General features: G+C 51.2%; 97 protein-coding genes. 69 read left to right on the forward strand and 28 right to left on the reverse strand.

Annotated elements, in window-relative coordinates; genetic code table 11:
- Nucleotides 1-74: 74 nt before the first annotated feature.
- Nucleotides 75-2663 (reverse strand): bifunctional aconitate hydratase 2/2-methylisocitrate dehydratase, encoded by a 2589-nt coding sequence (acnB, locus tag NOG12_RS08350; RefSeq protein ID WP_313932960.1) that lies wholly within the window; start codon nucleotides 2661-2663, stop codon nucleotides 75-77.
- Between the two features lie 358 nt (nucleotides 2664-3021).
- Between acnB and NOG12_RS08355 the strand changes: the two genes are divergently transcribed.
- From NOG12_RS08355 to NOG12_RS08380, 6 genes are read left to right on the forward strand one after another with little or no spacing between them, the layout of a single operon-like run.
- Nucleotides 3022-3555, forward strand: coding sequence for a hypothetical protein (locus NOG12_RS08355; protein WP_313932961.1), 534 nt, complete (start codon nucleotides 3022-3024; stop codon nucleotides 3553-3555).
- 50 nt (nucleotides 3556-3605) lie between these two features.
- Nucleotides 3606-4241: a hypothetical protein gene (locus tag NOG12_RS08360; RefSeq protein ID WP_313932962.1), complete on the forward strand. Its 636-nt coding sequence runs from the start codon at nucleotides 3606-3608 to the stop codon at nucleotides 4239-4241.
- Nucleotides 4198-5463 carry a COG3014 family protein gene (locus NOG12_RS08365; protein WP_313932963.1) on the forward strand — a complete coding sequence of 422 codons (1266 nt, stop codon included), beginning with the start codon at nucleotides 4198-4200 and terminating at the stop codon, nucleotides 5461-5463. The genes NOG12_RS08360 and NOG12_RS08365 overlap by 44 nt, the downstream gene beginning before the upstream one ends.
- A gap of 50 nt (nucleotides 5464-5513) precedes the next feature.
- Complete coding sequence (locus NOG12_RS08370) at nucleotides 5514-5990, forward strand: putative periplasmic lipoprotein (RefSeq protein WP_313932964.1); 477 nt, start codon at nucleotides 5514-5516, stop codon at nucleotides 5988-5990.
- Between the two features lies 1 nt (nucleotide 5991).
- Nucleotides 5992-6927, forward strand: coding sequence for a hypothetical protein (locus NOG12_RS08375; protein ID WP_313932965.1), 936 nt, complete (start codon nucleotides 5992-5994; stop codon nucleotides 6925-6927).
- Nucleotides 6911-8242: a S41 family peptidase gene (locus NOG12_RS08380; RefSeq protein WP_313932966.1), complete on the forward strand. Its 1332-nt coding sequence runs from the start codon at nucleotides 6911-6913 to the stop codon at nucleotides 8240-8242. The genes NOG12_RS08375 and NOG12_RS08380 overlap by 17 nt, the downstream gene beginning before the upstream one ends.
- On the opposite strand, the gene NOG12_RS08385 is transcribed toward NOG12_RS08380, so the two are convergent.
- A complete protein-coding gene (locus tag NOG12_RS08385) occupies nucleotides 8239-10044 on the reverse strand; it encodes a DUF885 domain-containing protein (protein ID WP_313932967.1) in 1806 nt (601 codons plus the stop codon). The genes NOG12_RS08380 and NOG12_RS08385 overlap by 4 nt on opposite strands.
- Before the next feature lie 166 nt (nucleotides 10045-10210).
- Here NOG12_RS08385 and NOG12_RS08390 point away from each other — a divergent pair, with 166 nt between their 5' ends.
- The gene (locus tag NOG12_RS08390; protein WP_313932968.1) at nucleotides 10211-11134 is read left to right on the forward strand and encodes a Dyp-type peroxidase; all 924 of its coding nucleotides are present in this window, start codon (nucleotides 10211-10213) and stop codon (nucleotides 11132-11134) included.
- On the opposite strand, the gene argR is transcribed toward NOG12_RS08390, so the two are convergent.
- Nucleotides 11131-11598, reverse strand: a complete 468-nt coding sequence (gene argR, locus NOG12_RS08395) for a transcriptional regulator ArgR (protein WP_313932969.1) — start codon at nucleotides 11596-11598, stop codon at nucleotides 11131-11133. The two genes, NOG12_RS08390 and argR, sit on opposite strands and share 4 nt — an antisense overlap.
- Before the next feature lie 179 nt (nucleotides 11599-11777).
- Between argR and mdh the strand changes: the two genes are divergently transcribed.
- From mdh to NOG12_RS08450, 11 genes are all read left to right on the forward strand, one after another.
- Nucleotides 11778-12710 (forward strand): malate dehydrogenase, encoded by a 933-nt coding sequence (gene mdh / locus NOG12_RS08400; protein ID WP_153826392.1) that lies wholly within the window; start codon nucleotides 11778-11780, stop codon nucleotides 12708-12710.
- A gap of 108 nt (nucleotides 12711-12818) precedes the next feature.
- Nucleotides 12819-13295: a rhombosortase gene (gene rrtA, locus NOG12_RS08405; RefSeq protein WP_153826391.1), complete on the forward strand. Its 477-nt coding sequence runs from the start codon at nucleotides 12819-12821 to the stop codon at nucleotides 13293-13295.
- 32 nt (nucleotides 13296-13327) lie between these two features.
- The gene (ispB, locus tag NOG12_RS08410) at nucleotides 13328-14299 is read left to right on the forward strand and encodes an octaprenyl diphosphate synthase (RefSeq protein WP_313932970.1); all 972 of its coding nucleotides are present in this window, start codon (nucleotides 13328-13330) and stop codon (nucleotides 14297-14299) included.
- Between the two features lie 200 nt (nucleotides 14300-14499).
- Nucleotides 14500-14811, forward strand: a complete 312-nt coding sequence (rplU, locus tag NOG12_RS08415; protein ID WP_055439239.1) for a 50S ribosomal protein L21 — start codon at nucleotides 14500-14502, stop codon at nucleotides 14809-14811.
- Nucleotides 14812-14828: 17 nt separating this feature from the next.
- Nucleotides 14829-15086: a 50S ribosomal protein L27 gene (rpmA, locus tag NOG12_RS08420; protein WP_055439238.1), complete on the forward strand. Its 258-nt coding sequence runs from the start codon at nucleotides 14829-14831 to the stop codon at nucleotides 15084-15086.
- A gap of 83 nt (nucleotides 15087-15169) precedes the next feature.
- Nucleotides 15170-16348 (forward strand): Obg family GTPase CgtA, encoded by a 1179-nt coding sequence (cgtA, locus tag NOG12_RS08425; protein WP_313932971.1) that lies wholly within the window; start codon nucleotides 15170-15172, stop codon nucleotides 16346-16348.
- A gap of 12 nt (nucleotides 16349-16360) precedes the next feature.
- Complete coding sequence (folA, locus tag NOG12_RS08430; protein WP_313932972.1) at nucleotides 16361-16861, forward strand: type 3 dihydrofolate reductase; 501 nt, start codon at nucleotides 16361-16363, stop codon at nucleotides 16859-16861.
- A 154-nt stretch (nucleotides 16862-17015) separates the two neighbouring features.
- Nucleotides 17016-17483 (forward strand): DUF3718 domain-containing protein, encoded by a 468-nt coding sequence (locus tag NOG12_RS08435; protein WP_313932973.1) that lies wholly within the window; start codon nucleotides 17016-17018, stop codon nucleotides 17481-17483.
- A 110-nt stretch (nucleotides 17484-17593) separates the two neighbouring features.
- Complete coding sequence (locus NOG12_RS08440; protein WP_313932974.1) at nucleotides 17594-19090, forward strand: alpha/beta hydrolase; 1497 nt, start codon at nucleotides 17594-17596, stop codon at nucleotides 19088-19090.
- A 9-nt stretch (nucleotides 19091-19099) separates the two neighbouring features.
- Nucleotides 19100-19834, forward strand: a complete 735-nt coding sequence (locus NOG12_RS08445) for an ABC transporter ATP-binding protein (protein WP_110076696.1) — start codon at nucleotides 19100-19102, stop codon at nucleotides 19832-19834.
- Entirely contained in the window at nucleotides 19831-20979 is a 1149-nt protein-coding gene (locus NOG12_RS08450) for an ABC transporter permease (RefSeq protein ID WP_313932975.1), read from the forward strand. Before NOG12_RS08445 ends, NOG12_RS08450 begins: the two co-directional genes overlap by 4 nt.
- Nucleotides 20980-20996: 17 nt before the next feature.
- On the opposite strand, the gene NOG12_RS08455 is transcribed toward NOG12_RS08450, so the two are convergent.
- The 5 genes from NOG12_RS08455 to folE2 form a co-directional block, all read right to left on the reverse strand.
- Entirely contained in the window at nucleotides 20997-21662 is a 666-nt protein-coding gene (locus NOG12_RS08455) for an NAD(P)/FAD-dependent oxidoreductase (RefSeq protein ID WP_313932976.1), read from the reverse strand.
- Nucleotides 21663-21664: 2 nt separating this feature from the next.
- Nucleotides 21665-22225: a GNAT family N-acetyltransferase gene (locus NOG12_RS08460; protein WP_153826387.1), complete on the reverse strand. Its 561-nt coding sequence runs from the start codon at nucleotides 22223-22225 to the stop codon at nucleotides 21665-21667.
- Nucleotides 22226-22375: 150 nt separating this feature from the next.
- Nucleotides 22376-23740 (reverse strand): adenosylhomocysteinase, encoded by a 1365-nt coding sequence (gene ahcY, locus NOG12_RS08465; RefSeq protein WP_313932977.1) that lies wholly within the window; start codon nucleotides 23738-23740, stop codon nucleotides 22376-22378.
- 49 nt (nucleotides 23741-23789) lie between these two features.
- Nucleotides 23790-24806: an adenosine kinase gene (locus NOG12_RS08470; RefSeq protein ID WP_313932978.1), complete on the reverse strand. Its 1017-nt coding sequence runs from the start codon at nucleotides 24804-24806 to the stop codon at nucleotides 23790-23792.
- Nucleotides 24807-24900: 94 nt separating this feature from the next.
- Nucleotides 24901-25839 carry a GTP cyclohydrolase FolE2 gene (gene folE2 / locus NOG12_RS08475; RefSeq protein ID WP_228759493.1) on the reverse strand — a complete coding sequence of 313 codons (939 nt, stop codon included), beginning with the start codon at nucleotides 25837-25839 and terminating at the stop codon, nucleotides 24901-24903.
- Nucleotides 25840-26010: 171 nt separating this feature from the next.
- Here folE2 and NOG12_RS08480 point away from each other — a divergent pair, with 171 nt between their 5' ends.
- A complete protein-coding gene (locus NOG12_RS08480; RefSeq protein WP_313932979.1) occupies nucleotides 26011-26352 on the forward strand; it encodes an Hpt domain-containing protein in 342 nt (113 codons plus the stop codon).
- Here the strand turns inward: NOG12_RS08480 and arcA are convergent.
- From arcA to mutH, 7 genes are all read right to left on the reverse strand, one after another.
- Nucleotides 26329-27087, reverse strand: a complete 759-nt coding sequence (gene arcA, locus NOG12_RS08485) for a two-component system response regulator ArcA (protein ID WP_110076689.1) — start codon at nucleotides 27085-27087, stop codon at nucleotides 26329-26331. The genes NOG12_RS08480 and arcA overlap by 24 nt on opposite strands.
- Nucleotides 27088-27242: 155 nt before the next feature.
- The gene (locus tag NOG12_RS08490; RefSeq protein WP_313932980.1) at nucleotides 27243-28889 is read right to left on the reverse strand and encodes an ATP-binding protein; all 1647 of its coding nucleotides are present in this window, start codon (nucleotides 28887-28889) and stop codon (nucleotides 27243-27245) included.
- 13 nt (nucleotides 28890-28902) lie between these two features.
- Nucleotides 28903-30039 carry a class I SAM-dependent methyltransferase gene (locus NOG12_RS08495; protein WP_313932981.1) on the reverse strand — a complete coding sequence of 379 codons (1137 nt, stop codon included), beginning with the start codon at nucleotides 30037-30039 and terminating at the stop codon, nucleotides 28903-28905.
- Between the two features lie 17 nt (nucleotides 30040-30056).
- Nucleotides 30057-31079, reverse strand: coding sequence for a succinylglutamate desuccinylase/aspartoacylase family protein (locus NOG12_RS08500; RefSeq protein ID WP_110076686.1), 1023 nt, complete (start codon nucleotides 31077-31079; stop codon nucleotides 30057-30059).
- 33 nt (nucleotides 31080-31112) lie between these two features.
- Complete coding sequence (gene rimK, locus NOG12_RS08505) at nucleotides 31113-32018, reverse strand: 30S ribosomal protein S6--L-glutamate ligase (protein WP_110076685.1); 906 nt, start codon at nucleotides 32016-32018, stop codon at nucleotides 31113-31115.
- Nucleotides 32015-32446: an ATP-dependent zinc protease family protein gene (locus NOG12_RS08510; protein ID WP_313932982.1), complete on the reverse strand. Its 432-nt coding sequence runs from the start codon at nucleotides 32444-32446 to the stop codon at nucleotides 32015-32017. The genes rimK and NOG12_RS08510 overlap by 4 nt, the downstream gene beginning before the upstream one ends.
- Nucleotides 32447-32526: 80 nt before the next feature.
- Entirely contained in the window at nucleotides 32527-33192 is a 666-nt protein-coding gene (gene mutH / locus NOG12_RS08515; protein ID WP_313932983.1) for a DNA mismatch repair endonuclease MutH, read from the reverse strand.
- An 87-nt stretch (nucleotides 33193-33279) separates the two neighbouring features.
- Here mutH and rppH point away from each other — a divergent pair, with 87 nt between their 5' ends.
- The 6 genes from rppH (at nucleotide 33280) to tcdA (ending at nucleotide 39490) form a co-directional block, all read left to right on the forward strand.
- Nucleotides 33280-33792 (forward strand): RNA pyrophosphohydrolase, encoded by a 513-nt coding sequence (rppH, locus tag NOG12_RS08520; RefSeq protein WP_110076682.1) that lies wholly within the window; start codon nucleotides 33280-33282, stop codon nucleotides 33790-33792.
- A 45-nt stretch (nucleotides 33793-33837) separates the two neighbouring features.
- The gene (gene ptsP, locus NOG12_RS08525) at nucleotides 33838-36111 is read left to right on the forward strand and encodes a phosphoenolpyruvate--protein phosphotransferase (protein WP_313933028.1); all 2274 of its coding nucleotides are present in this window, start codon (nucleotides 33838-33840) and stop codon (nucleotides 36109-36111) included.
- A gap of 34 nt (nucleotides 36112-36145) precedes the next feature.
- Nucleotides 36146-36937, forward strand: coding sequence for a sulfite exporter TauE/SafE family protein (locus NOG12_RS08530; protein WP_313932984.1), 792 nt, complete (start codon nucleotides 36146-36148; stop codon nucleotides 36935-36937).
- A gap of 3 nt (nucleotides 36938-36940) precedes the next feature.
- Complete coding sequence (gene lgt, locus NOG12_RS08535; RefSeq protein ID WP_313932985.1) at nucleotides 36941-37783, forward strand: prolipoprotein diacylglyceryl transferase; 843 nt, start codon at nucleotides 36941-36943, stop codon at nucleotides 37781-37783.
- Entirely contained in the window at nucleotides 37780-38631 is an 852-nt protein-coding gene (locus tag NOG12_RS08540) for a thymidylate synthase (protein ID WP_313932986.1), read from the forward strand. The genes lgt and NOG12_RS08540 overlap by 4 nt, the downstream gene beginning before the upstream one ends.
- A 70-nt stretch (nucleotides 38632-38701) precedes the next feature.
- Nucleotides 38702-39490: a tRNA cyclic N6-threonylcarbamoyladenosine(37) synthase TcdA gene (tcdA, locus tag NOG12_RS08545; protein WP_313932987.1), complete on the forward strand. Its 789-nt coding sequence runs from the start codon at nucleotides 38702-38704 to the stop codon at nucleotides 39488-39490.
- Between the two features lie 65 nt (nucleotides 39491-39555).
- Here tcdA and pgsW read toward each other — a convergent pair whose 3' ends face one another.
- The 4 genes from pgsW to NOG12_RS08565 all read right to left on the reverse strand — a co-directional run bounded on the left by pgsW (nucleotide 39556) and on the right by NOG12_RS08565 (nucleotide 43142).
- A complete protein-coding gene (gene pgsW / locus NOG12_RS08550) occupies nucleotides 39556-40707 on the reverse strand; it encodes a poly-gamma-glutamate system protein (protein WP_313932988.1) in 1152 nt (383 codons plus the stop codon).
- 10 nt (nucleotides 40708-40717) lie between these two features.
- On the reverse strand, nucleotides 40718-41296 hold the full coding sequence (pgsC, locus tag NOG12_RS08555; RefSeq protein WP_313932989.1) for a poly-gamma-glutamate biosynthesis protein PgsC: 579 nt from the start codon (nucleotides 41294-41296) through the stop codon (nucleotides 40718-40720).
- Nucleotides 41293-42537, reverse strand: a complete 1245-nt coding sequence (pgsB, locus tag NOG12_RS08560) for a poly-gamma-glutamate synthase PgsB (protein WP_313932990.1) — start codon at nucleotides 42535-42537, stop codon at nucleotides 41293-41295. Before pgsB ends, pgsC begins: the two co-directional genes overlap by 4 nt.
- Before the next feature lie 164 nt (nucleotides 42538-42701).
- Nucleotides 42702-43142: a SufE family protein gene (locus tag NOG12_RS08565; protein WP_313932991.1), complete on the reverse strand. Its 441-nt coding sequence runs from the start codon at nucleotides 43140-43142 to the stop codon at nucleotides 42702-42704.
- 123 nt (nucleotides 43143-43265) lie between these two features.
- Between NOG12_RS08565 and NOG12_RS08570 the strand changes: the two genes are divergently transcribed.
- The 4 genes from NOG12_RS08570 (at nucleotide 43266) to NOG12_RS08585 (ending at nucleotide 49219) form a co-directional block, all read left to right on the forward strand.
- The gene (locus NOG12_RS08570) at nucleotides 43266-44015 is read left to right on the forward strand and encodes an electron transfer flavoprotein subunit beta/FixA family protein (RefSeq protein ID WP_110076674.1); all 750 of its coding nucleotides are present in this window, start codon (nucleotides 43266-43268) and stop codon (nucleotides 44013-44015) included.
- The gene (locus NOG12_RS08575) at nucleotides 44012-44941 is read left to right on the forward strand and encodes an electron transfer flavoprotein subunit alpha/FixB family protein (protein WP_110076673.1); all 930 of its coding nucleotides are present in this window, start codon (nucleotides 44012-44014) and stop codon (nucleotides 44939-44941) included. Before NOG12_RS08570 ends, NOG12_RS08575 begins: the two co-directional genes overlap by 4 nt.
- A gap of 273 nt (nucleotides 44942-45214) precedes the next feature.
- Nucleotides 45215-47059, forward strand: a complete 1845-nt coding sequence (locus NOG12_RS08580) for a DUF1302 domain-containing protein (RefSeq protein WP_313932992.1) — start codon at nucleotides 45215-45217, stop codon at nucleotides 47057-47059.
- Nucleotides 47060-47161: 102 nt separating this feature from the next.
- Nucleotides 47162-49219 carry a S9 family peptidase gene (locus tag NOG12_RS08585; protein WP_110076671.1) on the forward strand — a complete coding sequence of 686 codons (2058 nt, stop codon included), beginning with the start codon at nucleotides 47162-47164 and terminating at the stop codon, nucleotides 49217-49219.
- On the opposite strand, the gene NOG12_RS08590 is transcribed toward NOG12_RS08585, so the two are convergent.
- Both NOG12_RS08590 and NOG12_RS08595 read right to left on the reverse strand, forming a co-directional pair.
- Nucleotides 49212-49964 carry a glycosyltransferase family 25 protein gene (locus NOG12_RS08590; RefSeq protein ID WP_313932993.1) on the reverse strand — a complete coding sequence of 251 codons (753 nt, stop codon included), beginning with the start codon at nucleotides 49962-49964 and terminating at the stop codon, nucleotides 49212-49214. The genes NOG12_RS08585 and NOG12_RS08590 overlap by 8 nt on opposite strands.
- A 23-nt stretch (nucleotides 49965-49987) precedes the next feature.
- Nucleotides 49988-50785 (reverse strand): glycosyltransferase family 2 protein, encoded by a 798-nt coding sequence (locus tag NOG12_RS08595; protein ID WP_313932994.1) that lies wholly within the window; start codon nucleotides 50783-50785, stop codon nucleotides 49988-49990.
- Between the two features lie 153 nt (nucleotides 50786-50938).
- Between NOG12_RS08595 and ung the strand changes: the two genes are divergently transcribed.
- The gene (gene ung / locus NOG12_RS08600; RefSeq protein WP_313932995.1) at nucleotides 50939-51601 is read left to right on the forward strand and encodes a uracil-DNA glycosylase; all 663 of its coding nucleotides are present in this window, start codon (nucleotides 50939-50941) and stop codon (nucleotides 51599-51601) included.
- Between the two features lie 115 nt (nucleotides 51602-51716).
- Here ung and NOG12_RS08605 read toward each other — a convergent pair whose 3' ends face one another.
- A complete protein-coding gene (locus tag NOG12_RS08605; RefSeq protein ID WP_313932996.1) occupies nucleotides 51717-51878 on the reverse strand; it encodes a DUF3545 family protein in 162 nt (53 codons plus the stop codon).
- Nucleotides 51879-52159: 281 nt separating this feature from the next.
- Here NOG12_RS08605 and suhB point away from each other — a divergent pair, with 281 nt between their 5' ends.
- The 11 genes from suhB to NOG12_RS08660 all read left to right on the forward strand — a co-directional run bounded on the left by suhB (nucleotide 52160) and on the right by NOG12_RS08660 (nucleotide 62289).
- Complete coding sequence (gene suhB, locus NOG12_RS08610) at nucleotides 52160-52960, forward strand: inositol-1-monophosphatase (RefSeq protein ID WP_313932997.1); 801 nt, start codon at nucleotides 52160-52162, stop codon at nucleotides 52958-52960.
- Between the two features lie 106 nt (nucleotides 52961-53066).
- Nucleotides 53067-53792 (forward strand): tRNA (cytosine(32)/uridine(32)-2'-O)-methyltransferase TrmJ, encoded by a 726-nt coding sequence (trmJ, locus tag NOG12_RS08615; RefSeq protein ID WP_313932998.1) that lies wholly within the window; start codon nucleotides 53067-53069, stop codon nucleotides 53790-53792.
- 117 nt (nucleotides 53793-53909) lie between these two features.
- Nucleotides 53910-54395 (forward strand): Fe-S cluster assembly transcriptional regulator IscR, encoded by a 486-nt coding sequence (gene iscR, locus NOG12_RS08620; RefSeq protein WP_313932999.1) that lies wholly within the window; start codon nucleotides 53910-53912, stop codon nucleotides 54393-54395.
- A 41-nt stretch (nucleotides 54396-54436) separates the two neighbouring features.
- Nucleotides 54437-55651 (forward strand): IscS subfamily cysteine desulfurase, encoded by a 1215-nt coding sequence (locus tag NOG12_RS08625; RefSeq protein WP_110076495.1) that lies wholly within the window; start codon nucleotides 54437-54439, stop codon nucleotides 55649-55651.
- A gap of 15 nt (nucleotides 55652-55666) precedes the next feature.
- The gene (gene iscU, locus NOG12_RS08630) at nucleotides 55667-56050 is read left to right on the forward strand and encodes a Fe-S cluster assembly scaffold IscU (protein WP_110076496.1); all 384 of its coding nucleotides are present in this window, start codon (nucleotides 55667-55669) and stop codon (nucleotides 56048-56050) included.
- A gap of 15 nt (nucleotides 56051-56065) precedes the next feature.
- Nucleotides 56066-56389: an iron-sulfur cluster assembly protein IscA gene (gene iscA / locus NOG12_RS08635; protein ID WP_110076497.1), complete on the forward strand. Its 324-nt coding sequence runs from the start codon at nucleotides 56066-56068 to the stop codon at nucleotides 56387-56389.
- Nucleotides 56390-56454: 65 nt separating this feature from the next.
- Nucleotides 56455-56946, forward strand: coding sequence for a co-chaperone HscB (gene hscB, locus NOG12_RS08640; protein ID WP_313933000.1), 492 nt, complete (start codon nucleotides 56455-56457; stop codon nucleotides 56944-56946).
- A gap of 25 nt (nucleotides 56947-56971) precedes the next feature.
- Nucleotides 56972-58903 carry a Fe-S protein assembly chaperone HscA gene (hscA, locus tag NOG12_RS08645; RefSeq protein ID WP_313933001.1) on the forward strand — a complete coding sequence of 644 codons (1932 nt, stop codon included), beginning with the start codon at nucleotides 56972-56974 and terminating at the stop codon, nucleotides 58901-58903.
- 60 nt (nucleotides 58904-58963) lie between these two features.
- Nucleotides 58964-59302 carry an ISC system 2Fe-2S type ferredoxin gene (fdx, locus tag NOG12_RS08650; protein WP_313933002.1) on the forward strand — a complete coding sequence of 113 codons (339 nt, stop codon included), beginning with the start codon at nucleotides 58964-58966 and terminating at the stop codon, nucleotides 59300-59302.
- Nucleotides 59303-59543: 241 nt separating this feature from the next.
- Nucleotides 59544-59825, forward strand: coding sequence for a hypothetical protein (locus tag NOG12_RS08655; protein WP_313933003.1), 282 nt, complete (start codon nucleotides 59544-59546; stop codon nucleotides 59823-59825).
- Entirely contained in the window at nucleotides 59818-62289 is a 2472-nt protein-coding gene (locus NOG12_RS08660; RefSeq protein ID WP_313933004.1) for an Ig-like domain-containing protein, read from the forward strand. Before NOG12_RS08655 ends, NOG12_RS08660 begins: the two co-directional genes overlap by 8 nt.
- 85 nt (nucleotides 62290-62374) lie before the next feature.
- Here the strand turns inward: NOG12_RS08660 and NOG12_RS08665 are convergent, their stop codons facing one another.
- Nucleotides 62375-62872: an acyloxyacyl hydrolase gene (locus tag NOG12_RS08665; RefSeq protein WP_313933005.1), complete on the reverse strand. Its 498-nt coding sequence runs from the start codon at nucleotides 62870-62872 to the stop codon at nucleotides 62375-62377.
- A 385-nt stretch (nucleotides 62873-63257) separates the two neighbouring features.
- On the opposite strand from NOG12_RS08665, the gene NOG12_RS08670 reads away from it, so the two are divergent.
- Nucleotides 63258-65933, forward strand: a complete 2676-nt coding sequence (locus tag NOG12_RS08670) for an Ig-like domain-containing protein (protein ID WP_313933006.1) — start codon at nucleotides 63258-63260, stop codon at nucleotides 65931-65933.
- A gap of 98 nt (nucleotides 65934-66031) precedes the next feature.
- Here the strand turns inward: NOG12_RS08670 and msrA are convergent, their stop codons facing one another.
- Nucleotides 66032-66565, reverse strand: a complete 534-nt coding sequence (gene msrA, locus NOG12_RS08675) for a peptide-methionine (S)-S-oxide reductase MsrA (RefSeq protein WP_313933007.1) — start codon at nucleotides 66563-66565, stop codon at nucleotides 66032-66034.
- Between the two features lie 204 nt (nucleotides 66566-66769).
- A complete protein-coding gene (locus NOG12_RS08680; RefSeq protein ID WP_313933008.1) occupies nucleotides 66770-67228 on the reverse strand; it encodes a hypothetical protein in 459 nt (152 codons plus the stop codon).
- A 120-nt stretch (nucleotides 67229-67348) separates the two neighbouring features.
- Here NOG12_RS08680 and NOG12_RS08685 point away from each other — a divergent pair, with 120 nt between their 5' ends.
- From NOG12_RS08685 to NOG12_RS08695, 3 genes are all read left to right on the forward strand, one after another.
- On the forward strand, nucleotides 67349-67699 hold the full coding sequence (locus NOG12_RS08685) for a PepSY domain-containing protein (protein WP_313933009.1): 351 nt from the start codon (nucleotides 67349-67351) through the stop codon (nucleotides 67697-67699).
- 79 nt (nucleotides 67700-67778) lie between these two features.
- Nucleotides 67779-68447, forward strand: coding sequence for a winged helix-turn-helix domain-containing protein (locus NOG12_RS08690; protein WP_110076507.1), 669 nt, complete (start codon nucleotides 67779-67781; stop codon nucleotides 68445-68447).
- Between the two features lies 1 nt (nucleotide 68448).
- Nucleotides 68449-69918, forward strand: coding sequence for an ATP-binding protein (locus NOG12_RS08695; protein ID WP_313933010.1), 1470 nt, complete (start codon nucleotides 68449-68451; stop codon nucleotides 69916-69918).
- A gap of 68 nt (nucleotides 69919-69986) precedes the next feature.
- On the opposite strand, the gene NOG12_RS08700 is transcribed toward NOG12_RS08695, so the two are convergent.
- Complete coding sequence (locus NOG12_RS08700; RefSeq protein ID WP_313933011.1) at nucleotides 69987-70604, reverse strand: outer membrane beta-barrel protein; 618 nt, start codon at nucleotides 70602-70604, stop codon at nucleotides 69987-69989.
- Between the two features lie 396 nt (nucleotides 70605-71000).
- On the opposite strand from NOG12_RS08700, the gene ndk reads away from it, so the two are divergent.
- From ndk to NOG12_RS08750, 10 genes are all read left to right on the forward strand, one after another.
- The gene (gene ndk, locus NOG12_RS08705) at nucleotides 71001-71432 is read left to right on the forward strand and encodes a nucleoside-diphosphate kinase (protein ID WP_153826856.1); all 432 of its coding nucleotides are present in this window, start codon (nucleotides 71001-71003) and stop codon (nucleotides 71430-71432) included.
- A gap of 149 nt (nucleotides 71433-71581) precedes the next feature.
- Nucleotides 71582-72715: a dual-specificity RNA methyltransferase RlmN gene (rlmN, locus tag NOG12_RS08710; RefSeq protein ID WP_110076511.1), complete on the forward strand. Its 1134-nt coding sequence runs from the start codon at nucleotides 71582-71584 to the stop codon at nucleotides 72713-72715.
- Between the two features lie 78 nt (nucleotides 72716-72793).
- Nucleotides 72794-73573 (forward strand): type IV pilus biogenesis/stability protein PilW, encoded by a 780-nt coding sequence (pilW, locus tag NOG12_RS08715; protein ID WP_313933012.1) that lies wholly within the window; start codon nucleotides 72794-72796, stop codon nucleotides 73571-73573.
- 9 nt (nucleotides 73574-73582) lie between these two features.
- Nucleotides 73583-75016: a RodZ domain-containing protein gene (locus NOG12_RS08720; protein WP_313933013.1), complete on the forward strand. Its 1434-nt coding sequence runs from the start codon at nucleotides 73583-73585 to the stop codon at nucleotides 75014-75016.
- A 106-nt stretch (nucleotides 75017-75122) separates the two neighbouring features.
- Entirely contained in the window at nucleotides 75123-76244 is a 1122-nt protein-coding gene (gene ispG / locus NOG12_RS08725; RefSeq protein WP_110076514.1) for a flavodoxin-dependent (E)-4-hydroxy-3-methylbut-2-enyl-diphosphate synthase, read from the forward strand.
- Between the two features lie 59 nt (nucleotides 76245-76303).
- The gene (gene hisS, locus NOG12_RS08730; RefSeq protein ID WP_313933014.1) at nucleotides 76304-77575 is read left to right on the forward strand and encodes a histidine--tRNA ligase; all 1272 of its coding nucleotides are present in this window, start codon (nucleotides 76304-76306) and stop codon (nucleotides 77573-77575) included.
- A gap of 2 nt (nucleotides 77576-77577) precedes the next feature.
- A complete protein-coding gene (locus tag NOG12_RS08735; RefSeq protein ID WP_153826851.1) occupies nucleotides 77578-78186 on the forward strand; it encodes a YfgM family protein in 609 nt (202 codons plus the stop codon).
- Entirely contained in the window at nucleotides 78183-79376 is a 1194-nt protein-coding gene (bamB, locus tag NOG12_RS08740; protein ID WP_313933015.1) for an outer membrane protein assembly factor BamB, read from the forward strand. The genes NOG12_RS08735 and bamB overlap by 4 nt, the downstream gene beginning before the upstream one ends.
- Before the next feature lie 6 nt (nucleotides 79377-79382).
- Nucleotides 79383-80978 (forward strand): ribosome biogenesis GTPase Der, encoded by a 1596-nt coding sequence (der, locus tag NOG12_RS08745; protein WP_153826849.1) that lies wholly within the window; start codon nucleotides 79383-79385, stop codon nucleotides 80976-80978.
- Between the two features lie 9 nt (nucleotides 80979-80987).
- The gene (locus NOG12_RS08750; RefSeq protein ID WP_110076519.1) at nucleotides 80988-81359 is read left to right on the forward strand and encodes an RNA-binding S4 domain-containing protein; all 372 of its coding nucleotides are present in this window, start codon (nucleotides 80988-80990) and stop codon (nucleotides 81357-81359) included.
- Between the two features lie 27 nt (nucleotides 81360-81386).
- Here the strand turns inward: NOG12_RS08750 and hslO are convergent, their stop codons facing one another.
- Entirely contained in the window at nucleotides 81387-82220 is an 834-nt protein-coding gene (gene hslO, locus NOG12_RS08755) for an Hsp33 family molecular chaperone HslO (protein ID WP_110076550.1), read from the reverse strand.
- 151 nt (nucleotides 82221-82371) lie between these two features.
- Here hslO and gspC point away from each other — a divergent pair, with 151 nt between their 5' ends.
- The 13 genes from gspC to NOG12_RS08820 are packed head-to-tail and all read left to right on the forward strand — an operon-like array spanning nucleotide 82372 to nucleotide 95222.
- Entirely contained in the window at nucleotides 82372-83322 is a 951-nt protein-coding gene (gspC, locus tag NOG12_RS08760; RefSeq protein WP_313933016.1) for a type II secretion system protein GspC, read from the forward strand.
- Nucleotides 83322-85487, forward strand: coding sequence for a type II secretion system secretin GspD (gspD, locus tag NOG12_RS08765; RefSeq protein WP_313933017.1), 2166 nt, complete (start codon nucleotides 83322-83324; stop codon nucleotides 85485-85487). The genes gspC and gspD overlap by 1 nt, the downstream gene beginning before the upstream one ends.
- The gene (gene gspE / locus NOG12_RS08770; protein WP_313933018.1) at nucleotides 85480-87042 is read left to right on the forward strand and encodes a type II secretion system ATPase GspE; all 1563 of its coding nucleotides are present in this window, start codon (nucleotides 85480-85482) and stop codon (nucleotides 87040-87042) included. Before gspD ends, gspE begins: the two co-directional genes overlap by 8 nt.
- 3 nt (nucleotides 87043-87045) lie before the next feature.
- The gene (gene gspF, locus NOG12_RS08775) at nucleotides 87046-88338 is read left to right on the forward strand and encodes a type II secretion system inner membrane protein GspF (RefSeq protein WP_313933019.1); all 1293 of its coding nucleotides are present in this window, start codon (nucleotides 87046-87048) and stop codon (nucleotides 88336-88338) included.
- Nucleotides 88339-88356: 18 nt separating this feature from the next.
- Nucleotides 88357-88785, forward strand: a complete 429-nt coding sequence (gspG, locus tag NOG12_RS08780) for a type II secretion system major pseudopilin GspG (RefSeq protein WP_369744175.1) — start codon at nucleotides 88357-88359, stop codon at nucleotides 88783-88785.
- A 16-nt stretch (nucleotides 88786-88801) separates the two neighbouring features.
- A complete protein-coding gene (locus tag NOG12_RS08785) occupies nucleotides 88802-89476 on the forward strand; it encodes a pilus assembly FimT family protein (RefSeq protein WP_110076525.1) in 675 nt (224 codons plus the stop codon).
- Entirely contained in the window at nucleotides 89469-89906 is a 438-nt protein-coding gene (gspI, locus tag NOG12_RS08790; RefSeq protein ID WP_110076526.1) for a type II secretion system minor pseudopilin GspI, read from the forward strand. The genes NOG12_RS08785 and gspI overlap by 8 nt, the downstream gene beginning before the upstream one ends.
- Nucleotides 89906-90571, forward strand: coding sequence for a type II secretion system minor pseudopilin GspJ (gspJ, locus tag NOG12_RS08795; protein ID WP_313933020.1), 666 nt, complete (start codon nucleotides 89906-89908; stop codon nucleotides 90569-90571). Before gspI ends, gspJ begins: the two co-directional genes overlap by 1 nt.
- Entirely contained in the window at nucleotides 90564-91706 is a 1143-nt protein-coding gene (gene gspK, locus NOG12_RS08800) for a type II secretion system minor pseudopilin GspK (RefSeq protein WP_313933021.1), read from the forward strand. Before gspJ ends, gspK begins: the two co-directional genes overlap by 8 nt.
- Entirely contained in the window at nucleotides 91706-92995 is a 1290-nt protein-coding gene (gspL, locus tag NOG12_RS08805) for a type II secretion system protein GspL (protein WP_313933022.1), read from the forward strand. The genes gspK and gspL overlap by 1 nt, the downstream gene beginning before the upstream one ends.
- A 19-nt stretch (nucleotides 92996-93014) precedes the next feature.
- Nucleotides 93015-93539: a type II secretion system protein M gene (locus NOG12_RS08810; RefSeq protein ID WP_313933023.1), complete on the forward strand. Its 525-nt coding sequence runs from the start codon at nucleotides 93015-93017 to the stop codon at nucleotides 93537-93539.
- A gap of 7 nt (nucleotides 93540-93546) precedes the next feature.
- Nucleotides 93547-94371, forward strand: a complete 825-nt coding sequence (gene gspN / locus NOG12_RS08815) for a type II secretion system protein N (RefSeq protein WP_313933024.1) — start codon at nucleotides 93547-93549, stop codon at nucleotides 94369-94371.
- Between the two features lie 32 nt (nucleotides 94372-94403).
- Entirely contained in the window at nucleotides 94404-95222 is an 819-nt protein-coding gene (locus NOG12_RS08820) for a mechanosensitive ion channel domain-containing protein (protein ID WP_313933025.1), read from the forward strand.
- A 62-nt stretch (nucleotides 95223-95284) separates the two neighbouring features.
- Here NOG12_RS08820 and NOG12_RS08825 read toward each other — a convergent pair whose 3' ends face one another.
- Complete coding sequence (locus NOG12_RS08825; RefSeq protein WP_313933026.1) at nucleotides 95285-96016, reverse strand: transposase; 732 nt, start codon at nucleotides 96014-96016, stop codon at nucleotides 95285-95287.
- Nucleotides 96017-96436: 420 nt separating this feature from the next.
- Here NOG12_RS08825 and NOG12_RS08830 point away from each other — a divergent pair, with 420 nt between their 5' ends.
- Complete coding sequence (locus NOG12_RS08830) at nucleotides 96437-97603, forward strand: nucleotide sugar dehydrogenase (protein ID WP_313933027.1); 1167 nt, start codon at nucleotides 96437-96439, stop codon at nucleotides 97601-97603.
- Nucleotides 97604-97671: the final 68 nt, after the last annotated feature.

Raw genomic sequence — 97671 nt, forward strand, 5'->3', positions numbered from 1 at the left:
TCGGTCAACCGATCGCTAAAATATTTCTTAACTGATCGGCATTAGACCAAGGGCCAGCTCTTTTTTTACTTACATTAACCTAGGTTAATGGTTGGAATGATGTTTGCTTTCGCCGCGGCTTCAGCCGCACGGAAGGCATCCATTTGATCAAAGTTTAAGTACTTATAAACTTCGCCAGCCATTGAGTTAATGTCTTTAGCGTATTCCATGTACTCTGCAGGCGTTGGTAATTTACCTAAAATCGCACCCACGGCAGCTAATTCAGCTGAAGTTAAGTACACGTTAGCGCCGTCGCCTAAACGGTTCGGGAAGTTACGCGTAGAGGTAGATAATACCGTTGCACCTGGCTCCACTCGTGCTTGGTTACCCATACACAATGAACAGCCTGGCATTTCAGTGCGCACGCCATTGTTTGCGTAGATGTTGTAGTAACCTTCTTCACGTAGTTGCGCTTCGTCCATCTTGGTTGGCGGCGCAATCCACAGACGCGTGTTGAGCTCTTCGGTGTTTTTCTCTAACAACTTACCAGCTGCACGGAAGTGACCAATGTTGGTCATACAAGAACCAATAAACACTTCGTCTACTTTATCGCCAGCAACTTCGCTTAAGAACTTAGCGTCGTCTGGGTCGTTTGGACAACAAACAATCGGCTCTTTAATATCAGCTAAATCGATCTCGATAACTGCGGTGTATTCAGCGTCAGCATCAGCACGCATTAATTGCGGGTTCGCTAACCATTCTTCCATTTTACGTGCGCGACGCTCAAGGGTACGGGCATCGCCGTAGCCTTCGTTGATCATCCAACGCAACATGGTGATGTTAGAACGCAAGTACTCAGCGACCGACTCTTCTGACAAGTTGATGGTACAACCCGCAGCTGAACGCTCAGCTGACGCATCAGATAATTCAAAGGCTTGCTCAACGGTTAAGTGATCAAGGCCTTCGATTTCTAAGATGCGGCCAGAGAAGATGTTTTTCTTGCCGCGTTTTTCTACGGTCAACAAACCTTCTTTGATAGCAAAGGCAGGAATCGCATGAACCAAATCACGTAAGGTGATACCAGGCTGCATCTCGCCTTTAAAGCGCACCAATACTGATTCAGGCATATCTAGTGGCATGACGCCGGTAGCAGCTGCGAAAGCAACCAAGCCTGAACCTGCTGGGAATGAAATACCTAGCGGGAAACGGGTGTGTGAGTCGCCACCAGTACCTACGGTATCGGGTAACAACATGCGGTTTAACCAGCTGTGGATGATACCGTCACCTGGACGCAAGCTTACGCCGCCACGGTTCATGATGAAATCAGGCAGAGTATGCTGGGTTTCAATATCAACCGGTTTTGGATAAGCCGCGGTATGGCAGAATGACTGCATGGTCAAATCAGCAGTAAAGCCTAAACAAGCTAAATCTTTTAGCTCGTCACGTGTCATTGGGCCGGTGGTGTCTTGTGAGCCCACGGTGGTCATTTTCGGCTCGCAATAAGTACCCGGACGGACGCCAGCCATACCACAAGCCTTACCGACCATTTTCTGCGCTAAGGTGTAGCCTTTACCTGTATCTGCTGGCTGCTCTGGCTTCAAGAATAGCTCAGACGGACCTAAACCTAGAGCTTCGCGAGCTTTTTCAGTTAAACCACGACCGATGATCAGGTTGATCCGACCGCCAGCACGTACTTCGTCTAAAATCACGCGTGAGGCATAGTCGTACTCAGCAATCACTTCGCCAGCTTCGTTTTCAATTTTGCCAGCATAAGGGTAGATGGTAATCACATCACCCATGTTCATTTTTTCGACGTCTGCTTCAAACACTAACGCACCGGCGTCTTTCATGGTGTTGAAGAAGATTGGTGCTACTTTGCCACCAATACAGATACCACCAGCACGCTTGTTTGGCGTACCAGGCATGTCTTCACCAATAAACCACAACACTGAGTTGGTGGCTGATTTACGTGATGAACCTGTACCAACCACGTCACCTACAAACGCGACAGGGTGGCCTTTTTGCTTCAGTTCTTCAATTTGCTTAGCCGCGTCAGTAATACCTTCGCGTGGCATTTTGTACATGGCTTTGGCATGTAATGGGATATCTGGACGAGACCAAGCGTCTGGCGCTGGTGACAAGTCGTCGGTGTTAGTTTCACCAGTGACTTTGAAGACGGTAGTTTTGATTGCTTCAGGCAATTCATCACGGCTGGTAAACCATTCAGCGTCAGCCCAAGATTCAATCACTTGCTTGGCTAGCTGGTTACCCTTTTTCATTTTCTCTTCCACATCGTGGAAGGCATCGAACATCAGTAGGGTATGCTTCAATTCTTCTGCGGCTAACTCGCCTAATTCAGCGTCGTCTAGCAGCTCTACTAGGGTCACGATGTTATAACCACCGTGCATGTTACCTAACAGAGCAACAGCTGCTTCTCTGCTAACGATCGGGCTACTGGTTTCGCCTTTAACGATGGCTGATAAAAAGCCGGCTTTAACATAAGCAGCTTCGTCTACGCCTGGCGGTACACGCTCAGACACTAGCTCGACTAGGAAGTCTTCTTCGCCCGCTGGTGGGTTTTTTAATAATTCTACTAAATCAGCAACTTGCTCTGCTGTCAGTGGCTTTGGCGGAATGCCTTCTGCGGCCCGCTCTTCGACATGCTTACGATATTCTTGCAGCACTGGGTACCCCTTTTGCTGTTGCGGTTAATAAAGTGCCACGAATTATACGGGCTTTTGTTACATATTTGAATTGGCATAAGTGTTTTCCCGCATATTTTTGCGATAAACATGATGAATACTAAACAAGTAAGACATAACTAATAATTAAAATTGATATCAAAACAAGCGGTTAAACATTTGTGATAGCTGTCGCCTTGATAAAATAGGAACTTTGCATAATCTTTACTTTGTTGCCTGTAAATCAAGCAGCACCAATAACAAAAGTTATGATTAATCCTAGGTTTTACGGCTGTTTCAATGAAATCTCCTATTAAATCATAACGATTAGACAAAACTTTGAGCTCAATGGAGAGCTGTTATGAACAACATCAAATTACTAGTTGCCGTATGCCTATCCTTGTTACTGACCGCCTGTGCTATGGGGCCGCAATTGGCCCAGCCTAATCAACTAAGATCGCCAACCCCAATTCAAGATAACAGTGGTAGTTACATGAGCCCCTACACCTCAGACGGGGTGCTAGCCGAGTGGGTTAATAACGCCCGAAATGCCGAAATGGGTAGTTCTATCGGTGGTATGGCCGGAGCCTATGCAGGCCAAAAGCTAGCTGAAAATATTCCTTTCTTTGGTGGCATGCTCGGTCAGGCTGTAGGTGAAAGTATCGGCCGCGAAGTGGCGCTAGAGATGGCCGGTGGCGAAGAAGTGATTCGTGGTAGCTCAGATATCTCGTTTAACTCGCTGCAAGATCTGGCGGTTTGGATGTATGTGAATCACTCCTCTCATCCGCACTATCAAGATGCTCTTAATTCAGTGATGTCGATTTATCCAGAAATGAAAACCAACTACATGCAGTACCTGTATAACGCCTCAGCTGGGGCGGGTGTCGGTTACTAACTTGAACCTACCCATCAGCCTATCAAACAAGCTGCAATGAGGACGTTACCATGAGACAGTTCGTATTAACCGGCATCATGCTTATCGGTGGGCTCTTGCTCACCGGTTGCGGTGCTACCAAGATTGATAACAGCGCCGGCCGCGCCACCGTCTATGAAGATGCACGGTCACCGGGAAAAATCCAAGGGGTAGGCGTTGAGTCCCAAGACATCATGGCGGTCACCGACCAAATGATGCGCGATATGCTCAGCAACCCGCAATTGGTGAATCGCGAGATCGCCCCCCGCATCATTATCGACAGCGAATATTTTACCAACGAGAGCTCGTCGCGCATCAACAAAAACATGCTCACCGACCGCTTACGCATCAACCTGAATCGTGCCGCCAATGGTCGACTCACCTTCGTCGGCCGGGAATTTGCCGACATGGTTGAGAAAGAGCGTGAACTGAAGCGGATGGGCGTGGTGGATGGCGGTACCATTCGTAGCACCCAAGCTACTGCTGGCGCAGATTTTCGCTTAGTGGGACGAATCATGTCCCTTGATGCGATGGATACCCGCAGCCAAGAGCGCTCGCGTTACCATCAAATTACCTTTGAGTTAATCGACCTAGAACTTGGCACTTATGTGTGGAGCGGCATGTATGAATTCCAGAAAACCGCGCAAGATGACATCATCTACCGCTAATACGGCAAAGCAAACGGTGCGGCTGGCGGGGCTGGCCGTTGTCAGTTTAGCGGTAGCCGCCTGTGGAGCCACGGGGCCAGCTACTTACCAACCCTTGCAGCTTAATCAGCAAGAGCAAAGCAGGGTGGCAGAGCAACCCAGCTATGCCCAAGCACAATATCAAAAGTTATTTGCCGAGGGTAAGCGTAACGAAGTGCTCAACCGCATGGAGATAGGTACCGCTGCTTTTTATCGGGGCGATCTCGATCTTGCGCGCGAGAACTTTGATGCTGCGTTAGCGGTGATTGAAACTGTGTATGCAGATAACCAAGCCGCACTTCAAGCGCGCAGCCTGTGGCACGAAGAAGGCCGCAAAGACTTCAAAGGTGAGCCCTACGAACGTGCTATGGCTTACTACTATCGCGGCCTGATTTACCTAGCTGACGGTGAGTACGACAATGCTCGCGCCAGTTTTATCAGCGGGCTGTTGCAAGATGCCTTTGCCGAAGAAGAACAGAATCGTGCAGATTTTGCGGTGTTACTGTTGCTGGCCGGCTGGTCGGCGCAAAAAATGGGCAGCCCCGGCTTAGCCGCCGAGGCGTACGCTGAGTTACAGCAATTGCGGCCAGATATCGTCATTCCGGATGCCAACGATAATGTGCTTGTGCTAGCTGAAACGGGCTTTGCGCCGCGTAAGTTAGCCGACGGTATGGGCCATTACGAGCTGGTGTTTCGCCCGGGGAAAAACTTCACCGAGAAACAAGTAACCCTAACCATGGCGGGCCAAACGCAACAGTTAGCTCCTATTGAGAGTGTGTATTGGCAAGCCACCTCACGTGGCGGTAGGCCAGTAGATGCGATTATTGAAGGCAAAGCTAGTTTTGCCAATACCACCGCGGATATTGGTGCGGATTTAGCTAAGTTAGGGGTAGCAGCACGAGTCTGGTCACCGGCAGTTGGCGGCAGTAGCGGGCAGGTGGGTAATACTTTGGCCTTGATTGGGGTGGCTAGCATGGCGTTATCGGCCAATGTTAAACCGCGCGCCGACACGCGTTATTGGGCTAGTTTGCCAGATGCCATTCATGTCAGCACCTTTTCCGGCTCGCCCACTGATATTAGTGATTGGCAGGCAACTTATGCAGATTTAGACGGACAGCCGGTTTCACTCCCGTCCGGGGTGTTTTGGCATTATCAAGATCAGCGTGGCAATCATCTGATTTGGCATAGCTCACGCGCGCGCTGAGTCAGCATTCTAAACAAGATGATGGCATCGGCAGCAAAAGGATAACAACAATGAACAGTCATTTAGGCACCAAGTTAGTAGCTATTGCAGCGGTCACCTTGCTGGCAGCAGGCTGCGGCAGTACCACCCAAAACGGCTACCAAGGCGCGCACCCAGTGCAGCGCACCACCACCAATGAATTGAACACCATCGTGTTTATTGATCACCAGCTTAACCGCACGGATATCACTAAAACCATCTTCGGTGAGCGGGTACAAGATACGGTTAAAGTAACTCTTGATCGCAGCGGCATCAGTAACAGCGCAACTGGGCAATTAGAAGTCTGGACCATGATTCGTAACCGTACCGACTACGATTTACAAATTGAAGGCAAGGCGTTGTTTTTTGATGCCAACCAAGCGCCTTTGATGGATGAAACCATGTGGCGGCGGGTGTATGTACCAGCCAATGGCACGGCTATCTATAAAGAAACCTCACTGAACGACCGTGCCGCCTACTTTTTAGTTGAGCTACGCGAAGGACGCTAACATGAACAGGTATGCTGATCGTTCGAGTGTTACTGGTAAGTTTTTAGGGCCCAGCAAGTTGCTGTTGGCGGCCTTGGGGCTAGGCCTGGCGACCTGGCCCGTAGCCAGTACTCCACTAAAGCAACAAGATGCCCCCGCCCAACCTATGCTTAAAGAGCCTTATTTTGACCGGGCTCGCGCCGAACGAGCAGCTCCTAAGCCCTTAATCAGGGTAGATGAGGCGACCTTTCGCACGGCCTATGAAGCAGCCGGACGCCCGCAACTGATCATGTTAGTGGGAGAGCCCTTCAGTGCCATGGTGTCGGATTGGCAGATGCAACGGCGGGTAAGTATCAATAGCCAAGCTACAGGTACCGAAGGCACCTTTACACCCAGCTCGCAAGATATCCAGATTGGGGTAGAGCAGCGACGTGGCCAAGGTGATTATCGCGACCCTATGCTCACGTCGGCACAATGGCAAGAGTATCAACGCGGCTATCAAGGCACCTTGCTTAAATACGGGGTGCGTTTGGTAAATCGGGCGGTGGCCATGCGGCTACTAGACGCCGAAATCCGCTCTAGTACCGAGCGTAATCCGCAGGATGACCAGCAGCGCCTAGAAATGGACATGCTGCGTAAACATACTAAGCTGTTGATAGAAGTCTTGCCCTACCGCGAGCAAACGTTGAACTACGAGCCGATTGGTTACCATATCAGCATGACCTCCATGACAGATGCCACCTTGCTGGCAGACGAGCGCATTAAAATTCCACAGGCAGCGCAGTCCTATCGAGGCCGAGCCGGTGGCTACAATTTAGAGCGTGAGCGCCAAGTGGCCGGTGTGAGCGCAAGCCGCGGCGGTTATCAAGTTATCGAGCAACCGCTAGAAATTTGGGCAGAACAAGGTGAACGAGCAGCAGAGGCGACGTTGCAGTTATTGTATGACAGGTATCTCTAAACGCTGCAGATTGGCGCTGGGCGGGTTGTTGCTGGCGCTCAGTGGTTGCACTGCGAGTTTAGCCCCACAACAGTTAGAGATTGCCGATGGGGTGTATTGGTCAGCCCAATACCACAGCTACCTTGAAGCCAACGACGGCCTGTTAACGCGCTATCAATATACGCCCAGCCAATGCTGGAGTGCCGATGCCGGCTTACTGCCACGGGTGTTTTCTAGTGCTTACAACCCTGGCCAGCACGAATGGGTAGGAGCGGGCCGCAACACCTTGGTGTTACGCCGTTTATCTGATGGCATACCGGTATTTTTTACCCGTGAGCCCTTGTTACCCGCTCCTTGTCGGCAACCACCCGAGGCCTCCGCCAGCGCCGTCATCGATACCTTAGCCGAGGTACTTACGCAGTTTCAGCATGGCCTAAGCCAAACGGAATTATTGCGCTGGCGCTATCAGGCGCAACGGCTGGATGTTCAACATAACCTTACCGATACGGATAAGTCCGTCGCTTTGTATCAACTGGTGCGCGAAGTCTTGGTAGATAGCGATGATCGCCACGCCTTTGTGCTGGCGCGCGAGCTTGGAGCTTATTATCGCGTTAACCCATTTAGCGTAGGCGAGGCGCAACGCGAATTATCCCGCCAGCAATGGCTGCAGGAGTTGCAACAAAGTGCGCTCTATAACGGTTGCGAACAAGCCTTGTGGTGGGGCCTGCTGAGCTCTGGCGAATATTATTTGGGCGTGTTACGCCTGCATGGTTTTACCAGCGTGCAACAAGGCCTGCAGCAGGTTAAAGTGAGTTATAGCGAGGCTGGTCAGCGCTGCTTACAACGCGCGTTAGATAAGCTCGCCAGCGATCTCAAAAAAGCCAGTCAGAGCCTTGGCAAGCCCCCCAGCTTACTCATAGATTTGCGTTTCAACGAAGGCGGCAGCCTGCTACTGGCCAGCCAACTAGCCTTGAGTTTGCAAGCGCAACCCTTACCTTTTGCGAGTATCAATCAGCATCAGCTAACCGAGCAACGGCGTCCCGATTTGAGTCGTCTGTATCAAGGGGGGCGGGTGTTAGTGAGTGAAATAACCGCCAGTGCCGCTGAACACCTAGCCCAAGCGCTGCGTTTACGCGGCTTTAGCTTGCATGGCCAAACCACTCGCGGGGCCTTCTCGCCAACCATTGTGAAGAGCTTACCCAATGGCTGGATCATCGGGGTCTCTATGTACGCCCCAGCCACCCTGCTTGACGGTCATGGTCAGGCGTTACCCGAAGGCGCCGGCTTAGTTCCCGATCAGGAATTGCCGGCGACTTGGGTATTTCCGGTGCGTTAGCTGTTAGCTTGCGTTTGCACGCTAGCATCAATCCAAGCCCGCACTTCTTGTTCCAAGACATCGAGCGGCACACTGCCGTTTTTCAGCACCTGATGGTGAAACTCGCGAATATCAAAACGAGCACCTAGGGCATCTTCGGCTTCAATGCGTAGCTTACGGATCAGCATCTCACCTAGTTTGTACGACAAAGCTTGCCCAGGCCAGGTAATGTATCGATCGATTTCTGTTTGCACGTTGTGCATACTCAGTGCCGTATTCGAAGCCATAAACTCCATCGCTTGGTCACGGCTCCAGCCCATGGCGTGCATGCCTGTATCTACCACCAATCGAGCGGCACGCCACATTTCGTAACTGAGCCGGCCAAAGTCACTGTAAGGGTCTTGATAAAATCCAGCTTCTTTACCTAGCCACTCGGCATACAAGCCCCAACCTTCGCCAAAAGCAGAAATGTACGTGTGGCGACGGTAAGCCGGTAAGTCTTCCATTTCACGCGCTAGCGCTCCCTGCAAGTGATGCCCAGGCACCGCCTCGTGCAAGGTTAACGCCTCCATCTGATACAGCGGGCGGCGATCCAGCGCATAGGTATTGACCCAATAAAAGCTGGCACGGTCATCACGGCCGGTACCGGCATAGCGGCCGGTGGTGTACTTAGGCGCAATCTCTGCTGGCACCGGGGCTATGCCATAGGGCTGGCGCGGCAGCAATTTAAAGAACTTAGGAAGCTCACCATCCATCTTCTTAGCAATATAAGACGCGTATTGCAGCAGCTCCTCGGCACTTTGCGGATAAAACTTCGGATCGCTGCGCAAATAATCAGTGAACTCTGCAAAACTGCCTTCAAAGCCAGTTTTTTCAATCACTAACGCCATCTCGTTACGGATACGTTTGACTTCAGCTAGGCCCATTTGATGGATCTCAGCAGGAGTCAAATCTAAGGTGGTGTAATGCTTGATGCGATTTTGGTAATAGTCAGCGCCGTTTGGTAGCTCACTCGCACCGATGCTGGTGCGACTACTGGGTAAATAATCCATCACCATGTAATTAAACAATTGCTGATAGGCAGGCACCACCTCGTCGTCAATGATGTCCTGCGCGCGGGCGCCAAATTGTTGCCACTGCTGGTCGCTAACAAACGCTGGTTTGGCTTCGGTGAAAGGGGCAAAGAACACGCTCTCACTTGGGTCTTGCACAATGTAGGCGCTGATACTTTCTTCAAAGCCCTTCATAGCCGCTTGTGGTTGACTGTAACCAGCCGCCAAGCCGCGTTGCAACCATGCAGTTTGTTGCTCTAAATAACGCGGAATAGATTGCAGCCGAGTTAAGTAATCTTGATAATCCTGGGCGCTGCGAAAGGCGGTGTTACTGACCATAAAACTAAGATTGCTATGAAAGCCACCCTCGGCATTGAGCGGTTGGTAATGGTCGTTGTAATCGTAGCTATCAACCGCATTTTGGAGCCGATAAACCAGCATTCGGTGGTTAATTTGCTGCTGGCGCGATAGCTCAGCTACCGGTACTTGCTGCAACTGTTGTAGCCATTGCCGTTGTTGCTCGGCGCGTGCGGTTACCGCCACTGGGCTCATATCCGTTAATTCTACCCCACGGCCTTGGTTCAAATAAGCCTGATAAATGCTATCAGCGAGCTCGCTAAAAGCTTGGTCAGCACTGGCCGCGCGGGTAACCGCAGTGGCGGCTGGCGCATCAGCGCTAGCAGTACCAGCACCACTACTAGCACAGCCTGAAAGGGTTACCGCTAAGGCAGCAACTAAAGCCGTTGATAAGTAAGACGAAGGGGTATGCATAGGTTCTCCAAAAAGACATTTATTTTGCTACACTACTTTTTTGCTACAAAGCTTGGCAGAATAGACTAACCAAACATAACATTGTGCGGGGCCAACGGATAATTGCAAACATTAATCGACCGATACGCGTTTTTTTTCGAGGAATTTACCAGGTAGGTAAGCGACCATGACGGCACAAGCACAATCAGGCGTATACGCAGAACCTAATTTGCACGGCATCACGTTACTGTTGAACGTGATGACTGATGAGGTGGAAACCGTGCGGCGCAAGCTGGCACGAGTGCCGATGTTACTCGAAGGCCTAGATGCACGTTTCTCTGAAGCCATGCTCAATGGCATGGTGGCCATCGGTAGTGATTATTGGGATATTCTTTACAGTCATGTGCGGCCGTTACAATTAACCGGCTTTCCTGAGGTGAGCGATGGCGACCGACAAGCGCCGCGGGAGTCTTTTGATTTATTACTCAACATTCGTTCAGATCGGTTCGATGTTAACTTTCAAGCAGCTCGCACCTTACTTGAATGGCTCGGTCATGACGTCGAGCTCGTTGAGCAGATCACCACCTTCAGATTTATGGATGGCCGTGATTTATTGGGCTTTATTGAAGCGCCTGATAACCCACGAGGGCTGCGTCGTCGGCAAGTGGCCTTGGTGCAGGACGATCCTGTGTTTGCCGCTGGTAGCTACATTTACTTGCAGAAGTTTCGGCACGATTTACGGCGCTGGGAACAGCTCAGCACCGATATGCAAGAGCATGTGATGGGGCGCAAGAAAGTGACGGGCGAGCGCATCAGTGAAGCCTTGCTAAGCCAAGTCAGCCACAGTCGCGCCGCGCGGTTACTGGATGCCAACGAGCAACCGTTAGAGCTGCTACGACAAAACATGCCATGGGGAAATTTGCGCGAGCAGGGCTTGTTAGGCTTGTATTGCACCGGCCAACCCAGCCACCTGCATACCTGGCTCAAACAACGTTATCTGGCCGATAGCCAAGGTGATTACGACCCGCTGCTAGATTACATCGAGGCCATCAGTAATAGCGCTTACTTCGCCCCGTCCGTTGATTTCTTACAGCAGCAAGGACAGCTCTAACTGACGCTATCGAACAACTGTTGCACGTTGCGCATGGTTTCTTCAATCTGCGCAACCTTCACCGGGGCAATAAAGATAGTATCGTCGCCGGCAATGGTGCCGAGCACGCCTTCTTGCTTGCCCACCGAATCTAACAACCGCGCAATCAACTGGGCGGCGCCAGGGGTGGTACGAATGATCACCATCACATCATTGTGTTGAATATCTAAAACAAGCTGCGTTAATGGCGCATGGGTGCTCGGGATGCCCAGCTCAGGCGGTAAACAATAGACCATTTCTTGGCGCGCATTGCGGGTGCGCACGGCGCCGTATTTGCTCAACATACGCGACACTTTAGACTGGCTAATGTTAGTAAAACCAAGCTCTTTTAGCTGTTCAACAATCTCTCCCTGCGAGCCATAACACTCCTCTTTGAGTAGCGCTTTGAAGGCTTCAATTAAATCAGCAGCTTTAGGGTCGGCCATGCGTATATCTCTCTATGATTTTCTGGTTGCTAGTTATTATTATGGATTTACAGAGTAGCTGCTGAGTGTACAGCAATACAAGATAAGCGCCTAGTCAGGCGGTCGCCCGTTGTATTTTTCGCTAAAAGAGAGTAGAGTTTTTGGCCTAAATTTCCCCACATAAATGGATGGAGTCTGAGATGAAAGTTGCAGTTTTAGGTGCAGCCGGTGGTATCGGTCAAGCACTATCATTACTTTTGAAAACCCAATTACCAGTTGGTACAGAGTTGGCTTTATACGATGTAGCGCCAGTTGTTCCTGGTGTTGCTGTCGATCTCAGCCACATCCCAACTGCGGTTAGCGTAAAAGGTTACGGCAAAGACGACCTAGCTTCTGCGTTAGTGGGCAGCGACATCGTATTAATCCCAGCTGGTGTACCACGTAAGCCAGGTATGGACCGTTCTGACCTGTTCAACATCAACGCTGGTATCGTTGCTAACCTGATCGAAGCTATTGCGGACAATTGCCCAACGGCTTGCATCGGCATTATCACCAACCCAGTGAATACTACCGTTGCTATCGCTAAAAAAGTGTTAGAGAAAAAAGGCGTTTACAACAAAAACAAATTGTTTGGTGTGACTACCTTAGACGTGATTCGTGCAGAAACGTTTGTGGCTGAAATTCACGGTAAAAACCCAGCTGAAGTCACAGTTCCTGTGATTGGTGGCCACAGCGGTACCACCATCCTGCCATTGTTGTCACAAACAGGCCTAAGCTTTACCGACGAGCAAATTGAAGCGCTAACTAAGCGTATTCAAAATGCGGGTACTGAAGTGGTTGAAGCTAAAGCTGGCGGCGGCTCTGCTACCTTATCTATGGGCCAAGCAGCAGCGCGCTTCTGCTTGTCACTGGTGAAGGCACTGCAAGGCGACAACAGCGTCGTAGAGTGCACTTACGTTGAAACCGACGGTAACGATGCCTTATTCTTCGCTCACCCAGTTCGCCTTGGCGCTAACGGTGTTGAAGAAATCCTGTCTTACGGCGAATTAAGCGCGTACGAAGAGAAAGCCAAAGCCGACATGTTAGACGGTTTGAAAAACGACATCCAAATTGGTTTAGACTTCGTTAAGTAAGCTAACCCATTGAAGACGTTCAAGCAGAGCCTATGGGTACCTAGTGCACTTAGCGCTCTGCTTGTTGTCTGTTATTACCTGCTAACACCTTGGCATTCCGCCTGGTTTATGGTCACCGCGCAAGTTTACGCAGGCGCTTGGTGGCAACCCCTCACCGCCAACCTGATGCATCATGACCAAGCCCATCTGTGGTTTAATGTCGCTGGTATTTGGATTGCTTGGCTGTTATTTCCGGCCCAATTGCAACGAAATCAAGACTGGTGGATCCTGCTCCCAGTAGCCATTGTAAGTAGCTTGAGCCAACTCTGGTTTGCCCCAGGCCACGAAATCTATGCCGGCTTTTCTGGCGCCTTGTATGGCTTATTCGCCTACGCCGCGTTGCAAGATGCGTTGGCTAAACAATGGATCGGCGCAGCTATCGTGCTAGGTATCCTGATCAAAAGCCTGCTTGATTTTAGCTTTCCTAGCTTGGTTGAAGGCATAGCTCTGTACGCCCATAGTGGCGGTATCGTTAGTGGATTTGTGCTAGCGCTGGTGGTTTTTCGCTGCTCCCAAGCAAAAAATAGTGTACAATCTGCGCCATGATTTTACTTGTGGCAGCTAAGCAGCACTAAGCAATGAACCTAAAACAGATCAATGCGTTAATGGCCGAAGACATGGCCGGCGTCAATCAATTAATTGGCAGCGAATTACAATCAGATGTAGCACTGATTAACCAACTCGGCTTATACATTGTGAATAGTGGCGGCAAACGCTTGCGCCCACTGTTAGCGGTAACTGCCGCACGTGCCGTGGGTTACCAAGGCCATGGCCATCTCACGTTAGCCACCATCGTCGAGTTTATCCACACCGCTACCTTGTTACATGACGATGTGGTTGATGCTTCTGAATTACGCCGCGGCGAAAAAACCGCCAATGCCGTGTTTGGCAACGAAGCCAGCGTACTCGTCGGCGACTTTTTATACACGCGCGCCTTTCAATTAATGGTCACCTTAAACTCCATGAAGGTGATGAAAATCCTAGCTGACGCCACCAATATTATTTCTGAAGGCGAAGTGCTGCAGTTGATGAACTGTAACGACCCGGACACTACAGAAACCAGCTACTTTGAGGTGATTTACGGCAAAACCGGCAAACTGTTTGAAGCGGCCACCCAGTTAGGCGCAGTACTGGCGGCTCAGCCGGAGCCCGTCGAAGCTGCCTTAGCAGCCTACGGCCGCCACCTTGGCACCGCTTTCCAGCTGGTCGATGACTTGTTGGATTACACCGCCGATAGCGACACTATGGGTAAACAAGCCGGTGATGACCTGGCCGAAGGTAAGCCAACGCTGCCGCTGTTGTACGCCATGTGGCACGGCAACGATAGCGAAGCTAACCTGATTCGACAAGCCATCGAGCAGGGCAATGGCCGCCAGCATTTAGCCGCGGTACTAGCTGCCATGCAGCGTACCGGCGCACTAGAATACACCCGTAACCGCGCCTTGGCCGAAGCCGAATTAGCCCAACAACAATTACAACAGCTACCGCCATCGCCTTATCGCGATGCGCTGCACGCCCTCGCCGCCATCGCCGTCGACCGGATCGCGTAATTTTAAGAGCAAGAGCGCGATTGGCTATAAGTCATTAGCTATTGGTTTGAAGAGCAAGAGCGGTTTTGTGTCGCACTTAATATCTAATAGCTAACAGCGTATTTGCACTTTACTCGCCTCGCGAGTTTATGTACAATTCGCGCCCAGATTTAAATAAAGAAACCCTCACCACCTCGGTGAGGATCAATCGGAGAAAATCTATGTACGCAGTATTCCAAAGTGGCGGTAAGCAACACCGTGTAACTGAAGGCCAAATCGTCCGCCTGGAAAAGCTGGAAGCAGCCACCGGTGATGTGGTTGAGTTCGATCAAGTATTAATGCTATCGAACGGTGACGACGTTAAAATCGGCGCACCTTTTGTTTCTGGTGGATCTATCAAGGCGGAAGTTATCAATCATGGTCGTGCAGACAAAGTGAACATTATCAAGTTCCGTCGTCGTAAGCACCACATGAAACGCCAAGGTCATCGTCAGTGGTTCACCGAAGTGAAAATCACTGGTATTAACGGTTAATTAAGGAGTAACGACAAATGGCACACAAGAAAGCCGCAGGCTCAACTCGTAACGGTCGTGACTCAGAAAGTAAACGTCTGGGTGTGAAACGCTTTGGTGGTGAATCAGTATTAGCTGGCAGCATCATCGTTCGTCAACGTGGTACTAAGTTCCACGCTGGTGATAACGTAGGTATCGGTCGTGACCATACTTTGTTCGCGTTAGCGGACGGCAAAGTTTCTTTTGCGGAAAAAGGTCCTAAAAACCGCAAATACGTAAGCATCGTTACTGAATAATTTCAGTTTAAACGAGCTCACGAAAGAAATAAGAAACCCCGTCCGATGTGGCGGGGTTTTTTCATGTAAGCAGGTAGGTAATCATGAAGTTTGTAGATGAAGTTCAAATTCGCGTAGAAGCAGGCGACGGCGGTAACGGCGTGGTAGGCTTTCGCCGTGAAAAATACATCCCAAAAGGGGGACCTGATGGGGGTGATGGCGGCGATGGCGGTGACGTTTATCTAGAAGCTGATGAAAATATCAATACCTTAATTGATTATCAGTTTGAGCGCTTTCATCGGGCTCAGCGCGGTGAAAACGGTTCAGGCAAAAACTGTACTGGTAAGCGTGGCGAAGATTTGGTGCTGAAGGTGCCTGTGGGTACCCGCGCTACCGATATCGAAACCGGCGAAGTACTGGGCGATTTAACTCGCCATGGGTTACGTAGAATGGTCGCCAAGGGCGGCTTTCACGGCCTTGGTAACGCTCGTTTTAAGAGCTCAACCAACCGCGCCCCACGGCAAAAAACCATGGGTACGCCGGGCGAAATTCGTAACCTAAAGTTAGAATTAATGCTGTTGGCTGACGTTGGTTTGCTGGGCATGCCAAATGCTGGTAAATCTACTTTTATTCGTTCCGTATCGGCGGCAAAACCTAAAGTAGCGGATTATCCGTTTACCACCTTGGTGCCTAACTTAGGCGTGGTACGTCCGGTGCCACATGCGAGCTTTGTGATCGCAGATATTCCAGGCTTGATTGAAGGTGCTGCTGAAGGCGCTGGCTTAGGTATTCGTTTCTTAAAGCATCTTGAGCGCTGCCGTTTGTTATTACATCTTGTTGATTTGGCTCCCTATGATGAGACAGATCCAGCTGAGCAAGCAGTAACGATCGTGCAAGAGTTAGAGAAATACAGCCCTGAGTTGGCTGCTAAACCGCGTTGGTTGGTGGTGAACAAAGTAGACTTGCTGTCTGAAGAAGAAATAGCCGAAGGCATTGCTCGAGTGAAAGAAGCTTTGCAATGGGACGGCCCAGTTTATCAGATCTCCGGCTTAGCTCATGTGAACACGGACGCTCTGTGTAAAGAGATCGTCAATTACTTAGAAGCACTGCCCAAGCCAACTCCAGAAGAAATGGAAGCCGAGGCTAAAGCTAACGTTGAGTTTAAGTGGGATGACTATCATAAGCAGCAATTAGAAGCTTATGAAGATGACTACGATGACGAAGACGATGATGACGATTTTGACGACGATGATTATGATGTCGAGGTCGTTTACCAGAAATAGGATGGAAAGCCCATGTTAATTGCTCTTGTTGCTGCGATGGCAGCCAATCGTGTGATCGGTAAAGATGGCGATATGCCATGGCATTTGCCAGCTGAGCTGAAGCACTTTAAGCAAGTAACCTTGGGCAAGCCTGTGGTGATGGGCCGTACCACCTATGAATCTATTGGGCGCCCATTACCCGGGCGCACCAACATTGTTTTAAGCCGTAAGCATCAGCAGCCTCATACCGATGAACTAGGAGTGATTTGGGTGAATAGCCCGCATTATGCGGTGCAAGCTGCCGGCCATGCCGATGAGCTGATGGTTATCGGCGGCGGCCATGTGTATGCTGAGTTTTTACCTCGTGCCGACAAACTCTACCTCACCAAAATCGATTTAGACACCGCCGGAGATACCTATTTTCCTGATTACCAAGCCGTCGCAGATTGGGACCTCATCGAAGCCGTTGAACACCCCGCCGATGCCAGTAACCCGCACGCATTTGTAACAGAAGTTTACCTACGCAAGAGTTAACGGCGAGATCGGAACGCAGCGCCTTTAAAGTGTAATTATTCTGTAAAGACCTCCGCATTAGTTAACATTTTATTCCGTTGCAAGCCCTGGCCACGCTCAGTAATATGATTGCAACAGTAGGTAGCTAAGATCAGCGAAAAGTTTAGCTGAAGATGTGAAGGGTAGGGTTGCGGTGCAGCGTTCTAGTTATTATGCAGTTCAAGTGACAGTCATGTTAGCCGTGGTGCTAGCGACACTTGTGGCTGCGCGCCCGGTGCAGGCCAAACCGCTGTTGCAACCTTACGACGAAAATCTGGTTCTTAGCCTATGCAGTTATGTGCGCGCCAACGATAGCATAGGTTTTCGCGACAAGCTGCGAGACTACCGTCTACGTATCCGCGATATCTATAGTGACGTGCGTTGCAACCATAGCACCATGATCCAATTCGCAATCGAACATCGTGCCGATGACATCGGCCGCCTTTTGGTGTTAAGCCTAAGCCCACGTGATTTAGCCGCCAATGGCGATGTCGATTGGGTGCGGCAACATAGCAGCAGTGTAGAAAAACCTACCAGCAGTTTCGCTAACGGTAATGTCATTGAACTGTTACGGCAGCGCATCGCTGACTACTCCCAAGAATAACCATCCAGCTTAAATAATCATTTACAGTTTAACGCTTCCCAGACTCTGTGCTTCTCGTTACACTTAGGCAACTTGTTACAATCGGATAACAACCTATGAGAACGAACGGAATGTCCACCATGCTGCTGACCAAACTAGCAGTGGCGTCTAGCTTATTGATGAGTTTGCTGTTGCCCGCCGTTGCGCAAACCGCACCTGAAGCCGACAGTACAGCTGCTACTAGCAGCACTCCCACCAGCAAATTAACCGGCTGCTACCTCAAAGGGATCAGCGAGCAGGTACAATGCGGAAGTTTATCGGTACCGCAAGATTATGCGGCGCCAGACGCTAAACAACTGACCATTAACTACGCAGTGTTACCAGCCGTCAGCGAAAGTAAACGTCCCGACCCCTTATTGATTTTAGCTGGTGGCCCCGGCCAAGCAGCGGTTGAGTTGGCGCCCATGATTAATCGCATCTTCGCTGAGGTGCGCAAACGTCGCGATATTTTGCTTATCGACCAGCGCGGTACCGGTCAGTCCGAGCCACTGAGCTGTAGCCTGAGTCACGAGCAAGAATTGGTAAAAACCGATGATGATGTAAAACTAGATGAGATGGCGCGTGAGTGTTTGGCGCAGTTTGAGCAATACGATCTTACTCAGTTCCATAGCTTGCATGCGATTAAAGATTTTGAGCAAGTACGCCAACATTTGGGTTATCAACAAGTTAACCTCTATGGCGGCTCTTACGGTAGCCGCGCCGGCTTAATCTACCTGCGTGAATTTCCGCAATCTGTGCGTACTGCTGTACTCGATGCCGTGGCACCACCTCAGGTGATTGTCGGGCCGTTCGGTCGTCATGGTGCTGACGCCTTCAATAAATTATTAGAGCAATGCCGCGCGAGTAGTGCCTGTGCGGATACCTTCCCTAACTTGGGCGACACTTACGTGCAGGTGTTAAAGCAGTTAGAGCAACAGCCGCAACTGATTAGCATTAAAGACCCGCTCACTAATGAGCCGTTAGAGATCATGGTCACTGCCGGGCGTTTTAGTAGCGTCATGCGGGTGGGTTTGTATCATCCCACCACCCGCCAAATGTTGCCGTACGTGATTGATCAAACCGCCAAAGCTAATTACACCCCGTTAGTGGGCTTGTTAGGCACCACTACTGCCCAGGCAGAAATTTACATGGGCCTGATGCTGTCCGTGCTTTGTAGCGAAGATCTAGCCCGCGCAACCCCAGAGCTGCTAGCTGCCGACGGCGATAATGATTTTATCGGCAGTCGCACCGGTGATGCTTTTGTACAAATGTGTTCCGTTTGGCCACAGGCCGAGCGGCCGAGCGAATGGTTCGCCCCAGTCGCAAGCGATATTCCAACGTTACTCTTGTCTGGCCGCTTAGATCCGGTCACGCCACCTACCTGGGGTGCCTTAGCGGCGCAGACCTTAACCAACAGCCGTCACGTGATTGCTGAGCATGGTTCACACATTATTGTTAGCCACACCTGTGCTAACCAATTAGTAGCCAAGTTCTTGGAAACTGCTGACCCAGCCGGGTTAGACACCAGCTGTATTGAAACGAAAAAGGCCGTGCCTTTTATTTTAAACAGCAACGGCAAAGGCTTATAGGGGGCTAGCATGATTGAAGTATCTGAACTACGGAAAAGCTTCGGTAAGGTGAATGCCCTCAATGGCTTAAGCTTTGTGGCCCCGGAGGGGCAAATCACCGGCTTGCTAGGCCCTAATGGTGCCGGCAAAACCACTTGTCTGCGTACCATTTACGGCTTGCTTAAGGCCGATAGTGGACATGCCCTTATTGATGGCATAGATACCAGTAAGCAACCCCTTGAAGCGCGTCGCAATATTGGCATCTTCCCGGATAAATTCGGGCTCTATGAGCGGCTCACCGCGCGCGAGCAAATCGCTTATTTCGCAGCCTTGCACGGGTTTAGTGGTGGCCAGCTTGAACAAGCAACCCAAACCGCGATTGACCGCCTAGATATGAGCGCCATCGCCGACCGTAAAGCCCAAGGCTTTTCGCAGGGTCAGCGAATGAAAGTCGCGCTGGCACAGGCTATTGTGCATCAGCCCAAGCACCTGATTTTAGACGAACCAAGCCGCGGCTTAGATGTGATGAGCACACGTATTTTGCGTGATCTGCTGCGTGATTTAAGAGCCCAGGGCACCAGTATCCTGTTCTCTAGCCATGTGATGCAAGAAGTCGCCGCACTGTGCGACCAAGTGGTGGTGATAGCTGCCGGTAAAGTAGCAGCGCAAGGCACCACCGAGCAATTATGCGAACTCACGGGTGAAACGGCTTTAGAAGAAGCCTTTGTTAAAATTATCGGAACTGACGAGGGCATTGCGGCATGAGCAACCCCATTGCAACTGTATGGCGTAAAGAACTGAAAGATGCCCTGCGTGATAAACGCTCGGTGATGGCGGCGATGTCTTATGCCTTTTTTGGTCCGCTGTTCATGGCCGTGGCCTTTTATTTTCTTATCAGCCAATTAACCGCCCCCAGTGATGTCGAAATTGATATCAGTGGCACGGATCACGCACCGGCGCTGGTCGAACACCTGAATCAACAGGGTATCGTCCAACGCGACAAACCTTGGCCTGCCGGTACTACTCCTATTGAGCTGGAGATTCCCGCCAACTGGGGCGAGCAAATCGGCAAAGGTATCCCCGTTGAAGTGATCATTACCGCGGATTTCAGTGCGCAGAAGCAGACCACAGATTTGCGTCGTCTGGAAAAAGCCATCTCGGCTTACGGCAACCAAATTGCTTTTATGCGATTACAAATGCGCGGAATTGATCCAAATGTCGCTAATCCGATTACTTTAATAAAGCATGACACTGCTACTCAAGGCTCGCGTGCAGCATTGTTGATGGGGAGTGTGCTGATTTTCTTCTTGATGTCAGTGTTTTTCTCCGGCATGAACGTAGCGATAGATATTAGTGCTGGCGAACGCGAGCGCAATTCCCTGGAACTACTGCTAGCGCAGCCGTTAAGTAGTCACCAATTGGTGTACGGTAAAGCGCTGGCAGCTAGTTGTTTTGCGATGTTCGGGGGCGTGTTATGCGTGTTGTTAACGCCTTTAGTGTTTCAATTTTTGCCGCTCCACGAAATCGGCATGAGTGTGTCCTTGTCGGCCGCTGATCTACTGCTCATCATTGCCCTGTTAGCCCCCTTAGCATTACTGGCTACGGCACTGCAATTGTTTGTGAGTTTCCGCGCCAAGAGCTTCAAAGAAGCCCAAACCTACATCTCGCTACTATTGATGGTGCCGATGATTGCAGTGTTTGGGGTAGAGTTTGCGCGCTTAAAAAGCCCAGCACTTTATTACCTACCAGTTACCGGACAGCATCAAGCCCTGTTAGATTTAATCAAAGGTGAGTCATTACAGTGGCTGCCATTGGGTTTAAGTGCCTTAGCGACACTGGTGGTATCTTGGATATTGATGCGCTTGATTGGCAAAATGCTGGCCAGCGAAAAAGTGGTGTTCGGGCTTTAATAATTAACAATTAATAATTAACGATGAACATAGTAATAAAGCCGTTGGCCCAGTCGGCGAAACCGCGCGAATGGAAAGCGCGGTAACGCCGATTGATAAAACGGTAGTGCCGGTAGCTCAGCGCCCATGGCCAGCTGAGCTACCCGTTGCCCCGCTAACTGAGTAAAAGTCACGCCCGCCCCACAGTAACCCATGCTGGTAAAAACCCCTGGGCTTGGTGAATAAATCCGCGGGTAGTCATCCAAGGCGACACTCACCCAACCACTCCAAAAGTACTCGGCTTGAATACCACGCAAACAACTGAAGGTATCGGCCAAGGCGGCTAGTAAGTGCTCACGATAGCGCGGTTTATCCGCATCTTTGCCGGTAATGGCACCACGTCCGCCAAACAAGAGACGCTGATCTGGCAGTAATCTAAAATAATATTTCAGCGCTCGGGTATCCATTACCAAGCGTTGACTCGTCAGTTTGATGGTGGCTAGCTCGATTGGGGTTAGCGGCCGCGTCACCACCACACTCGATAACACCGGCAGGGTGCGTCCCTGAACACTTGGATGTAAGTTCTGGGCGCTGTAGCCATTGCTAGCAATAATCACTTTGGCGCAGCGAATGGTGCCCGCTGGCGTGGTGAGATGATGCTGTTGCTGCGGACCCGGACACGAATCATGAAGCGGGTCGTACATTATTATTTAAATCTCAAGATCATCTCGCCGGCGCTACAGTAACAAATACCGTCACACACCGGGCAGTGATAACCATCGTTGACGGATAAATCGTACCAACGCTTACCATGCTCTTCGATAAGCTCACCGCCGCAACGAGTAAAGTATTCAAAGGCAGCGTTATCTGGGCTTTGCATCCAAATGTGCGCCAAGCCGGCACGACAGCCAAGCTTCTTCGCTTCGTTAATGCTGCGCTCTAGCATACCGCGACCAATCCCAGCGCCGCGAATATCAGGATCCACCGCCACGCATTTAAAGTAGCACATCTGCTCAGGGGCCACCGGCCACTCTGCCGGTGTACAGTGGTCATCTAACTCCCAGTTACCCGGCGCAAAGGTCAATCGGATGCCCGCTAATTGGCCATCCACAAACGCCAACCAATTGAGGTTAATCCCATCTTTGATGCCACGCTCGGCATAATCGGCCAATGATTCATCGGTAAGATAATTATCACCATGAACCTTGTTGCCAAGTTCTATCACGGCGTCGAAATCAGCCGCGGTAAGTTGTTTATATGAAACCATAAATAGCTACCTTGCTAAGCAAGTAAATGTAAACTGCAGTTTAGCGCGCTAGTTTATCATTGTTTTTTTTCCTACGCCCAATCGCTCGATAAAAAAAGGCTGCCGTCCAGAACCTGAACGGCAGCCTGCAACAAATAAGCTTTAACTTGCTTAGTAACGGTAATCGTCAGATTTGAATGGCCCTTCAACCGTGACATGAATGTAGTCTGCTTGCTGCTGGGTAAGTTTGGTCATAACCCCACCAAAACCCTGCACCATGTAACGCGCTACTTCTTCATCTAACTGTTTAGGCAACACTTCTACCCGCAATTGTGCCGCCTTATCGGCAGCTGGCAAGTCAGCAAATTTCTCGCTGAACAAATGCATTTGCGCCAATACTTGGTTAGCAAAGCTGCCATCCATGATTCGGCTTGGGTGACCTGTGGCATTACCTAAATTCACCAAACGTCCTTCAGACAACAAGAGTAAGTGGTCACTAGCATCATCGCTACGATAGATTTTGTGAACCTGTGGCTTCACTTCTTCCCAGCGCCAGTTGTCACGCATAAACTTGGTATCAATTTCATTATCAAAGTGACCAATGTTACAGACCACAGCAGTTGATTTAAGCGCCGCTAACATGTGCTTGTCGCACACATTCACGTTACCCGTGGTGGTGACTAGCAAATCGGTGTTTTGTAACAAATCGCGGTTAATGCCATCAGCGCTGCCAGTGTTAACACCGTTCAGGTAAGGCGATACTACTTCGTAGCCATCCATACAGGCTTGCATCGCACAAATCGGGTCTACTTCAGTCACTTTAACAATCATGCCTTCTTGACGGAGGCTAGCGGCAGAACCTTTACCCACATCTCCGTAGCCAATAACTAACGCTTTTTTACCAGCCAACAAGTGATCAGTAGCGCGCTTAATGGCATCGTTTAAGGAATGGCGGCAGCCGTATTTGTTATCGTTCTTAGACTTGGTGACAGAGTCGTTGACGTTAATCGCAGGTACTTTCAGCTCACCATGCTTCAACATTTCTAACAAGCGATGCACACCGGTAGTGGTTTCTTCGGTAATACCATGAATCTTGTCTAGCATTTGTGGGTATTTTTGATGGATCAGCAAGGTTAAATCGCCGCCGTCATCAAGGATCATGTTGGCATCCCACAATTCACCGTTCTCGTGGCAAGTTTGCTCTAAACACCACTCGTATTCTTCTTCGGTTTCGCCTTTCCATGCAAATACTGGCACCCCAGCTGCTGCCATAGCTGCCGCAGCGTGGTCTTGGGTAGAAAAGATATTGCACGACGACCAGCGCACTTGTGCGCCTAATTCAATCAGAGTCTCAATCAACACAGCTGTTTGAATGGTCATATGGATACAACCAATAATACGCGCACCAGCCAGTGGCTTGCTATCCGCGTATTTGCGACGAATGGTCATCAAAGCTGGCATCTCTGTCTCAGCAATGGCAATTTCTTTGCGGCCCCAAGCGGCCAAATTAATATCTGCTACTTTGTAATCTTGCATGTAAAACCTCGTTAAAACCGCAAGCCCAAAGCTCACGGCGTTGTTGCCTTTACCCAGCGAATTCTGGTTGATGCTGTAATCGGATCAGCAGCTGTTGCTGGCGATCAGGGCTCAGGCGTGGGCCAAAATTAGAAACGACCTCAGCTGCGGCATGGCTTGCCAATAGTCCGCAAGCGGCTAGGCTATAGCCGCGGGTGATGCCGTACATCATAGCGCCGGCAAACATATCGCCAGCACCGTTGGTGTCGACTGCTTTAACCTTCACGCCAGGCACCGCTACTTGGCGGCTACCGTCGCCGAGTAGCGCACCGTCTTTACCTAAGGTAATAGCCACTAAATGAGCGCGCTGCTGCAATAGCTGCATGGCTTCTTGTACGTCATCAGTACCAGTTAGGATCCGTGCTTCTTCTTGATTGCAGAACATCACGTCTACGCCACCATCAAGAATGGCTTCGATGCCGTCACCAAAGTATTTCACCATGGCAGGATCGGAGCAGGTCATGGCAATCTTGGTACCGTTAGCACGCGCGATTTCTTTCGCCCGGGCAATGGCTTCTAGAGCAATCGGCGACGTCACCAAATAACCTTCAATATAAAGGTACTCGGCACGGGCAATGGCCGCTTCGTCTAATTCAGCTACGGATAAGTCGGCAGTGATACCTAGGTAGGTACGCATGGTGCGCTCGGCATCAGGCGTGACCATCACTAAACAACGACCGGTTTTGCCTTGGTGCTTCTGGCTGCCGGTGTTGGTGGTGATACCTACGGCTTCTAAGTCTTCGCAATAGAACTTACCGGCTTCGTCGTCGGCTACTTTGCAGCAATAAAAGGCTTTGCCACCAAATTGGGCAAAGCCCACTAAAGAGTTAGCAGCAGAGCCACCACCCGATTGTTTCTTTAATTCGCCGCGGTTAGCTAGTTCAGCGATTAAACGTTCTTGGTCGGCGTCTTCAATCAGCGTCATCATGCCTTTTTCGATCTGATGCTGCTGCAAAAACTCATCGGTTACTTCAAATTCTTGATCGACGAGCGCGTTGCCGATACCAACGATATCAATAGGTTCCATCTTGTCCTCAATCGGGCAGTCATGTAAGGTTCTAAAACAAAAAAATCCGGCCGCACAGTATACCGCAGCCGGATTGGTAGGTCGATATTTTGGCTTAAGCTTTAAAGCCGCCTGGGATACCTTTGGTGGTAATACTTACCGCATCATGCGCATGCAATGATTCGTAGTGGTTTACCCGAATCCAGAAGTCGGCAAACCCAGCGTGCTGATGCAATTCATGTTGTAAGCGCCGTGCGGCATCTTCACAGAACATCAGGTTTTGGCCATTGAGGCGGGCAAACTCTTGCTCATCTTCGCGTTTAACCGCTGCTTGAACCGGGGTTTTCAAGGCATCTTCAATGGCATCGATCAACATGATAATCGGCAACTCGTTGGCTTGCTCCGCTAAAGCTACTTTCACTTGGGCGATTGAGCGCTGGCTATGTGGGGTTGCCACGATACCTTGGGTGGTGCCTAACCAGCGATGTACTAACTCGGCATCAACCTCTTGCTCGGTGCCAAACTGCTCGGCAAAAGCTTCTTGAATTAATTGCCGCGCCAACGCTGCCGAACATGGGCAGGTAGACGAGTAGGGCACTTCAACGCTAAGCTCAAGCTGCAGGTTGCCATTATCGTAGCGACCAACTACAGTCACAGGATAGGCTTTCCAACCTTGCTTTTTGCTGATCAACGACTTGCGGCGTAAATGATAGTCAAAACTAAATTTTACATAGGCTTGATCGGCCAAACCTTCGTGACTATCAATAAAATCGTGCAATAATGTGCGCAACGATTGATGGCTTAACACATCGTTATTGGATAAATCTTCCAGTAACAGGTATAAACGAGACATGTGAATGCCTTTCGCTTTCGGATCGGTCAGATTCACAAAGGCATCAACGCGAGCGCTGACTGGGCGCTCTGGCTCGTTGGCGGCACCGACTACCAGCGGCATCTCGATGTTGCTCATGCCAACCCAATCAAGCTTACCCTCGGTTTGCGCGCGGGTTTGATTGGCGATATCTGGCATCATAGTAGGGGTTGCTGTTGGCATGCTGTACGGCTCCAAACGTTACAAATTAGCTGATGTACCCAAAAAGGGTCGGTATTATACTAGATTCAAGCTGATTACGGTAGTTTGCCATACTTGGTTCATTTTTTAGGTTAAACTTTATCGATTGGGGATATCGAAAATCCCATCCCATAACACAAGGAAGCGGACAAGATGTTAGACGAAAAATTACTCACGCAGTATCACGAGCTACTTGGCAACGAAGGCGTGCAAGAAATGTACGAAGCCTTTGCCAGCAATATTGGCGGTTATGTCGATTACCTCACCCGGCTGATCAAAGCCCGTGATGAAGAGCAAACCCGCTCGCAGGCGCACAAAGTTAAAGGCGCGTGTCGTACGCTTGGTTTACGCCAATTGGCGGCACACATGGAATGGCTGGAACGCGAAGAGTGGCACTGGGATCAAGTGGATGACATGTTGGCACAGTGGGTTTTAGAATTACCACTGCACCAACATCAACTACGTCACTGGTTAAAGGCTCGGGGAATTGAGTGACGGTTGTTCTAAATGTTTGATATTGACGTCGCCGACAAAACGGTAACCCTCACCATGAATGGTGGTGATTAAGTTTGGCGAGGTCGTATCACTTTCAAAGTGACGACGAATACGACGAATGGCAACATCAACGGTGCGGTCATTCGGACGTAATTCACGATCAAGCATCTTCTTAACTAAGGTTTCGCGGTCTAAAATTTTACCTGGGTTGGTCAGGAATAATTCCATTGCGCGGTACTCGCTCTTCGGTAACCGGAACATTTTACCATCCGGTGAGAACAAGCAGCGGCTATCGCTTTCAAGGCGCCAGCCATTAAAGTCGTACACAATACTGTCGTGACCAACGGCTTTCTGTTGGCTTTTCAAGGCTTCAATACGACGGTACAAGTTGCGTACGCGAATAATCAATTCTTTGGGGTTGTATGGCTTGATGAGGTAGTCATCAGCACCTAGCTCTAACGCCAGCAGGCGATCTTCTTCAGCATCACGGCCAGTTAAGAACACTAACCCGATGTTATCGTTTTCACGTAACTTTTCAGCAAGCTCGATACCGCTCTTGCCTGGTAGGTTCACGTCCATGATCACCAAATCGATTGCCTGACGCGCCATAATACGCTGCATTTGCATGCCGTCGGCAGCATCAAATACATCGTAGCCCTCTTGTTGGAACAAGCGGGTAAGAGTGTTTCGGGTGACAACTTCGTCTTCAACAATCAGTAGTCTTGCGCTCATAATGTCGGTCCAGGAATTCTGTTAACATGTGTTGAAATTTGGTAATAGGAAAATAGTGTAGCATGTAAATTAACATATCGCCCAATTTTTTTCGTACAGCTGTTCGATAATGCCAATCGAAATTTTCATCGGGCCTAATCGGCGCTAGCCAAATGTGTTTAATTAGCCACCAATTCAACCGGTATGGAAATTCTAAAAGCCGCACCGTGATTGGCAATCGGGTCGATTTCTATGGTCCCTTTTAAAACCTGATGCACCAGGTTATACACCAAATGCATGCCTAAGCCGGTCGCACCTTGGCCACGTTTACTGGTTACAAACGGCTCAAAGATATGACCACTAATAGACTCAGGAATTCCCTCGCCATTATCACGATAGTGGATCAGTAGCCGGCCACTATGGTTGCTGCTGCTGTTATCCGGTACAAAACTGAAATGGAGGTGAATGTGTGGGTTTTCAACTGTATGAAAAGCATGCTGTGCAGAATTTTGGAATAGCTGTGAAATCACCGAGGCTAGCGGGCCGGCCAAACAACGCACGGTAAGTTGCGCCGACACGTCAATCACAATGTGCACCCGGTCTAATTCTGGATAGCGGCTATGCAACTGCTGCAAAATGTCTTGGCTGAAGCTACCTAGGGTAATCGCCCGCTCTGAATCACTGTACTGCTCTAGCCCTAACTGCTGGAAGGCATTCACAATATCAGCGGTACGACCGAGGTTGCGAGTTACCAATTCTAAGTTTTCCGTAAACGAGGTTAAAAAGTGCTGCATGTCGTCGCTCGTCAGCTTTTTCTCGTTGAACTTAGTCGCAAGGGCCTCCAGCTTGTCTTGCAAAATAGAACTGGACGTCACCGCCAAACCCACCGGTGTGTTCATCTCGTGGGAGATCCCTGAAATCAGGCGACCAAGCGATTGCATTTTGCGTGCCTCAACAATCTCATGCTGATACTGATGCAGCTCATCTACCACATCGGTTAGATCTTGGTTGGCCGCGCGCAGCTGTTGCGTGCGTACCTCAACCTGGCGTTCAAGCTCTTTATTGAGTTCGCTAGCGCGCTGCTCGGCAATATCTTGTTTTTCGATATGCTGCTGAATGCGCTCTAACAGTGAGTTAAAAGCGTGGCTCACTTGGTCTAATTCCGCCAACTGCACTTCGGCTAACTTAGAGCTGTAGTCGCGATTACGGGCAATGGCGTTGATATCAGCTACCATGCTATCCAAGGGCTGGGTAATACGGCGGCGCAACCACAGGCTTAAGGTCCAGCTCAGGGCAAAGCCCGCTGAGATAGCCGCTAGAGTGAGCCCGGTGCTCAGTGCTATGGCATGATCTAGCTCACTGCGCGAACTGCGTAAATAAACGTAACCGAGTAACTTGCCATCCAGCATGATGGGCTTAGCAAATTCATAATAACGCTCGCTTCGTACCGGCTGTGACAGCTCTTGGGCGCGGTCATAACGCACCGGGATCGGACTGCTTTGCTCGGCGTAAAAGCTCGCAAAAAACGTCAAACTTTCGCTGATAGGCTCAAATTTATAGACATGTACATGCTGCACCAAAGGCAGATAGGTGAGGCTGGTTAGCCAAGTATCGGCTTGTTCCGGCTGCGCAAAAACCAGCGCCGGGGTAACATTACGCTCCACATAAGCCACCAAATTACGCGTGTCTTGGCGAAGGTTTTGGTCAATATCACGAACATACATCAAACTAAGGGTTACACTAGCAACCGCCACCAATAAGGTGGTGATGAGAATCACCAGTTGCGTGACGCTGCGTTTGATGGAGCCGATCTGATAATTGACCATAATAAACTAACCGCTATTGCCACTGCCGCTGGCGTGGTTTGCGCTGACGGCTAGCTGCAGGTGCTGGTTTGGGCTTGCTGGGGCTGGCGCGGCGCACGGATTTAATCGCCTTGTAGACGGCAAACTTATTATCTTGGGCAACCCGTTCGCAATGGCCAAAAGCTTGCTCTATCAGCTCTGGCCAAGGTAAGAAGCGGTTCGCCACCACCCACAACTCACCGCCTTGACACAAATGCTGATTCACCTGCTGTAAAAACTGCTGGCCAATACTGTAATCCGTGGCTGTGCCCGTGTGGAAAGGTGGATGGCTTACCACATAGTTAAAGCCATGCTTAAAACTGGGCTCTTTGCTAGCAGCCGTTAAGCTATCAGCGGCAATCAAATGGCCCTTCAGCTGGTTGCTACGCAGGGTTTCAGCACAGGCGGCCAAGGCCATTGCGCTGACATCCAAATAACTCACCTCTAACTGCGGTTGTGCTTGTTGCAGCACAGCTCCTAACACGCCATGACCACAGGCAAAGTCAAGCACCCGGCCGTGACTGATGCGGGGCAAATGCTGCAGCAGCATAGCGCTACCTTCATCAATGCTCGGAAACGCAAACACCCCAGGTAAACTAGCTAAAGTTAATGGCGCTTGCTCAGCCGCGCCCTGATAATCCGTATAAACCAGGTAATCAGCTAGCTCAAACTGGGCGAGTGGCTCACTGATTTGACAGTGCAGCAACAGCGAGTGATTTCCATTAGCGACCTTATGCGCGGCTGTAACTGACGCTGGTAAGTTCTTATGAATGCTTTTGATACCACCACGATTTTCACCAACCAACCAAATATCAGTGCTGACTGGGAACAAAGCTCGCAGCGCATCGAGCAGAAACAGTGTCAGGGCCTTTTCTTTAGGTAACCAAACCAACGCAGCTGCGGCAGCTGGCACGTCCGTCAACGACGGTGGTTGCGCGCCAAAATGCTGAGCCACGTGCGGTTGCTGGGCCTGCCATTGCGCTGCATAACCAGCATGTAAATGCCATACCCCCGCTACGTTAAGTTCGCTCGCCACACTGGCATCAGGAGCGTTAACTAGCAACAAGGGTTGCTGAGTAAACTGCTGCTGTTGGCGCAGAACAAGTTGTGAGGGTGGCTGCAATGCCTGCATAAGTTTCTTACTCGCGGTTAAATGGGCTTCTGCGCATAGGCTTCAGCAAAAACATCAACGTTTTCGCTGGCATGCTCAATCACTTCACTGTCAAATTGCGCCACATTAAACAGCGCCTCGCCTTCATTAGCCACCGGGATGTTACTAATACCAATCACGATGCCATGATAGGGGCTTTTAATCGCATGCAGCTCTTCGCCGTGGGGGTTTACAGTTTGCGCAATCACTTGGCCCTTGGTAATGGTTTGGCCCAATTCAATTTTAGGGATCACCAAGCCATCGTATTCGTTGCGCACCCAGCCACTGCGATGGGCCACCACCGGCCGTACTTTTTTACGACTGCGCCGACCTTTTAGCATCTTTAACGACTTCATCACGTTCTGCACGCCGGTTACCCCGGCTTTTATGGCTGCATAGTCAAACCGCAGAGCCTCACCGGCTTCGTATAGAATCAGCGGAATACCAAGTTCTGTGGCCAGAGAGCGCAACGAACCATCGCGTTCTTTTGAGTGCAAGATCACCGGCGTACCAAAGGCCTCAGCCATATCTAGCGCTTCAGCGTTATCGGTATCGACGCGAATTTGTGGCAAGTTGCTACGGTGAATGGCGCCGGTATGCAAATCAATAATATGGGTGGCGTTTTGTACCAGCATTTCGTTAAACAAGAAGGCTAGCCGACTACCTAAAGCCCCCCGCTCAGAGCCTGGAAAACAGCGATTCAAGTCGCGTCTATCAGGCAGGTAACGTGACTGCTGAATAAAGCCAAATACATTCACCACCGGCACAATAATCACGGTGCCGGCTAATTCTTTAGCATCTAAAATGCCCATCAAGCGTCGGCATACTTCAATGCCGTTCAGCTCATCGCCATGAATGGCGGCACAGACCAACAAGCAAGGGCCCGGCTTAACGCCATGAAACACCTCAGCATGCAAATCCATCGGGGTATCGTTGTAGAGTCGAGCGGCTGGGATTTTGACGCTATGGCGCGAGCCCGGAGCTATTTTTTTGCCAGCTAATTCAAACGAGCGTTGTTTCATGCAGAAACCCTAAGTCAAAAGGCGGGAGCGGACTTAGCCGCGCCCCTTGGTACGAGTTTTATTGACTGCTGCGTTTTTTTCAATAAACGAAATAATCTGGTCAGCAACATCTTTGCCAGTGGCCGCTTCAATCCCTTCTAGCCCAGGCGACGAGTTCACTTCCATCACCAACGGACCATGGTTAGAGCGTAAAATATCCACACCCGCGACATTTAAGCCCATGGTTTTCGCTGCTTTAACCGCAGTAGCACGTTCAGCAGGAGTTAATTTAACTAAGCTGGCGGTACCACCTCGGTGTAAGTTAGAACGAAACTCACCGGCTTTGGCTTGGCGCTTCATGGCGGCAATTACTTTATCGCCAATCACAAAGCAGCGAATATCCGCACCACCTGCTTCTTTAATGTACTCTTGCACCATAATGTGCGATTCCAAGCCCATAAAGGCTTCAATCACGCTCTCAGCCGCTTGCCGGGTTTCAGCTAATACCACGCCAATACCTTGGGTGCCTTCCAGTAACTTAATCACCAGCGGGGCGCCACCCACCATGTCAATTAAATCAGGAATATCTTGCGGCTGACTAGCAAAGCCGGTGGTTGGTAAGCCAATGCCTTTACGGCTTAACAGCTGTAACGAGCGCAGCTTGTCGCGGCTACGAGAAATCGCCACGCTTTCGTTGAGCGGGTACGTGCCAATCATTTCAAACTGACGCAGTACCGCAGTACCAAAGAAAGTAATCGAGGCCCCGATGCGCGGAATCACCGCATCGTAGGTCGGCAAATCCTTACCCTTCATGTGAATTGACGACTCGCGTGCGTTGATGTTCATGTAACAGCGCAGGGGGTCGAGCACATCCACAGTGTGGCCACGCAGTTCGGCGGCTTCAATGAGGCGGCGCGTTGAATATAATTTGGCGTTACGCGATAGTATGGCAATTCTCATGCGGTGGCTCCAGGCTGGCCAAGTAAATAAGATTTATCAGGGTCGACAACAAAATGGCCGCGCATGGCTTGGCGGCCTAATAGCATTCTAAACTTCATGGTGTCGCGATTGGTTAGGGTTAATTCTACCGGGGCATCGAAGTTGCCCGCGTGCAGGCGCGTTAAAATAACATAGCGCATCTCGGTATGACCACCAGAATCTGTGACTTCGCGTTGGTCATGAATTTTGGCTTCGCAAACCAATTCACGGTCGCTGTGCTGCTCGGGATGCAACCAAATTCGCAGCCATTCTTCACCTTGATTGCTGAAAGGTTCTAACCTAAACGCATGCAAACAAGACGTCCGTGCGCCTGTGTCTACTTTCATTTTAATCGCACTAATGCCCAGCTCCGGCAGTGCTCCCCACTCTCGCCAACCGAGTGTATCCATGAAAATTTCCTTCTCTGCTGCTGCATATACTCAGCAGTTTATCATTGTTTGCTAAATTTTTTGCTAATTAACGTACAGAATTAAAGTGCAAACGTGCGTTGAATGATCTGTTCGGTAAATTGGGTTTTTAAATAAAAGCCCCGCGGTAACGTCTGAATGAGCTCGCCCCCAGGACCAATCGCATCCGTCAACACCCGGCTATTGGCGGCTTTCGGTCGTAATTGCAGCACTTGCCCTTGGTGTGCCGTGATACTTTCCACTTGGCCTAGGGCAATGCGGTCCATGTGTTCCTGCCAATCTTGTTGCAACAAGTGTTCTTCTGCAGCAGTAGGCTGCCACAAAAAAGCCGTACCAATGCAGCGTTGCGCGAGCGGGACCTCGCGCCGGCCATCAATCGGAATCCACAGCACGCATTGTAATTTGTTGCGCACATTACTGTCGGCCCAAGTTAATCCGGTCACCTGAGTTAGCGGTGTGGTGCAAACAAAGGTGGTCTCGAGTGGCTTGCCAGCAGCATTAAGCGGAATGGTTTTAAGCTCCACGCCTAGCTCCGGAAAGTCTTGTAACGCCTGTGAACCGGCGCTTGCACCTAAGGCCGCCTCTAATAATTGTCCGACCCAACCCTTGTTACGGCGTAAGTCGGCCGGCACAGTCAAACCATGCGCTGCAGCCACTTCGGCAAAGCTATATCCGGCCAAGGCGCTGGCCTTTTCGAAGAGTTGTTTTAAATCCATTGTTGTTGCCATGGCGCGTATGCGGTACCTTATTTCTTTTAATATTAGCGTGATTATGGAAAAATCTATTCCATAAGTCGAATTTATGAGGGCGCTCGCGTGATAGACGCTGAAGGATTTCGCGCCAACGTGGGAATCATCATCTGTAATGAGCACGGTCAGGTGTTTTGGGCACGGCGGTTGGGCCAGCATAGTTGGCAGTTTCCGCAAGGTGGAATAGATGACGGCGAAAATGCTGAACAAGCTATGTACCGTGAACTCTGGGAAGAAGTCGGATTAAAACCCGAACAAGTAGAGATTGTCTACACCAGTCGCCATTGGTTCCGTTATCGTTTACCCAAACGATTGGTTCGTAAAGAGCAGCGGCCAACCTGTATTGGGCAAAAGCAGAAATGGTTTTTACTGCGGTTAAAATGTCAGGATAAAGATGTTGATGTGATGCAATCGTCGCATCCAGAATTTGATGGTTGGCGGTGGGTCAGTTATTGGTACCCAGTGCGACAAGTGGTGTCTTTTAAGCGCGATGTTTACCGCCGCGTGATGAAAGAATTTGCCCCTTTTGCCTTGGCCCCGTCAGCCAAGAAACCTCGGCCAGCGCGCCGCCGTCGGTAGGCGTCGGCTGCTCCGAAACAAGTACGAAGGCCGCTTATGCCAACCATGTTGCGTGATTTACAACGTATCGTTGAAGCTGTGAATCAAGCGCCAGACTTTGAGCTGGCGCTACGTACCATGGTGCGCCAAATTAAAGCGGCGCTGGATACGGATTCTTGTACCGTCTATGTAGCTGATCACGACCAGCAAATGTTCGTGATGGCGGCCACAGATGGGCTCGAAATCCGCTCCGAAACCCCGATTAAAATTGCCTTTGGCGAAGGTGTGATCAGCTTGGCGGCCCGGCGCGAAGAGCCGCTCAACTTTGCCGATGCGAGCAGCCATCCAGCTTTTATTCATATCCCGGAAGTGATTGAATCCCAATACAAAGCCATGTTGGCTGCGCCTGTGATTCATCGGCGTCGGGTGTTAGGCGTGGTGGTGGTGCAACAACATCAAGCGCGCGCCTTTACCAGCGATGAAGAAGCCTTTGTGGTGACCTTAGCGGCTCAGCTAGCGGCGGTTATTGCCCATGCTGAAGCCAAAGGTTTGTTGCATCAGTTTAAACAATCGCCCTGGCTAGAAACCTTTAAAGGCCATCCGGCCGCGCCCGGGGTAGCCATGGGTGAAGCCTATGTGGTGACGCCGCTGGCTCGCTTAAGTGAAGTCACGCCCAAGCGTACCGATATGCCGGAGCACGAAGTACGGCGCTTTCGCTCGGCCGTAGCCCGTACCCGGCAAGAGCTCAACGAACTCAGCGAACGCATGAAGCATCAAGTCGCCGAAGAATCTTTGGCGATTTTTGAGGTCTATCACGCCATGCTCGATTCGGCCTCGCTGGGACAAGAAGTTGAGCAAACCATCAACGAAGGTTGGCGTGCGCAAACGGCGCTAAAAAAAGTCGTTGAGCAGCTCGTAGAACAGTTTGAAAACCTCGATGACGACTACATTCGTGAACGAGCCAGCGATGTTCGTGATCTGGGTCAGCGTATTTTGTCGCACCTGCAAGATCGCAGTCGCCGCCATCTTGAAACGCCAGCCAAATGCATCTTGGTGGCCGATGATGTTACCGCCACCATGCTGGCCGAACTTCCTCATAGCGACATTATTGCCATGGTTGGGGTACGCGGTTCAGGCAACTCCCATGCCGCCATCATGGCGCGCAGCATGGGCATCCCGGCAGTCTTAGGCTTAGCCGATTTAGACATCAGTGAGCTAGGTGGGCAAACTCTGATCGTGGATGGCTACAACGGCGATGTGTTTGTTAATCCGCCTTTGCAAGTGGAGCAGGAATATCAATTGCTGGCCGACGAAGAGCTAGCGTTGCGGCAAAAAGTGATGCAAGGCCGCCATTTGCCGGCTGAAACCACCGATGGCGTACGGGTACAATTGCAACTGAATGTCGGCCTGAACACCGAGCGGGATTGGCTCAGTGAGTTGAACGTGCAAGGGGTGGGCCTGTACCGCACTGAAATTCCTTTTATGATGCAAGAGCGTCTGCCCACAGAACATGAACAAGTGGCTTTGTACGGACAGGTACTCGAACAATTTCGTGGTGCCCCGGTAGTGATGCGCACCCTTGATGTGGGCGGCGACAAACCTCTGCCGTATTTGCCTATGAGCGAAGAGAACCCGTTCTTGGGCTGGCGCGGCATCCGTATGACCTTAGACCACCCTGATATTTTCTTGGTGCAGATCAGGGCCATGCTGAGAGCCTCCGTAGGGCGCAACAACTTACGTATTTTATTGCCGATGATCACCAGCGCCGACGAAGTCGATGAAGCCGTGCGAATGATTCATCAGGCTTACCACGAAGTGGCAGAAGAGCTAGAATGCAGTGTGGACGAACAACTCTATCAGCCGCAAATTGGGGTGATGATAGAAGTGCCAGCGATGATTTATCAGTTGCATTTAGTGGCTGACAAAGTGGACTTTTTCTCGGTCGGCACCAATGATTTAACGCAGTACATGCTGGCGGTGGATCGCAATAATTCGCGGGTAGCAGATTTATACGATACCTATCATCCGGCGGTACTGCATGCGCTGCAGCAAATTGCTCTACGCTGCCAAGAGCTGAATAAACCGCTATCTGTGTGTGGTGAATTTGCTGGCGAGCCAGGTGGCGCCATCTTGCTATTAGCCATGGGCTATCGCAATTTAAGCATGAATAGCTACAACATTGATCGCATTCGCTGGATAATAAGGCACATAGCTGCGGCCGATTTGCCCGAGTTGTTGCGCCAAGTGCTGGCCGCTCGCAGCCCCCAACAGGTGCGGAAACGGGTTATCTTAGCCCTAGAAAATGCAGGCTTAGGCGGCTTTGTTCGCGCTGGTGCGTAACGCGCAAGTTCAAGTTAAAAACTAAGGAGCACGAGTGTTACTAACAGGCTGGTTATGGTGTTTAGCCGGAGGCATGGTGGCAGGCTTATTAGCCGGCATGCTGGGTATTGGCGGCGGCCTGGTGATAGTTCCTTTACTGATTTATTTGCTGCCGATACTCGGCGTTGCCCCTGATTTAGTGGTGCAAATGGCGGTGGCAACCTCGCTCGCCACCATCGTTATGACCACCTCCAGTTCAGCCCGCTCGCATCTCAAGCATGGCCAAGTCAGCTGGTTTTGGGTACGGCGCTTAATTCCGGGGTTGATGGTAGGGGCGGTTATCGGCGCTTGGCTAGCCACCTTACTGAAACCCGAATGGCTGCAACGTATATTTGCGGTGGTGCTGATGCTGCTTTCCATCCGCATGTTGATTCCACAGCGCGGCGGTGAGCCTCTTACCGACGTGTCTAAGCGCTTGATGGCAGTCATTGCCACCGCCATGGGCACTTTATCGGCGCTGGTTGGTATCGGCGGTGGCTCGCTTACTGTGCCGCTGTTACAACGTTTACGAGTGCCTATTCGACAAGCCATCGCTGTATCATCGGTGGGTAGTTTAAGCATCGGCGTGAGTGCCGCACTGGCGTTTATTATTTTGGGGCAACAGCTAGACAATGCCCATGGCTTGCTAGGGTATGTGCATGTGCAGGCGTGGCTGGCAATATCGATAACCTCGATGCTGTGCGCTCCGCTGGGCGCGCATCTAACCCAAAAGCTGCCGGTCAAACATCTGCAGCGCGGGTTCGCCATTTTCTTAGTCATTATTTCGTTAAAATTAGTCATAGGATAATTTATGTCATCCGAAGTTTTGCACCACCCTTACATCGACCCCATCATTGTTAGTGTTGGGCCTTTAGATTTGCGTTGGTACGGGCTGATGTACTTAGTGGGCTTTTTGTTTGCTTGGTGGTGGGGCAATCGCCAATGCAGAATGTCTCATTATGCCGCCCAAGGTTGGACCGAACAGCGTTTCAGTGATTTACTGTTTTGGGCCTTCATGGGCGTGATTATCGGTGGTCGAGTGGGCTATGTGATTTTCTATCAGTGGGCCTACTTTGTTGATAACCCACTGTATTTATTTGATATCACCAGTGGCGGCATGTCGTTCCATGGCGGTTTACTGGGGGTGATTACGGTCTTGTGGATTTTCGCCAAACGCAGTCAGCAGAGCCTGTTGGCTATTGGTGATTTTGCTGCGCCGCTGGTGCCCGTTGGGTTGGGGGCAGGACGCATCGGTAACTTTATTAATGGCGAGCTCTGGGGGCGCGTCAGTGATGTGCCGTGGGCCATGGTGTTTCGCGGTGCCGGTGACTTACCACGGCATCCGTCGCAGCTGTATCAAGCCGCTCTCGAAGGCCTGTTGCTGTTTGTGGTGCTGGCGCTGTTCAGCCGCAAACCTCGCCCTACCGGTGCCATTGGTGGCCTCTTTTTAGTGGGGTACGGGTTAGCCCGCTTCGTGGTGGAATATGCCCGCCAACCCGATGAGCATCTTGGCTACCTCGCCTTTGGTTGGTCGATGGGACAATGGCTAAGCGCGCCTATGGTGCTGGCCGGCGTCGGCTTAATGATCTATGCCTATCGTGCGGGTGCAGGTACCAGTGCCAGTGCTAGCAAGAGCAAAGGAGCAAACCGATGAGACAGTACCTCGATTTGTGCCAACGTATTGTCGATGAGGGCGTTTGGGTCACCAACGAGCGTACCGGCAAACGCTGCCTCACGGTCATCAATGCGGATTTAAACTATCGCGTTGATCTGAATCAGTTACCCTTAATTACCACCCGCAAAAGCTATTGGAAAGCGGCGATTGCGGAGCTGCTTGGCTATTTGCGCGGGTATTCCAGTGCCGCTGATTTTCGCGCCTTAGGTGCACCAACTTGGGATGCCAACGCGAATGAAAACCAAGCCTGGCTCAACAACCCTCATCGTCGTGGTACCGACGACATGGGGCGAGTGTATGGGGTACAAGGCCGAGCGTGGGCGAAGCCCGATGGGGGCACGGTGGACCAACTGCGTAAAGTGGTGGATAACCTCAGCAAGGGCTTAGATGATCGCGGCGAAATTATCAGTTTTTATAACCCCGGTGAATTTGACTACGGTTGCCTGCGCCCATGCATGCACACCCACAATTTTTCGCTGTTAGGCGACACCTTGTATCTCACTAGCTATCAGCGCTCGTGCGATGTGCCACTGGGGCTAAACTTTAACCAAGTACAGGTGTTTACGTTGCTGGCTCTTATGGCGCAAATTACCGGCCATAAACCGGGCATTGCTTACCATAAAATTGTGAACGCACACATTTACGAAGACCAGTTGCAACTGATGCGCGATGTGCAGCTCAAGCGCGAACCTTTTGCCTCGCCGCAACTGCGCATTAACCCAGACATCAAAAGCCTTGAAGATCTCGAAACCTGGGTCACCCTGGATGATTTCGCCGTCGAAGGCTATCAATGTCATCCCCCCATCCAGTATCCATTCAGCGTCTAAGGCCGGCAACGTCGGTCTTGGCTAATAGCTAATAGCTAACACGCCATTTGCTTGTCACAGGAGATCAGCATTGAGTAAGCAACGATTTTCAGGAATTCAGCGGGTGTATGGCCAGCAGGCTACTAACCACTTCAGTGAGCAACATATCGCTGTGGTTGGGCTGGGCGGAGTCGGCTCGTGGGCGGTTGAAGCCTTAGCTCGCAGTGGCGTAGGGCAGTTAACCCTGATTGATTTGGACGATGTTTGTATCACCAATATCAATCGCCAATTGCCGGCGCTTACCAGTACCGTCGGGCAGCTCAAAACGGAAGTGTTAGCAGCCCGGGTACGGGAGATTAATCCTGACTGCCAAGTGCATATCATCGATGACTTTTTAACCGCTGACAATCTTGAAACATGCTTGGGTGGTAGCGTGACCGGCGTGCTGGATGCCATCGATAGTGTGACCGTCAAGGCGGCCATGATTGCTTGGTGTAAGCGGCGCAAATTGCCTCTGGTGACTTGCGGTGGCGCCGGAGGCCAAGTGGATCCGAGCCAAGTAACGTCCGCTGATGTGGCCAAAGCCACGCAAGATCCCTTGCTCGCCAAGGTGCGCTCTATGTTGCGCCGTAATTACAACTTCTCGAAGAATCCTAAACGCAGTTTTGGTGTTACTGCGGTCTATTCCACCGAGCAGCTACGCTATCCCACCATCCTTGCGGATGGCAGCCAAGAATGGTCGCATGCTAAACCTGGCGCTGGCAGTATGCGCATGGATTGCAGTACCGGCTTTGGCGCTGCCATGCCAGTTACCTGCACCTTTGCGATGCATGCAGTCGCTTTATTGCTCAATAAATTAGCCACCAAAGCCAAGGCTTAAGGCGGCTAACCAAACTTCCTGAACACGAACTAACGGCTTACACCATTCAGTTTAAACCATTCAGTTTACACCATAGGACGCACACTCTTACCATCTTCACCAGTGCGTTGGAACACGCTGTTGATTCGTGCGCTGCGGACAATCAGCCAAGTTAAGCCAAACAAACCAAGGCCTAACACCGCCGCCAACCAACGCCGATAAGTGGTGGCATTATAGACCCCGCCATTACCTACAGCGACGGGCTCGAGTGGCGCCAACGGCAAGTTATAGCGCTCAGCTAAGCCTTTGATACCAATCATATGGATACCCGGCGTGCCTTCGCGAATAAAGTGTCCCATTACGGTTTCTACCGCAAAAGCGCGCGCTGGAGCATCGTAAATCAGCCCTGATTTAAACTGATCATCAATCCCTGGCGGGCCCACGATGGTGGCACCACCACCAACGTTAATAAAGGCTTTGTACTTCTCACCTTCAGCGTATTCACGAAACAGGGCAACGCGTTCAGCAACGGCTTCTTGGTAATCTTGTGGCTCTAATAACGGAATATCAGCGCGATCGATACTTTGTTTGATCAGCGCAATCCCCTCTGCCGACAGATCCACACCACGGTCCTCTACGCCACCGATAGATACTGCAATAGGTTTTAACGAGAGCTTGCCGCGTTGGCGTAGCTCGCGTTCCATATCAATCCAGAGCAAGCCCGGCACGTTCGCACCCCATTGTGAAGACGAAGCCGAAGCAATGATGACCGGCTCGGCACCAATCGCTTCGATAGCTGAATACACCGCAAGGTTCATGGCCGGAAACGAGCCAGATACGGTCACCGCCACCTTGTCGCCTTGTTCAACGCCGGCTTGCTTCATCAACTTCACCGCCACTGCCGCCCAGTTCGGGTTAATGGTGGTTTGTTTGCTTTCACGGCCACCACGAGTAGTGGTTACCGGGCTGGTCGATACCCCAATCAAGCCAGAACGCTGCGGATCAAATTCCGGATTAATCGGTTCACGCTGGGCCCGAATCGGTTGCAAGGTATCCATGGCATCACGCATGATGCGAGCTGCAGTAACCATGGTGGTGTAGTTTTCTTCTACCACGGGGTCGCGCTGCTGCAGCTTTTCTGCCACCAAAAAGGCAGATAATGCAGCAATCGTCAGAAACACTAAACCCCAGGTAGGTACGCCACTAGAGCGCCAATAAATTTTGGTATAATTCGCCATCTGTTACTCCTTACCAACCTGGCATCTGAAAGGCTTGGCTGGCTTCATAAGCGGCCAACTGCTCGGGCATTAAAATAATCAGGGTTAACCGCACCAGTACTGCGGTCACTGCAAGGCCGCAGAGGGTTTGTAGTACGCCTTGGCGGTCAAACCAAATGGCAATCAAGCCCGGAATGATGTAACCAATCAAATTAGTCTCCATCACCGACATCAGTAGATTCGATTCCAGCATCGCGACTTGCGCTTCGCCTTCGCCTGAGGTGCTGCCCACCATGTCGAGATCAACCCAAGTGACCAAATTAGCTAAAAACACATCAAACAGGCCGGCAATTAAGTAACCGGTTAAAATCATGATGATGGTTTGCCGACGCCCATAAATCACCGCAAAACTAGCCACGGTGCGCACAATCAAATAGGTGAGTAGGGCGGCAAATAAGGTTAACGCTATACTCATCGGATTGGTGAGTTGCAGCGCCATATAGCCTGGTACCACTAAACCACCTGCTGCTAACCCCAGCATTTGGCTTAAAAACAACGCAAAGAATAAACCGATACCAATGGCAACGGCCAAAATGTTGAGTGCTATCATACGTGAACCTCTTCAACTGCACGGTTATGGAAAAAGCGTGCGATTTGTTCGCCGCCACCGTGAATATTACACATGCCTACAATCACCGCATGCTGCCCAGATTGCTCTAAAATATGTTCAATAACTTCGGTCACAGGTGCGTTTTCTAACACCAATAACCGCTCCGGCGGGATCCCGTGCTTCAGCGCCGTCCGCACAAACAACAAAGTACCGCTACCAATCAGTAAGTATTTATCGGCTGGCGTCCATTCGGCTGCAGCTTCGGCCATTTGCTGACTACGATGGGGGCGATCGGCCCGACAGTTAATCAGTGCGATACGTTTGCGCGGTTCGCCATCTTCTGTTTGTGCTGGCGCATGGAGCTTCAGGATATTCTCCCAAATCGAACCGGTAGATTCCGGGTCGTTAGCAGCAAAGGCATTGACGAACATCAAGTGACGATTAAAGTAGTTGATTTTTAAGATTTGCATGGCGCCGGCTTCGGGCTCAAGGGCCAGCATACCTTGCAGCGCTTGTTGCCGGTCGACCCCAACAAACTCACAAATCTTCAGTGCCAAAGCGACGTTTTCGGCATGCTCGCGATACTTAAATTGGCTCATGGTGTCGGCATCAATCGCCTCTACCTCTGCTAAGCTCACCGCGTGCATGGTGCTGCGTCTATCCGCCGCGGCATCGCTAAGAATAGAGAGCAAATCGCGTTCGGCAGTAAACATATCACCGCGCACACTGGTACTGCCGGCTAACGCCAAAGCAACATCCGTTTCGTTCGGGCCCATCACGTCCAAATGGTCCGGCCGCGCATTGGTGATCACGCCTATATTAGAGCGCACCATTTTCAGCTCGGTTAGCGATTGATAATGAGGCTGCAGGGCCATGCACTCAATGACCACAGCTTGCGGTTTGAGTGCCGCCATCCGCTTTAATAAGCGCATCTGCTCTAGAATATTGGCACCAGCAATCCGATAAATCGGAAACTCACGGCCATCAGGGTCGGTCATCGCTGCGGCTGAGCCGGTGGTTTTGGCACAGGTACGAATACCACCACCACGCAAACCGGCGGCAATTAAACGAGTGACAGAAGTTTTGCCACGGGTGCCATTCACATGAATGCGGATGGGAATAGAACGTAGCGTCCACCGGTGGCTGAGTGCTTCAAAGGCGAGCAGCACCACCAACGTCAGCCATAGTCCTAGCATCAGCAGCAGCATGGTTGGAATGTATTGGAATATCTGATCGGTCATATCAGCTCCATCAGGTTATCGAGTCAGAATACTTGTTCAACTCAGTCTAGCCGCTTCTTAAAAAAATGCTTCTTCAAGCAAACCAGCTAGTTACTGGGGTCTTTACAATGCAATCATTACGAACTGATCTACGCTTTTATACAACCAACAGATGATGACTTTACCTAAGCTTTACCCTTGATTGCAGCCACTACTGCCTGCAAACCATCGCGTCGCGATGCACTGATGTAGTCATCTAAGTGTAACGCGCGCAGATACGCCACCAAATCAAACGCTTCTAGTTGCGTGGGGCTGGCGCCTTGCAACGCTTGCTTGATCAGCTGTAATAGACCATGAATGGTGCGCGATTCACTACCAAGCTCAAGCGTTAAGGACGCAGTCTGCGGTGCAGCGGTTGGAGTGGCGGGGCCGCTGGTGCTCGCCAGCCATTGGCATTGCAACCATACCTTAGCTTCGCAGCCAAACACCTCAAACTGCGGCTGCTGCAAGGCCGATGTAAGGGGCGTCTGCTTAGCTAACAGCACCAATTCGCGCAGCCGCTGATCGGGCTTCACAAAACTCGTCGCCAGTTGCTTGAGATCGGATTCAGAGAGGATGCCGTACATGATATGAAACAAACCTTGCTAAGAAATATGGCGGTAAGAGTACCATTTTTGCTGCGAAAAATGTTAATCTTGCAGAGTCTAAATCCATTTTTGAACTGAAAATAACACAACAGGAACGACACCATGAAAGTATTAGTGGCGGTGAAACGCGTCATTGATTACAACGTTAAAGTTCGCGTCAAAGCGGACCAATCAGACGTTGATCTAGCCAATGTCAAAATGGCTCTTAACCCGTTCTGTGAAATTGCGGTAGAAGAAGCTGTTCGTCTTAAAGAGCAAGGCCATGCCACCGAAGTTGTGGTGGTCAGTATTGGTCCTAAAGCAGTGCAAGAGCAACTGCGTACCGCCTTAGCGCTAGGCGCCGACCGTGCTATTCAAGTTGAAACTGATGAACTACCAGACTCACTTGCGGTAGCTAAGTTATTGCAAGCCGTGGTTGCCAAAGAAGAACCACAGCTGGTGATTCTGGGCAAACAAGCTATCGATTCAGACAACAACCAAACCGGGCAAATGCTTGGCGCCTTAACCGGTATGCCACAAGGTACCTTTGCCTCAAAAGTGAACGTTGCTGAAGGTAGCGTGCAGGTCACTCGTGAAATCGACGGTGGCTTACAAACGGTGAAGCTGCAATTGCCAGCTATCGTCACCACCGACCTACGTTTAAATGAGCCGCGCTACGCATCTTTGCCAAACATCATGAAAGCGAAGAAGAAGCCGCTAGATGTGATGAGCGCCGCCGATTTAGGCGTCAACGTAGCCCGTACCGTAAACTTATTAAAAGTTGAAGCCCCAGCAGAACGTAGTGCCGGTATCAAAGTGGCCGACGTTGCTGAGTTAGTTGAAAAATTAAAAAATGAGGCAAAAGTGATATGAGCATTCTTCTCATTGCCGAACACGATAACGCTAGCTTAAACGCAGCTACGCTAAAAACCCTAGCCGCAGCCCAACAAATCGGTGGCGACATTCACGTGCTAGTTGCTGGCGCAGGCTGCCAAGCGGTCGCAGAACAAGCTGCACAAGCTGCTGGCGTGAGCAAAGTATTGCTCGCAGATAATGCCGCTTATGGTCATTTCTTAGCTGAAAACTTAGGCGATTTAGTAGCTGATTTAGGTAAGAACTACAGCCATATTCTGGCTGCTGCAACCACCACCGGCAAAAACTTCATGCCGCGCGTTGCCGCTTTGCTAGATGTAGCCCAAGTATCAGACATCATTAGCGTAGAAAGCGCCGATACCTTCAAGCGTCCGATCTACGCAGGTAACGCCATCGCCACCGTACAGGCTACTGATGCCATCAAAGTCATCACCGTGCGCGGTACTGCCTTTGATGCGGTAGCAGCCGAAGGCGGCAGTGCCAGCGTAGAAGCCATCGACGCCGTCTTTAACTCAGATAAAGCTGAGTTTGTTGGCGAAGAACTAGCTCAATCTGAACGCCCAGACCTAACCGCCGCCAGCGTGGTTATTTCAGGTGGCCGCGGCATGCAAAACGGCGAAAACTTCCAGTTACTCGAAAAAGTAGCAGACAAACTAGGTGCAGCAGTGGGCGCATCTCGTGCAGCCGTAGATGCCGGCTTCGTACCAAACGATATGCAAGTGGGTCAAACCGGTAAAATCGTTGCCCCAGACCTGTATATCGCTGTTGGTATCAGCGGTGCTATCCAGCACTTAGCAGGCATGAAAGACTCAAAAGTCATCGTCGCCATCAACAAAGACGAAGAAGCACCGATCTTCCAAGTAGCCGATTACGGCTTGGTCGCTGATTTGTTTGATGTATTGCCGCAGTTAGAACAAGCGTTGTAGAAGAGACGTGGTTCGTGCTTCGTGGTTCGTGCTTCGTGAAAGACGAAAGACGAAAGACGAATAAGAGAGGGCCTTCGGGTGGGCGACCATCCGGAGGTTTTTTGTTGCAAAACATAACCACCACCCAACAGCGCCTCGCTCCAATATCCAATAGCTAATGTCTAACAGCGCTCTTGCTCTTATCCAGCTACTTTTTTAACGAAGCACTTGCATATTTCTAACTCATCGGACATGATTGACTGCATAACATCCTAATAGGATTAGGTGGCTAACATGAAAAGAAGAACAACTATGCTAAAAAAACTACCTCTCGCGACCGCAATTACGCTCGCACTAGCAGGAACAGCAGGCGTACAAGCAGCAGAATTCGATGTTGGTGACGTTAAAGTCAAATTCGATTCAATCATTTCTTACGGCGCCGCTTGGCGTATGGAAGAGCGCGATATGCGCGTTATCCACCCAGGTAATATGGCCGGTGGTTTAGGCCAGTCTGGCGTCGCCGACGACGGTAACTTGAACTACGACAAAGGCGACATGGTGTCGTCAGTATTCAAGGGCGTTCACGATTTAAGTATTGATGGCGGCGATTACGGCGCTTTCTTCCGTTTCAAATACTGGTATGACGATGTTATCAAGAACAATAACGTAGCTCAGGGTCATACGGGTACCAACTATTTCCCAGATGTTACTCTGAACAACGATGCATTAGATGACTACTCAACGGGTTCCGGTTTTAAGTTGTTAGATGCGTTCGCATACGCCTATTTTGATATCGGTGATATGCCAGCTAACTTGCGGGTTGGCCGTCAGGTATTGAGCTGGGGTGAAAGTACCTTTATCTTCAATGGTATTAACGCCATTAATCCGGTAGACGTGAACGCAATTCGTCGACCAGGAGTGGAAATTAAAGAAGCCTTGTTGCCAGTAGGCATGGTGAACCTAAACATAGGTTTAACTGACGAAACCAGCTTAGATATGTTTTATCAGTATGAGTGGGATGACTACAAACTAGATGGTTGTGGTACTTTCTTCTCTACCATTGATATTTTAGGTGGCCCAGGCTGTAACAAAGTGACCCTGAACCCGCAATTAGTGCCTGGTGACCCAGACTCTAACCTAAGCGATCTTGAGTCAGTACAGTACGGTACCTACTTAGAGCGGGCGCCAGATATCGAGCCAGACGATGGCGGCCAGTACGGTTTCGCGATGCGTCACTATGCTACCGACATTGACGTTGAGTTTGGCTTGTACTTCATGAACATTCATACACAAACGCCAATCATCTCAGCATACAACTGGACCAAGCAGCCAACTCCGGCGCTAAGTCACCCAGATGGTATTCCAATTGCTGGTCCTGATTACGTGCTTGAGTTCCCTGAAGACACCAAAATCTTCGGTGCCAGCGTAGCAACTACCGTAGGCGACTGGTCTGTTGGTGGTGAAATGAGCTATCGCATCGATATGCCAGTGCAAATCAACACCACTGAGATTTTGTCGACCGGTTTACGTGCAGATGTTCCTAGTACTTTCAGCAACCGTATTCAACGCGATGAAAACGGTCTGATTACTAACCTAGGCGAACTGCAACACGGTTACGATGAATACGATGTCTCGCAGTGGCAGATGTCAGGTATTCGCTTCCTAGACAACGTGTTAGGTGCCAGCCGCGTTACCTTCATCGGTGAAGTTGCGATCAGTAAGGTGCACGGTTTAGCCGGCTTAGATGAACAGCGTTACGGCCGTAACCCAGTGTACGGCAAATGCTTGAGCGTAGCTGACCAAATGCAGTTGGGTAACCCGGCTCCAGCGGGCGATATCAACTGTGAAGGCTTTGTCACCAGCACCTCGTGGGGCTATCGCGCTCGTATCGTCGGTGACTACAACAACGTGTTTGCGGGTTGGAACATGCAACCAACGTTGGCGCTAGGCCACGACGTGAAAGGCTATTCAGCTAACTCAAACTTTATCGAAGGTCGTAAAACCATCGGTTTGAGTGTTGATTTCAGCTACTTAAGCGACTATAAAATTGGTATTGGTTACAACATCAATACCGGCGGTGATTACGAGCCAGCTTCTGACCGTGATTTCGCAGCCATTAGCTTCAGCTACAGCTTCTAAGCAAGCGGGTTACAGCAACATGAATCAAAAACCCGCCTTGGCGGGTTTTTTTCTAAGTAGTCTTTAGCTCAATAAAAGTCCAACAGTTAGGGTCGATGAACAATGAAAACGATAATGACAACAGCCCTTGCCCTGGTTGCCAGCGCTCTGGTTTACGCACCAGCGCAAGCCGCCAATAGTGAGGCGCAGAGTAAACAGCAGTTGCTCCAACTTGAAGATGTCTTTCAATTAGAATACGCCAGCAATCCAGCTATTCATCCGTCGGGCGACTACACAGTCTTTGTGCGTAACTTCATGAATATCATGGCAGATCGTAAACAAGGAAACCTATGGAGGGTGAACAACAAAGGCGAATTACGACCACTAACGGGTGGTGATGCGCAAGACCATTCGCCCACTTGGTCTCCCGATGGCAAGCAATTAGCGTTTGTGTCAAATCGCTCAGGCAGCAATCAAATTCACTTGTACTGGACCGATACTCGCGAGCATGCACCTATTACCCGCCTAACCAGCAGCCCTAGTAACCTATCTTGGTCACCGGATGGTAAATGGTTGGCCTTTACTATGTTCACGCCGCAGCACAAAGCTGCGCCGGTAAGCCTACCGGGCAAGCCGCAAGGCGCTAATTGGGCTGAGCCACCGCGTTACATCGATAAAGATAATTATCGCGCCGACGGAGCTGGCTACACTCCAGATGGTTACAGCCAAATTTATGTGGTACCTACTACCGGAGGGTCACCTCGACAGTTAACCTTTGGTGATTACAACCATGGTGGCGCGTTGGCGTGGAGCGCCGATGCCAAGCAGTTGATCTTTTCCGCTAATTCTCATGCTGATGCGTTCGAGCAACCCAATAACTCTGAGCTCTATCAGCTCACCCTAGCAACCGGTGATATTCAACAACTGACCGATCGTCAAGGGCCCGATCATTCACCGGTGATAAGCCCCGATGGCAAAAAGTTAGCTTGGTTAGGCTACGATGATACCTACAAGAGCTATCAGCTCACTCATCTATACGTGATGGACCTTTCTGGCCAGTCACCTAAGCTGTTAACTCAAGATTTTGATTATAGCGTAGGGCAGGTGAAGTGGGCCGATGATAGCCGTGGCTTGTATTTTGCCTACGATCGCGAAGGTAAGGGCCATATTGCCTATCAGAATCTCAACGGCAAACGCCGCGTGCTCAGTGATAGCATGGGAGGCTTAAGCTATTCACGGCCCTATAGCGGCGGTCAATTCGATGTCAGCAGCAGCGGTGATTTAGTCTATACCCTAGCGAGCGCCAATCGGCCTGCCGATTTAGTGCTACAAACCAGTAAAATCACTCGTAAACTGACGGCGCTCAACGATGACTTATTGAACCATAAAACCTTGGCGCGTATCGAAGAAATTTGGTACGACAGCAGCGTCGATGATAATAAAATCCAAGGTTGGATTGCCTATCCGCCAAATTTTGACCCAACCAAGAAATACCCGCTGATTCTGGAAATTCATGGCGGCCCACATACAGCTTATGCAGGGTCTTTTGCCGCAGAAATTCAGTTAATGGCGGCGCAAGGTTACGTGGTGCTTTATACCAACCCGCGCGGTAGCACCAGCTATGGCGAAAAGTTTGCCCAAGAAATTCACCACAATTACCCAAGCCATGATTATAACGATCTCATGGATGGTGTGGATGCACTGATCAGCAAAGGCTTTATCGATGAGCAACGTTTATACGTTACCGGTGGTAGCGGTGGCGGAGTGCTCACCGCATGGATTGTCGGGCATACGGATCGCTTTGCTGCGGCAGTAGTAGCTAAACCTGTTATCAACTGGTACAGCTTTGTGTTAACTGCTGATATGTATAACTATTTCAGCAAGTATTGGTTCCCTGGTAAGCCCTGGGAGCACCAAGAGCACTACATGAAGTATTCACCTATCAGCTATGTCGGTAACGTGACCACGCCTACCATGTTGCTAACCGGTGAAGCCGACCATCGCACCCCGATTTCAGAATCTGAGCAATATTACCAAGCGCTGAAATTAGCCGGTGTCGAAACTGCCATGGTGCGGGTGCCAGATGCTCCTCACGGCATCTACGCCAGACCCTCGAATCTAATGGCCAAAGTAGCGTACATCCTGCATTGGTTCGAGCAACACCAGCCAAGCGCTAATTAGTGTGCTCAAACTCGGCTGTTGCTTTACGACCATCTAAGTAAAGCAGCAGCTGATGTTTTAATCGTCGCCATGGGTGACGTTTCACCTGACGCCGATCGGCTACAGACTTAATATCGCTGCCATGGGTGTGAGTATTGTCTACCGTGTACGGTAATAATCCATAAACCTGTAACCCCAGTTCATGCTGCCACTGTATATCTACATCAATTGGGCGAAATAAAGGTGGGCGTTGGGCTAATAGCCGTTTGGCTCCGGCCAAGCTGATGACTTGTGCACAAGCACCAATCGGTGGTTTACGATAGCGCACCAAATCAAACTGCTTGATAGCACGGGTTGTAATAGCGGGCTGTTGCTTAAACGGAGCGGCAAGTTTTAACACGTGCCACGGCTCAGACACTGCTGCAATAGCCTCATGGATGTCTTTGAAGTCCGAACTAAAACAAACATCGTCTTCTAGCACCACGGCATAATCAAGTTGATGGTCAACAATGTATTGCCAAGCCTTGAGGTGCGATAAATAACAGGCAATTTCACCAGCCGTTAACTGATAATGAAACTCGCGCTGACTACGTGAGGTATCGATGACGGCCGATAGTTGCTCCTGAGTAAGCTCTTTGCCCCATACCGCATCGATGCGGGTATAGGGCATGCCTAATTGGTCAAGTTGCTTACTCACGTTCAACCATCTATCGGTAGAATGCTTAAGATTAATCACTAAAATCTGTGCGGATAACGACTGCTGCATAGGGTTATTTCTCTAACGGTTTGTTACTTTTTTGGGTTTTGTTCACGCTTCGCGCGGTACGCCATCTCGTAGAGCTTGGCCTCGGTTAAGAAAAAATGAAAGGCATCGATATTGGCTTTGATAAAGCCACGCCAACCCGACCAAATCATTTGTCGACCTAGATAAAACTTTAAAAACATCAACGGAAAAATCAGCAGCAAACGCGGCAAACTACAGGGCCGGCCTTGCTCCAGCCGTTGCTTGGCTTTTAGCAACGAGTATTTATTCAGCTTGTCCATATAGCCGTGCGCGGTATCGTAACCGTAATGCTTTAAATAAATCGGCAAATAGGCAGTCGGCTCTTCTACCTCAATGTGCTCATGCACAATCACACTGGTATCCATCTTGCTCTTATCACGACGATACACCCGCCGATACTTATGATGGCGCGCCTTTTTCAAACTATGCCCCATAAAAATGTCATCATGATGAATCCAAATGCCATTGATATCGCCCTGCGCAATCCGTTCGCGAATCATCTGCAAGCCACCCTCTGGCATCACCTCATCGCCATCTAAGTTCAAAATCCAGTTGTGGCTGCATTGGGTAATAGCAAAAGCTTTTTGCTTGGAGTAGCCAGGCCAATCATTGTGGACAATACGCGCCCCGTGACGCTTGGCAATTTCTAAGGTCGCATCGGTCGAGCCGGAATCCACCACTACAATCTCATCGGCCCCAGCCACACTGCTAAGAACCTCGTCTAAGTGTTCAGCCTCGTTCAAGGTTATTACAAAGACACTTAAGGGCGGGTAGTTGGGTTGCTGTTGTGCAGAAGCTGTCATAGCGTCCTCATTAGTTGTCGTGATTCGATAAGTCTTCGGCTTGCTGTGGCCCTTATTATAGCCAGTTAGACAAGAAAAATAGTCAGTTAATTGCAATTTAAATTACGTATAATGACGTGCGATAACTACTAATAAAGAGTAAAGGGAAGGCTTATGCAGCTTACGTTAGACAACGATTGGCAACCTTGGTTAGCGCAACAACAACAGCAAGCCTATTGGCCTCCGTTGCAACAACGGGTACAGGCAGCGCGTCAACAGAACCTCGTTTATCCGCCCGCAGCGCAAGTGTTGCGCGCTTTTGAGCTCACGCCATTGAGCCAAGTACAAGTGGTCATTATCGGACAAGACCCGTATCACGGACCTGGCCAAGCCCATGGTTTAGCCTTTTCTGTGGCCGACGGCGTCGCCATACCACCGTCGCTACGTAACATTTATAAAGCTATCAAACATGATTTTGCCGACTATCAAATACCCACCAGCGGCAACTTAGAAGGCTGGGCCAAACGTGGAATCTTATTGCTAAATACCGTACTCACCGTCGAGCATGGCAAAGCACACTCCCATGCCAAGTGGGGCTGGGAAAACTTCACCGATGCCGCTATTCAGGCCGTATCAGCGCAACGCGAAGGAGTAGTATTCATGTTGTGGGGCGCCCACGCACAGAAGAAGGCTGCGCTCATAGATGACTCGCGCCACACCATTCTGCAAACCGTTCATCCGTCGCCGTTATCAGCGCATCGAGGTTTTTTCACAGCAGGGCATTTTGCCACCACAGCAAAACTCCTCAACCGCTCCGGGGCCGAGTTATTTGCTTAGGCAAAGGCAAGAGCGCTATTAGCTGTTAGACATTAGCTATTGGCAAAAGCAAAGGCTGGTGCACGGGCGGCACCAATATCCAATGACTAATGACCAATAGCGCCTTTGCTTTTACTTACAATTCATCGAGATCGGCGTCGAAATCGAAATCAATGTCACGAAGCTCATCGCGTAACCGATACTTATCCTTCAACATTTCGATTTCTCGCCATTTGCGAGGGGCACTGCGTTTACTAGACTTACATTCAACTTGCTGTAGCTCTTGTGAATGATCCATGGGACACTCCGGCTTTTCTGTTGGTTGTTGTTCTAATAGTTCGCACAAGAATCGTACTCTTGTACTTGTAGCGCAGCATTTTTATAACACGGCTTGCTGAAAATGTGAACAGGTAGAAGCAAAGACGCCGTTAGCTGTTAGATATTAGATATTGGTGGCGTCCACGCACTCGCCTTTACTAATAGCTAACGTCTAATAGCCAATAGCGCTCTTGTCTTAAACCCCAAATCCACGTATAATCCGCGGCCACAATCGTTCTTTTACAGCACAGGTAATTTGGTATGCATCCCATGTTAAACATCGGTGTGCGCGCAGCGCGTGCCGCCGGCAAAATCTTAGTTAAAAACTTCGGCGTAGAAGTTGACCTCAACGTAGAAGTTAAAAGTCAGAACGACTTTGTAACTGAGTTAGACAAAGCCGCTGAAAGTGCCATCATTCGCACCATTCAAAAGGCCTACCCAGATCACTCATTCTTAGCTGAAGAAAGCGGAGAAGTGATGGGTAAAGATGCTGATCATCAATGGATTATTGATCCATTAGATGGCACCACCAATTACTTGCGCGGTATCCCTCACTTCGCTATCTCTATCGCATACAGCTACAAAGGCCAGGTACAAGTTGCCGTGGTTTACGATCCGCTGCGCGAAGAACTCTTTACCGCCACCAAAGGTGCGGGTGCACAGCTAAACGGCAAACGGTTACGCGTTAAAGCTCAGCGCGACCTTAACGGTGCGTTATTAGCTACCGGCTTCCCATTCAAACGCAAAGACATGACCAAAGAATACTTAGCGGTATTCGCAGCCTTGTTTGAGCACGTGGGTGATATGCGTCGCAATGGTGCCGCAGCGCTTGATTTAGCTTATGTTGCCGCAGGCCGTATCGATGGTTTCTGGGAATTCAGCTTGAAGCCATGGGACATCGCTGCCGGACAACTGATTGTGCGTGAAGCGGGTGGTCTCGTAGCCGACTTTGCTGGTGGCCATAGCTTTATGACCAGCGGTCATACCGTTGCTGGCAACCCGAAAGTGGTACAGCACTTATTGACCAAAGCGCGTCCGCATTTACCTGAGTCACTTCGATAGGCAAGCAAACACGATATTAGACGTTAGACATTAGCGCCGCTCCGGCGCTACCTAATATCCAATAGCTAACAGCTAATAGCTAATATCGAAGTTGGGGTTTAAAACCATGCTAAATAACATTCGGATTGTGTTAGTCAACACCAGCCACACCGGTAACATCGGCTCGGTTGCTCGTGCCATGAAGACTATGGGGCTTACGCAGCTGACGTTGGTTGATCCGGTGCAAGCGCCGGATAGCCAAGCATCGGCGCTAGCCGCTGGTGCGACCGATGTGCTGTTTAACGCCAAGATTGTTGGCAGCTTAGCTGAAGCCATTAGCGATTGTGGGCTAGTGGTAGGTACCAGCGCACGTAACCGTACGCTCGACTGGCCGTTGTTAGGCCCGCGCCAAACTGCCACGCAAGTGCTGCAAGAAGCGCCTAACTACCCTGTTGCGCTGGTGTTTGGGCGCGAGAGTAGTGGTTTAACTAACGAAGAGCTGCAGCAGTGTACTCACCATGTGCATATTCCTTCTAATCCAGATTACAGCTCACTGAATTTGGCCATGGCCGTGCAAACCCTGGCCTACGAAATTCGCATGCAGTTTTTAGAAGGCCAGCAAGCAGCAACGGACCCTGCCGCAGAAGTTGCAGAATACCCGTTAGTTGAGGATTTAGAGCGCTTTTACACGCACCTAGAACAGACCCTTTCAGCTACCGGCTTTATTATTAAGCAGCATCCTGGCCAAGTGATGGCGAAGTTGCGGCGGCTGTTTACCCGTGCTCGTCCTGAGGCGGCCGAACTAAACATTTTGCGCGGCATTTTGACCTCGGTCGATAAGAAAATGAAGTAACGTCACGGCTGTTATTGGGGCCCTGCTGGCGGTGCCGATAATGGCCTGTTGAATACTTGACTAAAATACTCGGGTATGACAAAATTGCTTCCAGAATTTACAGGAGGCAGAAAGGCTATGCGCTTAACCTCAAAAGGCCGCTACGCGGTCACCGCAATGCTCGACGTAGCTTTGCATACAGCTCACGGACCTGTGTCTTTGGCGGATATTTCTGAGCGCCAAGGCATTTCTCTGAGCTATCTTGAACAATTATTCTCGCGCTTGCGTAAACAAGGCTTAGTTAGCAGTGTGCGTGGGCCTGGTGGTGGCTATCGATTGGGCCAAGAGCCGTGCGATATTTCCATCAGTGCGGTGATTCAAGCCGTTGATGAAAGCATCGATGCCACGCGCTGTCAGGGGAAAGGGGGCTGCCAAAGTGGGAGTCGTTGCTTAACCCACTCGCTCTGGACAGGCTTAAGTGAACGGATAGAAGACTTTCTAACCAGCATCACCTTAGCCGAGCTGGTCACCCAAGAAGATATTAACCGCGTTGCTCAGCGTCAAACAGCGATGGTGAGCGAGCAGAAAAAGCGCGAATACAACATTGCATTGCAAAGCCAATAAGCCTTAGCGGCTTGCTGTATGGCAACCAAGGAGTAGCACTGATGAGATTACCGATTTATTTCGATTACGCAGCAACCACCCCGGTCGACCCTCGGGTAGCCGAGAAAATGATGCAGTTTTTAACGCCAGACGGGCAGTTTGGTAACCCTGCATCACGTTCGCACCGGTTCGGCTGGCAAGCTGAAGAAGCGGTAGATATTGCGCGTAATCAGATTGCTGAATTAGTCAACGCAGATCCACGCGAGATCGTGTTCACCTCAGGTGCAACTGAATCAGATAACCTGGCCATTAAAGGTGCTGCTGAGTTCTACAGCAAAAAAGGTAAGCACATCATCACCGTGAAAACCGAACACAAAGCTGTGCTAGACACTGCGCGTCAAATGGAACGCGAAGGCTTTGAAGTTACTTATCTAGACGTTAAAGAAGACGGTTTGTTAGACCTTGATGTGTTCAAAGCAGCTTTACGCGAAGACACAGTGTTGGTTAGCGTGATGCACGTGAACAACGAAACCGGCGTGATTCAAGACATCGAAACCATCGGTAACTTGTGCCGCGCGAACAAAACTATTTTCCATGTCGATGCTGCCCAAAGTGCTGGCAAAATCGATATCGATTTAGAGCGTTTGCCGGTCGATTTAATGAGCTTCTCGGCCCACAAAATGTACGGTCCGAAAGGTATCGGCGCCTTGTATGTGCGCCGTAAGCCACGGGTTCGTTTAAATGCACAAATGCATGGTGGCGGCCACGAGCGCGGCATGCGTTCAGGCACCTTGCCAACGCACCAAATCGTAGGTTTTGGTGAAGCAGCTCGCATTGCCAAAGAAGAAATGGCAGCTGAGTATAAGCGTTTCCAACAACTGCACGAGCGGTTATGGAACGGCGTGAAAGATATCGAAGAAGTGTACATCAACGGTAGCCAAGAACAGGGCGTGCCACACATCTTCAACATCAGCTTTAACTTTGTTGAAGGCGAAAGCTTGATCATGGCGCTCAAAGATCTGGCCGTATCATCAGGTTCAGCTTGTACCTCAGCCAGCTTAGAGCCGTCGTATGTATTACGTGCGCTAGGGCGTAACGATGAATTAGCGCACAGCTCAATTCGTTTCAGCTTCGGTCGTTTTACCACTGAAGAAGAAGTTGACCACGCCATTGAGCAAATTAATAAATCAATTGGTCGCTTGCGCGACATGTCGCCCCTTTGGGAAATGTTTAAAGACGGAGTTGATTTGAACTCGGTTGAATGGGCGGCACACTAACAGAGGTAACAAGTTATGGCATACAGTGAAAAAGTAATCGACCATTATGAAAATCCGCGCAACGTAGGTGCGTTTGACAAAAACGATCCCTCTATTGCGACCGGCATGGTCGGCGCTCCGGCGTGTGGTGACGTGATGAAGTTACAGTTAAAAATTAACGATAACGGCATCATTGAAGACGCTAAGTTCAAAACCTACGGTTGTGGCTCAGCCATTGCCTCTAGCTCGCTCGTCACTGAGTGGGTGAAAGGCAAATCAATTGAAGAAGCAGCCCAGTTAAAGAACACCCAAATTGCTGAAGAGTTAGCGTTGCCACCGGTAAAAATCCATTGTTCTATTTTGGCCGAAGACGCCATTAAAGCGGCAATCGAAGATTACAAAAAGAAACACGCAAATTAATAAGTAGGTTCAAGCATGGCAATTAGCATGAGCGAAGCGGCGGCGCAACGCGCCCGTACGTTTCTGGAACAACGAGGTAAAGGCGTAGGCATCCGGTTAGGTGTGAAGACCACCGGCTGCTCGGGCCTCGCGTACGTGATGGAATTCGTTGACTCGATAGAAGACAGCGACACAGTTATCGAAGATAAAGGCGTGAATATCATTATTGACGGCAAGAGTTTAGTGTACTTAGATGGCACTGAAATCGACTTCGTTAAAGAAGGCCTCAACGAAGGCTTCGAGTTCCGTAATCCCAATGCTAAAGGTGAGTGTGGTTGCGGCGAAAGCTTCAACGTCTAACCCACCTTAGTGCCGGGTAGCCACTAGCGGCTGCCCCCATGTTCGGTAAAAGGTTAAGCGTAACCATGAACCATTTTGAGCTATTTGATTTACCCGCCGCATTCAATCTTGATGCGGCGGATTTGCAACAGCGCTATCGTAAGTTGCAACAAACCCTGCATCCAGACCGCTTTGCCAATGGTAGTCAACGTGACAAATTGCTAGCGGTGCAGCGCACGGCACAATTAAATGATGCCTATCAAACCCTGCGTAACCCGCTGCTACGGGCCGAGTATATCCTGCAACTGCGCGGGCTAGATCTAGCGCACGAGCAAACGACCCTACAAGATCCTGGGTTTTTAATGGCGCAAATGGAATGGCGCGAGCGTATCGCTGAGCTTAACGATTGGGAAGAAATTGACGCGGCCCTGCGCGACTTAGCAGTAGAAAGTCGAGATTTACAATCCGAGCTAGAGCAGCAGATTAACGCCGAACAGAATGAGGCCGCTGCCAACAGCATTCGCAAGCTTAAGTTCATGTTAAAATTAGAACACGAGCTAGAAGAAAAAAGCGAATAACGATAAACGAATTTGAGGTTGCCCCATGGCATTATTACAAATTGCGGAACCCGGCCAAAGCACGGCACCGCATCAGCATCGGCTCGCCGCTGGTATCGATTTAGGTACCACCAATTCATTGGTGGCTAGTGTCCGTAGTGGCACTGCTAAAGTATTAGTCGACGAGCACGGGCGTGCGATTTTACCATCGGTGGTGTATTACGGCGCCGACACCATTGCTACCGGTTATGACGCTATAGCCAAGCACCAAGACAAGGCCATCGCTACTGAAAACACCATCGTCTCGGTGAAGCGCTTTATTGGTCGTACCATCGCTGATGTTCAGAAAAATTTCAGTAACTTACCCTATCGCATGAGCGAAACGGACAACGGTGTCCCGGTTTTCCACACCGCTGCCGGTGAGAGAAACGCCGTAGAGGTATCAGCGGATATCTTACGCAGCTTAGCTGCGCGCGCTGAAGCCTCTCTTGGCGGCGAGTTAACGGGCGTCGTTATCACCGTGCCTGCCTACTTTGATGATGCTCAGCGCCAGAGCACCAAAGATGCTGCGCAACTGGCTGGCTTAAACGTGCTACGTTTGCTTAATGAACCCACCGCTGCCGCAGTCGCTTATGGCTTAGATACCGGTCGCGAAGGCCTGATCGCCGTGTACGATTTAGGCGGTGGTACCTTCGATTTATCGATTTTACGTCTGCAAGGCGGCGTCTTTGAAGTGTTGGCCACCCATGGTGACAGCGCCTTAGGCGGCGATGATTTTGATCAGTTGCTAGTGCAGTGGTTAAAACAGCAATGGCAATTGCCGAGTGCGGTAGATGCGCGCACGGAGCGCGAGCTGATCAATGCCGCCAAAGCCGCGAAAGAACAGCTTACCGAGCACCAACAAGTGACGCTCACGTGGCAGGCCGAAGCCGATTCGCCAGCCGCCGGCACCGTGCAGGTGCAAGCTGAAACTGAGGCTAGCAGCGCCGCTGCGAGCCAACAGCTGACGCTAACCCGTGACCAATTTAACGAATTGATTGAGCCGCTGGTGCGGCGAACTTTGACCACCTGTCGCCGCGCTCTGAAAGATGCTGGCGTGAGTGCAGATGAGATCCAAGAAGTGGTGATGGTAGGTGGTTCAACCCGCGTACCACGAATACGCACAGCCGTAGGTGAGTATTTTGCCCGCGAGCCGCTCACCTCCATCGATCCTGACCAAGTGGTGGCTATCGGTGCGGCTATTCAAGCAGATATTTTAGCCGGCAATAAGCCCGATTCTGACATGTTGCTGTTGGATGTGATTCCGTTATCTCTTGGCCTAGAAACCATGGGAGGCTTGGTCGAGAAGGTCATCAGCCGTAATACCACCATCCCGGTCGCTAAAGCACAAGAATTTACCACCTTTAAAGACGGCCAAACCGCGATGATGATTCATGTGGTGCAAGGCGAACGCGAGCTGGTTGATGATTGTCGCAGTCTGGCCCGCTTTGTGCTCACCGACATCCCGCCGATGGCCGCTGGTGCTGCGCACATACGCGTAACTTTCCAAGTGGACGCTGATGGTTTGTTGAACGTTACTGCAATGGAAAAATCCACGGGCGTCAGCGCATCGATTCAGGTGAAACCTTCGTACGGTTTAGGCGATGACGATATCACTAAAATGATTCAGGCCTCGATGAGCAACGCCAAAGAAGACATGGCCGCACGCATGTTGCGCGAGCAACAAGTAGAAGCAGACCGTGTGTTGGAAGCACTTACCAGTGCGCTAGCCGCCGATGCTGAGTTGCTCGAAGCTAGCGAACGCGCCACCTTGGATAGCGCCATGGCCGTCTTACGTGAAGCCCGCCACGGCACCGACACTGCGGCCATTGAACAAGCCATTGCTGCGGTCGACAAAGCCAGTGATGAATTTGCTGCCCGTCGTATGGATGCTAGTATTCGCAAAGCGCTCTCGGGCAAAAAGGCCACCGAGCTGTGAGTCTCTAATAGCTAATATCTAATAGCTAGTAGTTAATAACGAAATTGAGGTTTAACCAGTATGCCGAAAATTATTTTTTTACCGCACCACGAGCTGTGTCCAGAAGGCGCTGCAGTTGAAGCTAGCGAAGGCGAAAGCGTGTTAGACGTAGCGCTGCGCAATGGTATCGGCATAGAACATGCCTGCGAAAAAGTCGGTGCTTGCACCACCTGCCACGTGTACGTGCGCGAAGGCTACGACTCGTTAGATGATATCGAAGAAAACGAAGATGACATGCTCGACAAAGCCTGGGGCCTAGAGCCAGAGTCGCGGTTAAGCTGCCAAGCACGAGTGCACGGCGAAGACTTAGTGGTCGAGATCCCCAAATACAGCATCAACCACGCCAAAGAAAATCATTAACTGACGGCAGAAAGCTGACGGCAGAAAGCTGGCGGCGGATACCAGCGGCAGATAATTGCTCGAAGATAAATAGCGGCTGATAGCAGCTGCTGAAAAAGCGCACATAGGTGGTCGTTATCGGCTGGTTATGGCGCTTTTTTTGTCCCCGTCGTTTGTCCGTTCACCAGTGTCAGTAAGCCGCATTCGCAGTAGCCAAACCTCAGCTAAGCCTAGCTCTGCCTGCTATTTATGGGCAGCTGCCATGAGCTTATTCAACCCCACTTCAGCACTTGTCGCGGCACTCATGGGTGCACCGCGGCATGGCTTACATCCTTTTGACCCCCTTAGCAAAGTTAGTAAAAGTACAGCTTCTGTTGCGGTAACTGCAGAGCAAGGACGAGAATCACTAGCTAGCAAGGATGCTGGCACCTTGCCATCTCAGTTAAGCATAACCTTGGGCTTGCCTGGTTTAGCGCAAACGCCGTTGGAGCGGCAGTTAGCTCAGCTAGTAGAGACTAAAACAAACGGAGTGGCGAATGAATAAAGCAACATTCTTGCTGGCGATTTTAATCGGGGTCGGTATTTTGACAGGTTGCAGTAGTGCAGAAGATGAAACCAGCAGCGGTAACAGCGGCGATGGCAGTGGTGAACTTATCCATGCCAGCAGCGATAGCGCTGACATTTTATTTCAACAGCCGTTATCGTTAGATGTGCTTGCTAACGACAGCAGTAAACGCGATGCCGAGTTAACCCTTGTCGCAGCGGGCCCAGCACCAGAGCAAGAGCTGCAGGGTGCCGTGGCGATTATCGATGGCCAGTTACACTACACGCCAGCTGCCGACTTTGTTGGCGTTGAAGAAATCTGGTACCAAGTGAGCGATGGCACTGAACAAGTAAGCGCCAAAGTCACCTTAACCTTGCTCGATAGCCTGCAATTGAGCGGTACTGTTAGCCCAGCTAATTTGGCTACGGCTGGGTCTGCACCGGTTGAAGTCAGCAGCATAATCGATGGTCGTCGCTTTAGTAGCTATGCCGATGCCCAGGGTAATTATCAGTTATCGATTGGTTACCTGCCAAGCACGGCAGATGCCAATGACGGCGGTATGCCAAACGAGTTGGCGACCACAGAGATGGTCGAAGTGGTAGTTAGTTTTACCGCTGCCCCGCATGCGGGGCAGACCTTACAGTTAGCTTCCGGGCTGGCTCCCATCAGCGAACTCTTTCAACAAGCCGTCACCGGCAAGGTTACGCTTGCCGATTCTGCCGCTAGCATTACCGGCGCGACCTTGAACCAAGAGCTATTGCCGGGGCTCGCTATCACGCCGTTGAGCACCGCACTAAGCATGCAGGTTAAGCAGTATTATCAGGCCAGTGATTTCTCTAGTAGCTATACGTTGCAGCAACTCACTACCGCCCTGAATAACTCTGATATCACTCAACTAAGCGAGCTAGCCGGGTTAATTTATTTATTATGTACCCATCCAGACTACCCGCTGCCACCCGAATATTCATCCTGGTACATGTATTTCACGGATTCTGAGGCGTTAACGGAAGTATTGACCCAGGCGAAACAACACAATGATTTTGGTCCTGCCCTCACTGCATCTTTAATGACTGCACCCACCATCCCGATGGATAAGATCAACCACTTGGCTGATACCTACGTACGTATGGCAAGTAGCCAAGATGAAGGTTTTGATTTTAATGGCTTCTATTATTTCATCGATGAGCACCAGCGCCTCACCTATTTCCCCACAGATGGCTGGTTTGCTGATTGGACGAGCAATGGCTGGACGCTCAGGTATGCTGGCTTTGACGTAAGCCGAACCATTGCCAACTTTATCAACGACCATGCTCATCAGTACGATCCGGCCTTGTTCGACTTGTTTGTGCAGAGCGTAGCAAGCTTAGATCCGCAAACACCACTTGAGGATATCGATGATGACCGAGTTGAAATCCGCCCTGTGTCATACCAGAACGGGCATATCTATGCGGTGTTTGAGGTACTGAGTGAATTCAAACCTATTCCGTTCACTTATCAGGGGGTGTCTTACGAACTACCACGATTAACCGTAAATCCCCCTACCACCTATATCGAGCACGGCGTAGCAACGGCGATGTTTGCATCAGCGCGAACCTTCGACATCAGCGAGGGAAGTCAGTTTGTCATACCAGGTGTGTTTTGGGAGTACAACAATAACGAAGACCCCCTTGCAGATGCTGGCGAGCTGCTGTATTCCCCATTATTGGCAACCTTCCATCCACAAACAGAGTTCGCAGGTAGCTTTACCCGTCGCCATTTAGACTCGGGGACCTATCAACTGAATGCCGATAAAACCATCCTCTCGCTACAATTTGATGACCCAAGCGTGTCTGCGGTGAGCTACCAATTAAGGTATATCAGTGATGATCCAAGCTTACCGAAAGTTTTTATTACTGAAACCCAGCAACTGGCTGATGGCACTATCTGGCAACCTACGGTAGATGTTTATTGGCCTGCGGTGCAAAATCTTGATAGCGTGGCAGCCCTGCAAGGCAAGTTACTCTTTAAACATACTTTTTTAGTTACAGATGAGGATGGAAATATAGCCCCTCTAGAGCAGCAAGCCAGTTTTCTAGAGGTCTATTTATTGGGAGCAGATAATCATGCGCCATTCATCAGTGTGATGTGCGCCGAAGCAACCGACGATCTTACCTGTACTAAAGCCGAGCTAGTTCCAAGTGACATGGGCGATACCTGGCACAGTTATCAAGATCCCGAGTTACCTGATCAGCAGCCACGGGTGCTATTTAATGGCGATTGTGTTAACGGCCGCTGCGGTGGTGAGTTGTGGCAAGTAGTCGGAGTAAGTCCCGAACGACAATTGGTGGCGGTCTATCTTCATGACGAAAGCCCAGCTGGTACCGAGGAGTATGGCCCTGCGGTGCGGCCGTTCGGCACCCGGGTGAATGATTCCTTTGGTTTGCACTTGTTTAAGTATGTCGACCCAGCGGAGTATGGGCTGTAACGGCACTGGCGCCGCTCATAGTATGCTTGAATAGGTTCGATACCATGGGCGGCGTTATCTTTGTAGGGCTGCAAGCACCAGCAAGCTACAACGGCACATGCCAGCTGAGCACCCATAAGTCTAAGCCATCATTGGGTTTCGCCAAATCCGCTTGCGAATAATGAGAGTAGCCCAAACTTACCCGGGCTTTAGATTCTTGGTTGTATTCCCAACTTAAACCAATCCGATCTTCAAATTGGAATGAAATTGAAAGCTCACGGCCCGCCAACTGCTGCTCATCAAATAGCGACACGCCAATGCCAGCTTCTAGATACAGTGGCTGTTTCCAATCGGTTAATCGCCATTGCAATACCGGGCTGAAGGTGAGGGCATTGATGCGCTCGCTTGATTCTTGCGTGTTTTTCCAACTGTTGATGGCTGCCTCATAGTGAACCCGAGGCGACCCTATCGCAGCTAACCAGCTGGCTGGCAACGGCTGCCAAGCATCAGTCCAGCGGTAACCGAGACGTAAGCCATCAATATCGCTGGCTGAATAACTGACTGCCGCATGTAGCTCATCGGCATAACTTTTGGGAAGGATCATAGTACTGGCAAAGACCGCCAACAAAAGTAGACTATATAGAATTTTTCTTGTTTTATTCATGAGGTTAAATTCTTCATAACAGACAATGACAGCAAGGACTAAGAATGCCTCTATTTTACATACATTCGTGTATGTATGTAAGTGTTCAAGCTCATGAAAAGATCGATTGAAGAGTTCGAGAAAACCGACAGGTTTGCTTGTTTTTTAATCAGCTTCGATAAAATCAATCACTTAGTGAAGATGGCAAATGTCGCTATAACTAGCAGCAAAACTGGATTTACTACGCGGTATATAATTATTTGTAATTAATTAGTTTACAGCTTGTTAACATGGCTACATAGTAAGCAACGAACAACAGTTATTAATCCAGCAATAGGAATGCAAAATGAAAAAAAACAATCAATTCGCACTATCGCTTATCTGTATCTCACTGCTTACCGCCTGTGGCGGCAGTAGTAGCGATGATGTCGATCCACCCATTCTTGAAGAGCAAGGCCCCTTTACTCTGGCCGGCAGCGTGAGTGGACTTAACGGCGAACTAGGCGTTACCGCCGCTGATGAGACCCTGACCATAAGCGCCGACGGAAGCTTCGAATTCACCAACGAATTCGATAGTGGTGACACAGTAGCGGTCGAGCTAAGCGCCATTCCTACCTTGCAATCGTGCAGCATTACCTCAGCTAGCAGCTTTACTTTCGCCAACGCTGATATTGATGACTTAACCATCGAATGCCGAGATCTTGAGCTGTACACCCCGGCCGATGATAGTGCCAGCACCAGTAACGATACGGCCGTTACCATCGATGTGTTAGCAAACGATAGCAGCGAACTGGACGTGGCGTTAGCAATCACCAGCGTGACCGAGCCTGAGCATGGCACCGCTGAAATTGTCGACAACAAAATCGTCTATACCCCAGATGCAGGTTTTGCTGGCACCGATACCTTCACCTACACAGGTACCGACGGTGAGGCCGAAGGCACCGGCAGCGTTACTGTGATTGTTGCGCAAACGGTTGCCATTGCAGGTCGCGCTATTGACTCGCCGATTGCCAATGCCACCATCACCTTAACCGTGGGTGAGCAAACGTTCACCACCACAGCCGATGCCGATGGTTATTTCAGCTTAGATTTAGAACTGTTGGATTTAAGCAGCGATGCCGTACTTAAAATCACTGCCACCGGCGCCGGTGAGCAAGAGTACGTCACTTTGAACTCGCGGTTAACCACAGTGGCTGAACTCCTGGCGCTCGCAGGAGATGACCGCGTGTTGTCGGCGGAAGAATCAAGCAACGTGGTGATCACCCACGTCACCACTGCCATCAACCAGCAATTAGAAGTATTGGCGCAGGATGCTCCGATCACAGCGGCTAATTTCAATGAGTTGCTGATGCAACTTGATGGTTACTTAACCATGGAGATGGCAGCACTGATTAAACTCTTAGTCGATGACGAAAATTATAGTTTGCCGGAAGGTTTCACGAGTATCGCTGACTTTTTAAACGATGCCGATGCCTACAATATGTTGTTGGCACAGGCCGATGCCGCCGGTGATTTACAAGCCATGATTGCTGCCACTGCAGCCGATAGCGAATTAGTACCAGCCCTTGATCCGACTGAGCTTGCTGGTGCTTACATGCTGTTCTTCGATTACCACCGTTATAATGCTCACCAAAACTATGTCAGCTACTCTATTGATGAAGACGGCGCGCTCTTTAGACAGGGCTTTTATGATGGTGAGTCAGAGCATGTGCCTTTTGTCAATGGTAAGTGGCTTGGTCCGTTGCAAACAACAGCCCGATTCATCCCATTAAACTCCTTTGTGAATAATTATGGCCATCTTTATGATGCTGATTTACTAGCAAAATTTGTAGCCAGCCAAGAAGGCTCAACCACCGCTGGCAGTGTGCCATTAACTGTGAGTAGTTATCTAGAAGCGATGCCGTTAAGTGTGGTGGGTGCGAGTCTGACTATCTATGAATCGTATGAACTCGAGTTGGCACCTATTCCGTTTGAATACGAAGGTGAGCAATTAGAACTACCTGCGGTATCACCCGAGGGGAGTGCATACACCAACACCTACACGCGAGCTGAAAGTTTGATTAAAGATCTCACGTTTGATCTATCAGCGCCAACGGAATATGCCTACTACGGTGAGTTTTACGCTTACAATAACTTGACGTTTGATGGTTTGCCCGACGATGTGTATTACTTTACCCGCATGGCTTATAGTTTTTACCCCACGTCTGAATTTAGCGGTACTTTTGATCGCGACGTGATCGAAGGTGGTAGCTACGAGTTAAGCCCAGACAAAACGAAGTTAACGCTCACGTATAACGATCCAAACATGAATTACTACGCTGAAGATTTGTATCTGTTAGACGACCAAGAGCATGCGCAAATTGTGCTTACCAAGCGTCATCTTAAAAACGGCGGCGAGTTATGGAATACCAACAATATGCCTAGCATCGATCACAGCTTGGATACCACCAACATGATTGCCGATAAGACCATCTGGGATGGCGTTAATGGCGAGGGTACGTTAACGCCATTAACCGCTCGCATTGGTGGTGGTGGCTATCGATACAGCAGCGATGGTAACTATTATATCGTCGATATTGAGTGTGATGAAGTCGCACCGGGTGGTGATATGTGGGACGACTGCCTCTCGGCTAGCATCGAGCCACGTAGCTTACCATCTGGGAACTGGGAAGATGTTGATGGCAATAGTATTTTAGTTGGTAAGAGCTGCTATCAAGACCAATGTGGTGGTAGCTTCCGTCGATTTGTGGCGAGCTACGATAATGGTGTGATGGCGCTGCTATCAAGTAGTAAGTTCCCGTACGGTACTGGTCCTTACAATATTTACGTTGAGCCAGGCAAAATGTACTTTATGGCAGGTGGAATGACTTATTACAAAGCCAGCGAAACCGGTGAAGAACCGGTACCGGTTGATGCAGCTAGCTTGATTGAAGTGCCAACCGCAGCCTATCAGCGCAGCTCAAGCTGGACGCCAGACCCGCTGCGCTTAACCAAGCCGTTTGCTGAAGTAACTGAGAAATAAAGGCTTGGAAAACAACTAGGAAGATAGGTTGGAAAGCAAAAAGGGCTTACCCATCGGGTAAGCCCTTTTTTATTAACTGCAAATATTAACCGCAAATATTAGCCGTCAAGTTTCTCAGCAAAAGTCCGCTTAAACTTCGCCAACTTAGGATGTACCACTGCTTGGCAGTAGGCATTTTCAGGATTACGTTCCACGTAGTTGTCGTGATATTCTTCGGCCGGCCAGAATTTTTCCAGCGGCTCAACGGTGGTCACAATAGGCGCATCCCAGGTTTGCTCGCGCTCCATTTCCGCAATGATTTCTTGCGCCAAACGCTGCTGCTCATCGGTCTGATAGAAAATCGAGGTACGATACTGGCTGCCAATATCGTTACCTTGACGGTTGACCTGAGTGGGGTCATGCAGTGCAAAAAAGATCTCATAAATCTCGCGCACGCTCAGCGAGGTCGGCTCAAAAGTGATTTGTACCACCTCAGCGTGGCCGGTATCGCCCTTGCAGACTTCTTCGTAGGTAGGTTCGGCTTTATGGCCGCCGGCATAACCCGACTGCACCTTTAATACCCCACGTACTTGCTTGAAGGCGCCTTCGAGGCACCAAAAACAACCGCCGCCTAACGTAATTTGTTGCGTCATAACTTGTAAACTCCGTCGCAAAAGAACGAAAAGACATCCTGCGAATAGACGTCTAGATGCCTGTATTGGATGGTGTTACTTTACGCCTGCAGCCATAGTTTGTAAAGCCTCTGATCAAGCCACTGCAACAAAAACGAGCGACCACACGCACGTGGCCACCCGTTTGTTATCGTTGCTGTTATCGTTGCAGAGGGGGGGCGTTAGTTACAGCTCGCGGATATGAAAACGCAGCTCTAGTTCACGACCGTTGGCGTTGTCACCTTCAATCTCAATACGACCGCTATCATCAATTGAGATCTCTTCAAACACCGCCATGCCTTGACTATTCGCCTGTTGCATCACTTGTTCAACTTGTGTCAAGGTCAGGCCCCACGGCTGTACGATCTTGCTTTCTTTGCGCTCGTGCTTCACTTCAGCTGCGGCCCCTGCGCCCTGAAACGTCACTTCGGCAAAACAGTTATCGGCTAGCCAACCTTCCACTTCCAGTTGCGGGCGATGATCATCCCACTCCAGCTCATTAACATGGGTATAGCCGTAATTCTTAAGCGCTTGCAACTGCTCCATTTGGCTGTTGGCGGTAACCGCTGAGTTAGCTGCAACTACGGCAGTTGTGCCCATTAGTAATACGGCTGCTAAACTTACTACCAAGCTTTTGTTTGACATAGTCGGTACTCCTTTGTTGATGTTGCAGCTATCTTATCAGCCTATCAATGAGCCTAGTATGAACCACTCGTTCATGTTTGGTTCATGTTCGTGAACCGTTTTTCGGGTAAGCTTAGCGCCATGAACAAGTTATCTTATCTCATCTTTGTCACCAGTCTTAGTTGGGGCCTGCAAGCGGCTCTGGCTGCGCCCGCCGGCGTCTGGCCCGACAACAAGCAACAGCAACGTTTGTACCAACAAGTGCAAGCGGGCGAAGTGGTGTCGTTAGAAGTGATCTTGGCGTATTTACGCGAGCGCTATGACGGCGAAATCGTGGAGATAGAATTAGAAGACGATGATGGTATGCTCGTCTACGAGATAGAGATGATCGGCCCCCAAGGGCAACGGGCCGAGTTTGAATTTGCCGCCCGTACCGGCGAGCTAATGAGCGTAGAAGGGCGTCAGTTAAAAGCCATGAGCAAACAGCCATGAGTTATCGGCCATGAATGATGGGCCATGAATGATGGGCTAGGAACCATCAGCTAGGAACCATCGGTTATGAGTAACTTGCATGAAAATTTTGATTGTTGAAGACGATATCAAATTAGCGCAAAACCTCACCAAGGTGCTGACCGAGGCCGGCTATAACGTCGACCATGCCGGTACCGGCGCCGCGGCTGACTATTTGTTAAGCACTGAAGTGTTTGATTTGCTGATCTTAGATTTGGGCCTCCCCGACGGCCAAGGCAGCGATTGGTTACAACGCTGGCGTCAAGCTGGCATTGGCATAGTTACGCTGATCTTAACCGCGCGCGGCACGTGGGCCGATAAAGCTAGCGGCTTTAATGCTGGCGCTGATGACTACCTGGTGAAACCTTTTGCGGTGGCGGAATTATTAATGCGCGTTAAGGCGCTTATCCGCCGCAGTTACGGCCAAGCTCACCCACATTTAACCGTTGGTGAGGTGGTCTTCGACACCCTCACCAATCAGCTCAGCAAGCAGGGCATGCCGGTTAAGCTTACCGCACAAGAAACCAAGCTGATCAGCTACTTAATGCATGCCAGCGGTCGTATCGTAAGTCGCACCGAGTTACACGACCACGTGTACGACCGCGACGAAGAGCCGGACTCCAATGTTATCGATGTTCAAGTCGCCCGGCTACGCAAAAAACTCGGCCGCGATTTTATCGAAACCATTCGTGGCCAAGGCTATCGCGTGCAAGCCCCAGCGGTTGATTAACATGGCAAAAGCGACTCGCACGGTACCACCCATCAGCATACGTCAGCGCACGATAATCGCTGGCCTGGTGTTGCTGTTGGTAGCTCTGCCTAGCGCTGGATGGGCCCTCAGTCATGCCTTCGAACGCTCAGTTACCGCCTCGTTTGATGCTCGCCTCACGGCTTGGCAGAACGTGCTGGTGGCTGCCTTAGAAGTGAACGCCATGGGCGAATTAGAAGTTCAAGATAAGTTAGGTGACCATCGCTTTCATGAGATTTATTCGGGGTGGTATTGGCAGATCAGCAGTGCCGAACAAACCCTCGCGCTGTCGCGATCGCTGTGGGACCAACGCTTGCAACCGAGCGTAGATGGCGTTGTGAATAACTTGATCTTGCGCCCCGGCATTGGCCCGCAGCAGCAAGCCTTACGCGTGTCTGAACGAGATTATTTGCTCGCTCAGCTCGAACAGCCGATTCATGTGATGGTGGGCGGCCCCGTGGCCGAAATCGACCGCGAAGTCGCTGCCTTTAACCAAGTGTTGTGGCTCGCGCTAGCCGGCCTAGCCGCCGTCTTACTACTATTTCTCGCCGTCCAACTGCGCTGGGTACTCGCCCCCCTCGCCAGCCTCAGCCACCAACTGCAGCGGCTCCGCCATGGAGGAACTTGCGGACCCAGCTCCGGAGCTGGGTCCGCAAGTCCCTCATCGCGGCTCGATAGCGCCGCTCTAAGCAGTGAGCTCAAGCCGTTAGCTGAGGCACTTAACGACGTGCTTGAGCGCGATGAAAAGCTGCTTGAACATAGCCGTGCCGCCGCTGCGAATTTGGCCCATAGCCTCAAAACGCCGTTGGCGGTGATGCAAAGCCAACTAGCCGAACTACCGCCGCAGCTTGCTGCTGAATTCACTCGAGAAATCCACCGCATGGACCAAGTGGTACAGCACCATTTAGCGCGCGCAGCCGCAGTAGGTACTCACCAGCTCGCGGCTCATGCGAATCTGCAAGCAGCGCTACAGCCGATCCTCGCAGCCATCGCCAGCATGGCCAAGCAGCGCCAACGCAAGTTCAGTTACAGCCAGCTTGACCAGCCGCAGTTAGCCGCCATCGCCGTACCCGTAGCAGCACCGGATTTACAAGAAATTGTCGGCAACCTGTTAGAAAATGCCTTGAAATATTCCCATCAGCAACTGAGTTTCAGCGCAACTATCTCTACCACCACCACCGCTGCCACAGTCACTGGCAACGTTAAAGGCGTGGCTGATGCCACGGCAGCACCACCAACGCTGTTGCTACAAATCGATGATGATGGCCCGGGCATGACCAACGAGCAGTGCCAGCAAGCTTTAGCAAGAGGCAAACGTCATGACATGTCGGTGCAGGGTAGTGGAATTGGCTTAACGGTTGCGGCCGAGCTGGCGCATTTGTATGGCGTGGAGATGCAGTTGGGACCTAGCCACCTCGGTGGCTTACAAGTACAGTTGCGTTTCAACTTATAACTGAGCTTAAACTTAAAACTGCGGCCGTCGTGCTGACGACCGCAACCGGCAGAGAACATCAAACCCAATTAAAAATGATAGCTGAAACCGACTTGCGCCAAAGCACTGTCGGAATTAACAAAGGTGTAGCCGAGCTCCACCGCCCAGCGTTGATTCACATAGTAGCGCCCAAGCAAACGCAAATTTTGGTCTCCGGCGCCGAGATCCACATGGCCAAAGCGCGCATCAAGCTCTAACTGCTGATTCACCCGATGTCGCACGCCAACATTGAGTTCGTAGCCAGACTCGGTCACCGCCCCGATAGCATCGGCTTGGTCACCCCAATCAATCCGCCCCTGAATAAAGCCAAAGCCGCCATAAATCACGGTGTTCTGACGGTAACTGTGGGCGTATCCCAAGCCCGCATTAAGGGTCGTCATCGAGGCGTCATCCAGACTCTCGCGGTCCGCATTCAGGTAGCCAAACCAAGCATCGGTCAACATAAAAGATGCGCCCACAATAGCGCCGTTGGCCCAGTCATCGCCCCATTTACCACTGGCAAAACCGGCACTCAGAAAATCAAACGAGGGAGCAGGTGGCGGCGCCGGTCGATAACCGTAACTACGTGCCTGCGCAGTGCCGCTGGCCAGCCCTTGCAAAGCCAAAGCCAGCGCTCCAACCACCAAAACTCGTCCTAAACCATGCATAGATAACATCCTTATTCTAATGATAAAAAGTGCAGGTGTAAGTGACTAACTAGCCCTAATGTCCGCCAAACTGCGCCGGTAATTGGCGCAAACCACCTACAACCGTAAGCGCCCCAGTAGCGTAAATTCAGCCGCAACAAGCAGCCAATCACCCAGTTTCACCCATCACCAAACAATCCCCATCAGCAACCACATCCCGCCACTGCCGTGCTTTTTGCACTCAGCCGTGAATTACCGATGAGCTATTTTACCACCTCCTCTTGAAAGACTTGCGGACCCAGCTCCGGAGCTGGGTCCGCAAGTTCCTCCCGCACTAGCCGCGCCAGCGGCGTTCATGTATAATCCGCGCGACTAAAATTTTGACCCTTTAACTTTTAAACTTGATTGGAGAAAATCATGGCTTTAGAGCGCACTTTATCAATTATCAAGCCAGACGCTGTTGGCAAAAACGTCATCGGCGCTATCTACAACCGTTTCGAAACTGCTGGTTTCCGTATCGTTGCAGCTAAAATGATGCACCTGAGCACTGAGCAAGCAGAAGGCTTCTACGCTGAACACAAAGAGCGTCCTTTCTTCCGCGCGTTGGTAGATTTCATGACCTCTGGCCCAATCATGGTGCAAGTACTTGAAGGCGACAACGCGGTTAAACGTCACCGCGATATCATGGGTGCTACCAACCCAGCTGACGCACTGGCAGGTACCTTGCGCGCAGACTATGCTGTATCTATCGATGAGAACGCAGTACACGGTTCTGACGCAGTAGAATCAGCAGCACGTGAAATCGCGTACTTCTTCAGCGACGAAGAAATCTGCGCTCGTACTCGTTAATAGTAAGAGCGTTAATCGTTATTCGTACGCTTCGCTGTTCGTCCGCGCTTTGCGCTGTTCGCGAATAGCGTAGCGGACGAACAGTGAACGCAGTGACCGTACGAACCACGAATTACGAATACCCAATATCGCACTAAGGTTTTAATTAAATGAATGCAGTTGATAAAAAAGTGAATTTGCTCGATTTGAACCGCGCCGCAATGCGTGAGTTCTTTCAAGAATTGGGCGAAAAACCATTTCGCGCTGATCAGGTGATGAAGTGGTTGTATCATTTCTGCATTGATGATTTTGACCGAATGACCAACCTTAACAAGGCGTTGCGCGAAAAGCTTAAGCAAGTTGCCGAGGTGCGTGCCCCTGAAGTGCGGCTGCAGCAGCAGTCTGCCGATGGCACCATCAAGTTCGCAATGACCTTGTTTGATGGCCAAGACGTGGAGACGGTTTGGATCCCAGATCGTGACCGCGCCACTTTGTGCGTGAGTTCGCAGGTAGGTTGTGCGCTGGAATGTACTTTCTGCTCAACGGCTCAGCAAGGGTTCAACCGGAACTTGCGCGTGGCCGAAATCATTGGCCAGGTGTGGCGGGTGAACAAACTGCTAGGAGCCTTTGGCGATACTGGCGTGAAAGCCGTGACGAACGTGGTGATGATGGGCATGGGCGAGCCCTTGCTCAACCTGACCAATGTGGTGCCAGCCATGGATCTGATGCTCGACGACAACGCTTTTGGCTTGTCCAAACGTCGCGTCACCCTGAGTACCTCGGGCGTGGTGCCGGCTTTATATAAGCTCAAAGAGCAAATCGACGTGGCCTTGGCGATTTCTTTGCATGCGCCCAACGATGAGCTGCGTAACGAAATCGTACCCATCAATAAAAAGTACAATATTCAAGAGTTTTTAAAAGCTAGCCGCGATTACATCGACGGCTCTAAAGCCAATAAAAACATCACCATCGAATACGTGATGCTCGACCACATCAACGATTCGATGGAACAGGCCGCGGAACTTGCCGAGTTATTGAAAGATACCCCGAGCAAGATCAACCTGATCCCATTTAACCCATTCCCGGGCTCTGATTACGGGCGCTCCAGCAACTCACGCATTGACCGTTTTGCTAAAGTGCTGATGGAAAAAGGCTACATCGTCGTCGTCCGTCGTACTCGTGGCGATGATATTGATGCCGCATGCGGCCAGTTAGTGGGCGATGTGATTGACCGCACCAAACGGATTCTGAAAAAGCAGCAAGCCCAACGCGGTGGCGATGGCATCGATGTCAAGGCGCTGTAAATAAGCCCGCGACCGTGCGCTGTTGCTTGACCTGAAAGGTAATCGGGTTAAGATAGCTGTCTTTACGGGGGAATTTACATGCGCACACAGCTGTACACACTGCTTATCGCGATCGTCAGCCTGGCCTTGGCCAGTGGTTGCGTGAGTCAGCGAACCCTAGACGGCAAATCGCAGCCGGCTCAACAATTTGACGCGCAAGAAGCGGCGCAAACACGCTTAGCTCTTGGTCTGCAGTATTTGCGCAGCGGCAACTTTGAACAAGCCAAAGCCAATTTAGAGCGCGCCCTTAGCTATACCCCTGATAATCCAGATGTTTATACGGGCCTTGCGTTCTACTACCAACAGGTGCGAGATCCCCAGCAAGCCGAATCCTATTACCGCCAAGCACTCAAACTGCAACCTACCGATGGTAATAATTACAACAACCTAGGCGTGTTACTCTGTAACCAAGGGCGCTTTGCCGAAGCTGAACAGCAATTTCAGCGGGCTATCGACCAGCCTGGCTACGTTAAAGTTGCAGGAACATATGAGAACTTAGCGCGCTGTGCTAATCTAGCTGGGCAGTGGCAATTAGCCGACCAATATTATCAATTAGCGCTGAATCATAGTGGCGGCAGCGTCGCCATGTTAGAAAGCTATGCGACCTTTTTATTAGCTCAGGGCAATTACCCCAAAGCTGCCGAGGTTATCGCGCAACGCGCTGATTTTCCTCAGCTTTCAGCAAGTTATTTATGGCTAGAAGTGCAATTAGCTCACGCTCAAAGAAACCATAACAAACGCGATGAGTTTGGCGCGCTCTTGTTGTCGCGTTTTCCGCGGTCGGACCAAGCGCGCAATTATCAACAACTTAATAAGTAGTGGCACCGCATGACAAATAAGCAATCGAAATCAAATCACTCCAAGCCACAAACCGACGACATCTTTGCCGCCGAGCACAAGGATGCTAACGCCGACGCTAGCACCGCCGCTGGCCAAAAAGCAGCTCAAGAACGCGGCCAAGAAGCCGGGCAAGAAACCGGGCAAGAAGCCGGGCAAGAAACCGGGCAAGAGCACAGCCAAGAAGCCGGTCAAGAAACCGAGTCTCAAAGCAGCAGCGAAGCAGCCTACAGCGGTGAAACCGCCGGACAAATCCTGCGTGCCGCCCGCGAAGCCAAAGGCCTTAGCGAACAACAAGTAGCCGACAGCTTACGCTTGCGCTTAATTGTCATCAAAACCATCGAAGCCGATGATTTTGAAAAACTCGGCACCGCCACCTACGTACGCGGCTATTTACGCTCCATCAGCAAAGCCCTCGACGTCGACTCCGCCAAAGTCTTTGCCGCCTACCAAGCCCAAGGCTTTGGCGAAGCACCCGCGGCTGAGCTGAAAATGCAAAGCTTCTCGCGCCGCAAAGTCCGCGAGCGCAATGACAGCCGCCTGATGCTGATCAGCTACATCATCATCGCACTTGTGATTGCCATGGCCGTAGCTTGGTGGTGGCAAGATTCCCAGAACAACGACAGCGACGCCCAAGTTGAGCCTCGCAGCGAAGTCACCGAAACCAACAGCCCCGAAGGCAACGCCCGCCGTGCCACCACAGTCCCGCTGGACACAGGTAGCACCGCCAACGGCACCACCACTGGCAACAACACCGATGGCAGCAACAGCAGCAGCGGTGGAAACACCGAAACTAGCGGCAACGCAGGTAGCAGCACCGGCGGCACCACTGTTGGAAGCACCAGCGGAAACGCCAGCGATACTACTAGCGGCAGCAGCGGTGGAAATACCAGCGGTAGTAACAGCGACAGCAACGGCGGAAATACCAGCGATACTACTAGCGGCAACAACGGTGAAAGCACTAGCGGTAACACAGCTAGCAGTACCGGCGGAAGCACTGGCGATAGCAACAGCGATACTACTAGCGGCAACACGGGTGGTGACACAGGTGGCAACACCACTGGCACCTCTGCTGGAAACACCAGCGGTAGTAACAGCGATAGCACCAGCGGCACCACAGGTAGCAGCACAGGCACCACAGGTAGCAATACCGGCAGCTCCGGCAACACCGGTAGCAACACCGCAGGCCAAGATTCCTTAGTCTTAGAATTCAGCCAGCGCTGTTGGGTGAAAGTAACCGAAGCCGGCGGCAACGACATCGCTATCGGCGTCAAAGAACCCGGCTATCGCATGCCACTTACCGGCAATGCGCCGTTCGACTTGATTTTGTGTAAACCCGAAGCGGTCACCATAACCTATAACGATGCGCCCGTAGATCTAAGCAACTACCGCCGCAATCGCAGCGTTACCATGACCATCGAATAACCACCAACAGCGATCAGCTAGGAGCCGGCAGCCCTAATATCCAATATCCAACAGCTAACATCGCTCTTGTATTTAACTATCGAATTTGAACTCAAATAGGTAACCCATGCATCACAATCCAATAAAACGTCGACCATCACGCCGTATCTACGTTGGCAACGTGCCTATTGGTGACGGCGCCCCGATTGCAGTTCAGAGCATGACCAACACCGAGACCACCGATGTGGCAGCAACGGTGAAGCAAATTCAGGCCATCGCTAATGCTGGTGCTGATTTGGTGCGGGTTAGTGTGCCCACCATGGATGCTGCTGAAGCCTTTAAGTTAATCAAGCAACAAAGCCCCATTCCGCTGGTGGCAGATATCCATTTTGATTACCGCATTGCGCTCAAAGTAGCGGAGTACGGTGTCGATTGTTTGCGCATTAACCCAGGCAACATTGGTAACGAAGAGCGTATTCGAGCAGTGGTTGATGCAGCGCGCGACCGCGGCATTCCTATTCGCATTGGGGTGAATGGTGGCTCGCTGGAAAAAGAAATTCAAGAAAAGTACGGTGAACCCACTCCGGCCGCTTTGGTTGAATCAGCCATGCGCCACGTGGACATTTTAGATCGGCTGAATTTTCAAGACTTTAAAGTAAGTGTGAAAGCGTCAGACGTGTTCCTAGCGGTAGAAAGTTATCGCTTATTGGCCAAGCAAATCGAGCAGCCATTACACCTGGGTATCACCGAGGCGGGCGGCTTGCGCAGTGGCTCGGTGAAGTCATCTATTGGCTTGGGCATGCTGCTCGCCGAAGGTATCGGCGATACCTTACGGATCAGCTTAGCAGCAGACCCCGTAGAAGAAGTGAAAGTGGGCTTTGATATTTTGAAGTCGCTGCGTATTCGTAGCCGTGGCATTAATTTTATCGCGTGCCCGAGCTGCTCACGGCAGGAATTTGACGTGATAGCAACGGTGAACGCCCTTGAGCAACGGCTAGAAGACATTACCACGCCGATGGACGTGTCCATCATTGGCTGCGTGGTGAATGGGCCGGGCGAAGCACTGATCTCACACGTGGGCTTGGCCGGCGCCAAGAATAAGAGTGGTTTTTACCTCAATGGCGAGCGCCAAAAAGAACGTTTAGATAACAATAACTTAGTCGACAGATTGGAGCAACATATTCGGTCTGAAGTGGAACGCCAGCAAAAACGAGCGGCGGCCGAACAGATTCCCGTGAAGCAAGGCTAAAGCTAGGGTATACTAGGCGCCATTTTTTATCTGTTTACGACGAAAGCGAAAGAATAACCGTGGCTAAAAACATACAAGCAATTCGGGGCATGAACGACATTTTGCCCAGCCAATCGCCTGCTTGGCAGTACGTAGAAGGCGTATTGCGACAAGTGGCGGCGCAGTATTCGTATCAAGAGATTCGTATGCCGGTACTCGAAAGTACCGACCTATTTAAGCGCTCAATTGGCGAAGTTACCGACATCGTAGAAAAAGAAATGTACACCTTCGATGACCGCAACGGCGATAGCCTCACGTTACGGCCAGAAGGCACGGCCAGCTGCGTCCGCGCGGGTAACGAGCATGGTTTGCTTTACAACCAAACCCAGCGGCTGTGGTATTTAGGCCCGATGTTTAGACATGAGCGTCCGCAGAAAGGCCGCTATCGCCAGTTTCACCAGTTTGGTATTGAAGCGTTTGGCATGGAAGGCCCAGACATTGATGCTGAAATCATCTTGTTGTCGGCGCGTCTGTGGCAATTGTTTGGCATTGCGGATCAAGTAGAGCTGCAACTTAACTCATTAGCCTCCAACGAAGCACGTGCTCGCTACCGCGAAGCCTTGCGCGAATTTTTGCGCGCTCACGAAGAGCACCTCGACGAAGATTCTAAGCGTCGCTTGGACACCAACGTGTTACGGGTATTGGATTCTAAGTCACCAGAAACTCAAGCTATTTTGGCCAACGCGCCACGCTTATCCGAGTACTGGGATGACGAATCACGCGCGCACTTTGACGGTTTATGCCAGCGCTTAGATGCTGCCGGCGTTAACTACAGCTTGAACGAGCGCCTGGTACGCGGGCTGGATTACTACAACCGCACTGTGTTTGAGTGGGTCACCACCGAACTAGGCGCGCAAGGCACCGTGTGTGCCGGCGGTCGCTACGATGGCTTAGTTGAACAGCTTGGTGGTAAAGCAACCCCAGCTGTGGGCTTTGCGATGGGCATGGAGCGCTTGGTGTTATTACTGGAATCACAAGGTAAGATCCCACCAGCTGCCAGCATTGATGTGTACGTGATGGGCGCTACCGAAACTGGGGAACTTAACGCCCCAGCCGTTGCCGAAACCATTCGTAACCTGCAGCCGCAACTGATGGTACAACTGCACAGCGGCGCGCAGAACATGAAGAAGAAGTTAGCCAAAGCGGACAAATCTGGAGCAACCTTTGCGCTAGTAGTACGCGATAACGATTATGAATTAAAGCATTTGCGTAACCGTGATGCCGAGCCGGTCACCGCCGCCGCCATCCCGGAGTTATTGGGTGAAATGCAAAAGAGCTACCAACGAGGTTAAACATGGAAACTGAAGAACAACAAGTCGAACAAATCAAACAGTTTTGGAAAGATCACGGTAAAGGCATCGTTGCTGGCTTAGTGATTGGTTTTGCACTGTTTTACGGATGGCGCTATTACGATGCGCAAACCATCGCCAAGCAAGAGCAGCAATCGAGCGACTATGCTCAAATCGTTGCTAAGCTTACCGCGGAAGATGAGCAAGCCTCGGTAGCGGCACAAGAATTTATGAGCGCCAACAGCGGCAGCACCTACGCCCATTTGGCGGCGTTAGAGCTAGCTGGTGCCGCAGCTAAACAAGGCGATTTAGCTACCGCAGTAAGCGCGTTGCAAAGCGTGCGCGACCAAGCCAAAGGTGCCTTGAAAGCGGTTGCTGATATCCGTCAGGCGCGCTTATTGTTCGCCCAAGAGCAATATGACGCAGCTTTAGCAGCCGTGCAAGCCGCAGAAACTATGGAAGGTTTTCAGGCCATCGCAGCTGAAATTAAAGGGGATGTGTTGCAAGCCAAAGGCGATTTAGCCGGCGCGCGTGCAGCCTATCAAGCAGCAGTAGCGGCTAATCCGAACAGCTTGGCTGATTTAAAACTTAAAAGCATTCCGGCGGCATCATGAAATTAGCAGTAACAGCAAAACTCACCGCAGTAGCCTTGGCTGGTTTAGTGCTAGCAGGGTGCTCGATATTTGACGACGAAGAACCTACCTATAAGTTCTTGCAGCCGTTTGATCAGCAAGTGCAGCCACGGGTAGTGTGGGACGAGTCGGTAGGTAGTGGCGTGGGCGAGTACTTCTCGCACCTAAACCCAGTGACCGATGCTGAACGTATTTTTGCCGCCGACCGCGAAGGCGTCGTAGCCGCATTAAATAAAGCTAACGGCCAAACCATTTGGCAAGTAAACCTGCTGGATATGTTAGGTTTAGAAAGCGGTGGTTTTTGGAGCAGCGGCGAACCAGTTCGAATCAGCGGCGGTTTAACCTTTGCCGAAGGGCGCTTGTACCTAGCCAGTGAGAATGGCGATGTGGTGGTGCTAAATGCCGATAACGGCGAGCTGATTTGGCATGCCCAAGTACAAAGCGAAATCTTAGCCGACCCAGCCGTGGGCGACGGTTTGGTGGTTGTCAAAGGCGCTACTGGTGAAGTGATTGCGCTTGATGCAGAAACCGGCGAGCAGGTGTGGGACATGGTCACTGAATCGCCAGCCTTGAGTCTTCGTGGCACGGCCGCACCAGTTATGACCGCAGGCGGGGTGTTTGTTGGCACCGCGACCGGTAAGTTGATGGTGATTATCGCTGAAAACGGCCAACCGGCCTGGGAAGCGCGCTTAGCGGTACCTAAAGGCAATACCGAATTGCAGCGCATGGTCGATTTAGACTCGGCCGCAGTGGTATCGGGTGGCTTAGCGTATAACGTAGCCTATAACGGCCAATTAGCAGCCATCGAATTGCGCAGCGGCCGTACCGTGTGGACGCGCGAATACTCGTCGTTCCAAAACCTAATCATGGCGGGTGGCCGATTATTCTTAACTGACCATGAAGACACCGTCAGCTCGGTGAACACTGATGGCGGCGTAGAGATCTGGTCGAACACCGATTATACCGGCCGTGGCTTAACCGCACCGGTGCGCTTTGGCAATTACATTGTGGTGGGTGACAGCTTAGGTTACCTGCACTTTTTAGATATATTAAGCGGTGACACCGTGGGCCGCTTAGAAGTAGGCGAAGGCGTTTATGTGGCGCCGGTAGCCGATGGCGATACCTTGTATTTACAATTACGCGACGGCACGTTACTCGCGGTAAGGATTTAAACCTATATGTTACCCGTAGTGGCCCTGGTCGGGCGCCCCAATGTGGGCAAATCAACCCTGTTTAATCGTTTAACCCGCACGCGTGATGCGCTAGTGGCGGACTTTCCTGGGCTAACGCGTGATCGCAAATACGGCCAGGCGAACTACGACGGGTACCAATTTATTGTGGTGGACACCGCGGGTGTGCACGGCGACGAAGAAGGCATCGATGCGGAGATGGCGGCGCAATCCTTGCGGGCCATCGACGAAGCCGACGTGGTGCTATTTATGGTGGATGCTCGCGATGGTATCACAGCCGCCGATATGGGCATTGCCGCACACTTGCGTCGCATTGGCAAACAGGCCTACGTGGTTGCTAATAAAATCGACGGTATCGACGCTAACGCGGCGCGGGCGGATTTCTACGAGCTAGGCCTAGGCGAAGTGCACGGCATTGCTGCGGCTCATGGCCGCGGCGTAGAGGCCTTGCTACAAGGCTGCTTTGACCCGTTATTAGAAGCCTACCCCGAGGTGAAAATTCCGGTTGCTGCCAGTGGCGAAGCGGTCGATATCGACGCTGAAGGTAATCTGATTGATGCCGAAGGCGCCGTGGTTGAGCCCGACGAAGATGGCAATATTTATGACCCGGAAGGCAACATCGTGGATGCCGACGGCCATATTATTGACCACGAAGGCAATATTATCGGCCAGCTGGGTACTCGTGATCACGACGAAATTGATTACGATGCGCTACCGCTGAAACTCGCCATTGTCGGTCGGCCTAACGTGGGTAAATCGACCCTAACCAACCGTATTCTTGGTGAAGAACGGGTGGTGGTGTATGACATGCCAGGCACCACACGCGATTCGGTGTATATTCCGATGGAGCGCGATGGTCGCCAATACATTTTGATTGATACCGCCGGTGTACGTCGCCGTGGCCGCATTGATGAAACCGTAGAAAAATTCTCGGTCATCAAAACCCTGCAAGCCATCGAAGACGCCAACGTGGTGATTGCGGTGATGGATGCGCGCGAAACCGTTTCAGATCAAGACCTGAACCTGATTGGCTTTGCCTTAAATGCCGGTCGTTCGATCGTGATTGCGGTGAACAAATGGGATGGCCTCTCGAACGATCAGCGCGAAGAAATCAAACGCGAGCTAGACCGTCGCTTAGGCTTTGTTGATTTTGCGCGAGTGCATTTTATCTCAGCACTGCATGGCAGCGGCGTCGGCAACTTGTTTGAGTCGGTACTAGAAGCTTACGCCTCGGCGTCAGCGCGCGTAGGTACAGCAAAACTTACCCGTATTCTAGAAGCCGCTGTCGATGACCATCAGCCGCCGTTGGTGAGCGGACGTCGGGTGAAACTCAAGTACGCCCACGCCGGTGGATACAACCCACCGCGTATAATCGTACACGGCAACCAAGTGGATCACCTGCCTAACTCGTACAAGCGTTATCTGATGAACTACTTTCGCAAGAGCTTAGCGGTGATGGGTACCCCCATCAAGGTGGAGTTTAAAGAGTCGGTAAACCCGTTTGCCGGCCGCAAGAATAAACTCACCATGACCCAAATGCGCAAACGTAAGCGCTTGATGAAGTTTATTAAAAAGAGAAAGTAGGTGTAGCCTATGGTGCGCATCGACAAATGGTTATGGGCAGCGCGGTTTTACAAAACCCGCTCGCTAGCACGCCAAATGGTGCAATCCGGTAAAGTATCGGTAGATGGCCAGAAGTGTAAGCCAGCCAAAATGGTCAACGTGGGGCAGCTGATCAAAGCCCCGCGCGGCCATGATCTATTTGAAGTTGAAGTGTTAGGTCTGAGCGAAAACCGCCTCAGCGCTCCGCTGGCCCAAGAGCTTTACCGAGAAACCCCAGCCAGCATCGAGCGGCGCGAAAAAGAAGCCGAGCTGCGCAAAATGAATGCGCTTTATAATCCGCACCCCGACCACAAACCCGACAAAAAAGAACGCCGCCAATTGCTGAAGTTCAAACAGCAATAACAGCGGCGTTGTTATGTTCGGCGGCACTTAGCCCACTAAATCGGCTTCACTAAACACATATTGTGCGTTGCAATATTCGCAGGTCATCACGATTTCGCCATCTTGCGTTAAAATCTCATGCAGCTCGCTTGGCTCTACCGTGGCTAACGCCTCTAGCGTACGCTCACGCGAACAACCACACTCAAAACTAACCGGCATCGGCGGATACACTTCTACTTGTTCTTCATGATACAAGCGGTGCAGTACTTCAGTGCCAGGCAAACTGTAGAGTTCGGCAGCGGTCATGGTGGCAGTAAGATGTTGCAAGTGCTCAAACCCAGTCAAATCTTTGCCAGCCGCCGGCATCACCTGCAATAGCATCCCTGCTGCGTGCTCGCCATCGGCGTGCAACCACAAACGCGTGTTTAGCTGCTCAGATTGCATAAAATAGTTTTCAATAATTTCCGCAATGCTATCGCCATCGCCGCTCACCACCCCTTGATAGCGCTCGCCCTCAAGTGGGGTTAGGGTAATCACCATCACCGCTTTGCCCAACAATTCACGCAGCCCGGTCTGCTCATCGCTGATGGCTTCACGTACGCGGGCGATACCGCGTAGTTGCTGATGATGCGAACCATTCACCGCCAAAAAGTTAATCGGGCCATCGCCTTGCAGCTGCAACGCAATATGGCCTTCAAACTTCAAGGTCGCCGTTAACAGCGAGGTGGCCGCCATCAATTCGCCTAACAGGCGTTGTACTGGCGCCGCATAATCATGTCCTTGTAGCATCCGCTGGTAGCTACTGGTAAGCTGCACTAATTCGCCGCGCACATCTTGGTCAATAAAGGTGTAGCGTAACAGCTGATCGGTTGGGTAATTCATAGGTTCATCCACAACAGTAATATTAATGTAAGAAGTTGTAGGCATTATACCAGATTACGCAATTTTGATCTGTTCACTTGGCGCAGAGCAAGCTAGAATGACCTAACCATGCAGATGTCACAAAATTATAACGAAAGCGCATTAATCATCCATGCAGATACAGAATAATCAAGCCGTTGCCCTGTTGCAGCGTTACGGCAACAGCCTTATTACCGCCGTATGTGCCGTCGTTGCCGTGTGGTTTGCCGCCCAGCTCACCTGGCAGCTGATCACACCTCGCGCGGAGGTGCCAACCGGCCCGATTCGCCAACCAGCCAGTGCCAATAGCAACGTTGCGCCAAGCATCAGTGGCCTCGTGCGGCTGCAATTATTTGGCAGCGCCGAGGTCAAACAACAGCAACAAGTGGCCGCTCAGAACGCTCCCAAAACCACCTTGAATGTACGCTTGCTGGGGGTGTCGGCATCTTCCAACCCAGCCCGTTCGGCCGCCATCATTGAACGTACCGGTAAACAAGAAGTCTATGTGGTGGGCGAAAAACTATCGGGCACGCAGGTGGGTATTCACGAAATTTACGCCGACCGCGTGATCTTAGATAACAACGGTCGCTTAGAAACCTTAGAGCTAGAAGGCATAGGTGAGTTAAGCGAAGGCTTATCGCTGACCATGGCGAACATGCAGCGTAACAACAATCAAGCCGGCGCCAACGTTGCGGCCGGGCCCGTCGCCGGTGGCTTACCGCCTACGGCAACCGACCGCGGCGTGCCCGCCACCGACCCAGGCCTACAGCTTGAAGGCGCCGCCCAAGCCAAAGCGCAAGCCTTGCTTACTTTTATTCGGATAGCGCCGGTGCGCGAAGGTAGCGGCTTAAAAGGCTATCGCCTCTCGCCCGGAGCCAACCCCGCGCTGTTTAACCAAGCCGGGTTTAAAAGCGGCGATTTAGCCGTGGCCATCAATGGCCAAGATTTAACCAACATCGCCACCGCCATCAAACTAACTAATGAGTTGGCGACCATGACCGCTGCCACTGTCACCGTGGTGCGCGGCACTGAATACATCGACTTGCGATTAGATATCAATGATTTACCGCAAGGTGAAGAGTAATGAAAGGAACCCGTATGCGTAAAACCTCACTTTCGGTCGCTATCGCCTTGGGCCTCGCGCTCGGCGCTGCCTACACCGCTCCTGAGCAAGCCTTCGCGCAAGCTGCACGGCAGGCTCAAGATAAACCGGTGGAATATACGGCCAGCTTTAAAAACACCGAAATCACTGAGTTTATTCAGGTGGTGGGTCGTAACCTCGGCAAAACCATCATCATCGATCCTGACGTGCGCGGCCGCATTGATGTGCGTAGCTACGATGTCATGACCGAATCGCAATACTGGCAGTTCTTTTTGAATATCTTAGAAGTGCACGGTTTTGCAACGGTCACCATGGAATCCGGCGTGATTAAAGTGATGCGCGACAAAGACGCACGCAACGGTGCCATTCCGGTAGTCGACGATAACTCGTTAGGTGGCGATACCTTGATCACCCGTGTGGTACCGGTGCAAAACGTGGCCGTACGAGAGCTAGCGCCATTATTGCGGTTGCTGAACGACCAAGCCGGCGGCGGCAACGTGGTCAACTACGATTCATCGAACGTGCTGATCATTACTGGCCGCAGCGAAACCGTGCAGCGTATTGTGGAGATTGTTGAGCGCGTCGACCGTGCCGGAAACCAAGACGTTGAAGTGATTAAACTCGAGTACGCGTCGGCCTCAGAGGTGGTGCGGATTGCCTCGGCTTTGTTTGAAAAAGCCAACGATGGTTCGCCTGCATTGTTGATTCCTAAAATCGTTGCCGACGAACGTACCAACAGCGTGGTGGTTAGTGGTGAGCCGCGCGCCCGCGAGCGGGTAGTCAAACTCATCAACCAGCTCGATCAAGATTTGAAAACCGAAGGTAACACCCGCGTCTATTACCTGAAATATGCTAAGGCACCAGATTTAGTAGAGGTCCTGCAAGGCGTTAGCCAAAGCTTACAAGCAGAAAAAGCCGCCTCGGGTGGTGGCACAGTGCCGGCAGCCGCCGCGCGCCGCACCGGTGGCAGCAGCGCCGAAATCAGTATCAGCGCTCACGAAGCCAGCAACTCGTTGGTCATTACCGCTGCGCCTGATTTGCTGACTAGCCTAGAAAGCGTGATTCGGCAGTTGGATATTCGCCGCGCCCAAGTGCATGTAGAAGCCATTATCGTAGAAATCATGGAAGGCGATGGTATCGATTTAGGCCTGCAATGGATTAGCGAAGACGGCGGCATGGTGCAGTACAACAACGGTCGGCAAGCGCCTATCGGTCAGCTCGCTTTGGGTGCTTACATGGCGCGCGAGCGTGAAGGAACCACCACCACCCAGATAGACAATGCCGGCAACCCGTTAACCACCAGTCAGCCGGATACTCCCGGCGATGCCTCGTTGTTAGCGCAGGTGTTAGGTAACGTGAACGGCATGATGGTTGGCGTATTGCGTAACGATTGGGGCGCCATCATTCAAGCGGTGAGCAGCAATACCAACTCGAACATCTTGGCCACGCCCAGCATCATGACCTTGGATAACGAAGAAGCCTCGTTTTTGGTGGGCCAATCGGTACCTACTATTACCGGCTCAACCACCGGCTCTAATAACGACAATCCGTTTCAGACAGTAGAGCGTGAAGACGTAGGTATTAAGCTTAAAGTCACCCCACAAATCAACGAAGGTAACGCCGTACAATTGGTGATTGAGCAGGAAGTGTCCAGCATCAGTGGGGCTACCAGCGTCGATATCATTGTCAACAAACGTGAGCTGAGCACCGTGGTGATGGCTGAAGACGGCGAAACCATCGTGCTGGGCGGCCTGATTGACGAAGACGTGCAAGAGTCCGTCTCCAAAGTGCCATTGCTCGGTGATATTCCTTGGTTGGGCAACCTCTTTAAGAGCACCTCAACCACCCGTCAAAAACGTAACCTGATGGTATTTTTACGGCCCCGCATTGTGCGCGATAGTGGCGTAGCAAGCCAGATCTCTAGCCGTAAATACAACTTTATTCGGGCCCAGCAATTGCAGCGCGACGAAGAGGGCATCGCCTTGATGCCACTCACCTCACAGCCGCGCCTGCCAGCATACAATGATGAGCTGATCTTGCCACCGAACTGGGAGCAGGGGTTGGAGGAGGGGGTCAGCCCCACCTCTGGAGCCAGGTCCGGAGCTGGGTCTGCAAGTTCTTCCACAGAAGGTAACAACAATGACTGATATCGCTGATGTTGCCGCGCAAGTGGCACCGAAGCGGTTGCCGTTTGCGTTTGCGAAGCGTCACGGAGTGATAGTGGCCATGCCGGCGTCCGCGCCTGACAATACTGATGTAGCCGCCGATGAATCCACCGAGGTCACGAGTAAGCCGGTGGTGCATGCGCGCCAGGGCGTTAGCCCCCACACCTTGCTTGAAGTACGGCGGGTGCTCGGGCGTAGCTTTGCCATTGAGTATCACCCTAACGACGAGTTTGAGGCCATCCTCACCCAAGCCTATCAGCGTGATTCGTCTGAAGCGAAACAGCTGATGGAAGACATAGGTAACGAAAGCAACCTGTTCTCGTTAGCCGATGAGCTACCGCAAACCGAAGACTTATTAGAAAGCGAAGACGATGCGCCCATCATCAAGCTTATCAACGCCATGTTGTCTGAGGCGATTAAAGAAGGCGCTTCAGATATCCATATCGAAACCTTTGAAAAAGAACTGTTGGTGCGCTTTCGGATAGACGGCGTACTGCGCGAAATCATTCGTCCCAATCGCAAGTTAAGCTCGCTGTTGGTGTCACGCATCAAGGTCATGGCGCAGCTGGATATCGCAGAAAAGCGGGTGCCACAAGATGGCCGTATTAGCTTGCTGATTGCCGGCCGTGCCGTAGATGTGCGGGTATCCACCATGCCATCTAACCATGGTGAGCGGGTGGTACTGCGCTTGCTCGACAAAAACAATGCGCGTTTGAACCTCGAACAACTAGGCATGACCGAAGCCAATCGCAAGGTCTTTTCGCAGTTGATCAACAAGCCACACGGCATCATTTTGGTGACCGGCCCCACCGGCTCGGGTAAATCCACCACCTTGTACGCCGGTTTGATGGAAATTAATTCGCGCGACCGAAATATTTTGACCGTTGAAGACCCGATTGAATATTCCATCGAAGGCATCGGCCAAATGCAGGTAAACGCCAAAGTTGATATGACCTTTGCCCGTGGTTTGCGCGCTATCTTGCGGCAAGACCCAGACGTGGTGATGGTGGGTGAGATCCGCGACGTAGAAACCGCGCAAATTGGTGTACAGGCCTCGTTAACTGGGCACTTGGTACTCTCTACGTTGCACACCAACACCGCCGCCGGCGCTATTTCGCGGCTAGAAGACATGGGCGTGGAGCCCTTCTTGCTGTCGTCGTCGTTACTGGCGGTATTGGCGCAGCGCTTGGTGCGTACCCTGTGCGACGATTGCAAAGAAGCCTACGAAGCCAGCCCAGACGAACTGGCTTACGTGGCTGATGCCTTTGATATCAAAAAGAAAAAAGGCGCAACCTTGTACCGTGCCGTGGGCTGCGACAAGTGTAATCACACCGGCTATCGCGGCCGTACCGGTATCCATGAGCTGTTGGTGGTGGACGAGAAAGTCCGTGAACTTATCCACAGCGGACATGGTGAACAAGCTATCGAAAAATATGCCCGCAAACACGCTCCCAGCATCCGCGATGACGGCTTAGCTAAGGTGCAGCAAGGCCGCACCACCTTAGAAGAAGTGTTGCGGGTAACGCGCGAGGAGTAGGGCGTGGCAGCATATGCATTTCAGGCACTGAATGCCAGTGGCCGTAAAACCAAAGGCGTCATTGAAGCCGATACCGAGCGCCAAGTGCGCTCGCAACTGCGCGAGCAAGGGCTGATCCCGGTCAGCGTCGAGCTCGCCGAGCAAGGGCGCAGCCGCAGCCGTGGAGAAACTGTCAGCCCCAGCTCTGGAGCTCGCTCCGCAGCCGGGTCCAGAGCTGGGTCTGCAAGTTCCTCACTATTAACCAGGTTGCAGACGCGGGGGGTGAGTGCCGGCGATTTGGCGCTGATCACGCGCCAGTTAGCGACCTTGGTGGGGGCGGCGTTACCTATCGAGCAAGCCTTGTTTGCGGTGTCTGAGCAAACCGACAAAGCCCGCCTGCAAAAGCTCTTGATGGCAGTGCGCTCCAAAGTGGTTGAGGGTTATTCGCTGGCTGAGGCCATGGCGGAATACCCCCATGTGTTTGATAAGTTATTCACCTCGATGGTGGCCGCTGGCGAACGCTCGGGTCACCTCGACGAGGTGCTGAACCGCTTGGCTGATTACACCGAGCAACGCAACCGGCTCAAAGGGCAGTTGGTGCAAGCGCTGGTTTATCCCGCCATCATGACCTTAGTGGCGATAGGCGTGGTTATCTTCTTATTGGTGAGCGTGGTGCCGCAAATCGTGGAACAATTCAGCGACCTAGACCAAGCCTTGCCAGCTACCACCCGGTTCTTGCTGGCGGCCAGCGAATTCTTACAAGCCTATGGGCTGATCGCCTTGATTATGATCTTGCTCGGGTTAGCAGTGGGCGGACAATTGCTGCGCAAACCTGAACGGCGCGATAAATTTGATGCGTTTGTATTGAAAGTGCCGTTAGTGGGGCGGGTGATCAAGGCCGTGAATACCGCACGTTTTGCCCGCACCCTTAGTATCTTAGCGGCGTCGGCGGTGCCTTTGTTAGATGCGCTGAAAATTACTGGCAAGGTGATGACCAACCGCGCTATGCAAATCGCCATCGACGAAGCCTGCGACCGCGTACGCGAGGGCAGTAGCTTGCGCGCCGCCTTGGCGCAGAGCAAACTGTTTCCGCCGATGATGCTGCACATGATTGCGGCCGGTGAAAAATCCGGTGAACTCGAGCAATTGCTCGGGCGGGCTGCGGATAACCAAGACCGTGATTTTGAGACCACCATGAACGTTGCGCTAAAAATATTTGAGCCAGCACTGATCGTGGGCATGGCCGGCGTGGTCTTATTAATTGTACTAGCTATTATTCAGCCGATTTTGGCGCTTAATCAAAGCGTCGGCTTGTAATTATTCTTGTTATTAGAGGTGAATCCGATGAAAAAACAAACAGGTTTTAGTCTTATCGAAGTGATGGTAGTTATCGCCATCTTGGGTCTTTTAGCCTCGTTGATTTTGCCCAACGTGTTAGGTGCCGGCGAACAGGCCAACCGCCAAAAAGCCAAAACCGATATTATCTCGCTCGAGAATGCCTTAGCGCAGTATCGCCTAGATAACGGTTTGTTTCCTACCACTGAGCAAGGCTTAGAGGCTTTAGTGAACGAGCCAACCAGCGAGCCAGCGCCGCGTAACTATCGCCGTGGTGGCTACATTAAACGCCTACCGAAAGACCCGTACGGCAGCGATTATCTCTTACTTAGCCCAGGCGAGAATGGCGATATCGATATTTTTTCAGCCGGCGAAGATCGTCAACCTGGTACCGATGACGATATCGGCAACTGGAACCTTGATCAGTAGCGGATACCAGTAACTGATGGGAATGCAGCGCCGCCGCGGTTTTACCTTAATTGAAGTGATGGTCACTTTGGCGGTTATTGCCATGTTGGCCCTTACCGTCAGCTTTGTGGTGCCCGATCGGCGTGATACCAGTGTCGAAGACCAAGCGCGGATGCTGTATCAAAGGTTAAATTACGCCCGCGACTATGCGCTGGTGCGTCATGCCATTTTAGGCCTACGTATTGATGACGGCATCAGCTATCGCTTTGTGCAGTACCGCGATGGCATTTGGCAGAACATCAACGAACGTGGGTTACGTCCGCATCAGTTGGATCAACAGCTTTCGATGCAAATTAGTAGTACCGAGCTTGCCCTACTTGAGCAAGAAGACATAGATTTAGTGGATATTTTTGGAGTTGAAGATGACGCTTTCGCCAGTTCATCTACTAGTACTGCTAGTGGGGATCGTAATTCCAGCAATGGCAGTGCTCGGGGCAATGTATTACAGTCGGGTGACGATGAAGCGGGCCGAGGCGCGCGAGCAAGCCGCAAAAGCGAGCCAATGCCGCAACTGATGATTTTTGGCAGTGGCGAGATGCAGCCCTTTGAGCTGGTGTTGCAGGATGATTTTGCGCTGCGCGCCGGTACCGCATGGCGCATTCACAGCAGCGATGGCCTAGCGCTAAGCCTCGAGCGAGTACGTGATGACTAGGTTAGCACGCGGCTTCACCTTGGTGGAGGTAATGATTGCCTTGAGCATCTTTGCGCTCGCAGCAACGGCAGCGGTGATGGCCTCTAGTCAGCATCTGAGCAACCTCAGTTACATGCAAGAAAAAACTATGGCGCGCTTAGCCGCGTCTAATGCGTTAGCGCGCATGACCCTAACTTATCCACCGGAGAATGGTGACAGCGGCAGTGAGCTGATCGCTGACCAGTATTGGCCGTGGCGCGCCAGTGTCAGCAAAACCGCCACTGCTGGCGTCTATCAAGTCGTGGTGAGTGTGTACGAGCCGCGCCAAGAAAGCTCTGTGATTAGTGGCCCGTCTGCAGATGCCCGCGAGTTGCATCAGTTAGCACGCTTTTTAGGCCCCCAATCTGCCACCGATCAACGCTCGGTGAATAGTAATGAGTGGGACGACTGATGCGCCGCGCTGGTTTTACCTTAGTTGAAGTGCTGGTTACGGTTGCCATTATGGCGGTAATCGGGCTAGCCAGCGCTGCCGTGGTGAACGCCATGATGCGCACCAGCGAGCAAAGCGAACAAGCCATTGCCCAATTAGAACAACTGCAATACACCATGCTGCTGATTGAGCAAGATATCCGCCACATAGTACCGCGCCAAACCAGCACCGATTTCTATCTCTTAGCCGAAGAAAACCTGTTAGCTTTTGTCCGCAGCGGTTGGTTTAACCCCGCTGGCATCTTTCCGCGCAGCGAATTGCAGCCAGTTGTCTACAGCATTGAAGAGGACACCTTGTGGCGGCAATCAGCGATTTTTGTGGATGTAGCCGATGGCGAAGACTCCTTTACCAAACGGCCGATGTTAGAAGGTGTCACCGCGCTAGAAGTCGAGTTCTTAGGCTACAGTAAAGAACTCAATGACCAGGCCAACGAGTTTGGTAGTAGCCGCAATATTAAAAGCCAGCGAGCCACCGGCGAATTACCGCCAGCACTGCTGCTGCGCGTGCACACCAACAGCTGGGGCGTGATTGAACGGGTGTTGTTACTGACGCCAATGAGCGAAGCAGAAGAAACTCAGCGCCGCGAAGCCGAGCAGCAGCAACAACCAGGTGACGGTAATGGTTAGGGCAGTTAGGGCAGTTAGGGCGCAGCTTCCTTCACGCCAGCGCGGAGTAGCGCTGTTAATGGTGCTATTAGTAGTCGCCTTAGTGAGCGTGCTGGCTATTAGCTTAAGTGGGCGCTTACAAACCAGCGTTCTACGCACCGGCAATTTACAACAAGCAGAGCAAGCTTATTGGTACAGCTTAAGCGCCGAAGAAGTGGTACGAGAATTATTACAACGCGAGTTAGCCGATAGCGAAGGCATCGCCAGCCAAGACCAAGTGTGGTATCAGCAAAGCCAAAACGGCGTGGCCTTTCCCGTGGTGGGAGGCAGCATTGCCGGGCGCATTAAAGATTTACACAGCTGCTTTAACCTGAATTCTTTACGCATGGTTACTAGTAATGATAATAACAACCCCGGCGGCATAGACGGCAGCGTGCTAGATGAAGCCACCAAAATGCGCTTAGTACGGCGTAAAGCGCAACTGCGCATGTTGCTGATGTCGATAGATGACAGCATGGAAGGCTACGCCGTGGATGTGATTGTCGATTCGCTGGCCGATTGGCTGGACCCAGACGATGACATTGGCGCCGGTGGTAGCGGTACCTATGGAGCAGAAAGCAACGATTATCAAAGCCAGCAGTTTCCGCACAATGCCGGTAATACATGGCTGAACCATATCAGTGAGTTTAGATTAGTGCGCGGGGTAACAGCACCGCTGTACCACAAAATCAAACCTTACGTATGCGTTATCCCACGGGATAACAGCTTGAAGATTAATCTTAATACGGTATCGTCAGAGCAAGCGAACTTGCTGCATGCCGTAAGTTTAGGCGCGCTCAGCCTTGAAGATGCGAAAAGCTTTATTAATAATCGTCCGCAAGCCGGCTATGAATCGGTGGAAGATGCTAAGGGCAATGGCGTACTGAATAACGCCGCCCAAGGGCAAATTCGGCCAAACCTTGGTGGCGGACCACGCGACCCCAGTGTAACCAACGAGAAGTTGGGTGGGGCGCTGGAAGATTTTGATGTAAAAAGTAAATATTTTGAGGTCCATAGCCGCATTACGGTCGGCGACCTTGAGATAGATGCGCATAGCCAGTTATTAATTACCAACGAGCAGACCCAAGTACTGTATCGCGGGTTAGGAGAGCCGTAATGGAACAGCTATTTATTCGCCTTAGTGCTAACGCCCCCAGTGCCGAGCCTCTGCTGGGCGCGCAGTGGTTATGCTGGAACGCCAGCCAGAGCGAGCTGATTGCCAGCGGCGAAATCAGCCACAACGACCAGCTTAGCCAATTAACCGAGCAGGGCCGCAACCGCCGCGTGATTGCCTATGTGCCCAGCACCGAAGTGCTGCAAACGCAAGTAGAGCTGCCGGCTTCGGCCATGCGCATGCTGGCGCAGGTTATCCCCAACAGCTTAGAAGACGAACTGGCACAGGATATCGCTGATCTGCATTTTTGCTGGCCAAGCCTAGCGCGCAAGCACCAAGGGCCGATACCCGTAAACGTGGTTGCTCACGACAAAATGGAGCAATGGTTGGCGGCATTTGAAGCACAGGGATTAAGCGTCGATGCCATGTACGCCGATAGCTTTATGCTGCCGGTGGCAGCAACGCCCGAAACCATCATCACCACCTGTATTATCGAAGGACCACTCGGCAAAGAGCAGCTGGTGCGCACCGGGCCATACAGCGGTTTTAGTGCCGAGCCTGCCATCGCGCAGATGTTGCTTGACCACCTAGTAGGCGAGCAACAAGCCACGTTGATTGATCCAACAGCCAACCTTGAGCACCCGCTCTCGTTAATGGCACTGACCTACAATAACCAACTGAACGATACTGATGCCGACACTGATGCCAGCACTGATGCCAGTGCTGATCAAAAGAAAGCCAGCGTACGTTATCAGCGCCAAATCGCTCCGATAAACCTCCGTCAACACAGCTACAAGCCGGTACGCAAAAAGAGCAGCGGCGGCAGTTTTAAATACAAATCAGCCGCCATCGCCGCCGGCATTTTGGTGGTGCTAGGTTATACCAGCCAAGTGATTGAATACGTGCAATTAGGGCAGCAATCCACCGCCTTGCAACAAGCCATTGAAGACACTTATAAAGGCGTGTTCCCGAACGAAACCCGTATCGTCAATGTACGTAGCCAGCTGAATCAACACCTCAGTGGTATCGGTAGTAAGGGCGCAAGTGAGTCACCACTTACTTTGCTGCAAGCACTCGAGCCCGCCTTTAACGCACAGCAAGACATTAAACTAGAGTTGGTGCGCTACGATGCCAACACCTTGCGCTTGCAAGTACGTGCCGAAAGCTTTGCCAGCCTCGAAAACTTTAGAAAAGTAGCCAACCAAGGCGGCCGAATCAGCGTAGAGCAGGGGCCAACCAGTAACCAAGATGGCGCGATTAACGGCAACCTCACCATCAAACGTGCAGGCTAAGAGCAACACAGGAACATCTATGGATTTTATCAACAAGACATTAGCGCCATGGCAAGAACGTTATCACCAGCTGAACTCGCGCGAGCGGCTGCTGGTGGTGGTGTGCGGTACCTTATTTCTCATCACCCTGCTGTATTTTCTGGCCTATAAACCGATCGTCGATGGCAAGCGCGACCGTCAATTGCAGATTCAAGCGCAACAAGAGCTACTGCAATGGGTACGTGAAAACACCGGTCGCTATCTGGCCGCTAAGGGCCAAGGGTCAAGCGCTACAGCTAACACCGCAAGTAACGCCAGCATTCGCGGCGGTTTAAGCGAGCGGGTCACGCAACTGGCCAGTCGCAACCAAATCGAAATTACCCGCATGCAGCCGCAATCCAACAGCCTGATTGTGGTGATTGATAGCATCGAATTTAACACCCTGCTGCGCCTGATAGAGCAACTGCAAAGCCAAGCCGGCCTAACCGTTGAGCAAGTAGATGCGGTGGCGGCGAATGAGCCAGGTGTGGTGCGAGTGCGACGTTTGCAAGTAAGCGGAGTTTAAGGTCAGTATGAAGTTACTCAAATCTTGGTGGTGGCTGCTGCCGCTGTATCTGATTATTTTACTCGCCACTGCCCCAGCGCGCTGGCTCAGCCTTGCTAATGATGCCCTGCCAGCCGGCACCCACATCACGCCACTGCAAGGTACCTTGTGGCGCGGCACAATTAACCTACAGGCGCAACTGCCCACCGGTGCCAGCCTCAACCTCGAGCAAGTAGAATGGCAGCTAAGCCCACTGGCGCTGCTGCTGGGCAAACTCGACCTACAACTCAGCATCCCCGCCGGCAACGTTTTCGAAGGCCAAGTGCAGCTCGTTGCAGCTAGCGCCGATGAGGAACTTGCAGCCCCAGCTACGGAGCAGGGTCCGGAGGTGGGTCTGCAAGTCCTTCACCTCAGCGGTGAGCTGGCGGGCAACGTGCAGGCGACGGTGAATCAATTGCGCTTGCCGGTACCGTTGACGGTGGCGGGCGAGTGGCAGTTGCAACTGGATGAGTACAGTAATCGCAACCTAACCAGCGGTCGCTTCTGCGACAGCATGCAAGGCAGGTTAGATTGGACTTCCAGCGAAATTCGGCTGAATCAAATTTGGCATGCACTTGGCGACTATCGCTTACACTTGGGCTGTACCACTAACCAAGCTATCTCTGCTACAATTAAAGATAACAATTGGTTAGGGCTTATCGTCGACGCCCAAATAAAGGGTTCAATGCAACGCCCTCAAGTAACTGTCACGGGCAGCATCAAGCCCACGGCGCAGACGCCACAGCCGGTGGCAGAACTGGTTAGTTTTATCGGACAACCCGATAGTCAAGGGCGTATCCCGTTTAACTGGTAAGCAGCCCCTACAACAGCAGCAAGGAGTAATACATGGATCAAGTGATCACTTGGATTAGCGAGAATCAAGAGCTGATTTTAAGCTACACCGTGAAATTTATTGTCGCCATCATCATTTTGATTGTCGGTAAAATGATTGCCAACTCAGTCGCAAAAATGATGAGCAAAGGCATGGAGAAGCGCGGCACCGACAAAGCGGTGATCAGCTTCTTAAGCGCCATTGTTAAATCGGTGATTTTTATCGCAGCAGTACTGATGGCACTGTCGCAAGTAGGGGTTGAAACCACCTCGTTTATCGCTATTTTGGGTGCCGCCGGCTTAGCCATCGGCTTATCGCTACAGGGCTCGTTATCAAACATCGCCTCCGGTGTGTTAATCATCTTATTCCGTCCTTTCCGTGCCGGCGAGTACGTTGATGTTGGCGGCGTTTCAGGTACCGTCAACGAAGTAAACATCTTCAACACCGTACTAAAAACCCCAGACAACAAAGTGGTGTTTGTGCCAAACGCACAAATCACCAGCCAACCCATCACCAACTTCAGCCGCGAAGATACTCGCCGCGTAGACTTGCTGATTGGCGTGAGCTACGACGCCGACTTGCACAAAACCAAAGAAGTGCTAGAAAGCGTACTGGCGGCGGAAAGTCGCCTACTGAAAGAACCTGCTTGGAACATCCAAGTACATGCACTAAACAACTCATCCGTAGACTTTATCGTGCGCCCATGGGTGAAAAGCACCGACTACTGGGGCGTCTACTGGTCTCTGATGCGCGAAATTAAGATCGCCCTAGATAACAACGGCATCGGCATTCCATACCCACAAATGGATGTGCATTTACATAAGCCCGAGTGATTAGGTGTTGAGGAACTTGAGGAACTTGCGGCCCCAGCTACGGAGCTGGGTCCGCAAGTCCCTCAAAGCTCGTCTTCCTCGGCGGCATAACGCTCGGCGAGGATAGTGAGTCGCTGAAAATGGGTGATTGGGTAGTCAATCTCCGCCGAAAGCTTCTTGTAGAACTCCTCACTGCCAAATACTGCTAAGTTCGCGGCTGTCGTTTTTAGCACGGCAACTTCCGCTTCATACTGCGATTTATCTTTATCAAAGCTTCCTGCCACGTAATTCCGATAAGCTTGAGCGCGGGTAAACTCATCAATACCTAGCAGTAGATAATATGGATGCGGTGTGATGTTTTCGCTCGGTACTAACCGCGCGTTGGTATGGTAGCTACTCCAATGATATTGCCGGGGCCCTCTAACCATGCCGGCGCGAACCGGATTAAGTTCGATATATCGATAGAGAATCAGAATGTGGTTGTCGTCTTGTGACAGCGCTTGTTTGAATCGCGCTTCCCACAAGGTGCCGGTGCGTGAATGGCGCGAATTAAAGTACTGGGTATAACTACTTTTAACCCCCTGCATAAACTTGCTAATAGAACCAGGATGTTTAGGAGTGGCCAGAATATGAAAATGGTTCGACATTAGCACCCACGCATGAATAGCGACTTCATTATCAGCAGCGCGGGTAAAAAGGCTCGACATAAAAGCAGCTCGGTCGATATCGTCGACAAAAATAATCTGTTTGTTATTGCCACGATCATAAATATGCTGAGTAATTCCAGCGCCTCGATACCGATTTCTACGCGACATAAATCACCTTCCTTGTGTAAATTCCCTGAAAAACTTGAGGGACTTGCAGACCCACCTCTGGAGCCTGCTGCGTAGGTGGGGCTGACCCCAGCCTACATTACTAACAAATTCCATCCCGCCTGAGCAGCTAGTTTACCACCATAGCAATGTTGCGGAGCGGAGGAGCTTGCGGCCCCAGCTGCGGAGATGGGTCCGTAGCTGGGGCCGCAAGTCCCTCACGGGTCCGTCAAACTCCCACACAAGCCTCTTGCGCTAGCTGCGCCTGCGCCATACAATAGCCACCATGTGTTAACAAATTTACAAAGTTTACTATTTGCTCGCTGAACGAACGAGAGGGATAGAGGAACTATCGGCCCCAGCTCCGTAGCTGGGGCCGACACCCCCTCAACGTCGAAGCAGCGCAACAAGGACGAGGTTACAATGAAGATTGCAGTAGCGGGAACCGGCTATGTCGGTTTGTCGAACGCCGTGTTGTTGGCGCAACATAACCAGGTAGTCGCCGTTGATATCATTGAAAGCAAAGTAGCGCTGATTAATAACAAACAATCGCCGATTGTCGATAAAGAAATCGAAGAGTATTTGGCCACCAAGCCATTGCAGCTAACGGCCACCACAGATACCGTGCAAGCGTACCAAGACGCTGATTTTGTCATAGTCGCAACGCCCACGGACTACGATCCTAAAACCAACTATTTCAACACCAGCACCGTTGAAAAGGCCATCGATGCCGTGCGCGAAGTAAACCCAAACTGCACCATCGTCATCAAGTCGACTGTGCCGGTGGGCTACACCAAGCAACTACAGCAGCAGCGCAACGACAGCAACATCATCTTCTCGCCCGAGTTTTTGCGCGAAGGTCGTGCACTTTATGACAACTTGCATCCGAGCCGCATCATCGTTGGCGCACAAACTGCTGCAGCCAAGCAGTTCGCAGCGTTATTGAAGCAGGGCGCCATCAAGCAAGACGTCGAGGTGTTGTTTACTGACTCCACCGAAGCCGAGGCTATTAAGCTATTCGCCAACACCTTTTTAGCCATGCGCGTAGCCTATTTTAACGAGCTGGATTCGTACGCCGAAACGCACGGCCTAAATGCCAAGCAAATCATCGATGGCGTGTGCCTTGACCCACGCATCGGCGACCATTACAACAACCCAAGCTTTGGTTACGGCGGCTACTGCCTGCCTAAAGATACAAAACAGTTGTTGGCCAACTACGAAGATGTACCACAAACCTTAATTCAAGCCATTGTGGATGCCAACCGCACCCGTAAAGACTTTGTCGCAGAGAGCATTCTCAAGCGCCAACCTAAATGCGTCGGCATCTACCGCCTAGTGATGAAGGCCGGCTCCGATAACTTCCGAGCCTCAGCGGTGCAGGGCATCATGAAACGCCTTAAAGCCAAAGGCGTTGAAGTGATCGTGTACGAGCCAGTGCTACAAGAGCCGACTTTCTACAATTCAAAAGTTATCAATGATTTGAACGAGTTTAAGAACTCATGCTGCTTGATTGTGTCGAACCGACTCACCGACGATCTACAAGACGTCGCTGATCGCGTCTATACCCGTGATCTATTCGGCTCAGACTAACCCAAGCTAGATAAGAGAAAAGAGAGACTTGCGGCCCCACCTCTGGACCCGGCTCCGGAGCCGGGTCC

Source organism: Pseudidiomarina fusca (assembly GCF_032227045.1).
In the GTDB taxonomy this organism is placed as follows: Bacteria; Pseudomonadota; Gammaproteobacteria; order Enterobacterales; family Alteromonadaceae; genus Pseudidiomarina; species Pseudidiomarina fusca.

What these genes read in the sequence shown, in the direction of transcription:
- NOG12_RS08355 (WP_313932961.1), top strand. Translation starts at nt 3,022, where the DNA reads ATGAACAACATCAAATTACTAGTTGCCGTATGCCTATCCTTGTTACTG.
- NOG12_RS08360 (WP_313932962.1), top strand. Translation starts at nt 3,606, where the DNA reads ATGAGACAGTTCGTATTAACCGGCATCATGCTTATCGGTGGGCTCTTG.
- NOG12_RS08365 (WP_313932963.1), top strand. Translation starts at nt 4,198, where the DNA reads ATGAATTCCAGAAAACCGCGCAAGATGACATCATCTACCGCTAATACG.
- NOG12_RS08370 (WP_313932964.1), top strand. Translation starts at nt 5,514, where the DNA reads ATGAACAGTCATTTAGGCACCAAGTTAGTAGCTATTGCAGCGGTCACC.
- NOG12_RS08375 (WP_313932965.1), top strand. Translation starts at nt 5,992, where the DNA reads ATGAACAGGTATGCTGATCGTTCGAGTGTTACTGGTAAGTTTTTAGGG.
- NOG12_RS08380 (WP_313932966.1), top strand. Translation starts at nt 6,911, where the DNA reads ATGACAGGTATCTCTAAACGCTGCAGATTGGCGCTGGGCGGGTTGTTG.
- NOG12_RS08385 (WP_313932967.1), bottom strand. Translation starts at nt 10,044, where the DNA reads ATGCATACCCCTTCGTCTTACTTATCAACGGCTTTAGTTGCTGCCTTA.
- NOG12_RS08390 (WP_313932968.1), top strand. Translation starts at nt 10,211, where the DNA reads ATGACGGCACAAGCACAATCAGGCGTATACGCAGAACCTAATTTGCAC.
- argR (WP_313932969.1), bottom strand. Translation starts at nt 11,598, where the DNA reads ATGGCCGACCCTAAAGCTGCTGATTTAATTGAAGCCTTCAAAGCGCTA.
- mdh (WP_153826392.1), top strand. Translation starts at nt 11,778, where the DNA reads ATGAAAGTTGCAGTTTTAGGTGCAGCCGGTGGTATCGGTCAAGCACTA.
- rrtA (WP_153826391.1), top strand. Translation starts at nt 12,819, where the DNA reads ATGGTCACCGCGCAAGTTTACGCAGGCGCTTGGTGGCAACCCCTCACC.
- ispB (WP_313932970.1), top strand. Translation starts at nt 13,328, where the DNA reads ATGAACCTAAAACAGATCAATGCGTTAATGGCCGAAGACATGGCCGGC.
- rplU (WP_055439239.1), top strand. Translation starts at nt 14,500, where the DNA reads ATGTACGCAGTATTCCAAAGTGGCGGTAAGCAACACCGTGTAACTGAA.
- rpmA (WP_055439238.1), top strand. Translation starts at nt 14,829, where the DNA reads ATGGCACACAAGAAAGCCGCAGGCTCAACTCGTAACGGTCGTGACTCA.
- cgtA (WP_313932971.1), top strand. Translation starts at nt 15,170, where the DNA reads ATGAAGTTTGTAGATGAAGTTCAAATTCGCGTAGAAGCAGGCGACGGC.
- folA (WP_313932972.1), top strand. Translation starts at nt 16,361, where the DNA reads ATGTTAATTGCTCTTGTTGCTGCGATGGCAGCCAATCGTGTGATCGGT.
- NOG12_RS08440 (WP_313932974.1), top strand. Translation starts at nt 17,594, where the DNA reads ATGTCCACCATGCTGCTGACCAAACTAGCAGTGGCGTCTAGCTTATTG.
- NOG12_RS08445 (WP_110076696.1), top strand. Translation starts at nt 19,100, where the DNA reads ATGATTGAAGTATCTGAACTACGGAAAAGCTTCGGTAAGGTGAATGCC.
- NOG12_RS08450 (WP_313932975.1), top strand. Translation starts at nt 19,831, where the DNA reads ATGAGCAACCCCATTGCAACTGTATGGCGTAAAGAACTGAAAGATGCC.
- NOG12_RS08455 (WP_313932976.1), bottom strand. Translation starts at nt 21,662, where the DNA reads ATGTACGACCCGCTTCATGATTCGTGTCCGGGTCCGCAGCAACAGCAT.
- NOG12_RS08460 (WP_153826387.1), bottom strand. Translation starts at nt 22,225, where the DNA reads ATGGTTTCATATAAACAACTTACCGCGGCTGATTTCGACGCCGTGATA.
- ahcY (WP_313932977.1), bottom strand. Translation starts at nt 23,740, where the DNA reads ATGCAAGATTACAAAGTAGCAGATATTAATTTGGCCGCTTGGGGCCGC.
- NOG12_RS08470 (WP_313932978.1), bottom strand. Translation starts at nt 24,806, where the DNA reads ATGGAACCTATTGATATCGTTGGTATCGGCAACGCGCTCGTCGATCAA.
- folE2 (WP_228759493.1), bottom strand. Translation starts at nt 25,839, where the DNA reads ATGCCAACAGCAACCCCTACTATGATGCCAGATATCGCCAATCAAACC.
- NOG12_RS08480 (WP_313932979.1), top strand. Translation starts at nt 26,011, where the DNA reads ATGTTAGACGAAAAATTACTCACGCAGTATCACGAGCTACTTGGCAAC.
- NOG12_RS08490 (WP_313932980.1), bottom strand. Translation starts at nt 28,889, where the DNA reads ATGGTCAATTATCAGATCGGCTCCATCAAACGCAGCGTCACGCAACTG.
- NOG12_RS08495 (WP_313932981.1), bottom strand. Translation starts at nt 30,039, where the DNA reads ATGCAGGCATTGCAGCCACCCTCACAACTTGTTCTGCGCCAACAGCAG.
- NOG12_RS08500 (WP_110076686.1), bottom strand. Translation starts at nt 31,079, where the DNA reads ATGAAACAACGCTCGTTTGAATTAGCTGGCAAAAAAATAGCTCCGGGC.
- rimK (WP_110076685.1), bottom strand. Translation starts at nt 32,018, where the DNA reads ATGAGAATTGCCATACTATCGCGTAACGCCAAATTATATTCAACGCGC.
- NOG12_RS08510 (WP_313932982.1), bottom strand. Translation starts at nt 32,446, where the DNA reads ATGGATACACTCGGTTGGCGAGAGTGGGGAGCACTGCCGGAGCTGGGC.
- mutH (WP_313932983.1), bottom strand. Translation starts at nt 33,192, where the DNA reads ATGGCAACAACAATGGATTTAAAACAACTCTTCGAAAAGGCCAGCGCC.
- ptsP (WP_313933028.1), top strand. Translation starts at nt 33,838, where the DNA reads ATGTTGCGTGATTTACAACGTATCGTTGAAGCTGTGAATCAAGCGCCA.
- lgt (WP_313932985.1), top strand. Translation starts at nt 36,941, where the DNA reads ATGTCATCCGAAGTTTTGCACCACCCTTACATCGACCCCATCATTGTT.
- NOG12_RS08540 (WP_313932986.1), top strand. Translation starts at nt 37,780, where the DNA reads ATGAGACAGTACCTCGATTTGTGCCAACGTATTGTCGATGAGGGCGTT.
- pgsW (WP_313932988.1), bottom strand. Translation starts at nt 40,707, where the DNA reads ATGGCGAATTATACCAAAATTTATTGGCGCTCTAGTGGCGTACCTACC.
- pgsC (WP_313932989.1), bottom strand. Translation starts at nt 41,296, where the DNA reads ATGATAGCACTCAACATTTTGGCCGTTGCCATTGGTATCGGTTTATTC.
- pgsB (WP_313932990.1), bottom strand. Translation starts at nt 42,537, where the DNA reads ATGACCGATCAGATATTCCAATACATTCCAACCATGCTGCTGCTGATG.
- NOG12_RS08565 (WP_313932991.1), bottom strand. Translation starts at nt 43,142, where the DNA reads ATGTACGGCATCCTCTCTGAATCCGATCTCAAGCAACTGGCGACGAGT.
- NOG12_RS08570 (WP_110076674.1), top strand. Translation starts at nt 43,266, where the DNA reads ATGAAAGTATTAGTGGCGGTGAAACGCGTCATTGATTACAACGTTAAA.
- NOG12_RS08575 (WP_110076673.1), top strand. Translation starts at nt 44,012, where the DNA reads ATGAGCATTCTTCTCATTGCCGAACACGATAACGCTAGCTTAAACGCA.
- NOG12_RS08580 (WP_313932992.1), top strand. Translation starts at nt 45,215, where the DNA reads ATGAAAAGAAGAACAACTATGCTAAAAAAACTACCTCTCGCGACCGCA.
- NOG12_RS08585 (WP_110076671.1), top strand. Translation starts at nt 47,162, where the DNA reads ATGAAAACGATAATGACAACAGCCCTTGCCCTGGTTGCCAGCGCTCTG.
- NOG12_RS08590 (WP_313932993.1), bottom strand. Translation starts at nt 49,964, where the DNA reads ATGCAGCAGTCGTTATCCGCACAGATTTTAGTGATTAATCTTAAGCAT.
- NOG12_RS08595 (WP_313932994.1), bottom strand. Translation starts at nt 50,785, where the DNA reads ATGACAGCTTCTGCACAACAGCAACCCAACTACCCGCCCTTAAGTGTC.
- ung (WP_313932995.1), top strand. Translation starts at nt 50,939, where the DNA reads ATGCAGCTTACGTTAGACAACGATTGGCAACCTTGGTTAGCGCAACAA.
- NOG12_RS08605 (WP_313932996.1), bottom strand. Translation starts at nt 51,878, where the DNA reads ATGGATCATTCACAAGAGCTACAGCAAGTTGAATGTAAGTCTAGTAAA.
- suhB (WP_313932997.1), top strand. Translation starts at nt 52,160, where the DNA reads ATGCATCCCATGTTAAACATCGGTGTGCGCGCAGCGCGTGCCGCCGGC.
- trmJ (WP_313932998.1), top strand. Translation starts at nt 53,067, where the DNA reads ATGCTAAATAACATTCGGATTGTGTTAGTCAACACCAGCCACACCGGT.
- iscR (WP_313932999.1), top strand. Translation starts at nt 53,910, where the DNA reads ATGCGCTTAACCTCAAAAGGCCGCTACGCGGTCACCGCAATGCTCGAC.
- NOG12_RS08625 (WP_110076495.1), top strand. Translation starts at nt 54,437, where the DNA reads ATGAGATTACCGATTTATTTCGATTACGCAGCAACCACCCCGGTCGAC.
- iscU (WP_110076496.1), top strand. Translation starts at nt 55,667, where the DNA reads ATGGCATACAGTGAAAAAGTAATCGACCATTATGAAAATCCGCGCAAC.
- iscA (WP_110076497.1), top strand. Translation starts at nt 56,066, where the DNA reads ATGGCAATTAGCATGAGCGAAGCGGCGGCGCAACGCGCCCGTACGTTT.
- hscB (WP_313933000.1), top strand. Translation starts at nt 56,455, where the DNA reads ATGAACCATTTTGAGCTATTTGATTTACCCGCCGCATTCAATCTTGAT.
- hscA (WP_313933001.1), top strand. Translation starts at nt 56,972, where the DNA reads ATGGCATTATTACAAATTGCGGAACCCGGCCAAAGCACGGCACCGCAT.
- fdx (WP_313933002.1), top strand. Translation starts at nt 58,964, where the DNA reads ATGCCGAAAATTATTTTTTTACCGCACCACGAGCTGTGTCCAGAAGGC.
- NOG12_RS08655 (WP_313933003.1), top strand. Translation starts at nt 59,544, where the DNA reads ATGAGCTTATTCAACCCCACTTCAGCACTTGTCGCGGCACTCATGGGT.
- NOG12_RS08660 (WP_313933004.1), top strand. Translation starts at nt 59,818, where the DNA reads ATGAATAAAGCAACATTCTTGCTGGCGATTTTAATCGGGGTCGGTATT.
- NOG12_RS08665 (WP_313933005.1), bottom strand. Translation starts at nt 62,872, where the DNA reads ATGATCCTTCCCAAAAGTTATGCCGATGAGCTACATGCGGCAGTCAGT.
- NOG12_RS08670 (WP_313933006.1), top strand. Translation starts at nt 63,258, where the DNA reads ATGAAAAAAAACAATCAATTCGCACTATCGCTTATCTGTATCTCACTG.
- msrA (WP_313933007.1), bottom strand. Translation starts at nt 66,565, where the DNA reads ATGACGCAACAAATTACGTTAGGCGGCGGTTGTTTTTGGTGCCTCGAA.
- NOG12_RS08680 (WP_313933008.1), bottom strand. Translation starts at nt 67,228, where the DNA reads ATGTCAAACAAAAGCTTGGTAGTAAGTTTAGCAGCCGTATTACTAATG.
- NOG12_RS08685 (WP_313933009.1), top strand. Translation starts at nt 67,349, where the DNA reads ATGAACAAGTTATCTTATCTCATCTTTGTCACCAGTCTTAGTTGGGGC.
- NOG12_RS08690 (WP_110076507.1), top strand. Translation starts at nt 67,779, where the DNA reads ATGAAAATTTTGATTGTTGAAGACGATATCAAATTAGCGCAAAACCTC.
- NOG12_RS08695 (WP_313933010.1), top strand. Translation starts at nt 68,449, where the DNA reads ATGGCAAAAGCGACTCGCACGGTACCACCCATCAGCATACGTCAGCGC.
- NOG12_RS08700 (WP_313933011.1), bottom strand. Translation starts at nt 70,604, where the DNA reads ATGCATGGTTTAGGACGAGTTTTGGTGGTTGGAGCGCTGGCTTTGGCT.
- ndk (WP_153826856.1), top strand. Translation starts at nt 71,001, where the DNA reads ATGGCTTTAGAGCGCACTTTATCAATTATCAAGCCAGACGCTGTTGGC.
- rlmN (WP_110076511.1), top strand. Translation starts at nt 71,582, where the DNA reads ATGAATGCAGTTGATAAAAAAGTGAATTTGCTCGATTTGAACCGCGCC.
- pilW (WP_313933012.1), top strand. Translation starts at nt 72,794, where the DNA reads ATGCGCACACAGCTGTACACACTGCTTATCGCGATCGTCAGCCTGGCC.
- NOG12_RS08720 (WP_313933013.1), top strand. Translation starts at nt 73,583, where the DNA reads ATGACAAATAAGCAATCGAAATCAAATCACTCCAAGCCACAAACCGAC.
- ispG (WP_110076514.1), top strand. Translation starts at nt 75,123, where the DNA reads ATGCATCACAATCCAATAAAACGTCGACCATCACGCCGTATCTACGTT.
- NOG12_RS08735 (WP_153826851.1), top strand. Translation starts at nt 77,578, where the DNA reads ATGGAAACTGAAGAACAACAAGTCGAACAAATCAAACAGTTTTGGAAA.
- bamB (WP_313933015.1), top strand. Translation starts at nt 78,183, where the DNA reads ATGAAATTAGCAGTAACAGCAAAACTCACCGCAGTAGCCTTGGCTGGT.
- der (WP_153826849.1), top strand. Translation starts at nt 79,383, where the DNA reads ATGTTACCCGTAGTGGCCCTGGTCGGGCGCCCCAATGTGGGCAAATCA.
- NOG12_RS08750 (WP_110076519.1), top strand. Translation starts at nt 80,988, where the DNA reads ATGGTGCGCATCGACAAATGGTTATGGGCAGCGCGGTTTTACAAAACC.
- hslO (WP_110076550.1), bottom strand. Translation starts at nt 82,220, where the DNA reads ATGAATTACCCAACCGATCAGCTGTTACGCTACACCTTTATTGACCAA.
- gspC (WP_313933016.1), top strand. Translation starts at nt 82,372, where the DNA reads ATGCAGATACAGAATAATCAAGCCGTTGCCCTGTTGCAGCGTTACGGC.
- gspD (WP_313933017.1), top strand. Translation starts at nt 83,322, where the DNA reads ATGAAAGGAACCCGTATGCGTAAAACCTCACTTTCGGTCGCTATCGCC.
- gspE (WP_313933018.1), top strand. Translation starts at nt 85,480, where the DNA reads ATGACTGATATCGCTGATGTTGCCGCGCAAGTGGCACCGAAGCGGTTG.
- NOG12_RS08785 (WP_110076525.1), top strand. Translation starts at nt 88,802, where the DNA reads ATGGGAATGCAGCGCCGCCGCGGTTTTACCTTAATTGAAGTGATGGTC.
- gspI (WP_110076526.1), top strand. Translation starts at nt 89,469, where the DNA reads ATGACTAGGTTAGCACGCGGCTTCACCTTGGTGGAGGTAATGATTGCC.
- gspJ (WP_313933020.1), top strand. Translation starts at nt 89,906, where the DNA reads ATGCGCCGCGCTGGTTTTACCTTAGTTGAAGTGCTGGTTACGGTTGCC.
- gspK (WP_313933021.1), top strand. Translation starts at nt 90,564, where the DNA reads ATGGTTAGGGCAGTTAGGGCAGTTAGGGCGCAGCTTCCTTCACGCCAG.
- gspL (WP_313933022.1), top strand. Translation starts at nt 91,706, where the DNA reads ATGGAACAGCTATTTATTCGCCTTAGTGCTAACGCCCCCAGTGCCGAG.
- NOG12_RS08810 (WP_313933023.1), top strand. Translation starts at nt 93,015, where the DNA reads ATGGATTTTATCAACAAGACATTAGCGCCATGGCAAGAACGTTATCAC.
- gspN (WP_313933024.1), top strand. Translation starts at nt 93,547, where the DNA reads ATGAAGTTACTCAAATCTTGGTGGTGGCTGCTGCCGCTGTATCTGATT.
- NOG12_RS08820 (WP_313933025.1), top strand. Translation starts at nt 94,404, where the DNA reads ATGGATCAAGTGATCACTTGGATTAGCGAGAATCAAGAGCTGATTTTA.
- NOG12_RS08825 (WP_313933026.1), bottom strand. Translation starts at nt 96,016, where the DNA reads ATGTCGCGTAGAAATCGGTATCGAGGCGCTGGAATTACTCAGCATATT.
- NOG12_RS08830 (WP_313933027.1), top strand. Translation starts at nt 96,437, where the DNA reads ATGAAGATTGCAGTAGCGGGAACCGGCTATGTCGGTTTGTCGAACGCC.